The organism is Acidocella sp. (genome assembly GCF_050253495.1).
In the GTDB taxonomy this organism is placed as follows: domain Bacteria; phylum Pseudomonadota; class Alphaproteobacteria; order Acetobacterales; family Acetobacteraceae; genus Acidocella.
The window spans coordinates 1-111,805 of the sequence record NZ_JBFWIX010000002.1 but is presented as its reverse complement, the minus strand read 5'-3'; the positions used below and the strand labels follow the sequence as shown (position 1 = coordinate 111,805).

General features: G+C 63.7%; 108 protein-coding genes (1 of these 108 cut by a window edge). 44 read left to right on the top strand and 64 right to left on the bottom strand.

Translation table 11 applies throughout. The annotated features are described in order from the left end of the window. The 7 genes from AB7D48_RS02670 to AB7D48_RS02640 all read left to right on the top strand — a co-directional run. Window positions 1-225 carry the end of a sensor histidine kinase gene (locus tag AB7D48_RS02670; protein WP_427975770.1) on the top strand. 1,176 nt of this gene lie to the left of the window's left edge, so only the last 225 of its 1,401 coding nucleotides appear in the window; the start codon falls outside the window, past its left edge; its stop codon occupies window positions 223-225. Window positions 226-390: 165 nt separating this feature from the next. Continuing rightward, window positions 391-957 (top strand): precorrin-2 dehydrogenase/sirohydrochlorin ferrochelatase family protein, encoded by a 567-nt coding sequence (locus AB7D48_RS02665; protein WP_427975769.1) that lies wholly within the window; start codon window positions 391-393, stop codon window positions 955-957. 59 nt (window positions 958-1,016) lie between these two features. After that, the gene (locus tag AB7D48_RS02660) at window positions 1,017-1,730 is read left to right on the top strand and encodes a phosphoadenylyl-sulfate reductase (RefSeq protein WP_427975768.1); all 714 of its coding nucleotides are present in this window, start codon (window positions 1,017-1,019) and stop codon (window positions 1,728-1,730) included. Window positions 1,731-1,985: 255 nt separating this feature from the next. Further along, complete coding sequence (locus AB7D48_RS02655; protein ID WP_427975767.1) at window positions 1,986-3,299, top strand: citrate synthase; 1,314 nt, start codon at window positions 1,986-1,988, stop codon at window positions 3,297-3,299. 109 nt (window positions 3,300-3,408) lie between these two features. Continuing rightward, window positions 3,409-4,458 carry a potassium channel family protein gene (locus AB7D48_RS02650; protein ID WP_427975766.1) on the top strand — a complete coding sequence of 350 codons (1,050 nt, stop codon included), beginning with the start codon at window positions 3,409-3,411 and terminating at the stop codon, window positions 4,456-4,458. Between the two features lie 304 nt (window positions 4,459-4,762). Continuing rightward, complete coding sequence (locus tag AB7D48_RS02645) at window positions 4,763-6,406, top strand: ATP-binding cassette domain-containing protein (RefSeq protein ID WP_427975765.1); 1,644 nt, start codon at window positions 4,763-4,765, stop codon at window positions 6,404-6,406. Window positions 6,407-6,545: 139 nt separating this feature from the next. Then, a complete protein-coding gene (locus tag AB7D48_RS02640; RefSeq protein WP_427975764.1) occupies window positions 6,546-6,953 on the top strand; it encodes a hypothetical protein in 408 nt (135 codons plus the stop codon). 180 nt (window positions 6,954-7,133) lie between these two features. Here AB7D48_RS02640 and AB7D48_RS02635 read toward each other — a convergent pair whose 3' ends face one another. The 4 genes from AB7D48_RS02635 to AB7D48_RS02620 all read right to left on the bottom strand — a co-directional run bounded on the left by AB7D48_RS02635 (window position 7,134) and on the right by AB7D48_RS02620 (window position 10,293). Beyond that, the gene (locus AB7D48_RS02635; RefSeq protein WP_427975763.1) at window positions 7,134-7,883 is read right to left on the bottom strand and encodes a polysaccharide deacetylase family protein; all 750 of its coding nucleotides are present in this window, start codon (window positions 7,881-7,883) and stop codon (window positions 7,134-7,136) included. Window positions 7,884-7,919: 36 nt separating this feature from the next. Continuing rightward, window positions 7,920-8,129 carry a hypothetical protein gene (locus AB7D48_RS02630; RefSeq protein ID WP_427975762.1) on the bottom strand — a complete coding sequence of 70 codons (210 nt, stop codon included), beginning with the start codon at window positions 8,127-8,129 and terminating at the stop codon, window positions 7,920-7,922. Beyond that, window positions 8,119-9,006 carry an S-methyl-5'-thioadenosine phosphorylase gene (locus AB7D48_RS02625; protein WP_427975761.1) on the bottom strand — a complete coding sequence of 296 codons (888 nt, stop codon included), beginning with the start codon at window positions 9,004-9,006 and terminating at the stop codon, window positions 8,119-8,121. The genes AB7D48_RS02630 and AB7D48_RS02625 overlap by 11 nt, the downstream gene beginning before the upstream one ends. 120 nt (window positions 9,007-9,126) lie before the next feature. Then, the gene (locus AB7D48_RS02620) at window positions 9,127-10,293 is read right to left on the bottom strand and encodes a DEAD/DEAH box helicase (protein WP_427975760.1); all 1,167 of its coding nucleotides are present in this window, start codon (window positions 10,291-10,293) and stop codon (window positions 9,127-9,129) included. Between AB7D48_RS02620 and AB7D48_RS02615 the strand changes: the two genes are divergently transcribed. Beyond that, entirely contained in the window at window positions 10,292-10,453 is a 162-nt protein-coding gene (locus AB7D48_RS02615; RefSeq protein ID WP_427975759.1) for a hypothetical protein, read from the top strand. The genes AB7D48_RS02620 and AB7D48_RS02615 overlap by 2 nt on opposite strands. Before the next feature lie 248 nt (window positions 10,454-10,701). Here AB7D48_RS02615 and AB7D48_RS02610 read toward each other — a convergent pair whose 3' ends face one another. Next, window positions 10,702-13,401 carry a glycosyltransferase gene (locus AB7D48_RS02610; protein WP_427975758.1) on the bottom strand — a complete coding sequence of 900 codons (2,700 nt, stop codon included), beginning with the start codon at window positions 13,399-13,401 and terminating at the stop codon, window positions 10,702-10,704. A 256-nt stretch (window positions 13,402-13,657) separates the two neighbouring features. On the opposite strand from AB7D48_RS02610, the gene AB7D48_RS02605 reads away from it, so the two are divergent. Then, a complete protein-coding gene (locus tag AB7D48_RS02605) occupies window positions 13,658-14,950 on the top strand; it encodes a hemolysin family protein (RefSeq protein ID WP_427975757.1) in 1,293 nt (430 codons plus the stop codon). A 172-nt stretch (window positions 14,951-15,122) separates the two neighbouring features. On the opposite strand, the gene AB7D48_RS02600 is transcribed toward AB7D48_RS02605, so the two are convergent. The 3 genes from AB7D48_RS02600 to AB7D48_RS02590 form a co-directional block, all read right to left on the bottom strand. Continuing rightward, the gene (locus AB7D48_RS02600; RefSeq protein WP_427975756.1) at window positions 15,123-16,097 is read right to left on the bottom strand and encodes a ParB/RepB/Spo0J family partition protein; all 975 of its coding nucleotides are present in this window, start codon (window positions 16,095-16,097) and stop codon (window positions 15,123-15,125) included. A gap of 153 nt (window positions 16,098-16,250) precedes the next feature. Then, the gene (locus AB7D48_RS02595; RefSeq protein ID WP_427975755.1) at window positions 16,251-17,615 is read right to left on the bottom strand and encodes an amidase family protein; all 1,365 of its coding nucleotides are present in this window, start codon (window positions 17,613-17,615) and stop codon (window positions 16,251-16,253) included. Further along, window positions 17,606-18,589 carry a cysteine synthase A gene (locus AB7D48_RS02590; protein ID WP_427975754.1) on the bottom strand — a complete coding sequence of 328 codons (984 nt, stop codon included), beginning with the start codon at window positions 18,587-18,589 and terminating at the stop codon, window positions 17,606-17,608. The genes AB7D48_RS02595 and AB7D48_RS02590 overlap by 10 nt, the downstream gene beginning before the upstream one ends. A 52-nt stretch (window positions 18,590-18,641) precedes the next feature. Here AB7D48_RS02590 and AB7D48_RS02585 point away from each other — a divergent pair, with 52 nt between their 5' ends. Next, window positions 18,642-19,052: a rhodanese-like domain-containing protein gene (locus tag AB7D48_RS02585; protein ID WP_427975753.1), complete on the top strand. Its 411-nt coding sequence runs from the start codon at window positions 18,642-18,644 to the stop codon at window positions 19,050-19,052. 153 nt (window positions 19,053-19,205) lie between these two features. On the opposite strand, the gene AB7D48_RS02580 is transcribed toward AB7D48_RS02585, so the two are convergent. From AB7D48_RS02580 to AB7D48_RS02560, 5 genes are all read right to left on the bottom strand, one after another. Continuing rightward, on the bottom strand, window positions 19,206-20,060 hold the full coding sequence (locus tag AB7D48_RS02580; protein WP_427975752.1) for a mechanosensitive ion channel family protein: 855 nt from the start codon (window positions 20,058-20,060) through the stop codon (window positions 19,206-19,208). Window positions 20,061-20,197: 137 nt separating this feature from the next. Next, window positions 20,198-21,274: a class I SAM-dependent RNA methyltransferase gene (locus tag AB7D48_RS02575; RefSeq protein ID WP_427975751.1), complete on the bottom strand. Its 1,077-nt coding sequence runs from the start codon at window positions 21,272-21,274 to the stop codon at window positions 20,198-20,200. Window positions 21,275-21,378: 104 nt separating this feature from the next. After that, the gene (locus tag AB7D48_RS02570; RefSeq protein ID WP_427975750.1) at window positions 21,379-22,893 is read right to left on the bottom strand and encodes a DEAD/DEAH box helicase; all 1,515 of its coding nucleotides are present in this window, start codon (window positions 22,891-22,893) and stop codon (window positions 21,379-21,381) included. Between the two features lie 135 nt (window positions 22,894-23,028). Further along, complete coding sequence (cueR, locus tag AB7D48_RS02565) at window positions 23,029-23,454, bottom strand: Cu(I)-responsive transcriptional regulator (RefSeq protein WP_427975749.1); 426 nt, start codon at window positions 23,452-23,454, stop codon at window positions 23,029-23,031. After that, on the bottom strand, window positions 23,451-25,529 hold the full coding sequence (locus AB7D48_RS02560; protein WP_427975748.1) for a heavy metal translocating P-type ATPase: 2,079 nt from the start codon (window positions 25,527-25,529) through the stop codon (window positions 23,451-23,453). The genes cueR and AB7D48_RS02560 overlap by 4 nt, the downstream gene beginning before the upstream one ends. A gap of 98 nt (window positions 25,530-25,627) precedes the next feature. Between AB7D48_RS02560 and AB7D48_RS02555 the strand changes: the two genes are divergently transcribed. Then, window positions 25,628-25,843, top strand: coding sequence for a heavy-metal-associated domain-containing protein (locus AB7D48_RS02555; protein WP_427975747.1), 216 nt, complete (start codon window positions 25,628-25,630; stop codon window positions 25,841-25,843). A 7-nt stretch (window positions 25,844-25,850) separates the two neighbouring features. On the opposite strand, the gene AB7D48_RS02550 is transcribed toward AB7D48_RS02555, so the two are convergent. Both AB7D48_RS02550 and AB7D48_RS02545 read right to left on the bottom strand, forming a co-directional pair. After that, window positions 25,851-27,665, bottom strand: coding sequence for a sulfotransferase (locus AB7D48_RS02550; protein WP_427975746.1), 1,815 nt, complete (start codon window positions 27,663-27,665; stop codon window positions 25,851-25,853). 60 nt (window positions 27,666-27,725) lie between these two features. Further along, window positions 27,726-28,619 (bottom strand): DMT family transporter, encoded by an 894-nt coding sequence (locus AB7D48_RS02545; RefSeq protein ID WP_427975745.1) that lies wholly within the window; start codon window positions 28,617-28,619, stop codon window positions 27,726-27,728. 79 nt (window positions 28,620-28,698) lie between these two features. Between AB7D48_RS02545 and AB7D48_RS02540 the strand changes: the two genes are divergently transcribed. Continuing rightward, the gene (locus AB7D48_RS02540) at window positions 28,699-29,013 is read left to right on the top strand and encodes a zinc ribbon domain-containing protein YjdM (RefSeq protein ID WP_427975744.1); all 315 of its coding nucleotides are present in this window, start codon (window positions 28,699-28,701) and stop codon (window positions 29,011-29,013) included. A gap of 67 nt (window positions 29,014-29,080) precedes the next feature. Here AB7D48_RS02540 and clpA read toward each other — a convergent pair whose 3' ends face one another. The 3 genes from clpA to AB7D48_RS02525 form a co-directional block, all read right to left on the bottom strand. Continuing rightward, complete coding sequence (clpA, locus tag AB7D48_RS02535) at window positions 29,081-31,426, bottom strand: ATP-dependent Clp protease ATP-binding subunit ClpA (RefSeq protein WP_427975743.1); 2,346 nt, start codon at window positions 31,424-31,426, stop codon at window positions 29,081-29,083. A gap of 150 nt (window positions 31,427-31,576) precedes the next feature. Next, window positions 31,577-31,906, bottom strand: a complete 330-nt coding sequence (gene clpS, locus AB7D48_RS02530) for an ATP-dependent Clp protease adapter ClpS (RefSeq protein ID WP_427975742.1) — start codon at window positions 31,904-31,906, stop codon at window positions 31,577-31,579. Window positions 31,907-32,183: 277 nt separating this feature from the next. Next, window positions 32,184-32,699, bottom strand: a complete 516-nt coding sequence (locus tag AB7D48_RS02525; protein ID WP_427975741.1) for a phasin family protein — start codon at window positions 32,697-32,699, stop codon at window positions 32,184-32,186. 325 nt (window positions 32,700-33,024) lie between these two features. Between AB7D48_RS02525 and AB7D48_RS02520 the strand changes: the two genes are divergently transcribed. Genes AB7D48_RS02520 through AB7D48_RS02510 form a run of 3 tightly spaced genes read left to right on the top strand, consistent with a single transcriptional unit; the run spans window position 33,025 to window position 36,074 of the window. After that, window positions 33,025-34,335: a D-alanyl-D-alanine carboxypeptidase family protein gene (locus AB7D48_RS02520; protein ID WP_427975740.1), complete on the top strand. Its 1,311-nt coding sequence runs from the start codon at window positions 33,025-33,027 to the stop codon at window positions 34,333-34,335. Window positions 34,336-34,383: 48 nt separating this feature from the next. Beyond that, window positions 34,384-34,968 carry a DedA family protein gene (locus AB7D48_RS02515; protein WP_427975739.1) on the top strand — a complete coding sequence of 195 codons (585 nt, stop codon included), beginning with the start codon at window positions 34,384-34,386 and terminating at the stop codon, window positions 34,966-34,968. Further along, window positions 34,965-36,074, top strand: coding sequence for a D-alanine--D-alanine ligase (locus AB7D48_RS02510; RefSeq protein ID WP_427975738.1), 1,110 nt, complete (start codon window positions 34,965-34,967; stop codon window positions 36,072-36,074). Before AB7D48_RS02515 ends, AB7D48_RS02510 begins: the two co-directional genes overlap by 4 nt. On the opposite strand, the gene AB7D48_RS02505 is transcribed toward AB7D48_RS02510, so the two are convergent. Then, window positions 36,056-37,180, bottom strand: a complete 1,125-nt coding sequence (locus AB7D48_RS02505) for a mechanosensitive ion channel family protein (protein ID WP_427975737.1) — start codon at window positions 37,178-37,180, stop codon at window positions 36,056-36,058. The genes AB7D48_RS02510 and AB7D48_RS02505 overlap by 19 nt on opposite strands. Window positions 37,181-37,349: 169 nt before the next feature. Then, window positions 37,350-39,332 (bottom strand): replication restart helicase PriA, encoded by a 1,983-nt coding sequence (gene priA / locus AB7D48_RS02500; RefSeq protein ID WP_427975736.1) that lies wholly within the window; start codon window positions 39,330-39,332, stop codon window positions 37,350-37,352. A gap of 45 nt (window positions 39,333-39,377) precedes the next feature. Here priA and fsa point away from each other — a divergent pair, with 45 nt between their 5' ends. The 4 genes from fsa to AB7D48_RS02480 are packed head-to-tail and all read left to right on the top strand — an operon-like array spanning window position 39,378 to window position 42,470. Then, the gene (gene fsa / locus AB7D48_RS02495) at window positions 39,378-40,034 is read left to right on the top strand and encodes a fructose-6-phosphate aldolase (protein WP_427975735.1); all 657 of its coding nucleotides are present in this window, start codon (window positions 39,378-39,380) and stop codon (window positions 40,032-40,034) included. Then, entirely contained in the window at window positions 40,027-40,929 is a 903-nt protein-coding gene (locus AB7D48_RS02490; RefSeq protein WP_427975734.1) for a tyrosine recombinase XerC, read from the top strand. The genes fsa and AB7D48_RS02490 overlap by 8 nt, the downstream gene beginning before the upstream one ends. 53 nt (window positions 40,930-40,982) lie before the next feature. Next, window positions 40,983-41,663 carry a phosphoribosyltransferase gene (locus AB7D48_RS02485; protein ID WP_427975733.1) on the top strand — a complete coding sequence of 227 codons (681 nt, stop codon included), beginning with the start codon at window positions 40,983-40,985 and terminating at the stop codon, window positions 41,661-41,663. A gap of 9 nt (window positions 41,664-41,672) precedes the next feature. Then, the gene (locus tag AB7D48_RS02480; protein ID WP_427975732.1) at window positions 41,673-42,470 is read left to right on the top strand and encodes a sulfite exporter TauE/SafE family protein; all 798 of its coding nucleotides are present in this window, start codon (window positions 41,673-41,675) and stop codon (window positions 42,468-42,470) included. An 84-nt stretch (window positions 42,471-42,554) separates the two neighbouring features. On the opposite strand, the gene atpC is transcribed toward AB7D48_RS02480, so the two are convergent. From atpC to AB7D48_RS02450, 6 genes are all read right to left on the bottom strand, one after another. After that, window positions 42,555-42,974, bottom strand: a complete 420-nt coding sequence (gene atpC / locus AB7D48_RS02475; protein ID WP_427975731.1) for an ATP synthase F1 subunit epsilon — start codon at window positions 42,972-42,974, stop codon at window positions 42,555-42,557. Window positions 42,975-42,977: 3 nt separating this feature from the next. Then, on the bottom strand, window positions 42,978-44,408 hold the full coding sequence (gene atpD, locus AB7D48_RS02470) for a F0F1 ATP synthase subunit beta (RefSeq protein WP_427975730.1): 1,431 nt from the start codon (window positions 44,406-44,408) through the stop codon (window positions 42,978-42,980). Between the two features lie 10 nt (window positions 44,409-44,418). Beyond that, window positions 44,419-45,306: a F0F1 ATP synthase subunit gamma gene (locus AB7D48_RS02465; RefSeq protein WP_427975729.1), complete on the bottom strand. Its 888-nt coding sequence runs from the start codon at window positions 45,304-45,306 to the stop codon at window positions 44,419-44,421. 4 nt (window positions 45,307-45,310) lie between these two features. Then, window positions 45,311-46,843 (bottom strand): F0F1 ATP synthase subunit alpha, encoded by a 1,533-nt coding sequence (gene atpA, locus AB7D48_RS02460; RefSeq protein WP_427975728.1) that lies wholly within the window; start codon window positions 46,841-46,843, stop codon window positions 45,311-45,313. A 1-nt stretch (window position 46,844) separates the two neighbouring features. Further along, window positions 46,845-47,408, bottom strand: coding sequence for an ATP synthase F1 subunit delta (gene atpH / locus AB7D48_RS02455; RefSeq protein ID WP_427975727.1), 564 nt, complete (start codon window positions 47,406-47,408; stop codon window positions 46,845-46,847). Window positions 47,409-47,549: 141 nt separating this feature from the next. Beyond that, on the bottom strand, window positions 47,550-48,119 hold the full coding sequence (locus AB7D48_RS02450; protein WP_427975726.1) for a DUF2889 domain-containing protein: 570 nt from the start codon (window positions 48,117-48,119) through the stop codon (window positions 47,550-47,552). 143 nt (window positions 48,120-48,262) lie between these two features. Here AB7D48_RS02450 and AB7D48_RS02445 point away from each other — a divergent pair, with 143 nt between their 5' ends. Beyond that, complete coding sequence (locus tag AB7D48_RS02445; protein ID WP_427975725.1) at window positions 48,263-49,642, top strand: MFS transporter; 1,380 nt, start codon at window positions 48,263-48,265, stop codon at window positions 49,640-49,642. Here AB7D48_RS02445 and AB7D48_RS02440 read toward each other — a convergent pair. The 3 genes from AB7D48_RS02440 to AB7D48_RS02430 form a co-directional block, all read right to left on the bottom strand. After that, on the bottom strand, window positions 49,639-50,280 hold the full coding sequence (locus AB7D48_RS02440) for a phosphoribosyltransferase family protein (protein WP_427975724.1): 642 nt from the start codon (window positions 50,278-50,280) through the stop codon (window positions 49,639-49,641). The genes AB7D48_RS02445 and AB7D48_RS02440 overlap by 4 nt on opposite strands. A 37-nt stretch (window positions 50,281-50,317) precedes the next feature. Continuing rightward, window positions 50,318-50,587 (bottom strand): hypothetical protein, encoded by a 270-nt coding sequence (locus tag AB7D48_RS02435; protein ID WP_427975723.1) that lies wholly within the window; start codon window positions 50,585-50,587, stop codon window positions 50,318-50,320. Window positions 50,588-50,653: 66 nt separating this feature from the next. Continuing rightward, window positions 50,654-51,889, bottom strand: coding sequence for an MFS transporter (locus AB7D48_RS02430; RefSeq protein ID WP_427975722.1), 1,236 nt, complete (start codon window positions 51,887-51,889; stop codon window positions 50,654-50,656). Between the two features lie 116 nt (window positions 51,890-52,005). Here AB7D48_RS02430 and AB7D48_RS02425 point away from each other — a divergent pair, with 116 nt between their 5' ends. Then, window positions 52,006-53,034 (top strand): aspartate-semialdehyde dehydrogenase, encoded by a 1,029-nt coding sequence (locus AB7D48_RS02425; protein WP_427975721.1) that lies wholly within the window; start codon window positions 52,006-52,008, stop codon window positions 53,032-53,034. Window positions 53,035-53,127: 93 nt separating this feature from the next. On the opposite strand, the gene AB7D48_RS02420 is transcribed toward AB7D48_RS02425, so the two are convergent. Beyond that, window positions 53,128-53,358, bottom strand: coding sequence for a DUF1127 domain-containing protein (locus AB7D48_RS02420; protein WP_427975720.1), 231 nt, complete (start codon window positions 53,356-53,358; stop codon window positions 53,128-53,130). A gap of 112 nt (window positions 53,359-53,470) precedes the next feature. Between AB7D48_RS02420 and AB7D48_RS02415 the strand changes: the two genes are divergently transcribed. Then, window positions 53,471-54,379: a LysR substrate-binding domain-containing protein gene (locus tag AB7D48_RS02415; RefSeq protein WP_427975719.1), complete on the top strand. Its 909-nt coding sequence runs from the start codon at window positions 53,471-53,473 to the stop codon at window positions 54,377-54,379. 115 nt (window positions 54,380-54,494) lie between these two features. On the opposite strand, the gene AB7D48_RS02410 is transcribed toward AB7D48_RS02415, so the two are convergent. The 9 genes from AB7D48_RS02410 to AB7D48_RS02370 form a co-directional block, all read right to left on the bottom strand. After that, window positions 54,495-54,896, bottom strand: a complete 402-nt coding sequence (locus AB7D48_RS02410) for a flagellar biosynthesis repressor FlbT (RefSeq protein ID WP_427975718.1) — start codon at window positions 54,894-54,896, stop codon at window positions 54,495-54,497. 93 nt (window positions 54,897-54,989) lie between these two features. Then, on the bottom strand, window positions 54,990-55,805 hold the full coding sequence (locus AB7D48_RS02405) for a TIGR00282 family metallophosphoesterase (protein WP_427975717.1): 816 nt from the start codon (window positions 55,803-55,805) through the stop codon (window positions 54,990-54,992). A gap of 29 nt (window positions 55,806-55,834) precedes the next feature. Further along, window positions 55,835-56,923: a DNA replication/repair protein RecF gene (recF, locus tag AB7D48_RS02400; RefSeq protein WP_427975901.1), complete on the bottom strand. Its 1,089-nt coding sequence runs from the start codon at window positions 56,921-56,923 to the stop codon at window positions 55,835-55,837. A 62-nt stretch (window positions 56,924-56,985) separates the two neighbouring features. Then, window positions 56,986-58,110 carry a DNA polymerase III subunit beta gene (gene dnaN, locus AB7D48_RS02395; protein WP_427975716.1) on the bottom strand — a complete coding sequence of 375 codons (1,125 nt, stop codon included), beginning with the start codon at window positions 58,108-58,110 and terminating at the stop codon, window positions 56,986-56,988. A gap of 276 nt (window positions 58,111-58,386) precedes the next feature. Beyond that, window positions 58,387-59,763 (bottom strand): chromosomal replication initiator protein DnaA, encoded by a 1,377-nt coding sequence (gene dnaA, locus AB7D48_RS02390; RefSeq protein WP_427975900.1) that lies wholly within the window; start codon window positions 59,761-59,763, stop codon window positions 58,387-58,389. Window positions 59,764-60,203: 440 nt separating this feature from the next. After that, window positions 60,204-60,473, bottom strand: coding sequence for a 30S ribosomal protein S20 (gene rpsT / locus AB7D48_RS02385; protein WP_427975715.1), 270 nt, complete (start codon window positions 60,471-60,473; stop codon window positions 60,204-60,206). Window positions 60,474-60,558: 85 nt separating this feature from the next. After that, complete coding sequence (locus AB7D48_RS02380; protein ID WP_427975714.1) at window positions 60,559-60,903, bottom strand: cupin domain-containing protein; 345 nt, start codon at window positions 60,901-60,903, stop codon at window positions 60,559-60,561. Further along, a complete protein-coding gene (locus AB7D48_RS02375) occupies window positions 60,900-61,619 on the bottom strand; it encodes a hypothetical protein (RefSeq protein ID WP_427975713.1) in 720 nt (239 codons plus the stop codon). Before AB7D48_RS02375 ends, AB7D48_RS02380 begins: the two co-directional genes overlap by 4 nt. Next, the gene (locus tag AB7D48_RS02370; RefSeq protein WP_427975712.1) at window positions 61,616-62,578 is read right to left on the bottom strand and encodes an Hsp33 family molecular chaperone HslO; all 963 of its coding nucleotides are present in this window, start codon (window positions 62,576-62,578) and stop codon (window positions 61,616-61,618) included. The genes AB7D48_RS02375 and AB7D48_RS02370 overlap by 4 nt, the downstream gene beginning before the upstream one ends. Window positions 62,579-62,645: 67 nt before the next feature. Between AB7D48_RS02370 and rfaE1 the strand changes: the two genes are divergently transcribed. Continuing rightward, a complete protein-coding gene (gene rfaE1, locus AB7D48_RS02365; protein WP_427975711.1) occupies window positions 62,646-64,106 on the top strand; it encodes a D-glycero-beta-D-manno-heptose-7-phosphate kinase in 1,461 nt (486 codons plus the stop codon). Further along, window positions 64,106-64,783 (top strand): GNAT family N-acetyltransferase, encoded by a 678-nt coding sequence (locus tag AB7D48_RS02360; RefSeq protein ID WP_427975710.1) that lies wholly within the window; start codon window positions 64,106-64,108, stop codon window positions 64,781-64,783. The genes rfaE1 and AB7D48_RS02360 overlap by 1 nt, the downstream gene beginning before the upstream one ends. A 40-nt stretch (window positions 64,784-64,823) precedes the next feature. On the opposite strand, the gene AB7D48_RS02355 is transcribed toward AB7D48_RS02360, so the two are convergent. The 4 genes from AB7D48_RS02355 to petA are packed head-to-tail and all read right to left on the bottom strand — an operon-like array spanning window position 64,824 to window position 67,751. Then, window positions 64,824-65,387, bottom strand: coding sequence for a uracil-DNA glycosylase family protein (locus AB7D48_RS02355; protein ID WP_427975709.1), 564 nt, complete (start codon window positions 65,385-65,387; stop codon window positions 64,824-64,826). Further along, window positions 65,384-66,088, bottom strand: coding sequence for a cytochrome c1 (locus tag AB7D48_RS02350; RefSeq protein WP_427975708.1), 705 nt, complete (start codon window positions 66,086-66,088; stop codon window positions 65,384-65,386). The genes AB7D48_RS02355 and AB7D48_RS02350 overlap by 4 nt, the downstream gene beginning before the upstream one ends. Further along, complete coding sequence (locus tag AB7D48_RS02345) at window positions 66,085-67,182, bottom strand: cytochrome b N-terminal domain-containing protein (RefSeq protein ID WP_427975707.1); 1,098 nt, start codon at window positions 67,180-67,182, stop codon at window positions 66,085-66,087. The genes AB7D48_RS02350 and AB7D48_RS02345 overlap by 4 nt, the downstream gene beginning before the upstream one ends. Window positions 67,183-67,193: 11 nt before the next feature. After that, entirely contained in the window at window positions 67,194-67,751 is a 558-nt protein-coding gene (gene petA / locus AB7D48_RS02340) for a ubiquinol-cytochrome c reductase iron-sulfur subunit (RefSeq protein WP_427975706.1), read from the bottom strand. A gap of 104 nt (window positions 67,752-67,855) precedes the next feature. Here petA and hemF point away from each other — a divergent pair, with 104 nt between their 5' ends. Then, window positions 67,856-68,710 carry an oxygen-dependent coproporphyrinogen oxidase gene (hemF, locus tag AB7D48_RS02335; RefSeq protein ID WP_427975705.1) on the top strand — a complete coding sequence of 285 codons (855 nt, stop codon included), beginning with the start codon at window positions 67,856-67,858 and terminating at the stop codon, window positions 68,708-68,710. A 60-nt stretch (window positions 68,711-68,770) separates the two neighbouring features. Here hemF and AB7D48_RS02330 read toward each other — a convergent pair whose 3' ends face one another. Then, window positions 68,771-69,208 carry a hypothetical protein gene (locus AB7D48_RS02330; protein WP_427975704.1) on the bottom strand — a complete coding sequence of 146 codons (438 nt, stop codon included), beginning with the start codon at window positions 69,206-69,208 and terminating at the stop codon, window positions 68,771-68,773. A gap of 212 nt (window positions 69,209-69,420) precedes the next feature. Between AB7D48_RS02330 and AB7D48_RS02325 the strand changes: the two genes are divergently transcribed. The 7 genes from AB7D48_RS02325 to AB7D48_RS02295 all read left to right on the top strand — a co-directional run bounded on the left by AB7D48_RS02325 (window position 69,421) and on the right by AB7D48_RS02295 (window position 76,624). Then, entirely contained in the window at window positions 69,421-69,744 is a 324-nt protein-coding gene (locus AB7D48_RS02325) for an FtsB family cell division protein (RefSeq protein WP_427975703.1), read from the top strand. A 288-nt stretch (window positions 69,745-70,032) separates the two neighbouring features. Further along, window positions 70,033-70,992: a pyruvate dehydrogenase (acetyl-transferring) E1 component subunit alpha gene (gene pdhA / locus AB7D48_RS02320; protein WP_427975899.1), complete on the top strand. Its 960-nt coding sequence runs from the start codon at window positions 70,033-70,035 to the stop codon at window positions 70,990-70,992. Window positions 70,993-70,998: 6 nt separating this feature from the next. Then, window positions 70,999-72,330 carry a pyruvate dehydrogenase complex E1 component subunit beta gene (locus AB7D48_RS02315; RefSeq protein ID WP_427975702.1) on the top strand — a complete coding sequence of 444 codons (1,332 nt, stop codon included), beginning with the start codon at window positions 70,999-71,001 and terminating at the stop codon, window positions 72,328-72,330. An 18-nt stretch (window positions 72,331-72,348) separates the two neighbouring features. Beyond that, window positions 72,349-73,611, top strand: coding sequence for a pyruvate dehydrogenase complex dihydrolipoamide acetyltransferase (locus AB7D48_RS02310; RefSeq protein WP_427975701.1), 1,263 nt, complete (start codon window positions 72,349-72,351; stop codon window positions 73,609-73,611). A gap of 105 nt (window positions 73,612-73,716) precedes the next feature. Beyond that, complete coding sequence (lpdA, locus tag AB7D48_RS02305) at window positions 73,717-75,111, top strand: dihydrolipoyl dehydrogenase (RefSeq protein ID WP_427975700.1); 1,395 nt, start codon at window positions 73,717-73,719, stop codon at window positions 75,109-75,111. Between the two features lie 48 nt (window positions 75,112-75,159). After that, complete coding sequence (lipA, locus tag AB7D48_RS02300) at window positions 75,160-76,110, top strand: lipoyl synthase (protein WP_427975699.1); 951 nt, start codon at window positions 75,160-75,162, stop codon at window positions 76,108-76,110. A 13-nt stretch (window positions 76,111-76,123) separates the two neighbouring features. After that, window positions 76,124-76,624 carry a type II toxin-antitoxin system RatA family toxin gene (locus AB7D48_RS02295; RefSeq protein WP_427975698.1) on the top strand — a complete coding sequence of 167 codons (501 nt, stop codon included), beginning with the start codon at window positions 76,124-76,126 and terminating at the stop codon, window positions 76,622-76,624. On the opposite strand, the gene AB7D48_RS02290 is transcribed toward AB7D48_RS02295, so the two are convergent. After that, window positions 76,625-78,376, bottom strand: coding sequence for a hypothetical protein (locus AB7D48_RS02290; RefSeq protein ID WP_427975697.1), 1,752 nt, complete (start codon window positions 78,374-78,376; stop codon window positions 76,625-76,627). 46 nt (window positions 78,377-78,422) lie between these two features. Beyond that, window positions 78,423-81,296, bottom strand: a complete 2,874-nt coding sequence (gene uvrA, locus AB7D48_RS02285; RefSeq protein WP_427975696.1) for an excinuclease ABC subunit UvrA — start codon at window positions 81,294-81,296, stop codon at window positions 78,423-78,425. A 157-nt stretch (window positions 81,297-81,453) separates the two neighbouring features. Here uvrA and ssb point away from each other — a divergent pair, with 157 nt between their 5' ends. Beyond that, a complete protein-coding gene (gene ssb, locus AB7D48_RS02280; protein WP_427975695.1) occupies window positions 81,454-81,948 on the top strand; it encodes a single-stranded DNA-binding protein in 495 nt (164 codons plus the stop codon). Window positions 81,949-82,119: 171 nt separating this feature from the next. On the opposite strand, the gene AB7D48_RS02275 is transcribed toward ssb, so the two are convergent. Beyond that, window positions 82,120-83,061: a 3-hydroxyacyl-CoA dehydrogenase NAD-binding domain-containing protein gene (locus AB7D48_RS02275; protein WP_427975694.1), complete on the bottom strand. Its 942-nt coding sequence runs from the start codon at window positions 83,059-83,061 to the stop codon at window positions 82,120-82,122. Between the two features lie 90 nt (window positions 83,062-83,151). Next, window positions 83,152-84,033 (bottom strand): aldo/keto reductase, encoded by an 882-nt coding sequence (locus AB7D48_RS02270; RefSeq protein ID WP_427975693.1) that lies wholly within the window; start codon window positions 84,031-84,033, stop codon window positions 83,152-83,154. Between the two features lie 128 nt (window positions 84,034-84,161). Here AB7D48_RS02270 and AB7D48_RS02265 point away from each other — a divergent pair, with 128 nt between their 5' ends. Next, window positions 84,162-84,647, top strand: a complete 486-nt coding sequence (locus AB7D48_RS02265; protein WP_427975692.1) for a hypothetical protein — start codon at window positions 84,162-84,164, stop codon at window positions 84,645-84,647. 4 nt (window positions 84,648-84,651) lie between these two features. Here the strand turns inward: AB7D48_RS02265 and AB7D48_RS02260 are convergent, their stop codons facing one another. Genes AB7D48_RS02260 through AB7D48_RS02245 form a run of 4 tightly spaced genes read right to left on the bottom strand, consistent with a single transcriptional unit; the run spans window position 84,652 to window position 90,198 of the window. After that, the gene (locus tag AB7D48_RS02260; protein ID WP_427975691.1) at window positions 84,652-85,155 is read right to left on the bottom strand and encodes a flavin reductase family protein; all 504 of its coding nucleotides are present in this window, start codon (window positions 85,153-85,155) and stop codon (window positions 84,652-84,654) included. Beyond that, complete coding sequence (locus tag AB7D48_RS02255) at window positions 85,152-86,636, bottom strand: aldehyde dehydrogenase (RefSeq protein WP_427975690.1); 1,485 nt, start codon at window positions 86,634-86,636, stop codon at window positions 85,152-85,154. Before AB7D48_RS02255 ends, AB7D48_RS02260 begins: the two co-directional genes overlap by 4 nt. 57 nt (window positions 86,637-86,693) lie before the next feature. Further along, a complete protein-coding gene (locus tag AB7D48_RS02250) occupies window positions 86,694-88,079 on the bottom strand; it encodes a purine-cytosine permease family protein (RefSeq protein ID WP_427975689.1) in 1,386 nt (461 codons plus the stop codon). Between the two features lie 10 nt (window positions 88,080-88,089). Further along, on the bottom strand, window positions 88,090-90,198 hold the full coding sequence (locus tag AB7D48_RS02245) for an FAD-dependent oxidoreductase (RefSeq protein ID WP_427975688.1): 2,109 nt from the start codon (window positions 90,196-90,198) through the stop codon (window positions 88,090-88,092). Between the two features lie 197 nt (window positions 90,199-90,395). Here AB7D48_RS02245 and argE point away from each other — a divergent pair, with 197 nt between their 5' ends. Further along, window positions 90,396-91,532, top strand: a complete 1,137-nt coding sequence (gene argE, locus AB7D48_RS02240) for an acetylornithine deacetylase (protein ID WP_427975687.1) — start codon at window positions 90,396-90,398, stop codon at window positions 91,530-91,532. Between the two features lie 110 nt (window positions 91,533-91,642). On the opposite strand, the gene AB7D48_RS02235 is transcribed toward argE, so the two are convergent. Continuing rightward, window positions 91,643-92,560 (bottom strand): LysR family transcriptional regulator, encoded by a 918-nt coding sequence (locus AB7D48_RS02235; protein WP_427975686.1) that lies wholly within the window; start codon window positions 92,558-92,560, stop codon window positions 91,643-91,645. 104 nt (window positions 92,561-92,664) lie between these two features. On the opposite strand from AB7D48_RS02235, the gene AB7D48_RS02230 reads away from it, so the two are divergent. After that, entirely contained in the window at window positions 92,665-93,342 is a 678-nt protein-coding gene (locus AB7D48_RS02230) for a DUF1028 domain-containing protein (RefSeq protein WP_427975685.1), read from the top strand. Window positions 93,343-93,399: 57 nt separating this feature from the next. On the opposite strand, the gene AB7D48_RS02225 is transcribed toward AB7D48_RS02230, so the two are convergent. From AB7D48_RS02225 to hutI, 7 genes are all read right to left on the bottom strand, one after another. Beyond that, entirely contained in the window at window positions 93,400-94,131 is a 732-nt protein-coding gene (locus tag AB7D48_RS02225) for a class II aldolase/adducin family protein (protein WP_427975684.1), read from the bottom strand. Beyond that, window positions 94,128-94,535, bottom strand: a complete 408-nt coding sequence (locus AB7D48_RS02220) for a RidA family protein (RefSeq protein WP_427975683.1) — start codon at window positions 94,533-94,535, stop codon at window positions 94,128-94,130. The genes AB7D48_RS02225 and AB7D48_RS02220 overlap by 4 nt, the downstream gene beginning before the upstream one ends. Before the next feature lie 3 nt (window positions 94,536-94,538). Then, entirely contained in the window at window positions 94,539-96,017 is a 1,479-nt protein-coding gene (locus AB7D48_RS02215; RefSeq protein WP_427975682.1) for a 4-hydroxyphenylacetate 3-hydroxylase family protein, read from the bottom strand. Between the two features lie 168 nt (window positions 96,018-96,185). After that, entirely contained in the window at window positions 96,186-97,847 is a 1,662-nt protein-coding gene (gene hutU / locus AB7D48_RS02210; RefSeq protein WP_427975681.1) for a urocanate hydratase, read from the bottom strand. Then, window positions 97,844-98,632: an N-formylglutamate deformylase gene (gene hutG / locus AB7D48_RS02205; protein WP_427975680.1), complete on the bottom strand. Its 789-nt coding sequence runs from the start codon at window positions 98,630-98,632 to the stop codon at window positions 97,844-97,846. Before hutG ends, hutU begins: the two co-directional genes overlap by 4 nt. After that, complete coding sequence (gene hutH, locus AB7D48_RS02200; RefSeq protein ID WP_427975679.1) at window positions 98,629-100,137, bottom strand: histidine ammonia-lyase; 1,509 nt, start codon at window positions 100,135-100,137, stop codon at window positions 98,629-98,631. The genes hutG and hutH overlap by 4 nt, the downstream gene beginning before the upstream one ends. Continuing rightward, the gene (gene hutI, locus AB7D48_RS02195) at window positions 100,134-101,315 is read right to left on the bottom strand and encodes an imidazolonepropionase (RefSeq protein WP_427975678.1); all 1,182 of its coding nucleotides are present in this window, start codon (window positions 101,313-101,315) and stop codon (window positions 100,134-100,136) included. Before hutI ends, hutH begins: the two co-directional genes overlap by 4 nt. Window positions 101,316-101,380: 65 nt before the next feature. On the opposite strand from hutI, the gene AB7D48_RS02190 reads away from it, so the two are divergent. The 3 genes from AB7D48_RS02190 (at window position 101,381) to AB7D48_RS02180 (ending at window position 104,270) form a co-directional block, all read left to right on the top strand. Next, on the top strand, window positions 101,381-102,673 hold the full coding sequence (locus AB7D48_RS02190) for a formimidoylglutamate deiminase (RefSeq protein WP_427975677.1): 1,293 nt from the start codon (window positions 101,381-101,383) through the stop codon (window positions 102,671-102,673). Between the two features lie 2 nt (window positions 102,674-102,675). Then, window positions 102,676-103,413 carry a histidine utilization repressor gene (gene hutC / locus AB7D48_RS02185; RefSeq protein WP_427975676.1) on the top strand — a complete coding sequence of 246 codons (738 nt, stop codon included), beginning with the start codon at window positions 102,676-102,678 and terminating at the stop codon, window positions 103,411-103,413. A gap of 74 nt (window positions 103,414-103,487) precedes the next feature. Continuing rightward, window positions 103,488-104,270, top strand: coding sequence for a hypothetical protein (locus AB7D48_RS02180; RefSeq protein ID WP_427975675.1), 783 nt, complete (start codon window positions 103,488-103,490; stop codon window positions 104,268-104,270). Here the strand turns inward: AB7D48_RS02180 and AB7D48_RS02175 are convergent. After that, window positions 104,267-104,974, bottom strand: a complete 708-nt coding sequence (locus tag AB7D48_RS02175) for an NAD-dependent deacylase (RefSeq protein WP_427975674.1) — start codon at window positions 104,972-104,974, stop codon at window positions 104,267-104,269. The genes AB7D48_RS02180 and AB7D48_RS02175 overlap by 4 nt on opposite strands. A gap of 200 nt (window positions 104,975-105,174) precedes the next feature. Here AB7D48_RS02175 and AB7D48_RS02170 point away from each other — a divergent pair, with 200 nt between their 5' ends. Genes AB7D48_RS02170 through AB7D48_RS02160 form a run of 3 tightly spaced genes read left to right on the top strand, consistent with a single transcriptional unit; the run spans window position 105,175 to window position 108,280 of the window. Continuing rightward, window positions 105,175-107,187 (top strand): FUSC family protein, encoded by a 2,013-nt coding sequence (locus AB7D48_RS02170; protein ID WP_427975673.1) that lies wholly within the window; start codon window positions 105,175-105,177, stop codon window positions 107,185-107,187. Continuing rightward, the gene (locus AB7D48_RS02165) at window positions 107,184-107,390 is read left to right on the top strand and encodes a DUF1656 domain-containing protein (RefSeq protein ID WP_427975672.1); all 207 of its coding nucleotides are present in this window, start codon (window positions 107,184-107,186) and stop codon (window positions 107,388-107,390) included. Before AB7D48_RS02170 ends, AB7D48_RS02165 begins: the two co-directional genes overlap by 4 nt. Window positions 107,391-107,404: 14 nt before the next feature. Beyond that, the gene (locus AB7D48_RS02160; protein ID WP_427975671.1) at window positions 107,405-108,280 is read left to right on the top strand and encodes an efflux RND transporter periplasmic adaptor subunit; all 876 of its coding nucleotides are present in this window, start codon (window positions 107,405-107,407) and stop codon (window positions 108,278-108,280) included. Between the two features lie 105 nt (window positions 108,281-108,385). On the opposite strand, the gene AB7D48_RS02155 is transcribed toward AB7D48_RS02160, so the two are convergent. From AB7D48_RS02155 to AB7D48_RS02145, 3 genes are read right to left on the bottom strand one after another with little or no spacing between them, the layout of a single operon-like run. After that, window positions 108,386-109,153 (bottom strand): DUF2272 domain-containing protein, encoded by a 768-nt coding sequence (locus AB7D48_RS02155; protein ID WP_427975670.1) that lies wholly within the window; start codon window positions 109,151-109,153, stop codon window positions 108,386-108,388. A gap of 32 nt (window positions 109,154-109,185) precedes the next feature. Continuing rightward, on the bottom strand, window positions 109,186-110,274 hold the full coding sequence (mtnA, locus tag AB7D48_RS02150) for an S-methyl-5-thioribose-1-phosphate isomerase (RefSeq protein ID WP_427975669.1): 1,089 nt from the start codon (window positions 110,272-110,274) through the stop codon (window positions 109,186-109,188). 14 nt (window positions 110,275-110,288) lie between these two features. Next, on the bottom strand, window positions 110,289-110,765 hold the full coding sequence (locus AB7D48_RS02145; RefSeq protein WP_427975668.1) for a UPF0262 family protein: 477 nt from the start codon (window positions 110,763-110,765) through the stop codon (window positions 110,289-110,291). Between the two features lie 329 nt (window positions 110,766-111,094). Between AB7D48_RS02145 and AB7D48_RS02140 the strand changes: the two genes are divergently transcribed. Further along, the gene (locus AB7D48_RS02140) at window positions 111,095-111,298 is read left to right on the top strand and encodes a hypothetical protein (RefSeq protein ID WP_427975667.1); all 204 of its coding nucleotides are present in this window, start codon (window positions 111,095-111,097) and stop codon (window positions 111,296-111,298) included. A gap of 122 nt (window positions 111,299-111,420) precedes the next feature. Continuing rightward, on the top strand, window positions 111,421-111,783 hold the full coding sequence (locus tag AB7D48_RS02135) for a hypothetical protein (RefSeq protein ID WP_427975666.1): 363 nt from the start codon (window positions 111,421-111,423) through the stop codon (window positions 111,781-111,783). Window positions 111,784-111,805 lie beyond the last annotated feature (22 nt).

The window sequence follows — 111,805 nt, the reverse complement described above, 5'->3', positions numbered from 1 at the left end:
GGCCAGACCCGCCTGCGCATGGTCGATAACGGCCCTGGCCTTCCGGAGCGGGCGCGGGCGAATCTGTTCAGGCCCTTCACCGGCTCGGCCCGTAGCGGCGGCACGGGGCTGGGCCTGACCATCGCGCGCGATCTCATCCGCGCCCATGGCGGCGACCTCGTGCTGGAGCGCACCGGCCCCAATGGCACCGTGTTCTGCATGGACCTCGCCACCGGCGAAAGCTGAACATCGCCCTAAAATACCTATAACCATAGAGAATATACTGGTTTATGTTTGCTCCAGACGCCTGAAACCAAAAAAATCCTTTCCACCACTTCCCCAAAAAGGGCAAAAAATCGTTATTTTGCCAGAGAGATTGCAATGGACGAGAAAATCCTTTTCTAAAGGACCATGATCCCATTGGCTCTTAACCCTTCCCGCCTGAAACTCGGCTTGGCCGGGGCTGGCGCTCCCGCCCTCAGGCGGTTGCGCGCCCTGCATCGCGCGGGCGCCGGAGAGAGCCTGTGCGTTTTCACCACGGACGCGGAACTGACCCGCGAGGCTGGAGCCATGGCCGTACCACATCTGCCCGCGCCGGCCGAGATCGCCGGGCTGAACCTGCTCTGGATCGCCGGCCTCGCGGAACCCCAATACCGCCCCCTGGCAATGACCGCGCGCGCCAGCCGCGTGCTGGTGAATGTCGAGGACGTGCCGGAATTTTGCGACTTCAACGCGGTGGCGGAGATCCGCCGGGGCGATCTGCTGCTCGCCATCTCCACCGGCGGCCGGGCGCCGGGCCTGGCGGGGGCCATCCGCAAGCGGCTGGAAGCCCTCTTTCCGGAAAGCTGGGCCGCGCATGTGAAGGAAATCGAGACGCTGCGCCAGGGCTGGCAGGCTGAGCGAATGCCCATGGCGGAAGCAGCCCAGCGCATCGATCAGCTGGTCGAGAAACGGCGCTGGCTGCCCTTTCCGAAATAACCGCCCCATAGATCTCAAGATCTCAGCGCCGGCGCGCTTGACCCGGCCAGGAACCGACAATGCCTGACAGCCTTCCCCCATCCACAGATGCCGAAACCGTCCTGCGCGAGGCCATTCTTCGCCAATTTCCGGGCAAGATCGCGCTGGTTTCCTCCTTTGGCGCCGAATCCGCCATCCTGCTCCATCTCGCCGCGCGGATCGACAAGGCCCTGCCGGTGATTTTCCTGGAGACCGGGCGGCTATTTCCAGAAACCCTCACCTACCGTGACGAGCTGACCGCAAGGCTCGGGCTGACGGATGTGCGTTCCATCCGCCCCTCGGGGGCGCAACTGGCGGCCTACGACCCCGATGGGCGGCTTTGGGAGACAGACCCGGATCTCTGCTGCGCCATCCGCAAAACCAACCCGCTGGACGAAGCCTTGGTGGGCTTCACGGCCTGGATCACCGGACGCAAGCGCGGCCAGTCCGCCACCCGGGCCAAGCTGCAATTGCAGGAAACCGGCGCGGATGGGCGCATCACCGTCAACCCGCTGGCCTTCTGGGACGATGCGATGCTGGAGGCCTATTTCCCGGCACATGGCCTGCCGCGCCACCCCCTGCACGCGCAAGGCTATACTTCCATCGGCTGCGCCACCTGCACCCGCAAGCCGCTGCCAGGCCAGGATAAGCGCTCGGGCCGCTGGGCCGGACAAGCCAAAACCGAATGCGGCATCCATATGCCCCGCGCCATGACCAAGCCGGACTGGCCGGAACATCTCAGCTTCGAGGTCTGAGCGGAGTCCGGCCGCGCCCGCGCGGGGGTTCTCCCATGCGTGTGATGCACGCCGGGGCGGAATTCCTTCCGTCATGTGACTGAAACAGGGCCAAAACCACATCCCAACGCCCCGCGCGCCAGGCATGCGGGATGCTGCGGCGCGGCGCGGCGGCTTTACACAGAGCCTGGGATTGAATAACGCTTCAGCCGTTCCGTCCCGTCAGGATGGCCTTCCTGACGCCTTGAAGAAGTCACATAATAGAAGGTGAAGCATATGGCTCAAACCGCTACCAGCAAGCAGGTCGGCACGGCGACGCTTAGTTTTAACGACAAGACGGCGACGCTGCCGGTGCTGGGCGGGACGCTCGGCACGGATTGCGTGGATGTGCGCAAGCTCCAGGGAGAACTTGGCGTCTTCACCTTCGATCCGAGCTATGGGGCCACCGCCTCCTGCGAAAGCTCGATCACCTATATCGATGGCGACGAAGGCGTCCTGCTCCATCGCGGCTACCCGATCGACCAGCTCGCCGAGAACTCCTCCTTCCTCGAAGTCGCGTATCTGCTCCTTTACGGCGCGCTGCCGACCAAGACGGAGCTGGACAGCTTCACCACCGGCATCACCCGCCACACGATGCTGCATGAGCAGATCCGTAATTTCTGGAACGGCTTCCGCCGCGACGCGCACCCGATGGCGATGCTCTGCTCCGTGGTCGGCGCCATGTCGGCCTTCTATCCGGACAGCATCGACATTCACGACGAGCATCAGCGCGAAATTTCGGCCTACCGGCTGATCGCCAAGATGCCGACCATCACCGCCTGGGCGTATAAATACAATGTCGGCCAGCCCTTCATGTATCCGCGCAACGACCTCACCTACGCGGAAAACTTCCTATACATGTTCCATGGCGTTCCGGCCGAGACCTACAAGCCGAACCCGGTGCTGACCAAGGCGATGGACCGCATCCTGATCCTGCATGCGGACCATGAGCAGAACGCCTCCACCTCCACCGTGCGCCTGGCCGGCTCCACCGGCACCAACCCGTTCGCCTGCGTCGCCGCCGGCGTCGCCTCCCTCTGGGGCCCCGCTCATGGCGGCGCCAACGAGGCCGTGCTGAAGATGCTGGGCGAAATCGGCCACAAGGACAACATCCCCGACTTCATCAAGCAGGTGAAGGACAAGAACTCCAACGTGAAGCTGATGGGCTTCGGGCACCGCGTCTACAAGAACTTCGACCCGCGCGCGAAGATCATGCAGAAGACCTGCCACGAGGTTCTGGGCGAGCTTGGCATCAAGGACGAGCCGCTGCTCGACCTCGCCATCGAGCTGGAGAAGATCGCGCTGGACGACGATTATTTCGTCTCCCGCAAGCTCTATCCGAATGTCGATTTCTATTCCGGCATCATCCTGAAGGCGATGGGCTTCCCCACCACCATGTTCACGCCGATCTTCGCCCTGGCGCGCACCGTGGGCTGGATCAGCCAGTGGAAGGAAATGATCGAGGATCCGACGAACCGCATCGGCCGTCCGCGTCAGATCTATACCGGCGCGGCAAAGCGCGACTACGTGCCGGTCGACAAGCGGGGCTGATGCGGCGACGCACCCACCACCACAAAGGACAGGGGAAGCAACGCTTCCCCGCCAAGCTTGCCACCCCTTCCACGGCGCGCCCATGGAAGGGGTTGTTTTTGGACACCGCATGAAAAGCTTTGTCGACAGCCCGGCCCGCAACCTCATTGGCGGGCTGATTTTCATGGTGGTGATCATCACCTGCGCCACGCTCGCCTTCACCGCCGAAGGCTGGAGCTTCAGCGATTCTTTTTATTTCGTGATCATCACGGTCTTTACCGTGGGATACGATGAAGTCCATCCGCTGCTGACACCGGAGCTGCGTTCCATCACGCTGGCCACCATCATTCTCGGCTGCACGGGCATGATCTTCCTCACCGGCGCGCTGGTGCAGTTCATCACTTTCGGACAAATTCAACAATTGCTGGGAAACAGGCGGATGAAAACGCAGATCGGCAGGATGCGCGGGCACGTGATCGTCTGCGGATATGGGCGCATCGGGCAAATGCTCGCCGAGGAATTAAAGGCCGGGAACATTGAGTTCCTGATCCTGGACCGGGAGGAGGCAAAGCTCTCCGAGGCCGCCGCGCGCGGCCATGCCACCCTCCTGGGCGACGCGACGGACGAAACCGTGCTGCAAACCGCCAGGGTAGAGCACGCCCGTGCCCTGGCCTGCGTCGTGCCCAACGACGCGGTGAATGTGTTCATCACCCTTTCCGCCCGCAACCTCAACAAGGATATCGAAATCATCGCCCGTGGCGAGGCCGCCAGCACCAAGAGCAAGCTCCTGCGCGCGGGGGCCAGCGCCGTCGTCGAGCCCACCCATATCGGGGCCGAGCGCATCGCCCAGCTCATCCTGTTTCCACGCAGCGTCAAACTGACCGATTCCAGCCATATGCGCATGCTGGGCACGGGGCTGCGCACGCTGGGACTGGAGCTGGAAAGCCAGTCCGTGGCCATGGACAGCCCTTATGCCGGCCAGAGCGTGGAGGCGATCGAACATGGCGCGGGCGGGACATTGTTCGTCGTGGCGCTCAACCGCCGCGATGGCACGACCATCACCCGCCCCGGCCCGGAACTGGTGGTGGAGGCGGGCGATGGTGTCGTGATCATTACCCGTGCCGGGCGCGAGACGCCCCAGCACGGCCCCGCGCACGGCTGGCCGCCGAGACTGGCCTGAAGCAACGGGCGCGGGTGAACGGATCCGCTCCATGAAGGCCCCCCGCCAAAACATGGCGCGGCAAACCGCCATCATCGGCCATGGCTGAGATATTTCATAAAAAACGAACAGTATCAGCGGCTAGCCCGCCAGATTCAGGATTGCCAAATCATGTCGCGCGGGCCATTTTGCGCGCGGGGTGTTCTGGATAGACGGACGAGGCTGGAGTGCCTTGCGCCCTTGATGCGCGGCCCCTTTTTTCATGGTCTGACTCTTATCCCAGAGCGCTGGAGCGATGAGGATAAGCGGTTTGGATACGCAGATCATGACCCTTCTGGCCGCATTGGCCTTGTGCTGCGCGGGCATTGCCGGGCTGGCATGGCGGCAGGCGCGCCGGCGGCGCGAGCACAAGCAGAAAGCCGAGGCCTTGTTCAGAAGCCAAGTCGCGGACATGGATGCGCTGCGCCAGGAGCTACAGAAAGACAACAGGGCCGAGATCGATGAAAGCGGACCGCTGATCGAGGGCGATTCATTGCCATCCGAGCCCGCCCCCCCTCTGCCCATACCCGCCGCACCGCCAATGCCCGCCACACCGCCCATGCCCGCCCCCACGCCGACAACCGGGCCGATCCTGGTCTGCCGGTCGTTCGGCGCGGGATTCGGTGACAAGGTCATATTGGACGATGTGCATTTCACGGTTCCAGCCCACGGGGTTTCGGTGCTCATGGGGCCGCCCGGCACGGGTAAATCCACCTTGCTGCGGTCTTTGGCGGGGGCATATGCGCGCACGCCCATGCATAAAAGCTGGGGGGAAGTGGTTTACCAGGGCCAGCCCCTGGGTGAGGAAAACCGGCCGCCGCTGGTCGGGCAGCGCCTCAATCTGATTCAGCGCACGGTGCTGGAGAGCCTGCTGGTCCATCGAACGGACAGGCTCGAAACAATGGACGAAGCCGCGCAACGCGATTGGGTCAAAGGCTGGCTCGTCGAGCTGGGCCAGGAGGCGCTGAGCGAGCAGCTGGACACGACACTGATCGATCTGCCGGTCGCGCGCCAGCGCGCGGTCTCCATTCTGCGTGAGGCGATGGCGGGCGGAGCGCTCTTGATGATCGACGAACCCACCACCGGCATGAAAGACGAGGATGCCGCCTATATTCTCGCCCTGCTGGAAGGATTGGCCAGCCGGATGGCGCTGCTGGTGGTGCTGCATAATCAGAAACAGGCCAGGCAGATCGGCCAGGAGATTATTTTGCTGGCGGGGGGCTATGTGCAAGCGCAAGAGCCTGTCGGGACATTTTTTTCAGCACCGCCCAACCCTGTCGCGGCGCAGTTCGTCCAGACCGGCAGTTGCGCCGTGCCGGCACCCGGCCTGCCGGAGGATCAGGCGGCCGAAAACGCGCTCACCGCGCCTAGAGCGTTGTCATCCGGGGCCCTGGCCGCGGTGGCGCCACGCATGCCCGCGCCCCCCACGCCCGAGGAGCCACCGCCCGGCGACAAGGCATCCGGCCCCAGGGGGTTCATCTGGATCGAGAAGGGGCATCTGGCGGCGACACCGATGCCAGGCGCCACGCTGGATCTTGATTATGACCTCGATCTTCTGAAGCAGGTCGGCGTGACCTGTCTGGTCACATTGACGGAGAGGAGCCTGCCGGAAGATGCCCTGCTCAGGCACGGGCTCAAGGCGGTGCATCTGCCCATTGCCGATCGCCACGCGCCCACGCCCGAGGAGATGGACGCGCTGGCCGCCCATATGCGCAGCCTGCTGGTCCAGGGTGAGGTGCTGGCCGTGCATTGCCTGGCGGGGTTGGGGCGCACAGGCACCATATTGGCCGGTTTTCTGGTGAAGGAGGCTGGGCTTTCCGCGCGGGCGGCGCTGGAGAAGCTGCGTGCCATCAACCGGCAATTCGTGCAGACCGACAGCCAGGAGCAATTTCTCGCCGATTATGAGATGTCCCGCGGGGCCCCCTCATAATGGCCAACTGACCAAAAAAAGCCGGCGGCGACGGTCCGACCGGCCAGGTCGCTCGCATGGGGAAAATCCGACGGAGGGACCGGAAGGCATGTTTCCATGCGTTCCGCCTTTTGTCTTACGATGATGGAGTATTGTTCCAATGAGTTCTGCCCTCGACGAAGCCCTGGCGAAAACCATTTCGACCATCCCTGAATGTATCGCCGCTGGGTATGTAGATGTTAGCTCCGGCTTTCTGCTGGGTATCAAAACCGTCGATTCCCATCCGCGAGAGGTGATCGATCTCGTGGCGGCCGCCACGGCGGATATGTTCCAGGGCGGCAATGTCGGCGCCGTGGAAGCATTATGGAAGCGCGCCCGTGGCGTTGAGAGCAACCGGCATTATTTTCAGGAATTCATCGTCAATTCCGACAATACCATCCATGTCTTCCTGCGCGGCAAGAAATACGCCGATTATGTCGCCGTGTTCGTCTGCCGTATCAGTGCCAATATCGGCCTGGTGCTGACAAAATCCCGCATGGCGATGCCGACCATCGAAAACGCCATCTGAGAGACGGCGGCGAACATTCAGCCAGACGGCAAACAACATCGATTGAAATGTTCGCGGGGTTTGGGGCGCTTCTTATAAAAGTGCCCCAAACCCCAGCCTTTGCGGCGTCGCATTTCAAGGACCGCGCCCCGGAGCATCCTCCACTCGTTTTGTTCACGCGCACGGCTCTGGCAGATTGTTTCAGGCAATCTCGTCCAAGCGCGCGAATTGCGCGCCGCTCTCCTGCAAGGCGGCCAGCCCCGCGGCAATTCCCGCCCCGCTGGCGCGCCTTGGCTGATTGATATGGCCTTCGATCACATCGCCATCCCGCGCGGCCTTGATGCGGGCTTCCACCAGCGCGGCGGGAAATGAGGCCCCGGCATCGGAATTGAGGGAATAGCCCGCCACGCGCACGCCCAGCCCCTCGATTTTGGGTACGACCGAAGGGGTATAAAGCCCCGCCGCGCCCCGGTACCAGGTCGGATGGCGGCCCGTGACCTTGTAAACCGCATCCGCCCCACCGGCGATTTCCGCCTCGATGGCGGGCCAGCTTCCCGCCACCTCCAAACCATAGATACGTTGCGTGCCCAGCACCGGCGGCAAATGCCGCGCGCCATGATTCTCCAGCGTGAACACAGTGGGATACTTCAGGAAAAAAGCCAGCCCGTCCGGATTCATCCGCATCCATACCGCGGTGATGAAGATGGTGGCCGGGATGTTCCGCGCCACCAGCAGACCGGCGATGCGCGGATCGAAATGCCCGGGGCAGGCATCCAGCGTCACCGCGACCCGGCGCGGCCCATGCCCCGGAGGCAGACGTAAAACCGGTTCCACCAGCCCGTCCTTACGCACCGGCCCCATCGCCAGGGGCGCCGCCAGCATTCCCTGGCAAAGCCGGCGGCGGGTCAGCCTTTCGCCATGAATCGTTCCGCCATGACACGTCCAGCACATTTTCAATATCCGCGCCGTCTCCGGCAAACGCTCCCGTTACGCTCCGATGCGGCCAACCACACGATCGATGGCGAGGAAAAACAGATAAACACCCCCCAGCGCGCAGGCGCTGGTCAATTTCATCGTGAAATAATCCTGGTGTTCATGTTCGCCCCAAAACAGCGCGCCAAGAACCGCCGGGGGCCCAAGCAGCAATGTGCCCGCCAGCGTTATCGTTCCAGCTTTTCTGCCAGGCTTAGCCGCCATTCAGAACCCTTCCGGCCACGGCGTCCAGCTTCTTCAGCGTGGCGGGGTCACGCGCCTCGGGGGCGGTGATCAACGCATAGGTCAGCGCCGTATCGCAGCCATGGGGGCAGTCGGCGCGCGGGGCCGCCAAGCGCGGCAGAACATCCTTCACCAGGTTGCGCGCCTTGTCGGCATTGCCGAGCAGCACCTTCACCACCTGATCGACGGTGACGGCATCATGATCCTCGTGCCAGCAATCGTAATCCGTCACCATGGCCACGGTGGCGTAGTCGATCTCCGCCTCGCGGGCGAGCTTGGCCTCGGGCATGTTGGTCATGCCGATCACCGAACACCCCCAGGAGCGATAAAGATTGCTCTCCGCCAATGTGGAAAATTGCGGCCCTTCCATCACCAGATAGGTGCCGCCGCGCGTATGCGGCAGATCCAGCGCCTTCAGGCTTGCCTCCAGCGCGTCGCCAAGGCGCGCGCAGACGGGATGGGCCATGGAGACATGCGCGACACAGCCAGGGCCGAAAAAGCTTTTCTCACGAGCGAAGGAGCGGTCGATGAACTGATCCACGATCACGAAATGCCCCGGCGGCAATTCCTCCTTCAACGAACCGACAGCGGACATTGAAAGAATATCCGTCACGCCCAGCCGCTTCAGCGCGTCGATATTGGCGCGGTAATTCAGCGCGGTGGGAGAGGTTTTGTGCCCACGCCCGTGGCGCGGCAGAAACACCACCTTCTGGCCTTCATAGTCGCCGGTCAGGAACTCATCCGACGGGTCGCCCCAGGGGGTTTCGACCTTCACCCATTTGGTGTTCTTCAGCCCGTCGATATTATACAGGCCGGATCCGCCAATGATGCCGATGACCGGCTGCTTCGTCTCACCCATCTTCGTGCTCCAAAAAATCAAACGTTTTTGGGGCGCCCTTTTTTCAAAAAGGGCGCGAAAAATGCCGCCTTTTTTACAAAAAAGGCGGCACCCGAAAAACTCCTATTATTGATTCAGGCCTCACGCAACCTTGCGTTTCTCCTGATATTGCGGGCGCTTCGGCTTGATCTTGCGCACCTGCATGTCCGGATGGCGCGCCGGCTTCTTCACCGGCATCGCCTGCTTCGGCCGCTCACCGCCCGCCACCTTCATCTTGATGCCGGTCAGCTTCTCGATCTGGTTCAGATAAGGCAGCTCGGTCGCATCGCAAAACGCCACCGCCACGCCATCCGCGCCATTGCGCGCGGTACGGCCGATACGATGCACATAGCTCTCCGGCTCATTCGGCAGCTCGAAATTGACCACATGCGTCACACCGTTCACATCGATCCCGCGCGCGGCGATATCGGTTGCCACCAGCGCGCGCACCTCACCGGCCTTGAACGCCTCCAGCGCCCGCTGGCGCTGATTCTGGCTGAGATTGCCATGCAGCGCCGCCGAGGGGATCTTCGAATTATTCAGCATCATCGCCACCCTGTCCGCGCCGCGCTTGGTGCGGGTGAACACCACGGTCTTTTCGAATTCCTTCTGGTGCAACAGCTTCACCAGCAGGTTGCGCTTCTCCGGCCCTTCGGCGAAATGCACGCTCTGCTCGATCTTCGCCGGGGTGGAGGACACGGCTTCGATCTCCACGCGCACCGGCTCACGCAGCAGGCCATTGGCCAGCTTGGCGATTTCCGGCGGCATGGTGGCGGAGAACAGGGCGGACTGGCGCCGGCCCGGCAACGCGGCCACCACCTTGCGGATATCCGGCATGAAGCCCAGATCCAGCATGCGGTCCGCCTCGTCCAGCACGAAGAACTGGCACTGGTCGATGACCAGCTCGCGGGTGTTCATCAAATCCACCACGCGGCCAGGGCAGCCCACCACGATGTCCGCGCCGCGCATCATGCGCTGCACCTGCCCGAAACGGCTGACACCGCCCACCACCAGCACGGTGCGCAAACCCAGCCCCGCGCCGAATTTCTTGATCTCCTGCTCGATCTGCACGGCCAGCTCGCGCGTCGGCGCCAGCACCAAGGCCCGGGTGGAAAAGCGACGGCTATGCAGCTTCTCGGTCGCGAAGGCCTGAAGCATGGGCAGGGCAAACGCCGCCGTCTTACCCGTGCCGGTCTGGGCGATGCCCAGAACATCCCTGCCCTCCAGCCCGTGCGGAATGGCCCGCGCCTGGATGGGGGTGGGCTTCATGAAACCCGCCGCCTTCAACGTACCCAAAATCGAGGAAGCCAGACCAAAAGATTCAAACGTCAAATCACTCACAACAAACATCTCCGCCGCCAAGGGCATCCCCAAGGCGGTCAATGTCAGCATTCCCATGCGCGAAACTGGAAAAGGACGGTGCAAATAAGCCCGTAAAGGGCGTCCCCGCCCCGTAAAGCATGTTCCGGCCATGTCTGGTTCGCGCCATGGCCAAGACTGCCTGTTCCTTACGCCGCCTGCCCATGGCTGCGCAAGGCTTATGATGCAATGCAGAAACCCGCGCCCTGGGGCATTTCCATTTACCCCGGCATGCGGAGAACGCTTGCGTTCATTGCCCGGCCAACAAAAAACCCTCCCGCCTGAGGCGGAAGGGTCTTTTGTTCGTGGTCAGGCCCGTCAGTCGCCCGCGGCGGGGTGGAAAGCCACGGCCCTGGCTTTTTGCGGGGCCGGCGCCACAATTGTCCGCCGCACCTTGGCCGGCATCGCCGCCAGGATGGAAACCCCCACCGAGGCCAGATAAGGCATGGATTGGGTGAACAGCACCGCCACCCATAATTTGGTTTCCAGCGTCGCCCAATGATGGCCAAAGCCGACCCCCAGCGCCGCCCCCCAGGTGAGCAGCAGGATCACCAGCTCCTCGCGGGCCATCACCAGCCCCTGCACCAGGGCCGGGGCGTTCTCCATCTTCGGGGTCCGCAGGAAGGGCAGCCTGTTGGTAAACAGCCCCTTCCACACCGCCTTACCGATGGCATGGGACAAAGCCAGCCCCGCCACCGCGGCCCCCAGCCGATCCATGAACCCGCACGGCACGCGGTTTTTATAAAGGGCCAGGATCTGCGCGATCTTGAACAGGAACAACCCGATGGATGGCAGCATGAACAAGGCGATCGGGAATTCAAACCGCACCGGGTCCAGGATCAGCCCCAGCGACCAGGCCAGCCCCATGGCCAGGAACACCAGCCCCAGCGCATCGCCGAACCAGGGCAGCCAGCCGGTGATGAAATGCCAGCGCTGGCCAGCCGTCAGCTCCTTATTGAAGGGGTTGAACAACGCCCCGGCATTGGCGCGCACGATGCGCATGGCGCCATAGGCCCAGCGGTAACGCTGCTTGCGGAAGGCGTTATAATCGTCTGGCATCACGCCCTTGCCGAAGCTCTTCTTGGAATACACCGCCTCATACCCGGCACGGAACAGCCGCAGGCCCAGTTGGGAATCCTCGGTGATGCACCACTCGGCCCAGCCATTCTCGTTCAGCAGCGCCTCCTTGCGGATCAGCGTCATGGTGCCGTGCTGGATGATGGCGTTGCGCTCGTTGCGCGTCACCATCCCGGCATGAAAGAAGCCCGCATATTCCCAGAACATCATGCGCTTGAAGATGGAGCCGTCATTGTCCCGGTAATCCTGCGGGGACTGGGTGAAACCCACCGCCGGGTCGTCGAAGGCCGGAGCCATGCAGCGCAGCCAGTCGGGCTCGACCAGATAGTCGGAGTCGATCACGCCGATCACCTCGGCATCCGGCGCCGTCTCCCTCAGGGCGAAGTTCAAGGCCCCCGCCTTGTAGCCCTTGTATTTGCCAAGGGTGAAGAAGCGGAATTTGGGCCCAAGCCGCGCGCAATGCTCGGCCACCGGCTCCCACACACGCGGGTCCACCGTGTTGTTGTCGATCACCAGCACCTCGAAGCGCTCATAATCAAGCGCGGCCAGCGCATCCAGCGTCTGCTTCACCATATGCGGCGGTTCGTTGCAGATCGGCAGATGGAGGGAGACTTTCGGCAGCCTGGCCCCCGCCGGCGCCGGGATCGGCTCGTAATGGCGGCGGGAAACGCGGCCGAAAATGGTCTCGACCAGATCGAAGCTGTCCGCGATCAGCAGAAAGAGCAGCATGCCCTGCCCCGCCGCCAGCCCGGCCCACACCGCGGCCGCGCTGTAGGAGAGATAGGTCTGGCCCATATTCATCAGCAGCATGGCCAGCGTGCTGGTGAAGCCCTCCACCAGCACGGCAAAGAGCAGCTTGCCGGGCCAGCGGATGTCAGGCCGGCGCGAAAGCAGCGCCATGGTGGCCAGCAGGCTCGCCAGCGCCGCGCCCAGCGCGTACCAGATCCATTCCGGATGATTCCAGACCGGCCCGGTCAGCGACCATTTCGCATGACGGCCCAGCGTGAACATGCCCCAATAGCCAGCGGCCCGGCCCTCGAAGCTGGTCTTCCAAGGCTGGTCGAAGGCCTCCATCACGAAATAATTGAGATGCTCCTTCTGCGCGAGATTGAAGAAATCACGCAGGAAACGGGCCTGATTGATGGTGCTGGCGCGCGCCGCGCCAATATCGATGCCATCGGAAGGCCAGCCGATCTCACCGATCACGATCTTCTTGTTCGGGAAACGCTCATGCACTTCCTGAAAACGGTGCATGGCGTCCTGCACGGCGATGTTTTCCGGAACGCCTTCCCAATAAGGCAGCAAATGCACGGTGATGAAATCGACCGAATTGGCAAGCTCGGGATGCTTCAGCCAGACATGCCACGGCTCGGCCGTGGAAACCGGCACATGCACCTGCTTCTCCACCTGGCGAATATCGGCCACGAGTTGCGGCACCGTGAGGTCGCCACGCAAGATCACCTCGTTGCCGACCATCACCTGCTTCACGTCGGAGTTGGCGTTGGCCACCTTCACCACCTTCGCCAATTCCTTGGCGTTGGCCTCCTGATGCGTGTCCAGCCAGGCACCGAGCGTCACATTCAGCCCCATCCCCCGCGCCAGCGCCGGAATCTGTCCCAGATCGCCCTCGACCGTATAGGTCCGGATATTATGGGTATGTTCGGCCGCCAGCCTCAGATCGGATTTGATCTGCCCAATGCTCGGATACACCCCCGTCTGCGGGCTCTCACCCTTATGGAAGGGCGAGAAAGCGAAACCGCCGATCTCTCCGGTGTAAGGCGGAATATTTGTCGCCGGCCGGTTGGTCGCGGCCCAAAGCCCGAACGCCACGACCCCCACCCCCAGGGCTGCGCCCCAGGAGCTTGGGCTGGCCCACCCGCGGCGGGCCTTGCGTGTGGAAATCAGTGCCTCCTGGCGATGAATTTGCGACTGGTACGTCATGCGAGATGTCCAAGCTGCTGTTGGGGCGAACCCCGGTTCTTGGTGAACATGACAATTCAGTGCGGCCAGGGCTGGGCGCGATTGTGGCCCAACTAAGGCAAACAAAATTTAATCTTGTAACTGGATGTATTGCTAAAACACAAAAAACACGATGTTTTACAATGCATTGTATAAACAACTTGTCCAGCCGGCTTAACAAGCGCAAAGCCGCCCCCCGGCAATCGCATGCCACGCGAAACCACGCTACAAGCAGACCATGCCCCTGATTTTGCAACTTGCCATCCTGGCGCTCCTGGTTCTGTTGAATGGCGCCTTCGCGCTCGCGGAACTGGCCCTCGTCTCATCGCGCCGGGCCATGCTGACCTTGATGGAACGCCAAGGCGTGCGCGGCGCCACGCGGGCGCGCATGCTGGCGGACGACCCGGAAAGCTTCCTGCCCACCACCCAGTTCGGCATCACGCTCATCGGCATTCTCACCGGTGTGTTCGGTGGCGACCAGCTCGGTGTGCGCATGCAGGGGCCGCTGCGCGACATTCCCTATATCTCCGCTTATGCCGGGCCGCTGGGCGTGATCCTCACCGTGCTGATCATCACCTATCTCACCTTGGTGTTCGGCGAACTGGTGCCCAAGCAGCTCGCCCTGCGCCATCCTGAAAAACTGGCCGTTCTGGTCGCCGGACCGATCTCCGTGCTCGCCCGCCTTGCCGCCACGGCGATCTGGGCCTTGCGCAAAACGACAGACCTCGTGCTGCGCCTGTTCGGCCCGGCCCTTGAGGACCGGCGCGGCGTTTCGGAAGAAGAACTGAAGGCGATGCTGGTGGAAGGGGCGGAAACCGGCGTGCTGGAAAACGAGGAGCGCGACATCATCGAGCGCGTGCTGCGCCTAGCCGACAAGCCCGTGCGCGCGATCATGACACCACGCACCGAAATCGTCTGGATCGACCGCGCCGCCGGGCGCGAGGACATCATCGCCCGGCTACGGGCCGCCTCGCATTCGCGCTTCGTGGTCTGCGACGGCTCGGTGGATAATGTCGCGGGCATCATCCTGGCGAAGGATGTGCTGGACCGGGTTCTGGACAACCGGGAGGGAGCCATCATCTCCACCGTGCTTCGTCAGCCCATGGCCATCCCCGACTCGGTCTCCGCGCTCGACGCCCTGGAACGTCTGAAGACCGACGAGTTGGGCATGGCCCTGGTCTTCGATGAATATGGCAGTTTCGAGGGGGTGGTGACCGCCGCCGACGTGCTGGAGGCGATTGTCGGCGATGCCGAGGATACCGGCCCTTCCTCCTATATCGAGCCACCGCCGGACTCGGTCTACGAGCTGGACGGCCTGACCCCCATAGACGAAACCAAGGCCAGGCTGCACCTGCCCAACCTGCCCAACGAGGGCAGCTACCACACGCTGGGCGGGCTGATCCTGGCCCTGCTGCTGCGTCCCGCCGCGAAGGGCGATGCGATCCTGTTCGGCGGCTGGAAATTCGAGGTTCTGGCAATGGATGGGCGCCGGATCGACCGGGTGAAGGTAACCAAGGAGGCCACCGAGTAAACCGCGCCCCCTTTCAAGGGGCCCGAATCCAAAAAGCCCGAATCCAAAGGGCCAGCATCCAAAGGGCCAGCGTCCAAGGAACCCGAAGCGGTTTTCATGCCGCATCCGGCCCGAAAAACGGCGCTCCAGACGACAGGCGGGCCCCGCCCCCAATGCGAACCGGCAATCCCCCTTATGCCTCCGTTGGCATGGATGCTGGATCCGGGGATGCTGGATCCGGCGGTTGCGCCGCCTCCAGCTTTGCCAGCCGGCGCGCCCGCCTGGCCTGCATCCGCTCAATCTCCCGGCCGGCCTGCGCCAGGCTGACCAGCAATTGCGCGCTTACCTCCACCATGCGGGCACTCCGCTCCGCTTCCGGCAATTTTCGCAGCCGCGCGACCTGCCGCCGCAATTCCAGCGGCAGGGCCCCCATGGCGGCTTCCACCCCGGCGAACACTTTCTCCACGGTTTTGCGCGGTGGGCGGCTCTTGGTGGTTTTGACGGTCCTGGTCAGGCGCAGCCGCCCTTCCCGCCGGGCCTCGTCCAGCTTTTGGTTCAGAACCGGCGCCGCCGCGTCGCCATGCGTCAGCAAAGCCTCGATCGCGGCATCCGGCGACACATGATTCCCCCGCACCAACGCCTGCACCTGCGGGTCCGCCCGCGCCAGCAGCAAAAACTGCTCCACCCGCGCGACCGTCTTGCTCTGCGACGCCGCGATCGCCGACGGGCTGAACCCCAGATGCGAAAGCCGCAAATAACCACGGGCCACATCCAGCGCCTCCAGCTTCAATCCCTGGGCGGAGCGCAGCATCAACTCCACCCGCTCCGCGTCATTGCCACGAAACGGAATGACACTGACCCGTGGAATGGACGCCCCCCTGGCGATGGCCATGCGCAGCCCCCGGCGGCGGCAATGCCCCTCGATCACCACGATCCGCCCATCCTCCAACGCGCGGACCACCATCGGCGGCACATAGCGTCCCCGCAGGAAGGATTCACAAAAAGCCTCGATATGCTCGGCGACTTTCGGATTTTCATAATAACGGAGATTGAACCCGTCCTCCTCCTCGATCAGCAGCGGATCGATTTGGTAAAGATATAGCTTATCGTTGTTTTGTCCTTGCGCTTCCGCCGTGAAACTCTGCAACGGTTTGATCACGAATGCCATGAAGCCCCACCATCAAACATTTTGTCCGATCAGGCGGCCTGCGCCGCATGAAGCCCGGCACCGCCAGGGGCCGGGCTTCATGCCATTCATCCAGCATCTTGGTTGCCAGCCGCTTAACACCGCCGGAAAAGCGCGCCCCGCGGGGGCAAGGCGTTACCCCAGCCCCGCCTCCACCGCCCGCGCCACGCGCAGCACCACATCGTCCCGGTAAAGCGGCGCCGCGATCTGCACGGCGGTGGGCAGACCCGCCGCATCCACGCCCATCGGCAATGCGATGGCCGGCTGGCGCGTCAAGCTGAACAGCACCGTCCAGGGGGCCCAGTCACGCAACAGCGCCTCCACCGGGTCGCCATATTCCGCCCGCGCCAATGGCGCGCCATGCGCCACGGCGGGGCAGAGAATCGCATCGACCTCCAGCATCGCCATCGCATGCGCGGCCTCCACGCGCCCGGCTTGCGCCGCCAGCAGCTCCTGCGCGGAAAGATCGGCGAATCGCCCGGCCAGCGCCACCAGCCCGGCATCCATCGGCCCCCGGTCCGCCTCCGGCACGGCATTCACGGATTTCGCCAGCCCCGCCCCCCAGAGCGCCGCGAAAATCCGCCCGGCATCCGGCAAGGCGGGGGCGATCGTGACAAATTCCGCCCCCTGCCCGGCCAGGATGTCACGGGCCGTCTCCACGGCCCCCCAAGCCGCATCGTCGGCCGGCGCCTCGAATCCCGGCGCACGCAGAATGCCGATACGCAGCCCCCTGACTCCATCCTCCAGCCCAGCGGTGAAATCGCGCTTGGGCTCGGGCAGGGAGAACGGGTCCGCCTTGTCGAATCCCGCCAGCGCGGAGAGCATCAGCGCCACATCCTTCACCGAGCGCGCAATCGGCCCCGCCACCGCCACGGGACCGAACGCCCCCAGCGGCCATTGCGGCACCCGCCCGAAGCTGGGCTTCAGCCCCACCACACCGCTCCAGGCGGCGGGAATGCGGATCGAGCCGCCGCCATCCGTGCCCACATGCAGCGGGCCGAAAAACGCCGCCGCCGCCGCCGCCGCGCCGGAGGACGACCCGCCCGGCGTATGCGCCACATTCCACGGATTGCGGGTCACGCCGTTGAGAGGATTGTCGCCGGGGGTTTTCCAGCCAAACTCCGTGCTGGTGGTCTTGCCGATGATCACGGCCCCCGCCGCGCGCAGGGCCGCCACCAGCGGCGCATCCCGCGCCACCGGGGCCGGATCCGTGGTCTTGCTACCGCGCCTGGTCGGCAGGCCGCGCACATCGATCAGATCCTTCACCGTCACCGGCACACCTTCCAGCGCGCGCGCCCGTCCGGCTTTCCAGCGCGCCGCGCTCTCCCGCGCCGCATCCAGCGCGCCAGGGTCGAGCGTGGCGAAAGCGTTGATCTCCGGGTTGCGCCGGGCGATCCGCTCCGTCACCCCTTGCAGCGCCTGCAACGGCGTCAGTTCACCTGTGGCGTAGACCTCCAGCAATTCGGCCGCGTCCAGCGCGGCCGCGTCGTTCACATCCATGGCGGCACCGGCAGGTTCTTCGAGCGCAGGAAGTCGGGGTTGTACAGCTTGCTCTGATAACGCGCCCCGCCATCGCACAGCATCGTCACGACGGTATGGCCCGGCCCCATCGCCTTCGCCACCCGGATCGCCGCCGCCACATTCACCCCCGACGACCCGCCGACGGACAACCCCTCATGGATCATCAGATCGTAAATCTGCTCCAGCGCCTCCGGGTCTGGGATCTTCACCGCATCGTCGATTGGCGCGCCATTGAGGTTTTCCGGCACGCGGGACTGGCCAATCCCCTCGGTGATGGAAGAGCCCGTCACGGTCAGGTCGTCGCTCTTCACCCAGCCATAAAGCCCGCTGCCCTCCGGGTCGGCCAGCACGATCCGCACGTCCGCCTTGCGCTCCTTCAACGCCAGCGCCGTACCCGCCAGCGTGCCGCCCGTGCCGCACGCGCAGGTGAAGGCGTCCACCTTGCCCCCCGTCTGCGCCCAGATCTCCGGCCCGGTGGTGGCGCGGTGCCCCTCCCGGTTGGCCAGGTTGTCGAACTGGTTGGCCCAGACCGCGCCCAGCTCCTCCGCCAGACGGCGCGAAACATGCACGTAATTTCCCGGATCCCTGAACGGCTTGGCGGGCACCAGGCGTAAATCCGCGCCGATCATCCGCAGGAAGTCGATCTTCTCCCGGCTCTGCGTCTCCGGCATCACGATGATGCTCTTATAGCCCAACGCATTCGCCACCAATGTGATGCCGATGCCGGTATTGCCCGCCGTGCCTTCCACAATGGTGCCGCCCGGCCGCAACAGGCCGCGCGCCTCGGCGTCGCGGATGATCGCCAGCCCCGCCCTGTCCTTCACCGACCCGCCGGGCGAGCAGAACTCCGCCTTGCCCAGAATCTCGCAGCCCGTGGCGGCCGAAGCGCGTCTGAGCTTGATAAGAGGGGTGTTGCCGATCGCGCCGATCAAGCCTGCCGCCACTGTTTCCATCCGTAACCGTCCTCGCTATGCTGCGTGCCAAAAGCACATACCGGAGGGTATTATGATCGAAGATGTCTCACCGCGACAGGTCTGGGAAGCGCTGATGAGCAATCCGGATGCTGTTCTGTGCGACGTGCGCACCAACGCCGAGTGGAGCTTCGTGGGCCTTCCAGATCTCAGCGAGGCCGGCAAACAGCCTGTGCTGATACAATGGCAGGTCTTTCCCACCATGCAGGCCAACGCGCAATTCATGGACGAACTGGCCGCCGCGCGCGTCGGCCGGGAGGCGCATGTCTATTTCATCTGCCGCTCCGGCGGGCGGAGCATGGCCGCCGCCCTGACCGCTCTGGAGGCCGGGTTCAAGCATGTCTACAATGTCAAGGACGGCTTCGAGGGCCCGGCCGACGCGCGCGAGCGCCGTGGCAAGGTCGCGGGCTGGAAGGCCGAAGGCCTGCCCTGGAAACAAGGTTAAGCCCGCCTTGCGATATGGGGCGCGGGGCGTGCGAAAACACCGCCCCGATGTCTTTTGCGGGGGGATGTCTTGTCGAGAACGCCCCGCGATGACTGAAATGCCGACCCCGCGCCATCGTCGAAACAGCGCGGCTCCGGAAACGTTCAGACCCGTTCAGCCATTGGCCCGCGTGCCCGCGATATCCAGCGGATTGGAAAAACTCAGCGTGCGGGTCGGGAAGGGAATCTCCACCCCCGCCTCGTCCAGGGCGAGCTTGATCTTCTCGGTGATCTCGCATTTCGTCACCCACCAATCTCCGCTCGCGACCCAGACCCTGAATACAAAATTCACCGAGCTGTCGCCCAGCTCCTTCACCTTGATGAACGGTGCCGGGTCGCTCAGAACCCGCGCATCCCCGGTTGCGACGTCGTTCAATATGGCGGCGGCCTTCTTCAAGTCGCTGCCATAGGACACACCGATGGTCAGATCGATCAGGCGTTGCGTATTGACGGAATAGTTCTTGATCGACGACGCCCATATATCCTTGTTCGGAACGATCAGCTTCAGGCCGTCATAGGTTTTCATCTCCGTGTAGAACAACGAAATTTCCTCGACCGTGCCCGCCTGGGAAGCCGCCTCGACATAATTTCCGACACGGAACGGCCTGAACAAAATCAGCATGATGCCCGCCGCCAGATTGCTCAGCGTGCCCTGCAGCGCCAAACCGACCGCCAAACCGGCGGCGCCGATCAAGGCCACCAGCGAGGTGGTCTGGATGCCAAAACGGTTCAGGACAAAAATAACCGCGAAAGCCAGAACGAGATATCTGACGATATTGCCCAGGAAACGGAACAACGTGTCATCGAGCTTCGGATTGCGCTTCGACACGGCCAAAATCTGCCGGTGCGAGGCGCGGGCCATGAAATTGGCGATCAGCAGAATAAGGATCGCATATAGAATATTCAGAAAAAACGCGGCGACGCTATGAAACGTTCCCGACGCCATCAGTTCAGAAATATGTGATTTCATAACCTTTCAAATCTCCTTGGCGGTTATGAAAATGATCGCTCCAGCCCATGGGCATGCCCCCTCGAACTGGGATGAAACCAGCCTGCTTCAACCCTTTATTGGGTTTTCGCGCCTCCCGCGCAAAGCCAGCCGGGGCCTCACGCCCCTTTCCTGTCGAACACGACCACGCTCTCGATATTTTCAGAGAAGGGAAATTGATCGATCGGCGTGGCGCCAAGCAGCCTGTATCCCGCCTGGCGCAGCAGGCCGGCATCCTGCGCCAGGGCCGCTGGATTGCAGCTCACATAAACAATCCGCCCCACCCCGGCCCCGGCCAGAAATTTCATCTGGGCGGCGGCCCCGGCAAAAGGCGGGTCCAGCACCACGGCCTCGGCGCCGCTGAAATCGCGCGCCAGAAGCGGACGGCGATGCAGATCGCGCCGCGTCACGCTCAGCCGTCCGGCCAGCCCGGCGGCGCGGGCCGCCTGATCCGCGGCATAAACCGCCTGTTCGTCGCTCTCATAAGCTTCCACGCGGGCATGCTGGGCCAATGCGAAGCTCAGCGTGCCGCACCCTGAATACAGCTCGATGATCCGGCTCTTGTGGCGCAGCCTTGGCAGGCCGGCCAGCATGGCGGCGATGATTGCCGCCTCCCCGTCCGGGCTGGCCTGCAAAAACCCGCCGGCCGGCGGCGTCACATCCACCCCCGAAAACCGCAATACCGGGCTGGCCAGCAGGATCACCGGCTCCGGCATCTGTTTCGGCTCGGCCACGCAGAGACGCGGCACGCCCCGCGCCTTGGCGAAACCGATCAGCCGGGCACGGTCCGGCTGGGTCAGCGCGGCATCGGCGCGGATCAGAATATCCGGCCCGTTATCGACCCAGTTGATCACCACGGATGCCTCCCGCCGGAAGGCCTGCAAGCCGCGCAGAAGCTCCCGCAAGGGCGGCAGCAAAGGCAGAAAATCCGGCCGCGGCAACACGCATTCGCGCATATCCACCACTTCGGCGGAGCGCGCGCGATGCAATCCCAGCACGATCTGCGCCCCCTTGCGGCTGGCGGCCAGATCCACCCGGCGGCGCGTCCGCAAGGCCACCCTCGTCAAGGGCGCGACCACCGCATCGTCGTACCCGGCCCGCGCCAAGGCCCGCGCCAGCAGGCCAGCCTTGTCCGGCTGGCCGAGATCATCGCTCGAACAGCCGCCGCACAGGCCGAAATGAATACAATGGGGCATCGGTGAGACTCAGTTTGCAAAGCCGGCAAGCCCCACGCCGCCTGGCCCGAGAGCAAGGCTCGAAACCATCCTGTCGGCGGGAAGAACTGCCGGGCGCCTGTGGTTCAGGCGGCGATGTCGGAGCCGTTTTCCTCCGGCTCCACGCCCTCCTCCACCGCCACCTTGGCCGTGTCGCGGCGGCGGATCAGCATGAAGGCCGGGATCGTATCGCCAAAGCCACGCACCGGCGCGCCCACATCGCGGTCCCGGTCGCGCTCTCTGTCGCGCTCTCGCCTGCGGTCTTTCTCGCGCTCTGGCCGTTCGGCCCGCTCTGGCGGGCGCTCCTTGCCGCGTTCGGGCCGCTCCGCCTTTTCAGGCTTGCGCTCCTTATCCTTCCTGGTCCCGTCCTTCCTGCTCCCGCGGCCACGCCGGGCATGCCCTTCCTCGGACCATTCCACCTCGTCGAGGCCGGAAATCTCAATCCGTGGAATGGCCCCTCCGGTCAGCTTCTCCACCGCCTCCACCGCCAGGCGGTCATCCGGGGCGGCCAGCGTATAGGCATGGCCCTGGCGCCCGGCGCGGCCCGTGCGCCCGATACGGTGCACATAATCCTCGGCATGATGCGGCACGTCGAAATTGAACACATGGCTCAACCCGCCAATATCGATCCCGCGCGCCGCGACATCGGAGCAGACCAGGATCTTCAGATCACCCGCCTTGAATGTCTCCAGCGTGGCGAACCGCACGCTCTGCGGCAAGTCGCCATGCAGCGCCCCGGCGGCGAAACCATGCTTGGTGAGGGATTTATAGAGAATATCCACATCGCGCTTGCGGTTGCAGAACACGATGGCGTTCTGCACCTCGTCAGCGCGCAACAGGCGGCGCAGCGCCTCGCGCTTGTCCTGCTCGGCGACCAGCGCCAGCCCCGAGGTGATGGTGGTCGCCACCGAAGCCGGGCGGGAAACGCTGATCTGCTTCGGATCGGTCAGGAAGGCATCGGCCAGGCGGCGGATTTCCGGCGCCATGGTGGCCGAGAAGAACAAGGTCTGACGATTCCGCGGCAACAGCGAGACGATGCGCTCAATATCGGGAATAAATCCCATATCCAGCATGCGGTCGGCTTCATCGATCACCAGCACCCGCACATCGGTCAGCAGCAACCCGCCCCGCTCGAACAGGTCGATCAGCCGGCCCGGCGTGGCGATCAGCACGTCCACCCCCTTGGTCAGCACCGCCTTCTGGTCGGCCATGCTCTCGCCGCCGATCAAAAGCGCATGGTTCAGCTTCAGATATTTGCCGTACTGGACGAAATTTTCCGCCACCTGCAAGGCCAGCTCGCGAGTCGGCTCCAGAATGAGCGAGCGCGGCATGCGCGCGCGGGCGCGCGTGCCCTGCAAAATATCCAGCATCGGCAAGGTGAACCCCGCCGTCTTGCCGGTGCCGGTCTGCGCCACGCCCAGCACGTCGCGGCCCATCAGCACCACCGGAATCGCCTGCGCCTGAATGGGAGTGGGCTTGGCATAGCCCTTCTCCTCCAGCGCCTTCAGGATCGGTTCAGAGAGCCCAAGCCCGGCAAACCCCTCTTCCACGGCCTCATCGGCCTGGGGGGTAAGCTCGGCCACCGGTTCTTGCGGGGGCATAACCGGATTTTCAGCTTTATCGGCGTCGTTCTTGTCAGACAAAAATTTCGTCTCTCGCGGTCGGGGCGCGGCAATGCGCCGGGCGCGGATCGCGCCCATTTCGATGGCCCCGTATCGGCAATGAGCGGCACGAAGTCAAGGATCGCAGCAAGAATCCATGAGTTTTGGCGGATCCAGCGCATCGAGAATCGGACAATCGGGCCGTTCATCCCCAGGGCAACTGGCGGCAAGGCCCTTCAAGGTCGCGCTCATCGTCTTCAGGGCGGCGGCTTTCTGGTCCAGCTCCGCGATATGGCGCAGCGCGATCGCCTTCACCTCGGCTGAGCTTCGGTGGCTGTCGCGCCACAAGGAAAGCAGCTGGCGGATATCCTCGAAGGAAAACCCCAAATCCCGCGCCCGGCGGATAAAGCCAAGCTCGTGCAACTCCGCCTCGCTGTAATGGCGATAGCGGTTTTCGGTCCGCATCGGCGCCTTGATGAGGCCGATGCTCTCATAATGCCGAATCATCTTCGCGGAAACGCCGGTCATGGCCGAAGCCTGGGCGATGGTCACCAGATTCATTTCACTCTCCAATGGCGCAGCCGCATCGCATTGCCCAGCACGCAGAGCGAGGATGCCGCCATCGCACCTCCCGCCAGGGCTGGGCTGAGCAATCCGAGAGCGGCGGCGGGAATGCCCAGCGCATTATAGATAAGCGCCCAGAACAACCCTTGCTTCAAGATCCTCCAGGTGCGGCTGGCCAGATCCAAGGCCGCCGGGGCCAGAGCCAGATCCGCGCGCAGCAGGGAAATCGGCGCCGCCTCGATGGCGACATCGGCCCCATTGCCCATGGCCATGCCCGCATCGGCGGCGGCCAGGGCCGCGGCATCGTTGATGCCATCGCCCACCATCGCGACATGGCGCCCCTGGCGCCGCAAGCTCTCGATCACTTCGCGCTTATGCTCCGGCGTGGCCTGCGCCTCCACCCGGCTTATGCCCAGCGTCCGCGCCAGGGCCTGCCCGGCCTCGGCGCGGTCGCCGGTCAGCAGCAAGGTTTCGACCCCGGCAGCGCGCAAACGCTGGACAGCCTCCGCCGCGCCGGGGCGGATGGAGTCGGTGAACCCAAATGCCCCCAGCACCTCCCCCTCCTCGGTGGCGAGATAAGACCAGCTCTTCTCGTCATGCCGGGGCGGCGCGGCGGGCACCAGCCGGGCGGAGCCAAAGAGATAGCCCACCCCGTCCAGATCGCCCCGCACGCCCCGGCCTGGCAAAATCTTGAAATTCTCCGCCGGCCTCACCCCGTCGCGCCGCAGCGGCGCCGCCAGCGGGTGCGTGTCCCGCGCCGCCAGCGCCGCGCCAATGGCGCGCAGCCGCACCTCATCCAGCCCTCCCAGCCTCTCCACACAGGCCAGCACCGGCTTGCCCGTGGTCAAGGTGCCGGTCTTGTCGAACGCCAGAATATCGATCTTCGCCGCCGCCTCCAGCGCATCGGCATCACGAAACAGAATGCCCGCCTTCGCCGCCGCCCCCGTGCCGGCCATGATCGCCGCCGGCGTCGCCAGCCCCAGCGCGCAGGGGCAGGCGATCACCAGCACCGACACCGCATTGATAACCGCCTGCGGCATGCTGGCCCCATGCAGCAGCCACCCCGCGAAGGTGACGGCGGCAAGCACCAGCACCACCGGCACGAACCAGGCGGAAACCCTGTCCGCCAGCCTCTGCACACGCGGTTTCGCCGCTTGCGCCTGGTCGATCAGCCGGGCCATCCGGTCCAGAAAACTCTCCCCCACCGCGGCACTCACCCGCAGGCGCAGCACCGCGTCCAGGTTCAACGTCCCCGCCAGCAGCCTTGCCCCAGGCCCGCGCGGTTGCGGCAAGGCTTCGCCGGTCACGGGGCTCTCATCCACGCTGCCCTCACCGTCCAGCACCTCGCCATCCACCGGCACACGCTCACCGGGACGAATGAGAATTTCATCCGCCACCCGCAGCTTCGCCACCGGCACATCCAAGCCGGAGGCCAGATGCGCCTGGTCCGGCCGCAGCTTCCGCAAGCCGGAAACCGCCTTCGCCGCATCCCGCTTGGCCCGCCCTTCCAGATATTTGCCAAGCCGCACCAGCGCGATCACCGCCACCGCGCTTTCAAAATAAAGCGGGCCACCGTCGAAGAAATCCCAGACCGAAAGCCCGTAAGCCGCCGAGGTGCCCAACGCCACCAGCAAATCCATATTGCCCGAGCCCCCTATCGCCGCCAGGAACCCGGCGCGGTAAAACCGCGCGCCCAGCCAGAACTGCACCAGCGTGGCGCAGCCAAGCTGCACCCAGCCGGGCACGGGCATGGCCATGCCCGCCACCGCCACCGGTGCCGCCAACACAAAGGCGGCCAGCAGTTCAAACAGCTCACGCCCGGCCCGGTCGGGCGTCGGTGCCCGCGCGGGGCTGGCGCTATATCCCGCCTTCACCACCGCCGCTGTCAGCGCCGGTACCGCCACCTCCGGCCCGGCCAGGATATTGGCCCGCTCGGTGGCCAGATTCACGGACACATCCCGCACGCCCGGCACACGCTTGAGCACTTTCTCGACGCGCGCCACGCAGCTGGCGCAGGTCATGCCACCAATGGCGAGTTCAATCCGCTTCGTGGAAGCAACAATCTGGTCCATGATGCATGATATGAGATTCCCATCATGGGAAGGTCAAGCGCTTGACGTTACCATGATGGGAACCCCTATACGGGTGAACTCAAATCAGGAGCCCCGCCATGACCTCTTCTCCCCTCTTGCGCTTCACCGTGCCCGACATGGATTGCGGCGGCTGCGTCCGTTCGATCACCGAGGCCATCCATCATCTCGACCCCGCCGCGCGGGTGGAGGCGGATCTCGCCACCAAGCTGGTCAGTGTCAGCGGCGTGGCGGTCGCGCAAACCTATGAAGACGCCATCGCCGATGCCGGGTTCACCGTGGAAAAAGCCGCCTGAACGGGCGTCACGCTTCCACCCGATAGCCCATCCGCTCGATCTCCGGGCGCAGCATCTCCACCACGGGGGCGAGATGCCTCAGATAAGGCCGGTAACGGTCGCATGAACGGCCGTAAAGCGCCTCGGTCACCTGCGCATAGGATGCGGTGCGCGCATAACGCCTGTTCCGCTCGAAGGAGAGGCAGCGCGGATCGAATTCCACCCCGATGAAATCCATGATCTTCCGCAGCTGCGCCTCCTGGTCCGTCACCATCTCCTCATAGCGCACCGGCAGATAGCGCGCATCCAGCGCCTGCCGGTAATGGCGCACCAGATCGGCGATAAGATTATAATGCGCCGCGATGCTCTCCAGCCGCGCGGCGCAGAAATACCCATGCGTCAGGTGGTTTGAATAAACCGAAAGCACCACATCCAGCGGGTGGCGCAGCACATGGATGATCGGCGCCCGCGGGAAAAGCCGCGTGACCAGCCCGAGATGCATCTCGTTCAGCGGCATCTTATCCGTGAAATAAGCGCTTCCTTCCTCGATGAATCCCGCCTTGCCCGCCCGGTTGAGATAATAGTCGCGCAGCTCCTCCAGCCCGTCGCGCTGGTCGCCCATCCACAGCTCCGCCAGCGCCTCCGGATAGGTCAGCGGGCTCGCCAGCAGGCGCGGCATGATTTGGGTGATGTCATTGACGAAGGGCAGCTCGTCGCCGGCCGAGATACGCGGATGCACGCTCAGCATCTGCTCGATCAGCGTGGTGCCCGAGCGTGGAAATCCCATGATGAACACGGGCTGCGGCATATCCGCGCGCCGTGAGGCCACCGGCAGGGTCGCCAAGCGGCGCCGGCTGAAAAACCCTTTCAACCGCGCCGCCATATCTTGCGCCGCCTCGGCCATGTAAGCGCGCGCGCCCAGCTCCAGCGCCCGCGCCTTGCCCGCCTCGAAACAGGCGAAGGCCTCGTCGTAACGCCCCATCTGATCCAGGAGCCGGCCTTTCTCCGAAAGCTCGGCGGGGCCCAGCTTCACCCCGCCCGTCTCCGGCCGGTTCAGAATCGCCAGCGCCTCCTCATTGCGCTTCAACCGGGAGAGTACGGTCGCGCGGGTCAACCGCATGGAGGGATGGTCGGGGCAAACCCGCTCGCCCTCATCCAGCAACGCCAGGGCGCGGCTGAACTGGCGGTCCGCCTCCTCCATCTTCGCATAGCCCAAAATGGTCTGCGCCACGCCGGGCTTCAGCGCCATGGCGCGCCGGTACAGCGCCCTCGCCTCTTCGATCCGCCCCTGCGTCTTCAGATTCCAGGCCAAATTGGCCAGCGTGATCGGCTCCTCCCCCGCCGCCAGTTCCAGCACGCGGCGATAATGATACGCCCCGATCTGCGGCCGGTTCGCCTCCGTCAACACCAGCCCCATCAAATTATGCGCCTGAGCGTTTTGCGGCGCGATCCGGATGGCGTTGCGGGCGTGAATCTCCGCCTCGGCCAGCATTCCCCTGGCCAGCAGCAGCAATGTCAGCTCGTTCGTGGCCCAGAAATGATTTGGATTCAGCGCCACCACGCGGCGGATCAACACATCGGCCGCGGCCGCGCGGTTCTGCTCGCGGCACAGCCGGTAGAGCAGCAGCAGCGCCTCCTCGTGTCCCGGCGCCAGTTCCAGGCATTGGTGCAAATGCGCCTCCGCCTGGGAAGCCTCTCCCGCCGCCAGCAGCGCCTCCGCCTGGGAAACGAGCGGCGACAACATCGCCACCGCCTCCGGCGGGCTCAGCGCCGCGACATCGAGCGCGCAGCAACGCAGCCGGCGCAGGCCGGAACCACAGCCACAAGAAGAAGTATCGACCATGACCACAACCATAACGTGGCCACGCCAGGCCCCGCCCGTCAATCCACGCGGCGTTGCCGTCTATAGCGCGTCATGCTCCGGGGTCAGGCGGCGCGGCATCAGCATCGGCCCGATCTGCGCCAGCACCAGCGCCGAAAACAACAACGCGCACCCCAGCACGCCCCGTCCGCTCAACCGCTCATGCAACAACAGCGCGGCGAACAAGGCGGCGAACAGCGATTCCGCCATCAGAATCACCGCCGTATCCGTCGCCCCGGTATGGCGCTGGCAGATGGCCTGAAGCAAAAACGCCACCCCGCCGGAAAGGATTCCGCCATAAAGAAGCTGCGGCAGGCACCCCATGATGTCATGCCAACGCGGCAGCCCGCCAATCCCGCCCACGGCACAGCCCAGAACCACGCAGGCCATGGACTGGCCAAGCGCCGCCGCCACCGGCCGGCCCGTACCCCGCGCCACATGCTGCATCAGCAAAATCTGCACCGCAAACCCCAGGGCCGACAGAATCACCAGCAAATCCCCGCGTGAGAGGGAATCGAACCCGCCGCCCAGAAACCAGGTTCCAGCCAGAGCCAGCAGCGCCGCCAGCCAGATCAGCGGATGCGGCGCGCGCCGGAAGATCCCCACTTCGAGCAACGGCACGAAGATCACATAAAGCCCGGTGAGAAACCCCGCATGCGTGACACTGGTCAACGCCAGGGCCCATTGTTGCAGCAAGGTGGAAATGGCGAAAACCCCCGCCAGCGGCACGACGCCACCCAGCCCGGCGAAAGCGGACCCCGCCCGCCGCGCCTCGGCGATACCCAGCGGCAACACCGCCAGAAACGCCAGAATGAACCGCAGCCCGGTGAACCATCCCGCATCCAGATAGGCCGCCCCTTGCGCCTGGGCGACAAACGCCCCACCCCACAGCGCGGCGGCCAGAAGAAGCAGGAAATTGGCGGTCAGACGGGACATGAGCCCCCAGCTTCTCCCAGGAAAGCGACCAAACCACAAGCGACTGGACACACCCGGCCGCGATGGCTAGACGCCGCTCATGACGAAAATCCCCGCCTGTCCCCAATGCAGCCTGGAAGAAACATATCTTTCCGGCGAGACCTATATCTGCGCGGTCTGCGGCTATGAATGGGCCGCCGAATTGAGCGAAACCGAAGAAGTCATCAAGGATGCCAACGGCACCGTGCTGCACCCGGGCGATACAGTGATCCTGATCAAGGATTTGAAGGTGAAGGGCTCGTCGAGCGGCCTTAAGGTCGGCACCAAGCTGAAAAACATCCGGCTGCGCGGCGGCGACCATGCCATCGAGGCCGGGGATTATTTCATTAAGCAGGAATTCGTGAAAAAAGCCTGAGTCCCCGCCGCCATCTCAATAAAAACGGCGCCCGAAGGCGCCGTTTTCCGTTTTGCTCAACGAAGGGTCAGTGCACCTCTTCGGGTGCCTTGCCTCCATCGTCATTGTCGCCCTCGGCCTCCGGCTTGGGCAGCGCCAGGGCCGGCGCCTCGGAAATGTCGAAGGTCAGCTTGCCATCCTTCACGCTCACCTTCACGGCACCGCCCTTGGCCAGCTTGCCAAACAGCAATTCCTCGGCAAGCGGCTTCTTGATCAGCTCCTGGATCACCCGGCCCAGCGGCCGCGCGCCATAAAGCGGCTCGTAACCGCGCTCGGCCAGGAACTCCTTGGCGGCGGAGGAAAGCTCGATGGTCACGTTGCGGTCGGCGAGTTGCGCCTCCAGCTGCATCACGAACTTCTCCACCACGCGGCCGACGATTTCCGGCGTCAGCGCCGCGAAGGGAATGATCGCATCCAGCCGGTTGCGGAATTCCGGCGTGAACAGACGCTTCACCGCTTCCTCATCCTCGCCCGTGCGGGCCGTGCGGCCAAAGCCCATGGCGGGCTTCTGCATGTCGGATGCCCCGGCATTGGTGGTCATGATGAGGATCACGTTGCGGAAATCGACCTGCTTGCCGTTGTGATCCGTCAATTTCCCATGATCCATGATCTGGAGCAGGATATTGAACAGATCCGGATGCGCCTTCTCGATCTCGTCCAGCAGCAGCACGCAATGCGGATGCTGGTCGATGGCATCGGTCAGCATGCCGCCCTGGTCGAACCCGACATAGCCCGGCGGCGCGCCGATCAGGCGGGAGACCGAATGGCGCTCCATATACTCCGACATATCGAACCGCGTCAGCTCGATGCCCAAGGTGGACGCCAACTGCCGCGCCACCTCGGTCTTGCCCACGCCGGTCGGGCCGGAGAACAGATAATTGCCGATCGGCTTCTCCGGGTCGCGCAGGCCCGCGCGGGAGAGCTTCATCGCGGCGGAAAGCGCCTCGATGGCGGCATTCTGGCCGAACACCATGGCCTTCAGGTCGCGTTCCAGATGCCGCAGCACCTCCTTGTCGTCCGTCGAGACGGATTTGGGCGGGATCCGGGCGATCTTGGAGACCATGTCCTCGACATCCTTGAGGGTCACGGTCTTGCGGCGCTTATTCTCCGGCAGCAGCATCCGCGCCGCGCCCGCCTCGTCGATCACGTCGATCGCCTTGTCCGGCAGCTTGCGGTCGTTGATATATTTCGCGGAAAGCTCCACGGCGGCGCGGATCGCGTCATCCGTGTAGCGCACCTTGTGGTGCTTCTCGTAGGAGACCTTCAGCCCGCGCAGAATCTTCACCGCATCCTCGATGGAGGGCTCGTTCACGTCGATCTTCTGGAAGCGCCGGACCAGGGCCCGGTCCTTCTCGAAATAGTTGCGGAACTCCTTGTAGGTGGTGGAGCCGATGCAGCGCAGCGTGCCCTGGGCCAGGGCGGGCTTGAGCAGGTTGGAGGCGTCCATCGCCCCGCCGGAGGTCGCCCCCGCGCCGATCACGGTATGGATCTCGTCGATGAACAGGATCGCGCCAGGATTGGCCTCCATCTCCGTCACCACCGCCTTCAGCCGCTCCTCGAAATCGCCCCGGTAGCGGGTGCCCGCCAGCAACGCGCCCATATCCAGCGCGAAGATGGTGGCGTTCAGCAGCACCTCCGGCACATCGGCGTCGATGATGCGCTTGGCCAACCCTTCCGCGATGGCGGTCTTGCCCACACCGGGGTCACCCACATAAAGCGGGTTGTTCTTGGTGCGCCGGCACAGGATCTGGATCGTCCGCTCGATCTCGTGCTCGCGCCCGATCAGCGGATCGATCTTGCCTTCCTTGGCCTTCTTGTTGAGGTTGATGCAATAGGTGGAAAGCGCGTCCTGCCCGCGCTTGGCGCTGCCCTTCTCCTCGCGCTCAGCCGAATCATTGGGCTCCGCCGAGCCGGTGGGCGGGCGCGGCGCGGACTTGCCAGGGCTCTTGGCGATGCCGTGGGAGATGAAGTTCACCGCATCCAGCCGGGTCATGTCCTGCAATTGCAGGAAATAAACAGCATGGCTCTCCCGTTCGGAGAAGAGGGCGACCAGCACATTGGCCCCGCTCACCTCGTCACGCCCGGAGGATTGCACATGAATGGCCGCGCGCTGCACCACGCGCTGGAACCCCGCCGTGGGCTTGGGATCCCCGCCACGGTCCGTGGCCAGACCGGCCAGGTCCTTATCCAAGAACTCGGTCAGGTCCTTCTTGAGCTTCTCGATATCCACGCCGCAGGCACGCAGCACTGTCAGCGCGTCCGGGTCGTCCACGAGCCCGAGCAGCAAATGCTCCAAAGTCGCGTATTCATGTTTCCGGTCGGCGGCCAAGGACAGGGCCCGGTGGAGAGTCTGTTCTAGGTTGCGAGACAGCATGGATTTAAACCGTTCCTTCACGCCGAGACCCGGCGCTCTCAATTCCGGACATTCTATCTGCCTGCCCGGCTGGCATTTTCACGGCCCAGCCCATAAGAGCGGCACTACACCGTACTCTCTTAGATGGGGCTGGAATCGTAAAATAAAGTGTCATTCTTTCTCAATCGTGCATTGGAGCGGATGTTGATTCTGCCGCGCCAGATCCATCACTTGGGTGACCTTGGTCTCCGCGACCTCGTATGTATAGACACCGCACACCCCCACCCCCCGGCGATGGACATGCAGCATGATCTGCGTCGCCTGGTCGCGCGATTTCTGAAAAAACCGCTCCAGCACATGCACGACAAACTCCATCGGCGTGTAGTCGTCGTTCAGCATCAGAACCTTATACATTGTCGGCTTGCGCGTTTTCGGACGCGGCTTCACCACGACTCCTGTATTCGGCCCCTCCGCTCCCTTGCGTTTGTCGTTCTCACTCATTCCATCGAATACCTTTAGAAAACGTCAAGCAAATATCCTGCCAACCCCTCGTGTCGGGTTGCCTTCCCATCGCCATGACGTTTTGACTCAACCTTGGGGCAAAGCATATCGAAAGCAAGCCCGGCTATGAAAGAGCGTTTTTCCCCGTCGCGTGAAAAACATATCCTCCCGCCCGGCCCTTGCGCCATTCTCCACGCAAAAAAGGCCAGCCCCAAGGAGCTGGCCTTTTGCAACCCGTCACCCGCGCTCCTTGCGAAGCCGCGGGTACCCCAGGCTTTCAGTTCATCTTGCCGAAAGTTTCGACAGCCAGGGTAAAACGCGCCGTCAGCGGCGCCAGGGTCTGTTCGGTCAGCTTGACGGTGGCATCGGTCAGCTTGTTGCCCTCGGCCACGGCCTTCTCGATGGAGGATTTGGCGAAGCCGGTCTGCAGGTCCACGGCTTCCTTCACGGATTTCACACCCATGAGGGATTTGCTGAACGCCACCGCGTCCTCGATGGAGGTCTTGGAGGAGGCGGCCATATGCTTGGACAGGTCCTGGAAACCAGCGGCATAGATCTGCGAGGCCTTAACCATGGCTTCGAGATTACCCTGGCCGAACGCCAGCATTTCCTCGGAATTCTTCACGGCTTTCTCGACCCCTTCCTTCAATTTGGCCTGAGAGGTTTCCAACCCCTTGGTTGCCTTCTCGATCCCCTCGCGCACGGCGGAGATGGACTTCTCGAAGGACTTCACGGAGGCATCGGTGGCGGTTTCAATGGAGGCGGCGGCGGTCTTGGTCTTGGTAGCGCTCATCTGGGTTAAGCTCCCGTTAAGGTGACAATCCGCTGCACAGCCCCAACCCGGCGAGCAGCACGGCATTTTACCGCAGTGCAGCAAACCGCTTATATTGAACCGTCCCCTGCCGCGTCAAGGTTTTTTGTGCGTCGCACAAAGGGTTTAGCGTGTTTTTTGTTTCTTTTCCGACACACCGCCGCCGGGCTTCCGGCCCTTTCCTGAAACTCCTTGGGTAAGCCTTTCAATTTTTAGGTCTTTCACGACTATAAACCGTGTTTAACCCTGGACATGACCAAGCGAGGGCGGCTAAAATCCTGGGGAGTCATAAACAGGGTGGCGAAGCATGCAGGTGTGGAGCAAGGGGCGTCTGGCCGGGTTGGCCGCCGCCGGGTTATTTCTGGCGAGCTTGGCCGTGGCGCCGCGCGCCTGTGCGAGCGAACATCACCAGCATCACCATAGCTCCCGCGCCCATAGCCGCGCCCCGTCCTATGGCCCGACCTCTCCCGGCATCAGCGCGATTCTGATCAACGCGAAAACCGGCCAGATCATTTCCTCCAACGACGCCAACACCCCCCGCTATCCGGCCTCGCTGACCAAGCTGATGACGCTGGATCTTGCTTTTCAGGCGCTTGAGGCCGGGCGCATGACCCTGAACACCAGCATCCCGGTGTCCGCTCACGCCGCCGGCGTGGAGCCGGTCAAGCTCGGCCTGCGCCCCGGCGGCACACTGACCGTGCGCGACGCGATCCTGGCGATGACCACCATGTCCGCCAACGACGCCGCCACCGCCCTCGGTGAATATCTCGGCGGCGGCTCGGAGTCCCGCTTCGCGCAGATGATGACCCTGCGCGCCCACACGCTCGGCATGGCGCAGACGAGATTCTTCAACGCCTCCGGCCTGCCCAACGCCAATCAGGTCACCACCGCGCGGGACATGTCCCTGCTCGCCCGGGATCTGGTGGTGCATTACCCGCAATTCCAGCCTTTCTTCGAGGTTACCTCCTTCAAATTCCAGGGCCGCACCGTCTTCAGCAACAACCGCATGCTGAAGAGCTATTCCGGCGCCACCGGCATGAAAACCGGCTACACCAACCTGGCCCGGCATAATCTCGTCACCTCCGCCGACCGCAACGGCAAGGAACTGATCGGCGTCGTCCTGCACGAGCCGAGCTGGGGCACCGCCTATCATCGCATGACCGCGATGCTCGATACCGGCTTCGGCGGCCATGTGCCGATGACCCGCGCGATGGTGGCCGCCGCCAACAATCCCGCCAAGCCGAATATCGGCCCCAAACCGCGCGTGGAGGTCGTGGCCAGCCGGACCCCGGAGCATGCCACCGAACTGCCCAACTCCACCACGCAATCCCCCCGTGCGACACGGCGCTGGGTGGCCCAGCTTGGCCTGTATTATTATAAATCCAACGCCCGGCTGGCGGCCCTCAAGGCGCATAAGCTGCACGGGCAGGGAATCGCGCAAATCCAGCATGTGCGGCGCCACGGCAAGGAGCTGTGGATGGCCCAGCTCACCGGCCTCACCTATGACGGCGCGCACCAGACCTGCCATGCGATGAACGCCCATGGCCGCCAGTGCGACGTGCAGGCCCTGCCCGCCGATCATCTGGCGATGCTGAATAACGGGCCGGACGGGGTTTAAGCCCCGGCAGGTTGGCCTGCGCCATAATCGGGGTTATGGGGCGGCAACATGCTGCTTCCTAGCCTCACCACGCTTCTCGCCGCCGCGGCGGGAATCAAGTCGCTCCAGGCCGCCACCATCATCTCCGGCACCTTCATCCTGGAAGATGCCGCCACCCTGCTGGCCGCCATGCAGGTTGCGTCCGGCGCGATCTCCCTGCCCCTGGCCCTATGCTCGCTTTACGCCGGAATCGTGCTGGGCGATCTGGGGCTTTACGGGCTGGGCCGGCTCTCCGCCACCCATAAATGGGCCCAACGGCTGGTGCCCCAGCAGCGCCGGGACATCGGCCAGGACTGGGTCCGCAAAAAAGTGATCCCCCTGGTCCTCGTCAGCCGGTTCGTGCCAGGGCTGCGCCTGCCCACCTATACCACGTTGGGCTTCCTGCGCGCGCCCTTCAGCCATTTCGCCCTGGCCGCCATCGCCGCCACGCTGGTCTGGACCTCGGGGCTGTTCTTCATCAGCCTCCGCCTGGGGGATCTCATGGTCCATTATCTGGGAATTTGGCGCTGGGCCGGGCTTGCTGTATTTCTCTGCATCATCATTTTCGTCGGCCGCCTGGCGGCAAAACTCTACAATAAAAGGACTCAGCCATGAGCGGCGCATCACTGGCCGGCAATATCGCCACGCTGAGCCAGGCCAATCGGAAAAGCCCGGTTTCCTTCTTTGAATTCTGGCCGGACTGGCTGTTTTACACCCCGGTGGTGATGTTCTGGGTGTTGAACGCCATACGCTATCGCAGCATGACCCTGCCCTCTCTCGCCAATCCGCGCATCAATGCCGGGGGCATCTGCGGCGAATCCAAGAACGCGATTCTCGACCTCGCCGGTCCCGCCGCCCGCGCCTGGGTTGCCGATTATGCCAGCTTCACGGTTTGCGGCCATGCCGATGGCGACGACCTGCACCGCGCCCTGAAGGTCATGGAAGAGGCGGGGCTCGGCTTTCCGGTGGTGGCCAAGCCCGACATGAGCTGCAACGGCGTCGGCGTGCGGGTGATGCGCGACCAGGCCCAGCTCGATTCCTATCTGCGCGCCTTTCCGCGCGGCACCGAGATGCAATTGCAAAACCTCGTCCCTTACGAGGGCGAAGCCGGGCTGTTCTATATCCGCCATCCTGACGAGCCCACCGGGCGCATCACCTCCGTCACGCTGAAATTTCCGCCCATCGTGGTGGGGGATGGCCGCCATACCGTGAAGGAGCTGATCGGCGCCGATGAACGGCTGAACGCCATCTCCCATTTGCTGCTGCCCAAGCTGGGCGACCGGGCGGCGCTCATTCCCGCCCCGGCGGAGCGCGTGGCCCTGGTCTTTGTCGGCAATCATTGCCGTGGCTCGACCTTCAAGGACGGTTTATCCATCGTCACCCCGGCGCTGACGGCCCGTATCGACGAGATCATGCACGACATGCCGGAAGTCTATTTTTCCCGTATCGATCTGCGTTATGAAAGCCTGGAGGCGCTGCGCGAGGGGCGCGGCTTCAAGATCATCGAATTCAACGGCTCGGGCTCCGAGGCCACCCATATCTGGGATCCGGAAATGACCCTGCGCCGCGCTTATGCGGATCAGTTCTTCCATTACGGCGAATCCTTCCGCATCGGCGCCAAAATGCGCGAAACCGGCCTGAAGCCGGTCGGCGCGCTCAAGCTGCTGGCCCTTTGGCGCCACCAGAAGCGCCTGATGCGCGCCTACCCGGTGAATGAATGAGCCCCCTCCCCCGCCATGGCGGGGGGCACGCCCTGATCGGCGATCTGCAAGCGCCGCCTTGGCAGCGCATCCGGGTATTCGCTGGCCAGCCAGGTAATCATCGCCTCGCGCACATCGCAGCGCAAATCCCATAATTTCCCGGCATTGCTGGCGCTCACCAGCAGCCTCACCTCCATCATCGCATTCGCCAGATCGGTCACCTGCACGGCCTGGGCCTTGCCGTCCCATTTCGCGTTGGCGCGCACGCACGCCGCCAGCTTCTCCCGGATTCTCTCCACCGGCACGCTGTAATCCACATAGAGCATCACCGTGCCCAGCAAATCGGAGGAAAGATGCGTCCAGTTCTGGAACGGCTTCTCGATGAAATAGGATAGCGGCACGATCAAGCGCCGCAGATCCCAGACCCGCACCACGACATAGGTGCTGCCGATCTTCTCGATCCAGCCCCATTCCCCTTCCACGATCACGGTATCCTCCAGCCGGATCGGCTGGGTAATGGCGATCTGCAAGCCGGCCAGCAGATTGCTGAGCAGGGGGCGCGCCGCCAGGCCAACCACCAACCCCGCCGCCCCGGCCGAGGCGAACAGGCTGACGCCATATTGGCGCACCGCGCTGCTCGTCATCAGCGCCAGGCCGAGGGTGAGAATGACCAGCAGCGTTCTGACCGCGCCACGCAGAATACCGATTTGCGTGATATGCTTGCGCGCCAGCAGATTATTGCTGTCATCCTCCAACCTCACCCGGGCCATGTAGAGCTCGGCGAACAGATCCACCGCGTTCATCAGGCTCCAGCCAAGCACAATCACCACGGCGGCGGCCAGCATATGCCCTGTCAGCGAGGCCGGACCATCCGGCAAGGGCGCGAAGGGCAAAGCGGCGGACACGGCCATCAGCACCAGCGCCGCACAGACCGGCCCCCGGCACCGCGCCACCAGCATTTGCGCCATCGCGCCATATCGCGCCGCGAGCCGGCCCAGCCATTTCAGGACCAGCCGGCAAAGCGAAAGGGCAAGCAAGGCCGCCAAGACCAAAATCGCCGTGCCCGTCACCCAGTCGGGGATGGCCTCGTAAGCTCCGGCAAGAAGCGTCTTCGCGTGATCGATCATGGACAAATTCTCCCTGGTTGATCATGCCCGGATGCCGCCGCAAAAGCCCGCGGCGGCCATGAAAGCGAATGTCACAAGATGGTTTCACGCGGCCGAACCCACCTCATCCCTTCGGCTCTAGCCTCTGACGCCGAAGATTCAAAGTGCCGTGAGGCGCGCATGAACCGACTTACATGAATGAAACAGGATCCACGTCCACATCCAGTTTCGCGTTGCGCGGAATCGGCACCCGCGCCAGCCAGGCCCGCAGCAAAGGCTGCACGGCGATCTCTCTGGGGGTCTTCAGCAGCAAGCGGCGGCGGTGGCGCCCGCGCAACAGCGCGATCGGCGCCGGGGCCGGGCCCAGCACCTCAACACCGAGCTGGCGCGGTGCCGCGCGGGCCAGGGCGCGGGCAAGCTGGTCGGCCAGGCGCTCATCCTCGGCACTTACGATCAATGCGGCCAGCCGTCCGAAAGGCGGCCAATGGCCGGGGCGGCGCAAGGCTGCCTCCTGTTCCAGAAACGCCGGCAAATCGCCAGAAAGCAGCGCCTGGATCACCGGATGGGACGGGTCGTAGCTTTGCAGCAGCACCCGGCCCGGCGCCTCGGCCCGCCCGGCGCGCCCGGCCACCTGGTGGAGCATCTGCACCGTATGCTCCCCCGCGCGCAGATCCCCGCCAGCCAGTCCCAGATCCGCATCCACCACCCCCACCAGGGTCAGATGCGGAAAATGCCACCCCTTGGCGACCATCTGCGTGCCGATGATGATCCCCACCTCCCGGTCGGCGATTCGCCGTGCCGCCTCCGCCGCCTGGGCCGGGCCCACGATCATGTCGGAGGCCATCACCAGCGCCTCGGTTTCAGGAAACAGCTCCGCCACCTCCTCGGCGATGCGTTCCACCCCCGGACCGATGGGCACGAAGCTTCCCTCCGCCTCGCAGCTGGGGCAACGCGCGGGCCGTTGCATCGTGTATCCGCAATGATGGCAGGACAACCGCGAGGAGGCCCGGTGTTCCACCAGCCAGGCCGAACAATGCGGGCAAGAGAGCCGGTGCCCGCAGGCACGGCACAATGTCAGCGGCGCATAACCGCGCCGGTTCAGGAACAGCAGCGCCTGCTCGCCGCGCGCCAGCGTCTCGCGCATCGCCCCCACCAGCAAGGGGGACAGAAACCTGCCCCGCTCCGGCGGCGCCTCGCGCAGATCCAGCGCCTCCATGCGCGGCAGCGCCGCCCCGCCATGGCGCGCGGGCAGATCCAGCTTCTTGTAGCGCCCCTGAGCGACATTCTCCGCGCTTTCCAGGCTGGGGGTGGCGCTGACCAGCAGCACCGGCGCGCAACAGAACTTGCCGCGCACCACCGCCATGTCCCTGGCATTGTACATCACCCCTTCCTCCTGCTTGAAGGAAGTCTCGTGCTCCTCGTCGACCACGATTAGCCCCAGCGCGGCAAAAGGCAGAAACAACGCCGAGCGCGCGCCCACCACCACATCCGCCCGCCCCTGCGCCACGGCGCGATAAGTCTCGCGCCGCCGCGCCGGGGTGAGTTCCGAATGCCAGACGGCCGGGCGCGCGCCGAACCGCGCCTCGAAACGGGCCAGCATCTGCACCGAAAGGGCAATTTCCGGCAACAGCACCAGCACCTGTTTGCGATGCCGCAGCGCCTGCGCCACCGCCTCCAGATAGACTTCCGTCTTGCCGGAGCCGGTGACACCGTCCAGCAGCGTGACGGAAAATTTTTCCGCCTCCACCTCGGCACGCAAAGCCACGGAAGCTTTTTCCTGAATCGGCGACAGCACCGGCCCCGCCAAGTCCGGGTCCGCGCCGCCGAACGCATATGCCCGGGCGCGTTTGGGACTTGGCGCCAGCAGCTTCTCCTTCAGCGCCATCGCCAGCACATCGCCGCGCGGCGCGAGCGTGTATCCCCCCACCCAATCGACGAAACGGCGCAAATCATCCGGCATGGGCGCAAACGCCAGCACCTCCGTGACCGGGCGGGTCTTCACGTCAGGATCCGCCGGATCGTCCCATACAACCCCCACCACGCTGCGCCGGCCCAGCGGCACGCGCACCAGCGTACCCGGCGGCAACAAATCCGCCGCCTCATAGGTAAAGGCCATGTCGAATTTATAGGGGAGCAAAATGCTGAGGCGGGTTGTCCGTTGAGGTTGCTCCATGCTGTATGCTCTTAACCAGAGACCCTGTTCACCGGAAAGCCATCAATGAAATTCTTTGTCGATACCGCCGAAATCTCCGAGATCCGGGAGCTTGCCACCACCGGCCTGCTGGATGGCGTCACCACCAACCCCTCCCTCATCGCCAAATCCGGCCGCAAGATCCTGGATGTGATCGCGGAGATCTGTGAAATCGTCCCCGGCCCGGTGAGCGCCGAGGTCGCCGCCACCGAATATAAACAGATGCTGGCCGAGGCCGAAGTGCTGAAGAAGATCGCCCCGAACGTGGCGATCAAGGTGCCCCTGACCCCGGATGGGCTGAAGGCCTGCCATGCCCTCTCCCAGGAAGGCACGATGGTCAATGTCACCCTCTGCTTCTCCCCCGCCCAGGCGCTGCTGGCCGCCAAGGCCGGCGCCACCTTCATCTCCCCCTTTGTCGGCCGGCTGGACGATATTGGCCAGAACGGCATGGAACTGATCGCCGACATCGTGACGATCTATAATAATTACCCGAACCTGAAGACCGAGGTGCTCGTGGCTTCCATCCGCAACCCGATCCATCTGATCGAGGCGGCGAAGATGGGGGCGGATGTCGCCACCATTCCGCCCGGCGTGATCAAGCAGCTTTATGGCCATCCGCTGACCGACAAGGGCCTTGCCGCCTTCCTGAAGGACTGGGCCGCCACCGGCCAGAGCATTGTCTGACACGCTGCTTCTTGAATTTTGTTCCTGGCTCGGCGGCGAACGCCGGGCCGGCGCAAAGACCGTCGAGACCTATGCCCGCGATGTGCGGGGGTTTTTGTCCTTCATCGCCGGACATACCGGCGAGCAACCCGGCCCCCAGACACTCGGCGCGTTGCGCGCGGCGGATTTCCGGGCGTTTCTGGCCAATGCCGCCAGGGCCGGAGACATCAACGCCACCCGCGCGCGCAAGCTCTCCGCGCTGCGCACCTTTTTCCGCTATCTGCATCAGCGCCATGGGGTGGACGGCACGCAGCTTTCCCTCATCGCCCGGCCACGCCCGCAACGCACGCTGCCCAAGGCACTGACCCCAGCCGACGCGCTGAACGTGAGCGAGGATATAGGCGAAGCCACCAGCACCGCCATGGAGCAGGCGCGCGATGGCGCGCTGATGCTGCTGCTCTACGGCGCCGGGCTGCGGATTGCCGAGGCGCTGGCCCTGAATGTGGGAGATCTGCCCGCACAGGACGACGCCCTGCGCGTGACCGGCAAGGGCGACAAGCAGCGAATCGTGCCGCTGCTGCCCGCCGTGCGCGCCGGCATCACGGCCTGGCTGAAACTGCACCCCAATCCAGGCCGGGACGAGCCGCTCTTCGTGGGGGTGCGCGGCGGACGGCTGAATGCGGGGGTGGCGCAAAAAAACCTGCGCGATTTCCGCCGGCTGAACGGGCTGCCCGAACACGCCACCCCGCACGCGCTGCGCCACAGCTTTGCCACCCATCTGCTCGCGGGCGGGGCGGATTTGCGCTCTATTCAAGATCTTCTGGGCCATGCCAGCCTCTCCACCACCCAGCGTTATACGGATGTGGAGAGCAGCCAGCTCATGGAGATTTGGCGCAAGGCTCATCCACGGGCATGACCGGCACCGCCCGCGGCGATGGACAAGCCCACGCGCGCACGTAACCTGGGCGCATGAACACGCTTTCCGACACACCGATTCACGGCGAGGATTTCTGGCAAAATATTCTGCCGCCTGGCGCCCATGCCCCGCCAGGGGCCCATGCCGCGCCCCTGCCGGACGGGCGGGTGCTGCTGCTGCCCATCCGGCGCTTGCGGGACGGTGTGAGCGGGCTCGCCTCCCTTATCATCAACCAGGCCAGCTTTGCGGTTCTGGACGAGCTGGCGGACATATTGGCCCAGCGCCTGGCCCGCCACAGCCCCGAACTGATCGTGGGGCTGCCAACCCTGGGCCTCACCCTGGCGGCGGCCGTGGCCCAGAAGCTGGGCCATACGCGCTATGTCCCCTGCGGCACCAGCGTCAAATTCTGGTACCGGGAGGATCTGTCCGTGCCGATTTCATCCGTGACCACCCCCGATCAGGCCAAGCGCCTGTTCATCGACCCGCGCATGCTGCCATTGCTGGATGGGCGGCGCATCGCCCTTGTGGATGACGTGCTCTCCACCGGGCGCTCCATCGCCGCCGGGCTGAAACTGCTCGAAAAATGCCAGGCGCGCCCCGTGGCGATCGGCGCCGCGATGCTACAGACCGAGCGCTGGCGCGAGGCCGTGGCGGATTACCCGGTGGAAACCGTGCTGCGCACGCCGCTGCTGCGGCTTGAACTTGCCCATTGCCCTGGCCCGCCCCATGTGTAATGTTAACCTATGACTTTACTAGGATATTCAGGCTTCGAGCCCGGCTACGCCGCTTCCGGCCTTTTGGTGGGGCTTCTGGTCGGCGTCACCGGCGTGGGCGGCGGGTCGCTGATGACCCCTTTGCTTGTCCTGCTTTTTGGATTTCATCCGTCCACGGCCGTGGGCACCGACCTGCTCTTCGCCGCGGCGACCAAGACGGTCGGCACCACCATCCATAGCGCCGGCAAAACGGTGGATTGGCAGATCGTGCGCCGGCTCGCCATCGGCTCCGTGCCGGCCACAATGCTCTGTCTCGTCGCCATGGCCTATGTGGGGGCCTCCAGCAAGGCCGTCACGGATCTGATTTCCGTGGTGCTGGGCGTTTCCCTTATGATCAGCGCCCTCTCGCTGCTGTTCAAGGAACAGATCCTGCGGGCCATCAGCCGGCGCTATCCTGATTTCGGCACCCGTTCCTCCGCCCGGCTCACGATTCTGACCGGTGTGGTGCTGGGTGTCCTCGTCTGCCTGTCCTCTGTCGGGGCCGGAGCGCTCGGCACCATCGCCCTGATCATTCTCTATCCCCGCCAGCCGATGGTCAGGATCGTGGGATCCGACATCGCCCATGCGGTACCGCTGACCCTGCTGGCGGGAATCGGGCATTGGTTTCTGGGAACCATCGATTTTCATCTGCTGGCGATGCTGCTCGTCGGGTCCATCCCCGGCATCATCATTGGCAGCCTGACCGCCCGTTATGCGCCGGATGCGCTCCTGAAAACCTGCCTGGGCATCATCCTCGCCATTGTCGGCTTCAGGATGCTGGTGAAATAAAACAGGCGCCTCCCGCGTGAAAGGCGCCTGTTTGGGCTGAAATCGTTCAGGGTTTTTGAAAAACCCGGAGTTTGAAAAACCCGGCTAGGCGGCGGTGGCGCTGGGAGGAATGCTGTCCAGCATCGCCTGGGCGGAGATCAGCTTGTCGGATGCCTCACGATAGGCATCCTCATCGTTCGGATCCACCGCGTCATAAGCGGCCTTCGCCTCGTCCAGGGCCTGCTGAGCCAGGGCCGGGTCGATATCCGCCTGACGGATGATCTCATCCGCCAGCACCGAACAGCGTGATTCGGTGATTTCGGCGAAGCCGCCGGTCACGAAGAACCGGTCGGTGATCACCTTGTTCTCATAAATATCGACCAACCCGCCACGCAGCGAGGTGACGAGCTTGGAATGGCCCGGCAGGATGCCGAGATCGCCTTCCGTTCCCGGAATCACGACCATGTCGACATCACGAGCCAGGAGCAGCCGCTCCGGATTGACGATTTCCAGGGCCAGGGGCATGGATCAGACCTTCGCCGCCAGGGCCTCGGCCTTGGCGATCGCCTCGTCGATGGTGCCGACCATGTAGAAGGCCGCCTCCGGCAGATGATCGTAATCGCCCGCGACAATCCCCTTGAAGGCGCGGATCGTGTCCTCGACCTTCACGAACACGCCCGGCGTGCCGGTGAAGACTTCGGCCACATGGAAAGGCTGGGAGAGGAAGCGCTCGATCTTGCGGGCACGGGCCACCACCAGCTTGTCGTCCTCGGAGAGTTCGTCCATGCCCAGAATGGCGATGATGTCCTGCAAGGATTTGTAGGTTTGCAGGATGCGCTGCACGTCGCGCGCCACCTTGTAATGCTCCTCGCCGACGATGCGCGGGTCGAGCGAGCGGGAGGTGGAATCCAGCGGATCCACGGCCGGGTAGATGCCCTTCTCGGCGATGGCGCGGTTGAGCACCGTGGTCGCGTCCAGATGGGCGAAGGTGTTGGCCGGGGCCGGGTCGGTCAGATCGTCGGCGGGCACGTACACGGCCTGCACGGAGGTGATGGACCCCTTCTTGGTGGAGGTGATGCGCTCCTGCAAGGCGCCCATGTCGGTCGCCAGGGTCGGCTGATAGCCCACCGCCGAGGGGATGCGGCCCAGCAGGGCGGACATTTCAGCGCCCGCCTGGGTGAAGCGGAAGATATTATCCACGAAGAACAGCACGTCCTGGCCTTCCTGGTCGCGGAAATATTCGGCCATCGTGACGCCGGAAAGGGCAACGCGCGCGCGCGCGCCCGGCGGCTCGTTCATCTGGCCATAGACCAGCGCCACCTTGGAGCCGGCCGTGTCTTTCTCGTTCAGCTTGATGACGCCGGCATCGACCATTTCATGGTAAAGGTCATTGCCCTCGCGGGTACGCTCGCCCACGCCGGCGAACACGGACACGCCGCCATGGCCCTTGGCGATATTGTTGATCAACTCCTGGATGAGCACGGTCTTGCCCACGCCCGCGCCGCCGAACAAGCCGACCTTGCCACCCTTGAGATAGGGGGCCAGCAGATCCACCACCTTGATACCCGTCACCAGGATCTCGGCGGAGCCGGCCTGCTCCTCGAAGGAGGGAGCGGCATTATGGATCGGGCTATGAGCGGTGGCCTCGATCGGGCCGCGCTCGTCGATCGGCTCGCCGATCACGTTCAGGATGCGCCCCAGCACACCCGGGCCAACCGGCACGGAGATGGCGGCGCCGGTATCGGTCACGGACTGGCCACGGACCATGCCGTCGGTCGTGTCCATGGCGATGCAGCGCACGGTGCGCTCGCCAATTTCCTGCGCCACTTCCAGCACCAAGCGGCGCTCGCCAATCTTGGTTTCCAGCGCGTTCTGGATGAAGGGCAGCGCGCCGTCGAATTCCACATCGACGACCGCGCCATTGATCTGGGTCACTCGGCCGGTGTTGTTGCTTGTCATCTCTCTGTCCTCAAACGGCTTCCGCGCCGGAAATGATTTCGGTCAGCTCGGTGGTGATGTTGGCCTGCCGCGCGCGGTTATAGCTCAGCGTCAGTTTCTTGATCATCTGGCCGGCATTGCGGGTGGCGCCATCCATGGCGGTCATCTGCGCGGCATAGAACCCGGCGGCGTTCTCCAGCATGGCGGCATAGATCTGCACCGCCAGATTGCGTGGCAGCAGCCGGTCCAGCAGCGTGCCGTCATCGGGCTCCACCTCGTAATTATGCTCCATCTCCCCGGCCTGCGCATTATCGTTGGCGGTGGGGGCGGCCGTCGGGATCAGCGGCTGCTCGAAAGGTGTTTGCGTCATCACGCTGTGGAAGCGGTTGAAGACCAACGTCACCACATCGTACTCGCCAGCCTTGAAGCCGCGAATGATCTCCTGCGCCACCTCTTCGGCATCCGTGAAGGAGACTGTTTTCTTGCCGACAAAATTCTTGTTGCCGACGATCAGCCCCTCCATGTCGCGGCGCAGCGAATCGTTGCCCTTGCGGCCCAGCGTGAAAATCTTCACGGCCTTGCCCTCGGCCTTCAGGGCCGCCGCCTTCTGGCGCACCTGCTTGGCGATGTTGGCGTTGAAGGCGCCCGCCAGGCCACGGTCGGAGGTCACGGCCACCAGCAGATGGGTCTGGCTTCTGCCGTTGCCCACCAGCAATTTGTTGCCGTTCGGGTTGCCCGCCTCGGAAACCGCCAGCGCCGCCAGCATTTCCGCCATGCGCACGGCATAAGGGCGCGACGCCTCGGCCTGCGCCTGCGCGCGGCGGAGCTTGGCCGCCGCCACCATCTTCATGGCGCTCGTGATCTTCTGCGTCGATTTGACGCTGTTGATCCGGTTGCGCAGGGTTTTCAGCGAGGGCATGGGCTTATCCGAAGATGCGCAGCAGGTTCTCGATGAAGGCGATCAGCGCCTTCTCGGTCTCCGGCTTGATCTGCTGGTCGGTCTCGATGGCCTTCACGATCTCGGGCGCGTTGGCCTTGATGTCGGCGATCAGCTGGGTTTCGAACGCCCCCACCTTGTCCACCGCGATGCCGTCCAGATAGCCACGGGTACCGGCGAACACGGAGATCACCTGCTCGGCGACCGAAAGCGGCTTGAATTGCGGCTGCTTCAGCAGCTCGGTCAGGCGCGCGCCACGGGCCAGCAGCTTCTGGGTGGCGGGATCGAGATCGGAGGAGAACTGCGCGAAAGCCGCCATTTCACGGTACTGCGCCAGGTCCAGCTTGATCTTGCCGGCCACCTGCTTCATCGCCTTGATCTGCGCGGCGGAGCCGACGCGCGACACGGACAGGCCCACATTGATGGCCGGGCGGATGCCCTTGAAGAACAGCTCCGTCTCCAGGAAGATCTGACCGTCGGTGATGGAGATCACGTTGGTCGGAATATAGGCCGCCACGTCGCCGGCCTGGGTCTCGATCACCGGCAGGGCGGTCAGCGAGCCCGCGCCATATTCGTCGGACATCTTGGCCGCGCGCTCCAGCAGGCGCGAATGCAGGTAGAACACGTCGCCCGGATATGCCTCGCGGCCCGGCGGGCGGCGCAGCAGCAGGGACATCTGGCGGTAGGCGACGGCCTGCTTGGAAAGATCGTCATAGCCGATCAGCGCATGCATGCCGTTGTCACGGAAATATTCGCCCATGGCGCAGCCCGCATACGGGGCCAGATACTGCATCGGCGCCGGATCGGAGGCGGTGGCGGCGACGACGATGGAATATTCCATCACGCCATATTCCTCCAGCGTGCGCACCAGCTGCGCGACGGTGGAGCGCTTCTGCCCGACCGCGACATAGATGCAGTAGAGCTTCTTGCTCTCATCGTCCGTGGCGTTGACCGCCTTCTGGTTGATGATGGTGTCGATGATCAGGGCGGTCTTGCCGGTCTGGCGGTCGCCGATGATCAGCTCGCGCTGGCCGCGCCCGATGGGCACCAGCACGTCGATGGCCTTGATGCCGGTCTGCATCGGCTCATGCACGGATTTGCGGGGAATGATGCCCGGCGCCTTGGTCTCGACCAAGCGGCGCTCAGTGTACATCACCGGCCCCTTGCCATCGATCGGGTTGCCCAGCGCGTCCACCACGCGGCCCAGCAGCCCCTTGCCGGTCGGCACGTCGACAATCTCGCCCGTACGGGTGACGCTGTCGCCCTCGCGGATGGACTTGTCGTCGCCGAAGATCACGACGCCGACATTGTCGGCTTCGAGGTTCAACGCCATGCCCTTCAGCCCGGCATTGGGAAAATCCACCAGCTCTCCGGCCTGCACATTGGCCAGACCGAACACGCGCGCGATGCCGTCACCCACGGAGAGGACCTGGCCGGTTTCAGCCACATTGGCTTCGGTGTCGAAATCCGCGATCTGACGCTTCAGAATCTCGGAGATTTCGGCGGGACGGATCTCCATATCAGGCAGCTCCCTTGAGAGAATAATTCAGCCGGTTAAGGCGGGATTTGAGACTGGTGTCGTATAGCTTGTCGCCGATCTGCAGGCGCAGGCCGCCCAGCAGCGCCGCGTCCACCCGCTCGGTCAGACGGACGGTGCCAAAGCCGGACTCGGCCAGACGCGCCCGCAGCTGGTGGCGCTGCGTGTCGTTCAACGGGTGGGCGGAGGTCACGGCGGCCACCACCTCGCCACGGCGGGCGGCGGCATAGGCGGCGAATCCATCGACCAGCATCGCCAGGTCGCGCAGGCGGCGATTGGCCACCACGACCCCGACGAAATGCCGGACAAGCTCGGAAAACCCTTGAGCGGCCAGCGCCTCTTCCAGCACCGGCCCGGCCTTCGCCACATCCGTCAACGGGTTGGCGACCAGCGCGGCCAGCGCCTCGCTTTCCTTGATCAGGCGGGCCAGCGCCGCCATCTGATCGACCGTTTCATCCAGCGTGCCCCGCTCGGCGGCCAACGCATACAGCGCCGCAGCGTAGCGCGCGGAGAGGCCATTGACACCCGTGCCCGTGATCTCGACCAAAGTTCTTCCCGCCTTAATTGCCGTGCTCTGAAATATATTGCCTCCGGAGAGGCTCGGCGGGGCAGTAACATAGGGTTTCCGCCGCAGCAAGGCCATAAGTGACCTTCCGCGCCAAACGTGACATAGCCGTGACGGACTGTCTCAGTTTGACGCAGGCGGTTTCTCCTGCGCCAGCAGCCGCGCCACCACGGGGCTGGTCTCCTCATAGGCATGGCAACTATTGAGCAAACCCGGCGCGAGACCGGGGTTATCCTGTTGTCTGGAGCCGTCGAAAGCATGGTTCAGCAGGCTATACTGGGTCTGGTAGGCCGTGGTCGCCACGGGCTGAAGCAGCTCGCGCAGATGGGTGCACCCCTCCACCCCGCCAAGACGCAATGAAACCGCCTTGAGAAACCCCTTACCGATCTTTAATCCCACCAGCCGCTCCATCTTGGGCGCCGCCTGGGGGCAGATCCCGTAGGGGGTGAAATCCATCGCCGCCTCGCAGGCGGTGATCTCCAGCTCATCCGGGGTCAGCGTCATGCGAATCCACATATCGTGGACCGGCTCCCCGGCGGGGATCATGCTCCTGTCGACATTGCCCGCGCTATAGGTTTTCACGTCGGTCATCCGCGCATCGATCTCGATCTGCCCGTCCTCGCGCACATAACCGCGAAGCTGAATGTCGCGCAGATGCAGCAGGCGGCGCGATGAGGCGGAGGGAAGGGGCATGGTCGTCTCTGTCCTTTGTGTGGTCTTGAGGCTGTCTGGTCTTGAGTCTGAATCTTGCAGGGCGGTCGACCCCGCGGGATCTTGCCCATTGCAACTGCCATGGCCAAAAGCGTCAGCACAACTGCATAAAAGGATGACCAGCCATGGAGGGGGAGCTCCAGCCGCGCGCCTACAGCCACGCCGAGCGCCTGCGCGTGATCCATGGCGTCCTGCTGTGCGTGCTGCTCGCCGCCATAGACCAGACCGTGGTGCTGCCCGCCATTCCGCAAATGGCGCGGACCCTGCACGGCACCACCCATCTGTCCTGGGTGGTTTCGGCCTATCTGCTCACCGCCACCGCCACCACGCCCATTCATGGCAAGCTGTCGGATCAGTTCGGGCGGGCGAAAATTCTGATCCCCTGCCTGCTGATCTTCATCCTGGCCAGCATGGTCTGCGCCAGCGCCGGGTCGGTTCCCATGCTGCTGCTGGGCCGCGCGTTGCAGGGCATGGGCGGCGGCGCGCTGCTGGCGGTTTCGCAATCCGCCGTGGCGGATGTGGTCCCCCCGCGCGAGCGCGGACGCTACCAGGCCTGGTTCGCCTCCATCTGGGCCCTGGCCTCCGGCGCCGGACCCGTGGTGGGAGGATATATCGCGCAGCATTTGTCCTGGCGGTTCATCTTCTGGGCCAACCTGCCGCTGGGCGCGCTGGCGCTCGCATTATGCCTGCGCGGACTGCCGAATTTGCCGGTGGCGGGGCGGCGGGCGCGAATCGATATTGGCGGAGCGCTGCTGCTGATGGGCAGCACCACCCTGCTGCTCTGCGCCCTGAGCCTGGGCGGCGTGGATCTGCCCTGGCTCTCATGGCGCGAAGCGGCCCTGGTGCTGCTGGCACTGGCGGGCTTCGCGCTGTTTGGCGCGCAACAACGCCGGGCTGCCCACCCCTTGCTGCCGGGCAGCCTGCTTCTGCGGCTGCGGCTGGTCGTCGCCCTGGCCTGGCTCAACACCAGCGCCATGTTCGCCGCCATCTTCATGTTTCCCTTGCTGTTGCAGCAGTTTTTCCACGCCGCGCCGGCCCGCGCGGGCATCGCCCTGGTGCCGTTTCTGCTCAGCGGCGCCGCCGGCGCCTATGCGGCGGGGCAAACCACGCGCCGCACCGGCTGGATCCGCCCGATCTTCGTCATGGGGCTGACGCTGGCGAGCCTAGGCTTCGCCCTGATGGCGGCCGCGCCCCTCGCCCGGCCCGTGGCCGTGTCCGCCCTGCTGGGATTCGGACTTGGCATGCTGAACCCGACCACGCTGATCGCCGCGCAGAGCCTCGCCAAGGTGGAGGAGCTGGGCATCGCCACCGGCATGCTGCTGCTGCTGCGCGCCATGGGCGGCGCCTTCGGCGCGACGCTGGCCGGCGCGGCCCTGGATGGGGGGTTCCACGACCCGATCCTGGGCTACCGGCTGGGCTTCGCCTTCTGCCTCGCCCTGACGCTGTGCGGCTTACTGATCATGCTCCGCGCGCCGGAAATCAAATTGCGCGGCGGCCCGGATTAAGTGCCCGGAATGGGCCGCCACACGCCGCCCGCCGGCTGGAATTGCGGAATATGCGCCAGCCCATGCACCAAGGCGGCATCCGCGCCCAGCGCGGCCTCCCACTCATGCGCCTCGGTCAGCACGGCGCCGGCGCCGACGATCTCCGCCCCCGCCTTGCGCAGCAACGCCAGCGCGCCAGCCAGGCTGGAGCCCGAAGCCACCACGTCATCCACCAGCAGCACACGCTTGCCCGCCAGCAGCGGCACGGCCCGGCGGTCCAGCAGCAGCTTCTGGACACCGGCGGAGGTGATGGAGGTGATGTCCTGCGTCAATGCGTCGCGCAGATGCAGCTTCGGCGATTTTTGCAGCACGACGTAACGGTCCAGCCCCAGGGCGCGGGACACCTCGATGGCCAGCGGAATGCCCAGCGTGGCCGGACCGACCACCACCTCCGGGCGCGCGGACGCGAAATGCGCCGCCAATCTCGCCCCGGCATGGGCGACGAATCCCACCCCCATATCGATCAGCATCATCAGTGAAATGCCGAAATCCGGCTTGATGGCGACGATCGGCAATTCGACCGCCCAGCCCTCGACATCCAGATGGTGGGTTTGCCCCGTGAAAAGTTCCGCGTTCCGCGAAGTCGCTCCGTCGGCCAAAATGATCGCTCCCGATGACTCTGCCCAGCCGTCAGCCCTATTGGCCAAGCTCCGGCACGATATAATGCAGCAGCAGCACAATCGAGAACAATAGCGCCACCCAGCCAAACAGCCCGCCCAGCGTGCGCATGACCAGCATCACCACGAGCGAGATGAAAATAAGCAGGATGCAAAGCTGCCATTGCGGGGCAAAGATCCCCAACGCCAGCATGGCGCCCACGAGCAGATTATCGATCGCGGCGGCAAGGCCGAAAATTGTCGAGACGATCTGCGAGACCAGACCGCTGAAACCACCGTCGCCCTCCATCGGGCCCTCCTTCCGGCGTGCCGCATGCCGGGCAGGCCCAAATAAAACCGCCGTAAATTAATCGACTTATTCTAATGTTTCAACATTCTTCAGGGTTGGAAACAATTTAATCCAAAGCAGCGCCACCGCGACAGTGCCCAGCCCGCCCAGCACCACGGCCGGCATGGCGCCGAACAGGGCGGCGGTCAGCCCGCTCTCGAATTCACCCAACTGGTTGGAGGCGCTGATGAACAGGAAATTCACCGCCCCCACCCGGCCGCGCATGTCATCGGGCGTTTGCAACTGGACCAGGGAAACCCGAATCACCACGCTGATCGTATCGGCGGCCCCCATGACGGCCAGGGCCAGCACCGAAAGCGGAATGGATGTGGACAGGCCGAAAACAATGGTGGCGAGGCCAAACAGGATCACCGCCTGAAACATGCGCAGGCCAACCTTGCCGCCGATCGGAAACCGGGCCAGCCAAACCGTCATCAGCAGTGCGCCGACGGCCGGCGCGCCGCGCAGCAGACCCAGCCCCCACGGGCCGGTCTGCAAAATATCACGCGCATAAACTGGCAGCAGCGCCGTCGCCCCGCCCAACAGCACGGCGAACAGATCGAGCGAGATCGTGCCCAGAATCATCGGGTTGCGCCGCACGAAGCCCACCCCGGCGAACAGAGCGCGCAGGGAGGGCGGCTCCTTCGCCACCGCCGGCCGGTCCAGCACGATGCCTCCCACGGCCAGGGCCGAGCAGCTCCAGCCCACCGCCATCGCCGCATAGGGCCAGGCCGGGGAAATCGCATAGATGAAACCGCCCAGCGCCGGGCCGACGATGGTGGCGAGTTGAAAGACACCGGACGCCATGGCCGTGCCCTTCTGGACCCGCCCCTCCGGCACCACGGCGGGCAGCAGCGCGCCCATCGCCGGGTTTTCAAAGGCGCGCGCCGCGCTCATCGCCATCACGGCGGAGAAGATCACCGCGACACTCTCCCAATGGCCAAAGCTGGCCAGCGCCAGGACAGCGGCGGCCGAGGCTTCCAGCAATTGGCAGACCATCACCACATATTTGCGCGGATAGCGGTCCGCCACGTGGCCGGCGAAAAACACCAGCCCGGCCGAGGGCAGAAACTGCGCCAACCCCACCATGCCGAGCAGAAAGACACTGTGGGACAAGGCATAAATCTGCCAGCCCACCGCCACCGCCGCCATCTGATAGGCGAAGCTGGCCATGCCGCGGGCCAGGAAATAACGCAGGAAGGGGACATGCCGCAGCAATGTGGTGGTTGGAAGAGAAGCGGTGTCTGCTGAACCGGTTGTCATCCCAAGCCTATACCAGCCCGACGCCGCCGCACTTATGCTATTCGCGCATGGCGCTTGCACCCCGCCCCGTTTCGCCTTAACCCCGGCGGCCTATCTTATTTTTTGGAGTTTTCGCCATGTCCTACAGGGTTGCGGTTGTCGGTGCCACCGGTGCGGTGGGGCGCGAGATTCTCAAGACCCTGGCGCAGCGCAACTTCCCGGTTTCGGAGGTCGCGGCCCTGGCTTCCGGCCGTTCCGCCGGGCAGGAGGTCTCCTTCGGCGAGGATAAGGTGCTGAAGGTGCAGAACCTGGAAACCTTCGATTTCACCGGCTGGGATATCGGCCTGTTCTCGCCTGGCGCGTCCGTCTCCGCCGTGCATGCCCCGCGCGCGGGCGCGCAGGGCTGCATCGTCATCGACAACACCTCCCAGTTCCGCATGGACCCGGACGTGCCGCTGGTGGTGCCCGAGGTGAACCCGCAGGACGTGGCGAAGTTCCACAAGAAGAACATCATCGCCAATCCGAACTGCTCCACCATCCAGATGGTGGTGGCGCTCAAGCCCCTGCATGACCGTTTCAAGCTCAAGCGCGTGGTGGTGAGCACCTATCAATCCGTCTCCGGCGCGGGCAAGGAGGGGATGGACGAGTTGTATAACAACACCAAGGTCTCCTTCGTGAACCAGGAAGCCAAGGCCCAGGTTTTCCAGAAGGACATCGCCTTCAACTGCATCCCGCAGATCGACGTGTTCATGGATGACGGCGCCACCAAGGAAGAATGGAAGATGGCGGTCGAGACCAAGAAGATTCTGGACCCGAACGTGCCGGTGATCGCCACCTGCGTGCGCGTGCCGGTGTTCATCGGCCATTCCGAAACGGTGTATGCCGAGTTTGAAAAGCCGGTATCCGTGAAGGAAGCCCGCGAGGCGCTGGCCAAGGCGCCGGGCGTGGTGGTCGAGGACCGGCATGTGCCGGGCGGCTATATCACCCCGATCGAATGCCAGGGTGAGGATGCGACCTTCGTCTCGCGCATCCGCAAGGACTCGACCGTGGAGAACGGCCTGGCCTTCTGGTGCGTCTCCGACAATCTGCGCAAGGGCGCGGCGCTCAACGCCGTGCAGATCGCGGAAGTGCTGGTGGCGCAAAAATTATTGAAAAAAGCCGCCTGAACGAAAGGGGCGGAGAGCCCCCCGGCTGGGCCGAAAATCCGTCTGCATGAAACCAAGGCGGCTCAGGCCGCCTTGGTTTCATATGCAGCGGGATCAATCCTCGCGCGGGCCTTCATAAGGCCTTGGGGCCACGTCCCACGGCCTGCGCCGGATCTCCTCCTCTGCATCGGCGCGCGACATGCCAATATCCGCCAGCATCCGCGCATCCATCCGGGCGATGTCCCGCCGCCCCCTGATTGCTTGTCGCATCAGCATCAAATGCGAGACCATCATCTTCACGCCACCGGTCAGGGAAGGCAGCCTGACAAGCCGAATTCCAGTCATGCTCAACATTGTCTTTATCCCGTGCGTTATGGGTTCAGGCACAAATTAGAGTTGGATTTTAGATAAGAAAAACGAATTGTATTTATGTTGAAAATCAAATAATCTTATTCCGATGTCCCCTCCCCTCGGCCTCGACCCGGATTTGCTGCGTGCTTTCGTCTATGTGGCGGAGGAGCAGAATTTCACCCGCGCGGGCGCGCGCGTGGGGCGCACCCAGGCGGCCATCTCCATGCAAATGCGCAAGCTTGAAACGCTTCTGGGCAAGACGCTGATCAATCGCGGCCGGGGTGAGGGAATCGGGCTGACGCCGCACGGGCAATATCTGCTGGACCGCGCCCGTGAATTATTGGCGTTGAACGATTCCATCTGGTCGTCCTTTCAAGCGCCCGATGTCAGCGGCACGGTGCGGCTCGGCACGCCGGACGATTATGCCCTGCAATTCCTGCCGGACGCGCTGCGCCGTTTCGCGGAGACACATCCGGCGGTGGAGGTGGAGGTCGTCTGCCTACCCTCGACGGAGCTTATGGAACGGCTGAAGGCCGGGCAGCTCGATCTTTCATTGATTTCCGAAGGGCATGAGACGAAAGGCTGGCCGGCGCGGGAATTAATCCGCGGCCCGCTGGGCTGGATCACCGCCACCCGATTTTCCCCGCATAAATTGACCCCCCTGCCGCTGGCCCTGGCCGCGCATGATTGCATCTGGCGGCGCGAAGCCCTGCGCAAGCTGGATGAAACCCGGCACCCTTACCGTATCGCCTATATTTCCGGCAGCGCCACCGGCTCCATGGTGCCGGTGCTGGCGGGGCTGGCCATCACCTGCGGCATGCCCAACCGCTTGCCCGAAGGCACCAGATTGCTCGCCCCCGGAGAGGAAAATCTGCCGGAATTGCCCGATTTTGCCGTGCTGATGCTCAAGGGCAAAGGCGCTCCCCAGCCGGTGACGGACCGGCTGGCCGAGCATATCGAGACCGCCGCCAAATGCGAGGCGCGCAGTGCCGGCTGGCTAAGCCAGAGCGCTTGAAAAGCCGCAGCTTGGGAGGCTTTGAGAGCTTCCGAACCGCGCGAACAATTTCAATGATTCCAAAATGCCGTTCCGCTTGGTCGCTGAAACCATCGCCTTGGCGGGGCGGCTAGCGCTAACGGGGCTCGGCCGTTCCGGCGTGAGTCTCCTCCGCGCGGATCATCCGCCGGGCCAGCTTCAGCGCCTCCAACGCCGTGGCGGCGGTGCTCAGCTCCAGCAATGCGACCCAATTCTCCCGGCTCCCTTCCTCCTGCGCGGCAAGGGAGGTGCCGATCATCTCCCGCGCCTGGCATAAGGCCGCCCGCCCCTCTTCCTCACCGCCGATATAGGATTGCTGCAACGCGAAATAGACTTGCCGGGTGAGGCTGGTCGCATCTTCCGCGCGCATGACCTGCTTGCCGAACAAAAAACGCGCGTGATTATTCAGCTCCAGCCTGGCTCGGGTCTTGAACCGGATGACCGCACCGTTCAGAATCATGGATTCGCCTTGCTTGAGCTCCAAGACCAGTGAAGACATTTCATCCTGCCTGACGAAGGTTGCGAACTACCCCCGATCCTGACATGCCTCTTGTTAACAGGCCGTGAAAAGCCGCCAAACGCGGGCCGATGCTCAGAGCACGGGCATGGCCGGCGCGAGGCGCCCGCCAAGGCGCACCGGCTCGATTCGGCGGGCAAGGCCGGTGGCCTCCTCCGTTTCCACGAAGGCGCCACAAAGCGTGGCCTCGCCTTCCGCCGGGCTCAGCTTCTCGCCCGGCATCTTGCGGATGAAACGGTTGAGGGCCGGTGCCTTGGTCATGCCGATGACGGAGTCATAATCCCCGCACATGCCCAGATCCGTGGCATAGGCCGTGCCGCCAGGCAGGATCTGATGGTCGGCCGTGGGGATATGGGTATGGGTGCCGGTCACACAGCTCACCCGCCCGTCGAAGGCATGGCCGAACGCCATTTTCTCGGAGGTCGCCTCGGCATGAATATCGAGCAGGACCGCCTGCACGGTGACACCCAGCCGGTGACGGGTGAGCAAATCCTCCATGGCGCGAAAGGGGCAATCCATCGGGTCCATGAAGAGCCGGCCCATGGCCTGCGCCACCAGCACCTTGCGCCCATCCGGCAGGGTGGCCAGGCAAGCCCCCGCGCCGGGTGTGCCGGGCGGGAAGTTAAGCGGACGGATCAGGCGTTTCTCATTGGCGATATAGGGAATGATCTCCCGCCTGTCCCAGGCGTGATTGCCCAGCGTGATGACATCCGCCCCCGCGGTGAACAGCGCCTCCGCCATGTCCGGCCCCAGCCCGAACCCATGGGAGGCGTTTTCGGCGTTCACCGCCACGAAATCGAGTTTGAGGGCGGCGCGAAGAGCGGGAATATGTTTCAGGGCCGCTTCCCGGCCGGACCGGCCGAGAAGATCGCCAAGCAGGAGAATACGCATGGGGCTCCATACGATGGAACGCCGCGAAATCAAAAACCCGGCAACAGTTCCAACGCCCCGTCCCGCAGATGATAGGCGGCGGCATCCATGCCCGTGAACATCTCCCCGTCCGTGCCGGTGAGCCAGGCGGGGCAATCCGCCCGTTCCAGCGCCGTGAACAAGGCCTGACGGCGCAGCGCATCCAGATGCACCAGCGGTTCGTCCAGCAAAAGCAAGGGGGCGATGCCGCGCGCCGAGGCGATCATCGCCGCGTGGCCTAAAACGATGCCAATGAGCATGGCTTTCTGCTGGCCGGTGGAAGACAGCGAGGCGGGACGGCCCGCATCTTCGTCGGTGATCAGCAAATCGGCTTTTTGCGGGCCATGGCCTGAGGATTTTCCAAGCGCGTCGGCCGGGCGCGCGGCCGCCAGGGCAGCGCGCAGCCAATCCTCCACATCCAGCGCCGGGGCCAGAGCCAGCTTTTGCGCGATGGGGCAGGCAAGCCCCAGCCGCACACGCGGAAACGGGTCCGCGGCACCGGCCGACAGCGTGGCGTTCAGACGGGCGATGAGCGCCGCGCGCGCCGCCGTGGCGGCCACGGCATGACGCGCCATGGAATCCTCCAACGCCGATGCCCAGCCGGAATCGTAAGGCGGTTCGGCCAACAGCCTGTTGCGCTGGGCGGACGCGCTTTCAAACGAGGCGATCTCCCGCGCATGGAACGGCTCCAGCGCCACCACCAGCCGGTCCAGGAATTTGCGGCGGCCGGAGGCGGTGTCGGTAAACAGCCTGTCCATCTGCGGGGTCAGCCAGACGGCGGCGAGTTGCTCCGCCACGTCCGACTGGGCGCGGGGTTTCACGCCGTTCAGCCGGAACTCCCGCCGCTCGGGCGCGCCCTCCACGGCGGCGGTGCCAATCTCCAGCCCGTTATCGAAGCGCGCCGCAACACCCCAGCCCCCCGCTCCGCCCTGGCGCGCCAGCTCTGAAAACCGCGCGCCGCGCAACCCCCGCCCAGGCACGAGCAGGGAAACGGCTTCCAGCAGATTGGTCTTGCCCGCGCCATTCGGCCCCGCGAACACCAAACGCCGCGCTTGCGGTTCGAAACGCAAGGCGGCATGGGAACGGAAATTGGTCAGAATGAGCCGTGTCAGATTCGTTTCAGGAGTCCTCCGCCGCTTTTTTGAAAAAGCTGCGTTCCTTACTACACGCGCATCGGCATCAGCACATAGACGGCGGAATTATCGTCCTGGTCGCGCACCAATGTGGGGGCGGCGCCATCGGCGAAGACAAACTCCACCTTGCCCTTGATCTGGTCCGTCACGTCCGAAAGATAACGCGCCTGGAAACCGATCTCCAAGGGACCGGCCTGATAATCGACGAGATCCCCGCCCAGCTCCTCGGAAGCGGAGCCCTGCTCGGCGGATGCGGCGGAAATCACCAGCAGCTCCTTCGCCAGGGACAGTTTCACCGGCCTGTGCTTCTCGGCCGAAATGGCGGAGACGCGCCCCACCGCATCGTTGAAATCCTTCTTGTCCACCCGCAGGATCTTGTCGTTCCCGCGCGGGATCACCCGGTCGTAATCCGGGAAGGTGCCGTCGATCAGCTTGCTGGTGAGCTTCATCATGCCGATGCCGAACTGGATGCGCGTTTCGGAAAGCGCGACCTCGACCTCGCCGGTGGCTTCGTCAAGCAGCTTGCGCAACTCCATCACGGTCTTGCGCGGCACGATGATGCCCGGCATGCCCACCGCGCCCTGCGGCAGCGGCTCCTCCACACGGGCCAGGCGGTGCCCGTCCGTCGCCACGGCGCGCAGCACCGGGCCATCGGCGCCTTCGGCCGCGTGCAGATAGATGCCGTTCAGATAATAGCGCGTCTCCTCGGTGGAGATGGCAAAGCGGGTGCGGTCGATCAGGCCGCGCAGCTCCTGCGCGGAGAGCACGAAGCCATGCGACAGCTTGCCGGCATCGAGCTTGGGAAACTCCTCGACCGAAAGCGCCACCAGGCTGGTGGAATAACGCCCGGCGCGCAAGGCGAGCTGCGCGTCTCCGCCCGGATGGTCCAGCTCAATCACCGCGTTCTCCGGCTGGCGGCGGACGATTTCATAAAGCGTGGCGGCGGGAACGGTGATGGCGCCGTCGCGCAGCGTTTCGGCCACGACCTCCTCCACCAACGCGATCTCAAGATCCGTCGCGGCGATGGTCAGCTTAGCGTCTTTCACCGAAAGCAGCACATTGGCGAGGATGGGAATCGTGTTCCGCTTCTCAACCACGTTCTGCACATGGGCCAGAGACTTCATCAGCGTGGCGCGATCGGCCTTGAACTTCATGATACCCTTCCAGACAGCGACCGAATCCCCGGATTTTTTGGACCGATTCGTAAGTTACCCTAGCAAGCCCGGCCAAGGCCGCCAAGGCCGACTCGCGCCCGGCGCGCCACCACGCGGGCCACGCGCGGCAGCTCTTGCCCTATCGGTTTTCCGGCTTGCCCACGCCAGCTTCCCCACGCCCGTTCTTCCGGTTGCGATGAAGCAGCACCTGTCCAGCCCTTGCCTTGAGCTTATTGCTGCCCGGCCCGGCTTGGTTTCGCCTGAGCCGGGGGCCGGCTAATTCTCCAGCAGGCGTTTCAGCAATTCCACATCCTCGGCGAAGGCCGCGTCCTGGGCGATGAGGTCCGTGATGCGCGAAACCGCATGCATCACCGTGGTATGGTCGCGGTCGCCGAAATGCCGGCCAATATCCGGCAGGCTCTTGGAGGTCAGCTGCTTGGCCAGATACATCGCCACCTGGCGCGGCCGGGCGATGTTGCGCGCGCGCCGGGCGGAGGACATCTCCGCGATGCGGATGTTATAATGCTCGCAGACGCGTTTCTGAATCTCCTGGATGGAGATCTTGCGGTCATGCGCCTTCAACACGTCGTGCAAAACCTCATGCGCGGTGTCGATCGTGACCTGCCTGTTGAACAGGTTGGCATGGGCGACGAGACGGTTGAGGGCACCTTCCAGTTCACGGTTGTTGCTGGTGATCTTGCGGGCCAGAAACTCCAGCACCTTGGGCGGCACCTCCACCCCGGCGCGCTGCGCCTTGGCGTCCAGAATGGAATAGCGCAGCTCGAAGGTGGTGGCATGCAGATCCGCCACCATGCCGCACCCCAGGCGGGTGCGCAGCCGATCCTCCAGCCCCGACAAATCGGAGGGGGATTTATCGGCGGAGATGACGATCTGCTTGCCCGCATCCACCAACGCGTTGAAGGTGTGGAAGAATTCTTCCTGCGTGTTGTCCTTGCCGATCAGGAATTGCAGATCGTCGATCATCAGCACATCCACGCTGCGCAGCTCGCTCTTGAACTCCAGCGTGGATTGCGAGCGCAGCGCGTTGATGAAGCGGTACATGAAACGCTCGGCCGACATATAAGCGACCGAAACCGGGCGGCCACCGCGCGGTTTGGTGGAAAGCTCCCAGGCGATGGCATGCATCAGATGCGTCTTGCCCAGCCCCACCCCGCCATAAAGGAAAAGCGGATTGAACCCCGCCATGGCCGGGGATTCCGCCACGCGCCGCGCACAGGCATAGGCGAACTCATTCGGCTTGCCGACCACGAAGGTCTCGAAGGTGAAGCGCTGGTCCAGCGCCGCCATGGTCTCCGGGCGCTGCGGCGCCAAGGCGGGCTGCGCCGGAGCCGGCTCCGCCAGATCCGGCGCGGCCGGGCGCGCGGCGGCGGGAACGCCGGTGCGAAACTCAACCCGCTTCACGGCCGGGTTTTCCTGCTGCCAGAAAGCCGCGATCAGGTCGCCATATTCCTTGTTCACCCAGTCGCGCAGAAAACGGGTGGGCAGCATCACCACCACCTCATCTCCCGCCAGCCCCGCAAAGCTCACCTGCTTCAGCCAAGTCCGGTACTCGACTTCACCCACTTCCGTCTGCAAACGCGCCCGCACACGCCCCCACTGCTCCGCCAGGCGCGCCTCGCCATTCCAGGTCATGGAGGTCTGCAACGCGGCATCCCGACCAGAAGCGTTGATCTCTAAATTAATGCCCATTCTGACTTGCCTGCCCCCGCAAAAACCGCCGCAGAATCCCCTCCCGCAATACGGCCCGCTCCGGAGAGACACGCCGCTTTCGCAGAAATGAGACAAGTGTAAACGGTCAATTGAGGTCCTGACCTTATGTCCAAACACCCCGCCGAAGCAAGCGCTCAAATTCTCCAGCACGGCCAACAAGGCGCTGAACTTTTAAAAAAATATATAAAAAACAACAAACTAATTAATTCAAACTTTCTTGCCAGCCGATTCGTGGCGCCAAGAAACACAGATGCAAACACAGGACACGAAAAGGCCGCCGTCTCTTGCCATTACAAGAAGATGACGGCGGCCTGGTTTTGTATCGTTTTTTAGACGAAGCGTTACGGCTTCGCCGCGCTTGTTTAGGCGGCGGCGACGGCCTTCACGCTGGCGGAAAGACGGGAAATCTTGCGGGCGACCGCATTCGCCTTCAACACGCCCTTGCCCGCCGCGCGCTGCATCTCGGGCTGGGCGGCGCGCAGGGCGGCCTGGGCGGCGTCCTTGTCGCCAGCGGCCACGGCCTCCTCCACCTTGCGGATGAAGCTGTGCACGCGGGATTTACGCGCCTTGTTGCGCGCCGTGCGCTTCAGCGTCTGGCGGATGCGTTTCTGGGCAGATGCGATATTGGCCATGTTATCCGAACAAAAAATGATGTGTAATGGAGCGCGCCGTCTAGACCGCCCGGCGCGCCGCGTCAAGCGTTTCCCTGGGCATCACCTATTCGTGCACCACCCAGCTTTTGCGCAGCGGGGAGAGCACCTCCCATGTGCCGGTGAAGCCCGGCTCAATGACGAACTTATCGCCCGGCCCGGCCTCGATCCGGCGGCCATCATCGCCTTCCACCACGCAGGCACCGGAAATGATTTCCACATATTCCCATTCGGTATAGGCGATGCGCCATTTTCCCGGGCTCGCCTCCCACTCCCCGGCGGCCAAGCCACGGGCGCTGTTCTCATACAGCACGATGGTGCGTACTTTCGGCGTGCCGCTGATCAGCTTATCCGCCGCCACATCCTCCCAGGGCGTGGCGCCGGCGCGCGGCAGCAAGGCGAGCTTGGTCATTGCTGGGTTCCTCCAAGGGTGGCCGGGCCCGCGCCGGGCAAGTAATTCGGAACGCCATTGCCCCCACCGCTCTTCGCGGCGCTGGCGGGGGCCGTGGCCACACCCGGCGGAGCCGCCAGCGGCGCGGCCTGAACCGCCCCGCCCGCATCCCCCGCCGCCGCGGCGGCGGCGGTGCTGGCGCTGTTGGTCCAGGAAATCCAGTTCGGCATGTTCTTCTGGATCTGATATTGCAGCTGCACGTTCATCTGCGTCATCAGCCGCTTGGTGAGACCGTAGAGCGCGGCGCGCAGATCGTCCGCATTGCCGGAGTCGGGCGCGGTCTGGCTGGCGCTGACGCTGGCTTCGGTAAAGCCGGTCGAGCGGCCGTCGGCGCTGGCCAAATTCAGATCCACGGTCATCGCGCCAACCAGATTGCCGTTCACATTGTCCACATAGGCGTTCTGCACCGTCACCGTGGCGGTGCCAGGCTGGCCGGCGGGCTGCAGGCGCTGCTTGAGCATGGACATCAGGGTATCGGCTGGCGGCGCGGGATCCATGCTGGCCGCCTGCACCTGTGAGGGCGTGGGCACGTAGCTGTTCACCACATTCACTTGCGAGACCTTCAGCAAAATCGGCGGCAGATAGGAATAATCGAGCGGCTTGAAGCTCGGCGCGGGCGAGGTCGAGCCACAGGAGGCCAGCGCCAGCAAGGGCAGCGCGAAAACCAGACGTTTCATTCAGTTGCTCCAGCTTCTGTCGGATTGGGGCGCCCGGTAACATCCTCGCGGGCGAAGCGGAAATCGAAATTGCAAAATTCGCAGGTCATGGTGATCTGCCCCTCCACGGCCATATGGTCGAGATCGTCCTGATTGAACCCCTCCAGAATACCCCCCAGGCGCTGGCGCGAGCAACGGCAGCCGAAACTCAGCGCGCGCGGCCGGGAGACCGCCACCCCCTCGCCATGGAACAGGCGGTAAAGCAGACGCTCCGGCGGCAGGGCGTCGTCGAGCAGTTCCTCGGCGGTGATCGTCTCGGCCAGAATGCTCGCCGTGCGCCAGGCCTCGGTCTGGTCGGCCTCGGAGAGATCCGGCCCCACGCCGCCGGCCCCCGCCACACGCTCAAGCACCAGGGCGGACGCGCGCCAGCCGGCTTGGGTTTCCCCCGCCGCCAGGAAGATGCGGGCGGGCAGTTGCTCGGAAGTGGAAAAATAATGTTCCGCCATGCCGGCCAGATCGTCGCCCTCGATGGCGACGATCCCCTGGCTGGGATCCTTGTCCAACCCCTGATCCACCGTGAAGGCGATGTAGCCATTGCCCAGCAATTGCCGGGCGGAGGCGTCGCTGGGGATCTCCGCCTCCTCGCTCACGCGCACATAGCCGCGCAGGGCGCCGGCCTCGGTGCAATCCACCACCAGCATCGGCACCGGGCCGTCGCCGCGAATCTGGATGGAAAAGGAGCCCTTGAATTTCAACGCGGTGGAGAGCCCGGCCGCCAGAGCCAGAGCCTGCCCCAGCAATATCCGCACCGGCGCGGGATGCTCATGACGCGACAGCAGCGTGGCCCCCAGCGGGCCCAGCCGCACCAGCCGGCCACGCACTGGACGTTCGGGCAGGTAAAAGGGTGTCACACCGCGCGGCACGGAAAGATCCGGCACTTGCGGCCTGGTGGAATCGAGAAACGCGGGAAGCTCTGTCATGGTGGCTGTCAGATAAGCATGTTTTAGCGCCGTTGCCATAAGGGCGGGGGCGGGTTAGCGGTTTCCCATGGCCAATGACACCACCGCCGATCTCGGCGCCTATGTGAAGAAATTCTCCCGTGCCAGCGTGCTCGTGGTCGGGGACGCGATGCTGGACCGTTATGTCTATGGCGAGGTTTCGCGCATCAGCCCGGAGGCGCCGGTGCCCATCCTGACCGTTACCCGGGAGGTGGCGATGCCGGGCGGCGCGGGCAATGTGGTGCGCAACCTCACCGCGCTCGACGCCTCGGCCGCCTTTGTCTCCGTGGTGGGGGACGATCAGGCGGGCTCGGAACTCACCGGGCTGGTCGGCGGGCAGGAGCGCGTGGAGCCCTGGTTGCTGGTGCAAAGCGGGCGCACCACCACGCTGAAGACCCGTTATATCGCCCAGGGGCAGCATCTGATCCGCGCCGACCGCGAAGTGACGATGGAATTGTCGGAAAAATTCTCCGAGCGGCTGATCCGCATCGCGCTGGACGCCATGGCGGCCACCACGGTCACCGTTCTGTCCGATTACCGCAAGGGCGTGCTGAGCGAGAGCATTTGCGCCGCCCTCATCAAGGGCGCCCAGCAGCTCGGCCGCACCATCATCGTCGACCCCAAGGGACGCGATTACAGCCGCTATCAGGGCGCCGATCTGGTCACCCCCAATCGCGGGGAGCTGGCCGAGGCCACCGGCATGGCCGTGGACACCGAAGCTGGGATCGTGGCCGCCGCGCGGGCGCTGCTGGCGCGCCACCAGTTCGGGGCGGTGCTGGTCACGCGCTCCGAGGATGGCATGAGCCTGATCACCCCCGAAGAGACCCGGCATTATCCCGGCGAGGCGCCGGAGGTGTACGATGTCTCCGGCGCGGGCGACACGGTCGTGGCGACGCTGGCCGCGGCACTGGCCGCTGAGGTGCCGCTGGCGGAAGCCGCGCGGCTGGCCAATATCGCGGCGGGCATCGTGGTCGGCAAGGTCGGCACCGCCATCGCCCGGCCTTCCGATATTCTATCCGCCATCGCGCCGGCCACCGGCGCGCTGCAAAAGGTCGTCACCCCCGCCGCCGCCGCCGAAACGGCCGAGCGCTGGCGCCTGCGCGGCTACAAGGTGGGCTTCACCAATGGCTGTTTCGACCTGCTGCACCCCGGCCATGTGCATCTGCTGGAACAATGCCGGGCGATGTGCGACCGGCTGATCGTCGGTATCAACGCCGATGCCTCGGTCAAGCGGCTGAAGGGCCCCACCCGCCCGGCCCAGGGCGAGGCCGCGCGCGCCGCCGTGCTGGCCTCGCTGGCCTCGGTCGATCTGGTCTGCCTGTTCGAGGAGGATACCCCGATCGAGCTGATCAAGCGCATCAAGCCGGATGTGCTGATCAAGGGCGCCGATTACACGCGCGAGACCGTGGTGGGCGGGGATCTGGTGGAGAGCTGGGGCGGCGCGGTGGCGCTGGCGGAGCTGCTGCCCGGCCATTCCACCACCGCCACGCTGGCGCGGCTGCGCAACTGATGAGCCTGCCCGTCGGTCCCGAGGTTGAGAGCTGGCCCCGCCCCTTGCCGTCCCGCCAAAAATTCCAAGGCCGCCGCATGACGTTGGAACCGCTCACGCGCCGTCATGCCGGGGAGCTGTTCGAGGCCGCGCAATTCGCCGATGACAGCTTCACCTATATGTCCTTCGCCCCATGGAAGAGCGTGGCGGAGGCCGAGGCGCTGATCGCGGGGGTTTACGCGGACCCGGCCGCGGCCTTCTGGGCGGTGCGGCCCGTGACCACCGGGCGGGTGAGCGGGTTTCTCTCGCTGATGAATATCGAGCCCAAAAACGCCGCCATCGAGCTGGGCAATATCTGGTTCGGCCCGGAACTGCGCCGCACCCGCGCGGCGACGGAGGCGATGTTCCTGGCGCTGCGCCACGCGGCGGACGATCTCGGCTATCGCCGGCTGGTCTGGAAATGCAACGCGCTCAACGAGCCGTCCCGAACAGCCGCCTTGCGCCTGGGATTTGCCCATGAAGGCACGTTGCGCGCGCATATGGTGGTGAAGGGGCGCGCGCGCGACACGGCAATATATTCGATCCTCGGATCGGAATGGCCATCCCGCCGCGATGCGATCCTGGCCTGGCTGGATGAGGCGAATTTCGACGCGGAGGGAAACGCGCTGAGATCCCTGGCGTCGTTCAGGACATCTTGAACCCACGGCCCGCCACCGGACGCGCCCATGCCGGTGGCGCTCATCCGGTCAGCCGCGCCACCTCCGCCTTCAGCCTTGGCAAGATCTCCTCTCCGAACCAGGGATTTTTCCGCTCCCAGCCGCTTGTCCTCCAGGATGGATGCGGCAAGGCCAGGAACCGTCCGCCCGGCACCTGCGCGCGGACGGTTTCCGTCATGCCGCCCTTGCCCAAATAGCGCCGCTGCGCATAACCGCCGACGAGCAGGATCAGCTCGATCCGCGGCATCAGCGCCAGCAAGCTCTCATGCCATAAGGGCGCGCATTCGGGCCGGGGCGGGGCATCGCCACCATTGGGCAGACGGCCAGGGTAGCAAAACCCCATCGGCATGAAATTCAGCTTCGATTCGTCGTAGAAAATCTCACGGCCGATGCCCATCCAGGCGCGCAGCCTGTCGCCGGAGGCATCGTCGAACGGCAGGCCGCTGGCATGCACCTTCGTTCCCGGGGCCTGGGAAATCACCAGCAGCCGCGCGGTGTTGGAAACACGGAAAACCGGCCGCGCCCCTAATGGCAGAATGTCATGGCAAACACGGCAGGCCCGCGCCCGCGCCGCGGTTTCGCTCAACCCTCGCGCCGCCAGATCCGCCGTTTGGCGGCCAGCGCCACGATCGTGAGGAAGGCGAAGAAGATCACCGCCCGCAAGCCGACCTCGTGCCGTTCCGAAAGATTGGGGTCGGACGCCCATGTCAGAAACTCCGCCACATCCGCTGCCTCCCGCGCCGCCGTGGCCTTGGTGCCGTCGGCGTAGGTTACCGCGTTATCGCGCAGCACGGCGGGCATGGAAACCTGCCCGCCCGGAAAAGCGGCGTTATAGAAATGGCCGGGCAACAGACTCACGCCCTCCGGCGGGGGACGAAAGCCGGTGAGAAAGTCATAAATATAACGCGTGCCGCCTGGGCGTTGCGCCACGATGCTGGAAAGATCGGGCGGCAAGGCCCCGCCCATATTGATCGCGCCTGGCGCCTTGAAGGAAGAATCCGGCGTGGCGGCGGTGCCGTCGGCCAGTTTCACGCTGGCGGCGAGGCCCGCCACCTGCTCGGGGGTCAGCCCCAACCCCTCTAGGTCGCGGTAATGCAGGGCGCTCATGCCATGGCAGCTCGCGCAGACGCCCTGATACACCGCGAAGCCACGCTGGGCGGCTGCCTTGTCGATGGTGCCCAACGGCCCCTCGGACTGGAAACGAGTCGGGGGGGCCTCCCGTGCCCGCGCGCCGCCACCCGCCAACATCCCCACCGCCAGCAAGGGTGCAAGAACATGGCGCATCATGCGGCCTCCAGCATCGTGACCAGCGGGGTCAGCACCAGGAAATGAAAGAAGAACCAGATGGCCAGCGGGCCAGCCAGCAGCGCCCCCGCCGGGCAGGAAACGGCAAGGCCCAGCGCCAGCACATCCAGCCCCAGCAGCCAGGTCAGCGCCCTGTAGAGCCGGCCTGGCGGCGCGCCCCTGGAACGGTCCAGCCATGGCAGCGCGTAAAGCACCGCCGCCGCCGCGATCACCCCCCAGATATGCCCGGCGGCACCGGGAAACAGACCCGCCAGCCCGGCGATGGGGGTGAGATACCAGGGATGGGAAATGACGGCGGGCACCACCATGGGCGCTGCGGGAATGGCATTTTGGCCGCCCTGCCCCCAATGCGGCGCGAAGCCGAGCAGAAGCGCGAAGACCAGCGCCAGCATGGCAAGGGCGGCGAAATATTGCGCGGCATAAACCGGCCAGAACGCCAGCGCCCGCCCTTGCGGCGCCGGACGCGCCTGCCGCGCGGCCATGCGGGCCAGCCAGATCAGCGCCACCGCGCACAAGGCCAGCACCCCGTGAAACACCAGCAGCCGCGCCAGCCCCGCCCCGCCCAAAAACCACATCGCCACCGCGCCGGGGAAACCGGGCAGCAGCATCGCCGCGCTGACGGCATGAGACAGGGACCAGGATCCGCCCGCCCCGCCATGCAAGACGAACCCCAGCCAACCGGCAAGCAGCAGCACCGCCAGCAATGTCACCCAGAGCAGCCAGGCCCATTCGCCCGGGGCGCGGTAAGCGCGCGTCAGCAACGCGCGAAAAAGATGCAGATACAGCGCCATGAAGGCGAGGCTGGCGCCAGTGGCGTGATACCCCAGCATGATCCAACCGCCGCGCATCTCCCGCGCGACGCGCTGGAGAGAGCCATAAGCATCGCGCGGGTCATAGGCCGTCGCCAGCACCAGGCCGGACCCCAGCAGCACCAGCAGCAGCACGCCGAGCAAGGCGGGCAACGTGGCCGCCCAGGGCGCGCCGGGGGCGCGCTCCCGCCGCGTCATCCCGGCTTTTATGTCGCGCAAGCAAGGCATGCGGGTTACCAGCCAGCCTTGTTTTGCTTGCGTCTGCATCGCGCCCTCCCCTAACCCAGACGGATCTGCGCGCGATCGATAAAACCAAAGCGCGGGACCGGAAGATTGCGCCGCGCCGGGCCGGAGCGCACGCGCCCCAGCGGGTCATACTGGCTGCCATCGCACGGGCAAATCCAACCATCGTAATCGCCGCGCGGTTCGGTGGGGGTGTTGCCCTCAAGCCGGCAGGGCGTGCCGGTGTTCAACCCCATCACCACCACGAAATGCCCATTGCCGGGCGCGATGCGGGCCGAAGCCTCGGCGGGGTCCGGCAGGTCGGACATCGCCACCACCATGTTGTCGGCGATCTGCTTGTCCGTCAGCCGCCGGATGATCACCGGCAAGCCCCCCCACAGGACCGTCTTGGCGCTGTTTTCGGAAATGTCGGAGACGGTGACGATGGGTCTGGAAATGGCCTCCTCGGCGAGGCTGGGGTTCAACGCGTCGATCAGGGGCCAGAGGCTGGAAGCCGCCCCCACCGCGCCCGCCGACATGGCGAGGATGCTCAAGAAGTCGCGCCGGGATTCGCCGCCTTGCGCGTGTGCCGCGCCTGCTGTTGGTTCAGCCATGTTTCGCTCCCTGGAAGAGAGGCTCTTCCTGAAACGCAGCGTGACGGCTGAACAAGAAAATTTCAAGAGTGGATTGAGGCTGCCGCTTGCCCTAAGCAGGCGCCATGACAAATCCGCCCCCTCATGAGGCCTTGAAGCCAGAGGCCTCCGCCTGGTTCGCCACGCTGCGCGACCGCATTTGCGCCAGCCTTGAAGAGCTGGAGCAAATGGCCGGGCCGAACCCTGGCCGGTTCGTCCGCACCGCATGGGACAGGCCGGGCGGCGGCGGCGGCGAGATGAGCGTGCTGCGCGGCCAGTTGTTCGAGAAAGCCGGGGTGAATATCTCTGTCGTGAAAGGGACGTTCACCGCCGAGTTCGCCGCCAAAATTCCCGGCACGGAGGCGGGCGCGGCATTCTGGGCGGCGGGCATTTCGCTGGTCATTCATCCACGCAGCCCGAAAGTGCCGGCGGTGCATATGAATACCCGCATGATCGTGACCGCCAAGGGCTGGTTCGGCGGCGGCGGGGACCTGACACCGATGCAACCCGGCACGCCGCAGGCCACCCAGGATGCCGCCTTGTTCCATGCCGCCTACAAGGCCGCCTGTGATAAGCACGACCCTGGTTATTACGAAAAATTCAAAAAATGGTGCGACGAGTATTTCTTTCTGCCGCATCGCGGTGAGCCGCGCGGCGCGGGCGGGATCTTCTACGATTACCTGGATAGCGGCGACATCGCCGCGGATTTCGCCTTCACCCGCGATGTGGGGGAGGCGTTTCTGGCCGCCTATCCGGAGATCGTCCGTGCCCGGATGCATGAAGGCTTCACGCCGGAAGAGCGCGAGGCCCAGCTTGTCCGGCGCGGGCGGTATGTGGAGTTCAACCTGCTCTATGACCGGGGCACGACCTTCGGGTTGAAAACCGGGGGCAATACGGAGGCGATTTTAATGTCCATGCCCCCCGAGGTGAAATGGCCGTGACATGCCGCGCGACGCGGATTGAACCGTAAAAGGCCGGCAGATGGCGCCGGCCTTTCGCGTTTACGGGGTGATGCCCACCCCGCCAGGCGTGATGACGATGGAGGGGACCGGCGCCACCACCACGGGCGGCGGCGCGTAATAGACCGGCGGAGGAGGGGGAGCGTAATAGGCCGGTGGCGGCGCGGCATAGACCGGCACACCCGGCCCCCAGACCGGCACGGGACCGACATAACCATAAGCCGGGCCCCAGCCCGCATACCAATGCCAACGATGCCCGCCATCCCACCAGCCATGGCCCTGCCAATCATGGTAAGGATGCCCATCCCAATGACCGGGGCCGTGACCAGGACCATGGCCGGGCGGGCCATAGCCATGGCCAGGCCCGCCCCAGCCCGGAGGGCCGCCATCGTGATGATCCCAATCCGCCAAGGCAGGAGCCGCGCTCACGGCCGCCAGCCCCGTGGCCAACGCCGCACCCAACAGCATTTTTTTCAACATGACGGGTTACCCCCTTTCAAATCCTGCCCTCGATATGGAGAATTTGGCGTGGCGAGACCATGCCGCAAGCACGGCGGAATCATGGCACCGCATGAAATTGAATTAACTTTATTAAAATCATGAATATGAAGCAAAAAAACCTTGCGAAATGTGACCGTATAACTCAAGATTCGGCGTATTGACCTTGCCCCTGTCCGCCTGAAGGATGTTCCGTGCTCCGCGCGCTCAAAAATCGTCTCCGTGGGTTGGTGGCGCCATCGATTTTCCTGGCGCTGACCTATTACTTCGGCTGGAACGCCGTGCATGGCAAAAGCGGGCTGGAGGCCCAGGCCGCGCAACGCACCCAGCTGCAATCCGCCCAGACCAACGCCGAGGCGACGCATGGCCGTCTGGTGATGTGGCAGACCAAGGTGAAGGATCTTGCCGGCCAGTCCATCCAGCCGGATATGCTGGACGAACAGGCGCGCGAGGTGCTGAACCTGTCCGACCCGAACGATCTGGTGGTCGATTTGCCCGCCGCCAAAAAGGCTGAATGATCGTTTCCTTTTATAAGTGAGTCCTGGCGCCAACACGCCTTCGCCCACTTGGTTTTGTAATTTTATTTCAAGCCGCCATCCCGCCCTCACGGCGCGAAGCCGAAATTAACCACAATTCAGTTAATTTGATTTTTTGCAATTGCGAAAAGGGTTTTTTGAGACCCGCCTCTTGCGCTGTCCGGCAACATTGGCCTAGCTCCTCACAGTCTGAGCATAAACCGGGAGCCAAGAGACATGGCCACAAGCCCTGACAAAACCAGGAAAACCACGAAAAAGCCCGTCGAGGTGATGGGCAAGGACGAATTGCTGAACGCCTATGAGCGGATGCTGCTGATCCGCCGCTTCGAGGAGAAGGCCGGGCAGCTTTATGGCATGGGCCTCATCGCTGGGTTCTGCCATCTTTATATCGGGCAGGAAGCCGTCGTGGTCGGCATGCAGCATTGCCTGAAGGATGGCGACGAGGTCATCACCTCCTACCGCGACCATGGCCACATGCTGGCCTGCGGCATGGACCCCAAAGGTGTCATGGCGGAACTGACCGGGCGCATCGGCGGCTATTCCAAGGGCAAGGGCGGCTCCATGCACATGTTCTCGAAGGAGAAGGGCTTCTTCGGCGGGCACGGTATCGTGGGCGCGCAGGTGAGCTTGGGCACGGGCCTTGGCTTTTCCAACTGGTACCGCGAAAACGACCATGTCTGCCTGACCTATTATGGCGAGGGCGCCTCCAACCAGGGGCAGGTCTATGAAAGCTATAATCTGGCGGCACTGCTGAAGCTGCCCGTCGTTTATGTGATCGAGAATAACCGCTACGCGATGGGCACCTCGGTCGAACGCGCCTCCGCCTCACACGATCTGTCCCATAACGGCCAGCCCTGGGGCATGCCAAGCATGGCGGTGGATGGCATGGATGTACTGGCCGTGAAGGCGGCCGGCGAGCAGGCCGTGGCGCATTGCCGCGCCGGCAAGGGGCCGTTCCTGCTGGAAATGAAGACCTACCGCTATCGCGGGCATTCAATGTCCGATCCGGCGAAGTACCGCACCCGCGAGGAAGTGCAGAAGATGCGCGCCGAGCATGACTGCCTGGATGCCGCCAAGAAGAAGCTGGAGGAGCTGGGTCTCTCCGAGGCCGAGCTGAAGAAGCTGGACGAAGCCGTGAAGGCCAGGGTGCAGGAGGCGGCTGAATTCGCCCAAAGCTCGCCGGAGCCCGACCCCGCTGAACTTTATACCGACGTGCTGGTGGAGGGCTGAGACGCCATGACCGATATTCTGATGCCCGCCCTCTCCCCCACCATGACCGAGGGCAAGCTCGCCAAATGGCTGAAAAAGGTGGGCGACGAGGTGAAGTCCGGCGATGTGCTGGCCGAGATCGAGACCGATAAGGCGACCATGGAAGTGGAAGCCGTGGACGAGGGAACCCTGACCGCCATATTGGTGCCGGAAGGCACCGAGGGCGTGGCGGTGAATGCGGTGATCGCGCAGCTGAACGGCGGCGCGGAGCCCGCCAAGCCCGCCCCCGCGCCGAAAGCCGAGGCCCCTGCCCCGGCCGCTCCCGCGCCCAGGCACCACGCCCCCGCCACGCCGCAGGAGCCGGTGGAAAAGGAATGGGGCCCGACCAAGACCATGACCGTGCGCGAGGCCCTGCGCGAAGCCATGGCGCTGGAAATGCGCGCCGACAAGGATGTGTTCCTGATGGGCGAGGAAGTCGCCCAGTATCAAGGCGCCTATAAGATCTCCCAGGGTCTGCTGGATGAGTTCGGCCCCCGCCGCGTGATCGACACCCCCATTACCGAGCATGGCTTCACCGGCATGGCCGTGGGAGCGGCGATGAACGGGCTGAAGCCGATCCTGGAGTTCATGACCTTCAATTTCGCCATGCAGGCGATCGATCAGATCATCAACTCCGCCGCCAAGACGCTTTATATGTCCGGCGGACAGATGGGCGCGCCCATCGTCTTTCGCGGCCCGAACGGCGCGGCGGCGCGCGTCGCGGCCCAGCACAGCCAGTGCTATGCCTCCTGGTACGCGCATTGCCCGGGCCTGAAGGTCATCGCCCCCTGGTCCGCGGCCGATGCCAAGGGCCTGCTGCGCGCGGCCATCCGCGACCCGAACCCGGTGATCTTCCTCGAAAACGAGATCCTGTACGGCCATAGCTTCGAGGTGCCGGAAGACGAGGATTTCATCCTGCCGATCGGCAAGGCCAAGATTGAACGCCAGGGCACGGATGTGACCATCACCGCTTTCTCCATCATGGTGGACACGGCGCTGAAGGCGGCGGACAAGCTGGCCGAGCAGGGCATCTCCGCCGAAGTCATCAATTTGCGCACCATCCGCCCGCTGGATGTCGAGACCATCGCCGCCTCGGTGAGGAAGACCTCGCGCATCGTCTCGCTGGAAGAGGGCTGGCCGTTCGCGGGTATCGGCTCCGAGATCGTCGCCACCGTGGTCGAGAATTGTTTCGACTGGCTGGACGCCCCGCCGGCACGCGTGGCGGGCGTGGATGTGCCGATGCCTTATGCCGCGAATCTTGAAAAACTGGCGTTGCCCCAACCCGACTGGGTGGTGGACGCCGTGAAGAAACTGTTCTGATCCGGGAGGCGCTCCAACATGGCCATTAATATCCTGATGCCCGCCCTTTCGCCGACCATGACCGAGGGCAAGCTCGCCAAATGGGTGAAGAAGGAAGGCGAGGAAATCAAATCCGGCGATGTGATCGCCGAGATCGAGACCGACAAGGCGACCATGGAAGTGGAAGCCGTGGATGAGGGGTTCCTCGCCAAGATCCTGGTGCCGGAGGGCACTGAGGGGGTTGCGGTGAACAGCGTGATCGGCGTGATCACCGCCGAGAAGGGCGAGACGGTGGAGGGCCCCGCCCCCATGCCCGCGCCCGCCGCGAAGGCGGACGCGCCGAAGGAGGAACCCAAGGCCGCCTCACCGGCTCCGGCCACGACGGCTCCCACCGCGCCGGGCGAGCGGATCTTCGCCTCGCCGCTGGCCAAGCGCATCGCCAAGCAGAGCGGTATCGACCTGTCCACCATCAAGGGCTCCGGCCCGAACGGGCGGATCGTGAAGGCCGACGTGGAGGGCAAGCCCGCCACCGCGCCGAAGGCCGAGGCCGCTCCGGCACCCGCCGCCGCTCCAGCCGCGAAGGCACCGGCACCGGTCATCACCGCGCCGCACAAGAAGATTCCGAACTCCACCATGCGCAAGGTCATCGCCAAGCGCCTGGCGGAGTCCAAGCAGAATGTCCCGCATTTCTACCTCACGGTGGATATCGAGCTGGACAAGCTGCTGACCCTGCGCGGCGAGCTGAACGGCAAGTCCCCCAAGGACGGTCCGGGTGCGTTCAAGCTCTCGGTGAACGACCTCGTCATCAAGGCCTGCGGCGTTGCCCTGGCCCGGCACCCGGCGGTGAATGCCTCCTGGACCGACGAGGCGATCATTCAGTACGACGAGGTCGACATCTCAGTGGCGGTTGCCATTCCGGATGGTCTGATCACTCCGATCGTCAAGGGCGCGGACAAGCTGGGCCTGGCCGGGATTTCCAACGCGATGAAGGATCTGGCCAGCCGTGCAAAGGCCGGCAAGCTGAAGCCTGAGGAATTCCAGGGCGGCGGCTTCTCCATCTCCAATCTCGGCATGTACGGGATCAAGGATTTCTGCGCCATCATCAACCCGCCGCAGGCAGCCATTCTGGCCGTGGGGGCCGGTGAGAAGCGCGCGGTGGTGAAGGGCGATGAGATCAAGATCGCCACGGTGATGAGCGTCACCCTCTCCACCGACCACCGCGTGGTCGATGGCGCGCTGGGCGCTGAATTCCTGCAAACCCTGAAGGCCCTGATCGAAGAGCCGCTGAGCCTGATGCTCTGATCCCTTCGGGCCTGAGGCTTTGGCTCCGCCACGCCCCAGGCCCAAAGTCGCAAAAGTTTTTTGCGCCGCTTTTTTTAAAAAACGGCATAAAAAAGGAACTCCAAAATGGCTGATAAATTCGACGTGATCGTGGTGGGCGGCGGGCCGGGCGGCTATGTCGCCGCCATCCGCGCCGCGCAGCTCAAGCTGAAAGTGGCGCTGGTCGAGGCCAAACATCTGGGCGGCATCTGCCTGAACTGGGGCTGCATCCCCACCAAGGCGCTGCTGCGCTCGGCCGAGGTAAAGCATCTGATCGACCATGCCGATGCGTTCGGCCTCTCGGTTGGCGATGTGAAGGTGGATCTGGCGAAGGTGGTGGCGCGCTCACGCGCTGTTTCCAAGCAGCTTTCCTCGGGCATCGGCCACCTGATGAAGAAGAACAAGGTTACCGTGTATGACGGCTTTGGCAAGCTGGCCGGCAAGGGCAAGCTTTCCGTCACCAAGGACGGCAAACCCGTGGCGGAGCTGGAATCCCCGCATATCATCCTGGCAACCGGGGCGCGGCCGCGCCAGATTCCGGGGCTGGAAGTGGATGGCAAGCAGATCATCTCCTATTTCGAGGCGATGGTGCCGCAAACCTTGCCGAAATCCATGCTGATCATGGGCTCGGGCGCCATCGGCATCGAGTTCGCCAGCTTCTACAACACGCTGGGCGTGGATGTGACGGTGGTGGAGATGGTCGACCGGATCATGCCGGTCGAGGACGCCGAAATCTCCGCCCTGGCGCGCAAGGCCTTCGAGAAGCAAGGCATCAAGATTCTCACCTCCGCCGTGGTGAAGAAGGCCGAGAAGGGAGCGAATGCCGTGAAGGTGACGGTCGAGGCCGGCGGCAAGACGCAGGTTTTCGAGGTCGAGACGGTGATTTCGGCGGTCGGGATTGTCGGCAATGTCGAGAATATCGGGCTGGAAGGCACCAAGGTGGTGGTGGAGCGCACCCACGTTGTTGTGGATGGCCATGGCCAGACCGGCGAGACGGGCGTGTATGCCATCGGCGACCTCGCGGGGCCGCCCTGGCTGGCGCACAAGGCCAGCCATGAGGCGATTGTCTGCGTTGAAAACATCGCGGGCCTCAAACCGCACCCGTTCGAGACCTGGAACATCCCCGGCTGCACCTATGCCCACCCGCAGGTGGCCAGCGTGGGCCTGACCGAGGCCAAGGCCAAGGAACAGGGTCACGAGGTGAAGATCGGCCGTTTCCCCTTCATCGGCAACGGCAAGGCCATTGCCCTGGGCGAGCCTGAAGGTTTGGTGAAGACCGTGTTCGACGCCAAGACCGGCGCGCTGCTGGGCGCGCACATGATCGGCGCGGAGGTGACAGAGATGATCCAGGGCTATGTGATCGCCCGTCAGCTGGAAACCACGGAAGCCGAATTGATGGAAACGGTGTTCCCTCACCCCACCATCTCGGAAGCCATGCATGAATCCGTGCTTGACGCCTTCGGGCGGGTCATCCACTTCTAATCTACCCGGCGCCCCCGCAAGGGGGCGCTTTTTTAGGTAAAAACGGAAATGGCCACACGTATCGAGATCGACCATCGGGTCCGCCACCCGGAAAAGCAACACCGCCCGGACAACCCGATTGCCCGCAAGCCGTCATGGATCCGCGTGAAAGCGCCGACCCACCCCGTATATCACGAGACCAAGGCGTTGATGCGGGACAAAAAACTCACCACCGTGTGCGAGGAGGCGGCTTGCCCGAATATCGGGGAATGCTGGTCCCAGCGCCATGCGACCATGATGATCATGGGCGAGATCTGCACGCGCGCCTGTTCCTTCTGCAATGTCTCCACCGGCCTGCCAGCACCTTTGGACATTGATGAGCCAAAGCGCGTGGCGGAAGCCGTGGCGCAGATGGGGCTGAAGCATGTGGTCATTACCTCCGTCGACCGCGACGACGTGCCCGATGGCGGAGCGGCGCATTTCGCCGCGGTGATCGCGGCGGTGCGCGTGGCGGCACCGGAGACGACCATCGAGATCCTCACGCCGGACTTTTTGCGCAAGCCGGGCTCCGTGGAGACCGTCGCCCGCGCCAAGCCGGACGTATTCAACCATAATTTCGAAACGGTGCCGCGCCTCTACCCCACCATCCGCCCCGGTGCGCGCTATTACCAATCCATCCGTCTGCTGGACCAGGTGAAGCAGATCGACCCGTCGATCTTCACCAAATCAGGGCTGATGGTGGGGCTTGGCGAAAGCAAGCCGGAAATCTCCCAGGTGATGGACGATCTGCGCATCGCGGATGTGGATTTCATCACCATCGGTCAATATCTGCAGCCGACCGTGAAGCACGCGGCGGTGGAAAAATTCTGGACACCGGAAGAGTTCGAGGAACTCGCCGCCATGGCCCGCGCCAAGGGGTTCCTGCAGGTGGCGGCCACGCCCCTTACCCGCTCCTCCTACCATGCGGATGCGGATTTCGAGGGGCTGCGCGCCGCCCGGGCGAAACAATTGGCGGCCTGACGGTCATTCACGGATGACCAAATACGCGCAACAGAAACTCGTCCCCTACAGCGCGCAGCAACTCTACGCGCTGGTGGCCGATGTCGGGAAATATCCAAAATTCCTGCCCTGGTGCGTGGGCGCGCGCGTGCGCAGCCATGTGAATAATCTGATGATCGCGGATCTGACGATCGGCTTCGGCCCGTTCCGGGAAAGCTTCACCAGCCGGGTGACGCTGCTGCCCGGGGACGGGCAAGGCCCATGCGCCATCCGGGTGGAATATGAAAAGGGCCCGTTCAAATACCTGCATAATCGCTGGGATTTCGCGCCCCGGGGCCAAGGCAGCCAGGTCGATTTTTTCGTGGATTTCGAGTTCCGCAACGTCATTCTGCAAAAAGCCATCGGCGCGGTCTTCACCGAGGCGGTGCATCTGATGGTGAATGCGTTTCTCAAGCGCGCGGCCGCGGTTTATGGCGACCCCACGGCGACGCGTGCATCCGGCGCCAGTTCTCTTTCAGCCGCGCAGACGGAATAATCACGGTCCGGGCAGGTAACCCAACCCCTCTCCCTCCGCCAGGAAATGGGCGAACAGGCTGGGATAATGCGCCAATGCCACGGCGTCCGCGGCATCCGGATAGGTGTCGGCATAAAAAAGCGGGTCGAAAGGCCGTACCAGGCGGTGTTCATCCACGCCGACCGTGAGATAATGCCCCAGCGCGGTGGCCCGCAGGGCCCGCACCTCGTTCGCGACATCCGGATTCGCGGCCAGATAGGCCGCACCGTTAAAATCTTTCACCCGCGCCCGGCCCTTGCCGAATCTCGCGGCGCGGGCCGACAGGCCACGCAGCTCCTCCACGCCGATGAAACGCGCCCGCCGGGCCAGCAGATCCTGCATCAGCCAAAACCGCGCCGGCTCTTCCTCCAGATTGAAGGATGTCACTGGCGGCAGCAGCACGTAACGGTAAGCCGGTTCGTCAAGCGGCAGATAGAACTGGCCGGGATGCTGAGCCGGGCTGAACATGCCGCCAACAGGCAGATAAATACGCTCCGCCTCGCCCAGCCAGGCCGCGAGCCAGGCAAAGGTGGAGATACTGAGCGCCACGTTGCGCGAACGGCGCAAAACCTCGAAATCGTGATTTTGATTGACGCTGGACACGAAACGGGCCCTTGGAAAAGCCGCCCGCAATGAAAGGCTGTAAGGGTCGTCGCCAAGCTGACCGAAGAAGACGAGGTCGAGCCCGCTATCTTGCTGCAATCTGGCATAATAGGCGGGGGGAAGCGGAAAATAGTCAGGGTGCCGGGCCTGTAGAATCTCCGCGCCGCGTATGCTGCAAACCAGCTCATGCGGCCCGAAACCTCGCACCGTCTCCGCCCCCGACGAAGCTGGGAACAAGGCCCGGCACGCGCCGCGAGGCGGGTAATGGTCAAGATGAAACGTATAGCCGTCAATGCAGATCGCATTCGCCTCGCCACGGATGAGACAATCCGCCAGCCCCTCGATATCCAGATGATAACGCGAGCCGGTCGCGGCGCTCTCCCAGGCGCGCGGACGCGGAGCGGGCTCATGCCGGCCCCACATTTCCAGAAACAGATTGCGAATGTCAGCGCCGGGCACCCGCGCGGCGATGCCGGCGGCGGTGAGATATTGCAGCGCCCGGTTACCGATATTGCCCATCGGGTTAATCCAGATCTGCTTGCCGCTGGCGGAATCCGGGGCACGACACGCCAGCAAGGGGCCAAACTCGGTAACGAGCCGCAGCGCCTCCCCATCCATGGCGGCGGGAAACGGCAGATTGGCCGCGAGGTCAACGGAGCGATCCCCGAATTTAAGCTGAAATTCCGCCAGGCCGGCGGGAACCGGGGATTGTCCTTCCAACGACCAGCGGCGCGCCAGGATCTCTCGCAGCAAAAGCAGATCCCGCGCCTGGACGGGCAAAAACTGCTCCCATTCACGAGCCTCCAAGGTATTCAGCCGTAATTCGCCATCCGGCTGAGCCGTGACGAAACCCCGCCCGGCGGCCAGCGTGAGGCAACCCGGCCGCATGCCCGCCACGGCCTTGAAGGCGGGCCCGCCGGGCAATGCGTCTCGCGGCTGACAATGCGCATGCGAGAGGACGAAATCCTCACCCTCCGGCTCCAGCCCCAGGAGCGAATGCCGATCCCGCAAGCTCTCCAGCCCGCGATGCAGCAGCCTGCCATCTTGTGTGTCCTGGCACAGAAACGTGCCGAACCAGGACATAAGCGCGATCCGGGGCGGCGGCGATAAGCGGGAGAGGCTGGACGTCATGCCCCCCAGCCGTAGCGCGGGCGCAACAGAACGTCCATGCTTGGCCCTATGAGGCCTTTTTTCTGGTTTTTGCTGGTTTTGCCTGCAACAGAGGGGCCAGGAACCTGCCGGTATAGCTGCCTTCGCTGGCCGCGATCTGCTCGGGTGTGCCGGTGGCGATGATCCGCCCGCCCCCTGCCCCGCCTTCCGGACCGATGTCGATGATATGATCGGCGGTTTTGATGACTTCGAGATTATGCTCGATCACGATGATGCTGTTGCCCGCATCCACCAGCGCGTGCAGCACCTCCAGCAGCTTGCGGATATCCTCGAAATGCAGGCCGGTGGTCGGCTCGTCCAGAATATAGAGCGTGCGGCCGGTGGCGCGGCGCGCCAGCTCCTTGGCCAGCTTGATGCGCTGCGCCTCACCGCCGGAGAGCGTGGTGGCCTGCTGACCGAGCTTGATATAGCCCAGCCCGACGCGGGCCAGGATACTGAGCCGGTCATGGATCTTCGGCACGGCGGAGAAGAAGGCCAGCGCCTCGTCCACCGACATATCCAGCACATCGGCGATGGATTTGCCGCGAAATTTCACCTCCAGCGTCTCACGGTTGTAGCGCTTGCCCTTGCAGGTATCGCAGGTGACAAACACGTCCGGCAGGAAATGCATCTCGATCTTCAGCACGCCGTCGCCCTGGCAGGCCTCACAACGCCCGCCCTTGACGTTGAAGGAGAAGCGGCCCGGCTTGTAGCCGCGCGCGCGGCTCTCGGGCATTTCGGCGAACCAGTCGCGAATGGGGGCGAACAGATCCGTGTAGGTGGCGGGGTTGGAGCGCGGGGTCCGGCCGATGGGAGACTGGTCGATATCGATGATCTTATCGAGCTGGTCCATGCCCTCGATTTTCTCGAAGGGAGACGGCACCGCGCCCGACCCCATCAACCGGCGCGAGAGGGCCTTGTAGAGCGTGTCGATCACCAGCGTGGATTTACCGCCACCGGAAACACCGGTGACGCAGGTGAACAAGCCAAGAGGAAAGTCCGCCGTGACATTCTTGAGATTATTGCCCTTGGCGCCGACGAGCTTGATGCAGCGGTTCTTCCGCGCCGGGCGGCGGGCGGGCACGGGGATGGCGCGCCGGCCCGACAGATACGCCCCGGTGACGGAGTTGGGGTTGGCCGCGACCTGCCGGGGGCTGCCCTGGGCGATGACATGCCCGCCATTCACCCCAGCGCCGGGCCCCATATCCACCAGATGATCGGCGGCGCGGATCGCATCCTCGTCATGCTCGACCACCAGCACGGTGTTGCCGAGGCGCTTGAGCCGCTCCAGCGTGCCCAGAAGGCGCTCATTGTCGCGCTGGTGCAGTCCGATGGAAGGCTCGTCCAGCACATAGAGCACACCGGTGAGGCCGGAGCCGATTTGGCTGGCCAGACGAATGCGCTGGCTCTCTCCGCCCGACAGCGTGGCCGAGCCGCGCGCCAAGGTAAGATAATTCAACCCCACATCGAGCAGGAATTGCAGCCGCTCCTCGATTTCCTTCAGGATCCGCCGGGCGATTTCCAAACGCTGCTTGGTCAGCGTGGCCGCGACCTCGCCAAACCAGTCCCGCGCCTCGTCGATGGATAATTCCGCCACCTCGGCCAGGTTTTTCTCCGCCACCTTCACCGCCAGGGCTTCCGGCTTCAGGCGCGCGCCGTGGCAGGCGGCGCAAGGACGCTCGGCATGATAGCGGGACAGTTCCTCGCGCACCCAGGCGGAGTCCGTTTCCTTATAGCGGCGTTCAAGATTTTTAATGACACCCTCGAAGGGCTTGACGACATTGTAGGCGCGCGCGCTGTCCTTGTAGGTGAATTTGATGTCTTCCTTGCCCGAGCCATGGAGAAAAACATCCCGGACTTCCTCGGGCACATCCTCCCAGGCGGTGGCGAGCTTCACGCCATAATGTTTGGCGATGGCGGCGATGGTCTGGTCGTAATAAGGCGATTGCGCGTTGGCCCAGGGGGCGATGGCGCTGTCGTCCAGCGCGCGCCGCTCATCCGGAACGACGAGATGCGGGTCGAAATAGATCTCATGCCCCAGCCCGTCGCAGACCGGGCAGGCCCCGTGCGGGGAGTTGAAGGAAAAGAGACGCGGCTCGATCTCTTCGATGGTGAAACCGGAAACCGGGCAGGCGAAACGCGAGGAGAAGACCGTGCGTTCCTGCGTGTCGTGATTTTCGGCATAGACGATACCATCCGCCAGCCCCAGGGCGGTCTCGAAGCTGTCGGCCAGGCGCTGTTCCAGACCCGGCTTCACCACCAGACGGTCCACCACCACCTCGATGTCGTGCTTGAGCTTCTTGTTCAGAGCCGGGGCCTGGTCGATCTCGTAAATCTTTCCGTCGATCTTCGCGCGGGTGAACCCCTTGCGCTGGAACTCCGCCAGCTCCTTCTTGTATTCGCCCTTGCGGCCGCGAATCACCGGCGCGAGCAGCAGGAGGCGCATGCCTTCTTGCATCGCCATCACCCGGTCCACCATCTGGCTGACCGTTTGCGCCTCGATCGGCAAACCGGTGGCGGGCGAATAGGGCACCCCCGCGCGCGCCCAGAGCAGGCGCATATAGTCATGGATTTCCGTGACCGTGCCGACCGTGGAGCGGGGATTCTTGGAGGTGGTTTTCTGCTCGATGGAGATGGCGGGGGACAATCCCTCGATACTGTCCACATCCGGCTTGCCCATCAATTCCAGGAACTGGCGGGCATAGGCGGATAGACTTTCCACATAGCGGCGCTGGCCCTCGGCATAGATGGTGTCGAACGCCAGGGAGGATTTACCGGAGCCGGAGAGACCGGTGATGACGGTCAATTTCTCACGGGGGATCTGAATATCGATATTCTTGAGGTTATGCTCACGCGCGCCACGCACGGTGATGAACCCCGCGCCCTTCTGCTCAGCCGCCATATCTGCCCCAAATGTTCGTGTAATGTTCTTGAAGAATAGGAGGTGTTGGCCTACAAAGCAATTCCATGCTCCAGGATGACCTGGGTTGAAGCGCGCGCTGGCCAGAAACAGCCCGATGCGCTATTCTGGAAAACATTTTCGAGTTGTGGAGGTCCGTGTGGCTGGCAGTGTGAACAAGGTGATTATCGTGGGCAATCTGGGGCGCGACCCGGAGGTCCGCAACACCCAATCCGGCATGAAAATCGTGAATCTGGCGGTGGCGACCTCTGAAAGCTGGAACGACAAGATGAGCGGGGAGCGCAAGGAGCTGACCGAGTGGCACCGCGTCGTCATCATGAACGACCGGCTGGGCGACGTGGCGGAGAAATATCTGCGCAAGGGCTCCAAGGTTTATCTGGAAGGCAAGTTGCAGACCCGCAAATGGACCGACCAATCGGGCCAGGACCGCTATACGACCGAGATCATGATCGGCCGCTTCAATGGCGAACTGGTCCTGCTGGACCGTCCCGGCGGCGGTGCCGGCATGGGCGCTGGCATGGGAGAGGATTATGCGCCGCGCGCCGCCACCCCCGCGGCAAAGACCCCGGCCCGGGCCGTGGGTGGCTGGGACACACGCCCCAGCACCGATCTGGACGATGAGATCCCGTTCTGACCCACGCCGCGCTGAGTTCAAGCCAGACTTGAAATAATCAAAATCCTTGCCCGAACGGGAGTACTTTCATGAAAGTGCTCCCGTTATTTCCGGTCTTTTTCAAAAAAGGGCCAAATCCAAAAATTTTCGAGCGTTTTTCAAGGGGCTCTCTGGAGCCGTCCCTCACTCTTTTCAGGCATCCTCACGCTCCCGCCGGGCCTTGAGCAATGCCAGGAGAAGCGCATCGCGCTCCGCCGCCAATGACTGGACAGTCCGGCCCGCCACTTCCGCGCGCAGCCCCTCGATCATGCGTTGCTGGACATCCGGCGTGAACGCCAACGGTGCCAGCGGCGTCCACCATGTTTCCAACGGCTTGGCGAACTGAGCGTAGAAATGCTCAATCCCTCCCTCCCCGCCGCCAAGATGGTTGAGCATCACCGGCCCCATGACCCCCCAGCGCAGCCCAGGCCCCCAGGAGCAGGCGGCATCCGCGTCGGCCACGCTCACCACCCCTTCATTCACCAGCGAGATGATCTCGCGCACCAGCACGCCTTGCAGCCTGTTGGCCACATGGCCGGGCACCTCCTTGTTCAGCCTGATCGTCCGCTTGCCCAGGCCGGTATAGAATTCATCCGCGCGGCACACGCTCTGCGGCGCGGTTTTTTGCCCGGCGACAAGCTCCACCAGCGGAATCAAATGCGGCGGGTTGAAGGGATGGCCAACCAGACAGCGCTCTGGATGACGGGCGCAGCCTTTCTGGATGTCCGTCATGGTGAGACCGGATGAGCTGGTGGCGATGATCACCTCCGGCGGCAGTATTTCATCGAGCTGACGGTAGAGATCCTGCTTGAAGGGCAGACGCTCCGGCCCGTTCTCCTGGGCGAAATCGGCCCCCGAGATACCGGAAAGCGCCGCCGTGAAACTCAGACGCTCAGGCGTGCCGCCTGGCGCCACGGCGCCCAGCGCCACCAATGCGGGCCAAGCCGTGGCGATATAATCGCGCAACCGCGCCTCGGCGCCCGGCGCGGGATCCGTGGCGATGACATCGAGCCCCCTGGCCAGAAACAGAGCGCTCCAGCTCGCGCCGATGACGCCTGTGCCGATGACCGCGACTTTTTGGATTTCCCCGCTCATTTTCACCCTCCGTGACAATCACGCCGGATGTTACGTCCCGCCGGAGCGCCCCCCAATCCGGTCACCCCATGGCAGCCATGTGCCGGAGATTCAGCCGCCCCCGGCGGCACCTGCCGTGCCTGCCTTCGCCAGGGCGTCGAATTCCGCCTCCGTCAGATGAATGGAGGCCGCCGCGGTATTTTCCTCCAGATGCCTGACCTTGCCGGTACCCGGAATCGGCAGCATCACCGCGCTGCGGCGCAATAGCCACGCCAGCGCGATCTGCCCCGCGCTCGCCTTGTGCGCGCTGGCGATTCCATCCAGCAACGTGCCCGGACCGGCCAGCTTGCCAGCCGCCAGGGGGTACCAGGGGATGAAGCCGATACCGCATTGCTCGCAATAATTCAGCACATCCTCGCTGGCGCGATCGGACAGGTTATAACGGTTCTGCACGGTGGCCACGGGAAAAATTTTCCGCGCCGCCTCGATCTGCGCCACCGAAACCTCGCTCAAACCCGCGTGACGGATCACGCCTTCATCCAACAAGGCCCGCACGGCGGCGAATTGCTCACCGGAGGGAATGGCCGGGTCGATCCTGTGCAATTGCCAGAGATCGATGGCTTCGACCCCCAGCGTCTCCCGGCTGCGGCGGGCCTGGCCGATCAGATAAGCCGGATCGCCCTTTGGCGCCCATTGGTTGGGGCCGGAACGGGTCAGCCCGCCCTTGGTGGCGATACGCAGCGTGCCGTAGGGATGCAACGCTTCACGAATGAGCTGCTCGGAGACATCCGGCCCGTAGGAATCCGCCGTGTCGATGAGATCAATTCCCAGCTCGGGCACACGGCGCAATGTGCGCAGCGCCTCCGCCTGATCCGACGGCTGGCCCCAGATGCCTGGGCCCGTGATGCGCATGGCCCCGAAGCCAAGCCGCGCCACCTCCTGATCGCCGCCGATTTTGAATGTTCCCGCCCGCGCCGCATCGATCTGGCTCATCTCTCTCTCCTGGCCGTGCCCGCTTCACACTGCCCGCTTCACACCGTCCCCTCCACATGGGCATGACCGGGCTGGAAACAATGTCTTGCACTTTGGCGCGGGGTGCCGCCGTGCTAGGGGATGGCGCCATGACACGCTGGCTCATCGCCCTCGCCTGGCTTTGCGCCGCCCCCGCCGCTTGGGCGGACGAGGCGCGACAATGCACGGCCCAGGGTGGCACCTACCTCACCGGAACCATCGCGCATGGGCCTTTTTATGTGCGGGCCAGGCAATATAAGCATGGCGTGGCGCTCTCCCACACCAAGATCCTACTCCGGGGGGAGGATGGGCAGACATATGACATCCGCGCCGACAATGTCTTCGCCGCCGGTTACGACGCGGCTCCTGGAGATGTGCCGGCACCGCTCTCGAACCTGCGCCCTGGCGACAGGCTTTCGCTTTGCGGCAAGCTCTACCGGGCCAACTCCGGACGAATGGGCATGGATTGGGTCCATACGAATTGCGGTGCACCCCCCCGCCATGGCGCGCCCGACGGCTGGTTGAAGGAAATCGGCCCGGATGCGAAGCCGGGCCGAAATCTGGAGGGGTCGGAAGAATATTGCGGCCTCTGGTGAGGCCTCAGGGGACGGGCAACACGCCGGGCACGCCATAATTGCGCGCGGCATAGATGAGCGTCTGGCCCTGCCGGCCGAAATGCAGTTGCCTCACCGCGCCGTAAAACACATGATGCGTGCCGATACGCTGATCCAGCAGCATATCGCATTCAAACGCCGCCAGGGGGTCCGCCAGGCGCGGCGCGCCATTCGCGCAAACCGCCCAGTCCGCGCAGGAGAATTTATCCTCCGCCTTCACCCGCCCGGCGAAATGATCGGAGATATGCGCCTGGTCCGCCCGCAGCACATTCACGCAGAACACGCCATTCTCCGCGATGGCCCGCGCCGCCGTGGAAAGATGATGCACGCAAACCAGCAGCGTGGGGTGCGGCCCGTCCGCCGAGACGGAAGACATGGCCGAGACCGTGACCCCCAGGCGCCCGGCCGGGCCATCGGTGGTGATGACATTCACCGTGCAGGCGACATGGCCCATCCCGGCGAGAAACGCCGCGCGTAGATCGTTGCTCATGAATATTTGATCCAGGTGGTTTTCAACGCGGAGAATTTCTCCAACGCGTGCAGTGAGAGATCCCGCCCGAAGCCAGACTGGCGGACCCCGCCGAATGGCGTTTGCGGGCTCAACGCATCCACCGTGTTGACGGAGACCGTGCCCACGCGCAGCGCCGCCGCCACGCGCAAGGCCCGGCTGACATCCTGTGTCCAGACCGAAGCGGCCAGACCGTAGACGCTGTCATTGGCGAGACGGACGGCCTCCTCCTCCGTCTCGAAAGGCACCACGGCGAGCACGGGGCCGAAGACCTCGTCGCGCAGCAGCGCGGCATCGGCCTTCATGCCGGTGAAGATCGTAGGCTGCATGAAGGCACCCGGCAGATCCGCCGCCTGACCGCCACAGACAAGGGACGCGCTGGCTTTCGCGGTCTCCACATGACCCAGTACCTGGGTGAGATGAGCCGTATCGACCAGCGCGCCCATGCGGCTTACGGGATTCAGCGGATCGCCGGGCTGGTAACCCGCCGCCTGTTCCACCAGCCTGGCCGTGAAAGCCTCCGCCACGCTCTTTTCCACCAGCAAACGGGAGTTGGCCGAACAGATCTGCCCGGCATTGAAGAAGATGGCCATGGCCGCCAGCTCCGCCGCCTTGTCCAGATCCGCGTCAGCGAAGATCAGGTTGGGGCTCTTGCCGCCCAGCTCCAGCCAGACCTGCTTGAGATTGCTCTGCCCCGAATACCCCATCAACGCGCGGCCGGTGCGGGTGGAACCCGTGAAGGCCAGGCAGTCCACATCATCATGCAGCGCCAGCGCCTTGCCCGCCTGATGCCCGAAGCCGGTGACGATGTTCAGCACACCGTCCGGCAATCCCGCCTCGCGCGCCAGTTCCGCCAGGATCAACGCGGTGAAGGGAGAACGCTCGGATGGTTTCAGCACCACGCTGTTGCCAGCCGCCAGGGCTGGCGCGCATTTCCACGCCGCCATGTCGAACGGGAAGTTCCAGGGCACGATGGCGCCGACAACCCCCAGCGGCTCGCGCGTGACGATGGCGAGATTGCCCGTGTCGGTGGGTGCGACCTCGCCATTCACCTTGTCGATCGCCTCGGCGTAAAACCGCCAAACGGCGGCGGCGCCGGGAATGTCGATGGCGGCGGCCTCCTCCACCGGCTTGCCCATATCCAGGCTCTCAGCCAGGGCCAGCCGGTCGGTGTTCGCCTCGATCAGCGCCGTGAGGCGCAACAGAATGTCCCGCCGCTCGGCCAGGCTCTTGCCGCGCCAGCGTCGATCCTCATAGGCCGCCCGGGCAGCCCGCACAGCGGCATCGATATCCGACTGACCAGCTTGCGCCACCTCCCCCAGCACCGCGTTGGTGGCGGGATTGCGCTTGGTGAAGCGCGCGCCATCCGACGCGGCGCGCGATTTACCGTCAATGAACAGATCGACCGGCAATCTGGCCGTCTCGGCCAAGCTTTGCCATTCCTGATAGGTCTTGCGTGACATTGTTTCCATGCTTCTTTTGAGGATGGGGCAAGGTGCCGCCTTGCCCCATCCGATGGGTTATTCCGCCGCGGCCAGCCTGTTGGCGCCGTGACGCTTGGCGATGACATAATAGATCGGGCTGATCACGCAGAGGCCCACGATCCAGGAAAGATCCACCCCGTCCAGCGCCTTGGCGATGGGACCGGTGTAAAGCTCGGTGGAGACGAAGGGCAACTGGATGAGAATGCCCAGAATGTAGCAGAAGATGGCGGCTTTGTTGAAACGCCCATACACGCCGCCCTCGGCGGTGAAGAAGGCATTCACGTCGTAATCGCCATGCCGGACGAGGTAGAAATCAACCAGGTTGATCGCCGTCCAGGGCACCAGCACATAAAGCAGCAGCAGGATGAAGTTGGTGTAGTTGGCGAGGAAGTTGCCCGCCGCGAACAAGGCGATGGCCAAGCCCACCAGCGTGATGATGATGGCGGTGACGGCGCGCGCCCTGGCACCTGCTTTCCAGGAGGGAATGAAGGTATGGATCAACGTGATGGTGGAGAGCACGCCGCAATATAAATTCATCGCGTTGGTGCCGGCGATGCCGACGGAGAAGATGATGACGATGGGGATGGCGGCCATGCCGGTGAAGGCGGTGAGACCGGCGACCGGATCGCCATTGGCGGCGACGAGGCCGAGCATGGCGCCCAGGACCATCGGGAAGATGGAACCCAGCGAACAGCCCCAATAGGACGCCCAGAAGGCATGCTTGGCGCCGGTGTCATGTGGCATGTAACGGCTATAGTCGGACACGTAGGGCGCATAGGCGATCTGCCACAGCGCGCCGACGGAGACCATGCTGAAAAAGCCCGCGGTGCTGAAGCTGTTCATCGACATGAAATTGCCCGGCAAACCATGCACCAGCACGATCCAGCCGAAGGCGACGACAAGCGCGGCACCCGATGCCCAGGTGAGGAAACGCGCATAGGCGTGAATGAGGTCGTGGCCGAAAATGGTGGCGATGACACTGACGGCCGCGATGAAGACAATCAACTCGTGCTCGCTAATGCTCCCCGCGATGGTGTGCAGGGACTGCCCGCCCAGCACGATGTTGGAAGCCAGAAAGCCGACATACATGATGATGACGATGGCCACCACCAGCACCGCGCCGATTGTGCCAAACTGGCCGCGTGTCTGCACCATTTGCGGCACGCCAAGCTGCGGCCCCTGCGCCGAATGCAACGCCATGAAGATGGCGCCCACCATGTTGCCGACGATGATGGACAGGCAGGCACTCATGAAATCGAGCTTGAACACCGCCGTTGCGAGAGAGCCGGTGATGATGGTCAGCATCATGATGTTGGAGCCGAACCAGATGGTGAACAGGTCACGCCATGTGCCGTGACGCTGATCCAAGGGTATTTGGTAAATCGTATGCTGCTCGACTTTGCCTGGGGATTCCGTGGCCATTGCCGTATCCTTAACGCTGGGGGTTGCGCGCCATGATGGCGCCGAGATCGAAGGGGAGAAGCTCCGCCACTTCCCGGCGGAAGGGCAGCGCATCCGGGTCTGGGGGGGTGTCGAATTCTTCGGCATAACGCCTGCCGCTCCAGACGGCGGCGGCGATGGTGCCGGGCGCTAACGCATCGCCGATGACGCTAACACTCTTGATGCCGGCATCCGCCCATTCCGCCTCGCGGGCGCGAAGCGCGCGCGCCAGGCCAAGACGCGGCAGACGGGCCGTGACCAAAACCACCGCACCAACCTCGATCTTTTCCTCCCGGCCGGTAAAAGTGCAGCCCAGCGCAACCTGACCGGATTGAGCCCTGAGCAGGATCCTGTTGGCCTGAATGCCGATATTGGCCTCCAGCAGCCGTGCCTGGATCTTATGCTGCTCCATGGTGTTGAAGGTCCAGGACGACGCACCGGACGCCGGCGTGACCAGCGTGACCTCGTGGCCTTCCTTGGCCAGCAATTCGGCCAGCACACCGCCCATATAGTAATGATCGTCATCGTAGATCAGAACCTGTTTCGCTTGCGGCCTGTCTCCCGCCATCAGATCGTCCGGCGTGAAAACTTCCACCCCCTCCAGCGGCGCGGCATTCAACATGTTCCGCGCCACCGTGTCGCGCCGCCACGTGCTGCCGGTGGCCAGCACGATATGCTCGAACCCGAAGGCCAGCAGATCCTCGGCGGACAGATCGCTTTCAAAAAAGGTTTCGACATTGGTCATCGGCGTCAGCTGGCCGATGCGGTAATCCGCCACCCGCCCCCAGGCGGAGAGGCCCGGCAGGCGCCGCTCATGGAGCAAACGCCCACCCAGCTCACGCCCGCGCTCGGCAAGCGCCACCTCGTAACCGCGCCGGCCCAGCATCATCGCCGCTTCCAACCCGGCGGGCCCACCGCCAACCACCAGCACGCGGGCATCGCTCTCCTTGGAGCGAATATATTCGGGGTGCCAGCCACGGCGCCATTCCTCACCCATCGCGGGGTTTTGCGTGCAACGCACGATGGAAGAGGTGTGATCGCCCGAAACGCAGATGTTGCAGCCGATGCATTCGCGAATTTCATCGACACGGCCTGTGCGGATCTTTTCCGGAATGAACGGATCCGCGATGGAGGGCCGCGCCGCGCCGATGCAGTCCAGCACACCCTGCTTGACCATCCGCGCCATCGTGTCAGGCGAGGTGAAGCGCCCCACGCCCACGACAGGTTTGCTGGTGAGCTGCTTCACACCCAGCACGTAGGGCTCCTGGTAGCCTTCCTCGGCGAAACGCGAGGTCTGGCTGTCATTGTCCCAGGAAGAGAGCGTCAGATCCCAGAGATCTGGCACCTCGGCCAGATGAGCGATCACATCCCGCGCCTCGGCGGCATGAAACCCCTCCTCACCGATCATCTCATCCATCGAAATCCGGCAGGCGACACCAAGCGAATCACCCACCGCATCCTTTACCTCCTCGATCAGCTCCTTCAGCAGCCGGGCCCGGTTTTCCAGGCTGCCGCCATATTCATCGGTACGCTGATTGAAGCGACGGGACAGAAAAAACATCGGCCCGCCAAACAGCTTTCCCGCATAGACATAGACGATGTCATATCCCGCGCGCTTGGCGCGCAGCGCCGCGTCGCGATGCCATCTGCGCAGATCGCGGATGTCCTGCTTGTCCATCGCGCGGGCTTGCACGGGATCGTTGAACACGGAGAAAACCGGCAAATCCGATGGCCCCATCGGGATCTCTCGGGAATAGAGGTTGGGCGCGTTCATGCCGTTATGGCAAAGCTGCAACCCGGCCAGAGAATCATATCGATGGATTGACTCCGCGACGCGCGCCAGCATCGGCACGTCCTGCTCGCTCCACACCCGCAACTCGATAAAGGGGCAAATTTCCGCGCTGGGATGAATCTCGGCCTGCTCGGAACAGACAACCCCCCACCCGCCTTGCGCCTTGACCGCGCGCATGGTGGCCAGGGCGGAAGGGTCGCGGTAGCCCATGCCGTTGCAATGCGGAACCTGAAAGAACCTGTTTTTCGCTACAACAGGTCCGATTTTGACCTGGTCAAACAGAATATCGTAGCGCGGATCCCGTGCCAATTCGAAACACTCCAATATTATCCATTAACTACAGTTTACACTAATCTATCGATGATTTGCGTCGAATTTACCGAAGCAAGAACCACCCTTTCTCTGTGCACAAGGATATTTTTTAAGCAGACAGCGCCAGTTCGCGCCTGCAATAAGAGCAAATCAGGACTTTCCCGGGAGAGCGCGCCGCGCTAGGAACACGACAAATGCCAAATACAGCCGATCTGCTCTCGACACTTCTCGCTTTTCCCACCATCAGCGCCAATGCCAACGAGGCGCTGATACGCTGGTGCGCCGCGCGCATCGGCGATGCGGGGGGGCGGATTCACATCATGGCGGGCGCCGCGCCAGGAAAATTCAACCTCCTGGCGAGCTTTGGGCCGGACACAGGATCCGGGATCGTGCTCTCCGGCCATAGCGATGTCGTGCCCGTAGCGGGCCAGGCCTGGAGTACGGATCCCTTCATTCTAACCGACCGGAACGGCAAGCTTTATGGGCGTGGCAGCAGCGATATGAAAGGGTTCCTGGCCGCGTGCCTGAGCGCCGCCACACGGGCGGATAAAGGCAAGCTCCTGCGTCCACTGCATCTTGCCTTCTCCTATGACGAGGAGATTGGCTGTGTCGGCGTGCGCGATCTTCTGGACAGGCTCGCCGAGGAAAAATTCCAAGCCGAGGGCTGCGTGATCGGCGAGCCGACGGAGCAGAAGGTCGCGCGCGGCCATAAAGGCAAACTGGCTGGCTGCATCTGCTGCTTTGGCCTGCCGGCTCATTCCGCCAACCCTGCCCTGGGGTGCAACGCCATCTCCCTGGCGGCCGACATGGTACGCGAGGCCGAAACCATGCAAGCCCACCTGGCCATGAGCGGCCCACGCGACGATGCTTACCCATATCCATCCACCAGCGTGCATGTCGGCACCATCAAGGGCGGCAGCGCCTTGAATATCGTGCCTGAATATTGCGAAATGCAGTTTGAGATCCGCAACGTCGCCGGAGACGAGCCCCGCGAACTGGTGGAAACATTGCGTGAACAGGCGGCGCATATAACCGCGCGCCGCGGCAAGGGACGGGTAGAAATCGGCATTACAAACGAATATCCAGGCCTGGACACGAAGGAAGAGGATCTGTTCGCCCGCAAGATCCTCGCCGCCGCGGGCACGCAAAGCTGCAAAATCGGTTTTGGCACGGAGGGTGGACTGTTCAGCCAGCGGCTGCAAATGCCGGTTGTGATCTGCGGCCCCGGCAGCATCGACCGCGCGCACAAGCCGGATGAATATGTAACCCAGGACGAGCTGGATGCCTGCGATATGTTTCTCGACCGTGTGATCGCCGGATTGTCATCTTAGGGGTGATTTTAAAAACCCCTTGAACATTCCTAAAAGAAGAGTTTTTAAGACGATCCCCGTGAGTTTACCGTTTAGACGGGCGGCGTGGGGTCGAATGTTCCCAAATCGTTCTAACGTGTGCCAGGCATAGGCTTGTTCAACAGCAACTCTCGGCAAAGTTCGATAAAGGCTTCCGCCGTCGGGGTGCGACGCAGACCCTTCAATGTGGCGATCCCGTAAATCAACGGCCTATGCCGGCCTTCCAGCTCCAGATAAACCAGCTTGCGTCCGTCCAATGTCGAAAGATTTTTCGGCCGGGCATTGGCCAGCCCATATCCTTCGCCACGCGCCACCAGGCTGCGAATCACATCTATGTAAGGATAACGCCCGACAATATGCGGCGCCATGCCAACCTCCCGGAACAGGGACAGAAAATAATCCCGGCTCATCGGCAGGTCGAGCAGCAGGAAATCATCGCCTTCGAATTCCTTCAAGCCGACGGTGCGACGCCGGGCAAAACGGTGCGACGCGCCGACAAAGGCATAAGGCGACAACGGCGCCATCGGCGTGAATTCAAAATCCGGCGGGATATTCATGTCGTAGGTCAGCAGCAAGGCGATGCGGCCATGGCGCAAGGTCTCGAACAATTCCGCCTGATTACCAGCCAAGGCATTCACGCGCGCGGCCTCGTAGCGTTTGCGAAAAACGGATAAAAGCTCCGGAATGGCCAACGGAAACAAGGTCGACAGACAGCCTATTTCCAACGGTCCGCCGACCTTGGCGGAGATCATGGAGGCGGCACTTTGCACCTCTTCCGCTTGCAATAGCAGGGCCTTCGCCTCGCGCAAAAACCGCTGCCCCTCGGCGGTGAGCGAAAGCCCCTGCGCGTGATGCCGGATGAAAAGCTGGATGCCAAATTCCTCCTCCAATGCCGTGATGGCGGACGAGATGGAGGGTTGGGAAATATTCACCGTCTCGGAGGCCAGGGTGATGCTGCCCGCCTCCGCCGTGGCCACGAAATAGCTTATTTGTTTCAGCGTAAACCGCATCGCGCTCCGCCTGTTGGAAATTTCGAATTAAAGTATCAAAAGATTATGTTTTACAAAAGCAGGAAGGGCACGGAAACCAGAATGCCAACATCAAGGATCCTCGCATGACTTTTTCCCTCGTGGCGCGTTGCCCGCGCCGCTCGCAATTCGCCGTGGCTGTCGCCTCCTCCTCACCCGCCGTGGCCGCGCGCTGCGCCTTCGCGCGGGCGGGGGTTGGCGCCGTTACCACCCAGAACGTGACGGACCCACGCCTGGGGCCGAAACTTCTGGAAGCGCTGGCCTCGGGCCTTAAGGCCGAAACCGCGATGACAACCATATCGCAAGCCGCGAGCCACCCTGACTATCGCCAGCTCACGGCGATCGACGCGCATGGCCGCACCGCTTTTTTCTCCGGCGCCAGGACGCTCGGCATCAACGCCGCCGCGATGGGTGACAACGGTGTCTCGGCGGGAAACCTGCTCGCCAATCCCGGGGTGCCTCAGGCTGTCATCGATGCCTTCGTCAACTCCGACCCGGCCGCCGAGCTGGGGGCTCGCGTTATCGCCGCCATGCAGGCCGGGCTGGCGGCGGGTGGCGAGGCCGGGCCGATCAAATCCGCCGGCATGCTGGTGGTGGACAAGGAAGCCTGGCCCATCGCCGATCTACGGGTGGATTGGCATGACGAACCCTTGGCCGAACTCGCCCGGCTTTGGGATGTGTGGCATCCGCAAATGTACGATTACGTCACACGCGCCTTGAACCCCACCGAGGCACCATCCTACGGTGTGCCGGGGGACGAGTAAAAAAAGCCATGGGGGCTTTTTGTAAAAAGCCCCCATGGCCGAAAAACTTTTGAAACCTCAAGACAGGTAAGTCTGGTCCAGCGTGCCGCGCATCTGCGTGAAATGCGCCTCGGCAAAGTCCGGATCGTTCTCCCAGGCCTTCGCCGTTTTCTCCGCGACCTCGTCGTTCAACACACTTAAGGGCTGGCCCGTGCCGTAGGCCAGCATCAACGTGCGGGCCGCACGCTCGAAATGATAGAAGGCATCGAAAGCTTCCGCCGCGCTTTCGCCAATGCTGAGCAGCCCGTGATTGCCCATCATCAGGATCTTCCTGCCGCTCAGAATCCTGGCCAGCCTCTCGCCTTCCTGGCTCGTATCGGCCATGCCGGAATAAGCATCGTCGATGGCGACCCGGTTGAAGAAACGCGCCGTGGTCTGATCCACCGGGTAGAGCGTGGGATCTTTCAAGCAGGACAGCGCGGTGGCATAGGCGGGATGCAAATGCACCACGCAACGCGCCTGTGGCACCAGCCGGTGGATGGCCCCGTGAATCGCCCAGGCGGTGACGTCCACATCGTCTGGCAATTCATTGGCGCCACCATCCACGAACGCCAGTTCGGAGGCTTTCAGCGTGGCGAAATCCCGCCAGCGGCGATTGATGAGGAATTGCGCGCCATCCTCGGAAACCGCCAGGGAGATATGGTTGGCGGTGGCTTCCTGCCAATCGAACCGGGCGGCCAGGCGGCAGAGCGCCGCCAACTCGCCGCGCAGCCGCGCCTGGCCCCCATTCTGGAGGGGCGGAACGCTCATGGAAGCTCCGCGATCACGTCGATCTCAACCAGCCATTCCGGCCGGGCGAGGGCGACGATCACGAGACCGGTGAACACTGGATACACACCTTTCAGCCAGCGCCCAGCCGTGCGGTAAACCGCCTCGCGGTGACGGATATCTGTGATGTAGACCGTCACCTTGCAGATATGCTCCAGTGTTGCCCCGCATTCGCGCAGCAACAGGTCGATATTCTGCATCACCTTCTCGGTCTGCCCCTCCGGATCGCCCACGGCAACATTCTCGCGCGTGTCGAGATCCTGCGGCACCTGGCCGCGCAGATAGATCATCTTGCCCGTCACCACCGCCTGGCAGAGATCATTATCCAGATTCTGCTCGGGATAGGTGTCCTTGGTATTGAACGGGCGAATACGCTTGTGAATCATCTCTTACTCCGCGGCTTTTCTGGCGGGGATCGCGCCACCGGGCACATTGTCGGATAGTCCGGCGGCCTTGTGAACCACGCGTAGCGTCTCGCTCCAATCGAAATTACGATACACCGCCCCCAGATGCGCGAATGGCGGAGACTGCGCGAAGAGCTGGAAGGTCAGACGGTGCCCCGCATAATCCGAATTCAGCAGATCGCGCGCGAAGGCCAGCAGGCGGCGGCGGTCGTCGGCCACCCATTCCTCGTTGATGGTGTAGAATTTCTCGAGCCAAGCCGCGGTTTCCGGATCGGCGAAGGCGGCGGCGTCGGGGGTCACGCAAATCTGCCCGCCGCATAGCTCGCGGGCTATATGCATCATCTGATGCAGTTGCGAGCAGGCCAGCACACGGCCCGTATAGAGCAGGGACTGGTTGGGCATCAGCAATCCACCGGGGCTGCGCTCGGCGGTGGCGATGGCGGCGGTGAGATGGGCGTTGATGCCCTCTCGGTAGCAAGCCAGTTGAGCGAGTTTCTCCTGCACGGCCTGCTGCTTGTCCAACCCGGTCTGACGGACATTGAACAAGGCCGCGCCAATCATGAAATCCGCGAGCTTCAGATTGCGCTGCACGAAGGCGAAGGCGGAGTAACGATGCAGCGTGGCACGAATGAAGGTGGCCGCCTTGGTGTGCCGGTAGAACAGCACATTCTCCCACGGGATCAACACATTGTCGAAGATCAGCAGTGTGTCGACCTCGTCAAACTTGTTCGAGAGCGGATAATCCTCAACCGGTTTGGAACCCGCGAAGCCGGTGCGGCAGATGAATTTCAGATTGGGCGACCCAAGATCGCACACAAACCCCACCGCGTAATCGGACAATTCCGCATTGCCCCAATTGGCGATGGTGGGCTTGGTGAAGGCCTGGTTGGCATAAGCGGCCGCGGTTTCGTATTTCGCGCCGCGCACGATGATGCCGGCATCCGTCTCCTTCACCACATGCAGCAGCATGTCGGGGTCCTGATCCTGGGGGCGTTTGGAACGGTCGCCCTTCGGGTCGGTATTGGCCGAGACATGGAAGGGATCGTGGCGGATCACCTTATCTATATGAAAGCGGATATTCTCGGAGAATTGCGGGTTCACCTCGTTCAGAACGTCCTGGCCGTCGAAAAGGGACCACATCTCGCCCACTGTCTCGTCGCCCACGCGGGTGACGATGCCGCCAATATCGTCAAGCACCGCATCGGTGGAGGCACGCTTGGCCCGCCAGTCCTCTTGCGTATAAGGCAGCTTGAGACCGACGGCATGCATTTCCCCCGTTTCGTCCTTGTAACTCATCACCGGGGCGGTGGCCGCGTCGTGCTGCATATCGTAAATACGGGCGCGAATATCGACGAGCGGCTTGAACATCTTGTGGGTGGTGACATCGCGCACACGCTCACCATTCACCCAGACCATGCGGCCATCGCGGATCGAATCGCGATATTGCTGCCCATTACGGATCATCTACAGCTTCCCATTGCTTAGCGGATAGTCAACCGGTCTTTCCGGCCCTTCAGCTATAGGCGATCCCGGATGCTTTATTAAAGTCGATACTACAAAGCTATTGGTTAGGTTTATTCTAATCAACTGCCCGGTTTTCAGGCAAAAAACGGGCAGTTGCCTTGAAACGGCTTAGAGAGAGGGCAGAGTCAACCCAAACTCCCGCGCGCATGTCTTGGCGATGTCGTAACCCGCATCGGCATGGCGCATCACACCGGTGGCGGGGTCATTCCAGAGCACCCGCGCCAGCCGCGCCGCGGCTTCCGGGGTGCCGTCGGCACAGATCACCATGCCGGAATGCTGGGAGAAGCCCATGCCGACACCGCCGCCATGATGCAGCGAGACCCATGTGGCGCCGGAGGCGCAATTGAGCAGCGCGTTGAGCAAGGGCCAGTCCGACACCGCGTCCGAACCGTCCATCATGGCCTCCGTCTCGCGGTTGGGCGAGGCGACGGAGCCTGAATCTAGATGGTCACGGCCAATCACGATGGGCGCCTTCAACTCGCCCGAAGCGACCATCTCGTTGAAGGCGAGGCCCAGCCGGTGACGATCCCCCAGCCCCACCCAGCAGATGCGCGCGGGCAAGCCCTGGAAGGAAATACGCTCCCTGGCCATGTCCAGCCAGTTATGAAGGTGCTTGTCGTCGGGCAGCAGCTCCTTCACCTTTGCATCGGTCTTGTAGATATCCTCCGGGTCGCCCGAGAGGGCCGCCCAGCGGAACGGCCCGATGCCCCGGCAAAACAGCGGGCGGATATAAGCGGGCACGAAACCAGGAAAATCGAAAGCATGGGCAACGCCCTGCTCCTTGGCGCGCTGGCGGATATTATTGCCGTAATCGAACGTGGGCACGCCCATCTTCACGAATGCCAGCATCGCCAGCACATGCTGCGCCATGGAGGCGCGGGCGGCTTCCTCAACCGCCTTCGGGTTGGTCTCGCGCTTGGCTTCCCACTCCGCGACGCTCCAGCCGGCGGGCAGATAGCCATTCACCGGATCATGGGCGGAAGTCTGGTCGGTCAGCATATCCGGCTTGATGCCACGCCGCAGCATTTCAGGCAGGATTTCGGCGGCATTGCCCAGCAGCCCGACGGAAACCGGCTTTTTCTCGGCGATGGATGTTTCGATGATCGCCATTGCCTCGTCCAGGCTGTCGGCGCGGACATCGACATAACGGGTCTTCAGCCGCATCTCGATACGGCTCGCTTGGCATTCGATGGCCAGGCAGCTCATGCCCGCCATGGTGGCCGCCAGGGGCTGAGCGCCGCCCATGCCGCCCAGGCCGGCGGTGAGCACCCATTTGCCGGCGACATCGCCGTTATAATGGCGGCGCCCGGCCTCAACGAAGGTTTCATAGGTGCCCTGAACGATGCCCTGGGTGCCGATATAGATCCAGGAGCCGGCCGTCATCTGGCCGTACATCATCAGCCCCTTGCGATCCAGCTCGTTGAAATGCGCCCAATTGGCCCAGTTCGGCACGAGATTGGAATTGGCGATGAGCACGCGCGGCGCATCCTTGTGGGTACGAAACACCCCCACCGGCTTGCCGGACTGGATGAGCAAGCTGTGGTCATCCTCCAGATTCCTCAACGCCGCCACGATGCGGTCGAAACTCTCCCAATCGCGCGCCGCGCGGCCAATGCCGCCGTAAACAACCAGCTCCTCCGGCCGCTCGGCCACCATCGGATCGAGATTATTCATCAGCATCCGCAAGGGCGCTTCCGTCTGCCAGCTTTTCGCGGAAAGTTCCGTTCCATGGTTCGCGCGGATCACGCGCGCATTGTCGAGACGGGTCATGCGCAAAGGCCTTTCAGGATTTTTTCAAGAACAGGTTGGATGGGAATGGGGCTTTGCAGGGGAGTGGGCCAGTTTTCTGGCGTGAGCGGTTGGGGCTCATGCATATAGCCACGGCAGCCAAGCTCCATCTGGACGGCGTGGATGTTGCGCGCGGGCGCGCCGTAATGGCGGGTGATCCAGCCCCCCTTGAACCGGCCATTCACCACATAGGAAAAACCGCTTTCGGCGCAGATGCGCTCCACGCGTTCCCGCAAGGCGGGCGCGCAGCTTTTGCCGTCATTGGTGCCGACATTGAATTGCGGCAACTCACCCTCGAACAAACGCGGAATATGGCTGCGGATGGAATGGCAATCATACAGCACCGCGCGGCCATGCAGGGCGTGCACACGCTCGATCTCCGCGCGCAGGGCCGCATGATAGGGAGTGAAATAGGTTTCGCGGCGCCGGGCGATCTCTGCATCATCTGGCAACGCACCGTTATAAAGCGGCTCGCCATCGAATGTTTCGGTGGGGCAGAGCCCCGTGGTGGCCTGACCTGGATAGAGAGAGACGCCCGAGGGATCGCGGTTGAGATCGATCACCGAACGGGAAATATTGGCGGCGATGATCGTGGCATCCAGCGTTTCGGCAAAGCGATAAAGGTCAGGCAGCCACCAATCGGCATCCTTGCGGGCCAGCCAGTCCGAGGCGAAGACACCGGCGAACTCCTCGGGAAGTTCCGTGCCCGCATGCGGGATGGAAAGAACCAGCCTGGCATTGCCGCGGCGCAGGGTGAACAAGCTCATGCGACCCCCGGCAGATCCGCGCCCGCCAGCGCGCCTTGGCGCAGCAGGGCGATGGCGGCCTCCATATCCGGCGCGAAATGCCGGTCTTCCTCCAATGTCGGCACCGCGGCGCGTAACGTGGCGCGCGCCGCCTCCAATGAGGCAGAGGATTTCAGTGTATGAAAATCACAGCCCTGGGAGGCCGCCAGCCATTCAATGGCGATGATGGCACGAAGATTTTCATTCATCGCCAGCAGACGCCGCGCGCCGTGAGCGGCCATGGAGACATGATCCTCCTGATTGGCGGAGGTGGGAATGGAATCCACCGAAGCGGGAAAGGCACGGCCCTTGTTCTCGGACACCAAAGCCGCCGCCGTGACCTGCGGAATCATGAAACCGGAATTCAGGCCGGGCCTGGGGGTGAGGAAGGCGGGAAGGCCGGACAGGACGGGATCGACCAGCAGCGAAACGCGCCGCTCGGTGAGCGAGCCGATTTCGCAAATGGCCATGGCGATCATATCCGCCGCGAACGCCACGGGTTCAGCGTGAAAATTGCCTCCGGACAGAGCCACGGTGGGGTTGGTGAAAATCAGTGGATTATCCGTGACGCCGTTGGCCTCGGTTTCCAACGTGGCGGCGGCCTGGCGCAGGACATCCAACACCGCGCCCATCACCTGCGGCTGGCAGCGCAGGCAATAAGGATCCTGCACGCGCTCATCGCCCTTTAAATGCGAGGCGCGGATGGCGGACCCGGCCATGAGGGCACGCAGCGCATCCGCGACCTGTTTCTGGCCTTTATGCTTGCGCACTTCATGAATACGCGGGTCGAACGGCGCATCCGACCCCTTGGCGGCGTCGGTGGAGAGCGCGCCGGTGACAAGGGCGGCACGGAAATTATCCTCCGCCTCGAACAGGCCCGCAAGGGCGTTGGCGGTGGAGAATTGCGTGCCGTTGAGCAGCGCCAACCCTTCTTTCGGCCCCAATATGAGCGGGACGAGGCCGGCTTCCCGCAAGGCGAGCGCGGCATCCTTGCGGGCGCCACCGGCATGGATTTCCCCAACGCCCATCATCGCGGCGGTCATGTGCGCCAGCGGCGCCAGATCGCCCGACGCCCCGACGGAGCCTTGCGCCGGAACCACGGGAATCAAATCCTTCGCCAGCATGGCTTCCAGCATGCGGATGGTTTCCACACGCACACCAGAAGCCCCCTGGCCGAGCGAGCCCATCTTCAAGGCCAGCATCAACCGCGCGACGGGGATGGGCATCGGCTCGCCGACACCGGCGGCGTGGGAGAGGACGAGATTGCGCTGCAAGGTGGCGAGATCGTCATCCGCGATCCGCACACTGGCCAGTTTGCCAAAACCGGTGTTAATTCCATAAACCGGCTCGCCACGGCCCAGAATCTCCGCCACCGCGTCCGCGCCTTTCTGGATGGCGGGCAGCGCCGCCTCGTCGAGCCACACGGCCTCGCCTCGATAGATCGCGCGCCATTGCGCGAGGCTCATGGCTCCAGGGGTGAGTTTCATACGGCACTCCAGATACGTTGATGCAATGGATTGAACCCGATGCGGTAGACAAGCTCCGCCGGGCGTTCGATGTTCCAGATGGCGAGATGGCATTTCGCCCCCGCCCGCAACACGCCGACATCCGCACGCCCCAAGGCGGCGGCGGCGTGGCGGGTGACACCCAGCAGACATTCCTCGACCGTGAGGCGAAATTGCGTGGCGGCCATGTTCATTGCCAACAGCAGGGAAAAAAGCGGCGAGGTGCCGGGATTGAGATCGGTGGAAACCGCCATGCGCACGCCATGGCGGCGGAAAGCCTCCACCGGCGGCGACTGTGTCTCGCGCAACGTGAAGAAGGCGCCAGGCAGCAGCACCGCGACCGTGCCGGCCTTGGCCAGCGCCGCCGCCCCCGCCTCGCTGGTATATTCAAGATGATCCGCCGACAGGGCGCCGAATTTCGCCGCCAGGGCCGCGCCATGCAGATCGGAAAGCTGGTCGGCATGCAGCTTCACACGCAGGCCATGCCGGGTGGCGGCGGTGAAAACCTGCTCCATCTCCTCGGGAGAAAACGCAATCCCCTCGCAAAACCCATCGACCGCGTCGGCCAAACCCCGCACGGCGATGTGAGGGATCATGTCCTCACACAACAAGCGCAGATACTCAGCCCGGCTCAGCTCCGGCGGAAACCCATGGGCGCCGAGAAAAGTCGTAGAAATATCGGCCCGGTCGCCAAGCGATTTCGCAACCGCCAAGCTTTTATACTCGGAATCGGGCGACAATCCGTAGCCGGATTTCACCTCGATGGTCGTCACCCCTTCCGCCAACAGCGCCGCCATGCGCCCTTGCGCCGCCGCGCGCAGCGCCCCGGCGCTGGCCTCGCGCGTTGCCTTCATGGTCCCCAAAATCCCACCGCCCGCGCGGGCGATCTCCTCGTAACCGACGCCGTTCAGCCGGGCCTCGAACTCACCCGCGCGATCCCCGGCATAGATGAGATGCGTATGGCAATCGATCAGCCCGGGGGTGATCCAGCGGCCTTGGCAATCCACGACCTCATCGGCCTCGATCGCGCGGGGCGGGCCGGCATGAAGAATGCGCCCGTTTGCTTGCGCCACCACGCCATCTTCCACGACCCCCAGCCCGGGACGGGCCGGATCCATGGTCGCCAATCTCGCATTGATGAAAATCCGCTCTGCACGCATGCCTGCACCTTGGCGTTGAGTGAGATAAGTTGTATATACATATCCAGCATCAGGAGCCCTGTCCAGTGTCCGAGCGCATCATTTTCCGCCATGCCCTGCTGCCCGGCGGCTGGGCAGAAAATGCAGCCATTTCTTATGAAAACGGCGTGATCACGAATGTCGAAACCGGTGTCGCGGGCGGGTCGGGCCTTGCCCTGCCCGGCATGGCAAACCTGCACAGCCATTCCTTCCAGCGGGCCATGGCCGGGCGGGCGGAGTTGCGCGGGCCGACGGCGGATAGTTTCTGGACCTGGCGGGAGCTGATGTACCGGCTGGCGCTATCGCTGGACCCGGACGATGTGCAGGCGATCGCCGCCCTGGCCTTTACCGAAATGCTGGAAGGCGGTTTTACCTCCGTGGCGGAGTTTCATTATCTTCATCATGGGCCGGATGGCGCGCCCTATGCGGATATCGCCGAAATGGCCGCGCGGCTGGCGGCGGCGGCGGCGGAAACCGGCATTGAGCTGCTGCTGCTGCCTGTTTTCTACGCGCATTCAGGTTTCGGTGGGCAAGCTCCCACCGAAGGGCAGCGCCGTTTCGTCAACTCACTCGACAGCTACGCCAAGCTCCATGCCAGATGCCGCGCGCTCTCCGCCACGGGCTGCGCGCCCCATTCGCTGCGCGCCGCCACACTCGATGAAATCACGGCCTTGACGCAACTGAACGGCGCGGCGCCGTTTCATATCCATATTTCGGAACAGACCGCCGAAGTGGAAAGCTGCCTCGCTTTCTCCGGCGCGCGGCCGGTTGAATATCTTTTGGCCAATGCCCCCGTCTCTTCCAACTGGTGCCTGGTGCACGCCACCCATATCACCGCGGCCGAGGCGATGGACATGGCAAAGACCAATGCCGTGGCCGGCCTTTGCCCGATCACCGAGGCCAATCTGGGCGATGGTATTTTCCCCGCCCAGCATTTCACCGGCGCCTATGGCATCGGATCGGATTCGAACGTGCTGATCGATGCCGGGCGGGAACTGCAAATGCTTGAATATTCCCAGCGGCTCGGCCAGCGTCAAAGGAACGTCATGGCCACAGCAACGATTCGTCCCACCGCCACCGCCCTTTACCAGCATGCCGCTTCCGGCGGCGCGCAAGCCGTGGGGCTCGGCCATGGCCTTGTGGCGGGCGCGCCCGCCAGCTTCGTGGGCATCGCGGGTGAAACGCCGGAAGAGGCCTTGGCGGATGCCCTGTTCACCGCCCGCGCCACCGCCGTGCGCGATGTCTGGGTGCGGGGCCGGCATGTGGTGGAAAACGGACGGCACCGGCATGCCGCCCAGGCCCGCGCCAAATTCGAGACCGTGCTGCGCAAGCGGCTCTGACCATGGACGATTCGCGCCCCCAAAAACTCTACGAACAAGTCAAAACCTATCTGCGCGCGGGCATCGCCGCTGGCACCTGGAAGGCTGGAGAGAAAATCCCCTCAGAATTCGAATTGATGGAGCGCCTCGGCGCCTCACGCATGACGGTGCACCGCGCCTTGCGGGAACTCTCCGCCGAGGGCATGCTGCTGCGCGTGCAAGGGGCGGGCAGCTTTGTGCAACCCCCTGCCCCACGCTCGCCATTGCTGGAAATCCATGACATCGCCGAGGACATCACCCGCCGTGGCCATGCCCACCGGGCTGACGTGCTGACGCTGGAGGCCCGCCAGGCCGGTGCGGACATGGCCGCCGAATTCGCGCTGGGCCCGCGGGGGAAGCTGTTTTATTCAGAGATCTTGCATTTCGAAAACGATGTTCCGGTCCAGTTGGAAGAACGCTACGTCTCCCCCGCCTTCGCGCCGGATTATCTGGCGCAGGATTTCAGCGCCATCACCCCCAACCGCTACCTACAGAACATCGAACCGCCACATGAGGTGGAGCATATCATTCATGCCACGGCGGCGGAGGCGCGGGTGCAGAAGCTGCTCCGCCTCTCGCCGCATGAGCCTTGCCTCTGCCTGCTGCGCCGTACCTGGACGGAGGCCGGGCCCGCCACGCGTTCTCTGCTGACCCACCCCGGCAGCCGTTACAGCCTGGGCAGCCGTTATAAGCTGGCGGATTTTCATGCTCGCCCAGGTTGAAAATTGAATCGATTTGCAAACTTTCGCAGGAACGCTAAATTTCACCCCAGGCCGCATATTGGGGGGCGGCGGGTTTGGATCACGATATTTTGCTGCTTTCAGCAACGCTCGGCGTGCTTTCCATCGGTATTATCATCCTCGGCGCCGATCTTCTGACCGGCTCCAGGCGCAAGACCATGCTGGCGTCACCCGCCCCGGACGAATTGCGACGCTTTCTGCGTACCGCGCCACCGATGCGCGAACCCTCCGACCTCAAAGACATGACCGCTCCCACCGCCAGCGGCACGGCAACGGATCACAGCCCCCCTTCCGTTCCGCCGCCGGCACCGGCCGAAGACCCGCCCGCTCCGGATAATTTCGTGTTCCGCCGCCATGCCGCGCGGGAGTTCGCCGCTATGGAGCTGAGCCATAAGCGCTTCCGCCCAGCGCGGGAGGCACCGGCCCCCTCCCCGGAGCCGATGGATTTTTCTACCATTCAGAATGAAGTCCGCGCCGCTCTGGGCACGCCCGCGCGCCCCGCGATGCCACACGACCACGCCGCTACATTAACCTGGACGGAACCAGCCCGCCTGGCCGTGCTAACCCTGACGGGAGACGAGGTGGAAGCTGGGCTTGCCCTGCTGCGTGAACATAATATCGGCACGATGATCGTCTCCCCAGGGCACCCGTTCCGTCCGCCCCTGGCGGATGTGGAGTTGCTCTGCCTGCCCGAAGGCGCCGCCGCCGCCGCCCCCCTGGCCGTGAAACTGCGCGCCAAGCTGGCGCGGGGTGAAGCGGTCGCTTTTTATACGGCAACTGGGCTGAGCGGCCCCGCCGCCCTGCTGGCGGCCCGACTGTCCGGCCCACGGGCCGGTTAAGAATCTGCCCCGACCCCCAGCCGGCACAGCAATTCCGGCACGCCCTCACTTGCCGGAGCGGCGATGACATGATCGAAATAACGCCCGCCGGTGGGGGTGGGGTTGATCTCATAAAGCACACAATTCCGGCCATTGCGCCGTGCCTGGGCCGCGAAACCGGCCGCCGGATAGACCACGCCTGAGGTGCCGATGGCGCAAAACAGATCCGCCTGCCCCAGAGCCTCCATGATCTCGTCCATATGATGGGGAATTTCCCCAAACCAGACGATGTCCGGCCGCATCGCCTCCGCGCCGCAATCCGGGCAAGGCGTATCCACCCCGGCATCATCGTGCCAGGGGCCTGTTTCTCCACACGCGGTGCAGAGCAACCGGCGCAGCTCACCATGCATGTGGCGCAGAGCCCGGCTGCCCGCGCGCTCATGCAGGTCATCCACATTCTGGGTCACCAGCAAAAACGCCCCACGCCCGCGCCAAGCCCGTTCCAGCGCCGCCAGCGCCTGATGCGCCTTGTTGGGCACAACCTCATGCAATTGCGCACGGCGCAGATTATAGAAATGATGCACGAGCGCGGGGTCGCGCATGAATCCCTCCGGCGAGGCGACATCCTCGATCCGGTGATTCTCCCACAAGCCATCGGCGGCACGGAAGGTGGAAATACCGGATTCAGCGGAAATACCCGCCCCCGTCAGCACAACGAGATTCATGCCTGGGCCTCCTTTGCGCCCGCGCGAGGCTATCAACCCGCCTGGCCGATTGGAACCCGCTTCCCGGCCAGGGTCACATGATTTAGAACGACGATGAAGAATACAAGAGCCCACGGACCTGGGCACCCCCATTGCCGCCGCAGGGCGGCCTTGCAAACAATGTCTACCTTGCTGCCACTTTTTCATGTTTCCAGGGGACGATGCCCAAGCCGGACGAACTCCTCTTTGCCCTGAAGACCTTCACCGGCGCCATGCTGGCTTTTTATATTTCCTGCTGGCTGGGGCTGGACAACCCTTATTGGTCCATGGCCACGGCCTTCATCGTCGCCAACCCCTATGCCGGGGCCATGCGCTCCAAGGCGATTTATCGTTTTTTCGGCACGCTCATCGGTGGCACCATGGCCGTCATCCTGGTGCCCATGCTGGTCGATGCACCGGTGCTGCTCTGCATCGCCATGGCGCTATGGGTCGGGTTTTGCTTGTATATCGCGTTGCTCGACCGCTCCCCGCGCGCCTATGCCTTCATGCTCTCAGGCTATACGGCGGCGCTGATCGGCTTTCCTTCCGTTACCGATCCAGCCCATGTGTTCGAGACCGCTCTGACACGCTGCGAGGAAATCACCCTCGGCATTGTCTGCACCACGATGATCGGCACGTTGATCATGCCGCGTTCAATGGGGCCGGTGCTGGCGCGGCGGATCACCTCCTGGGTGAAACCAGGCGTGGATTGGGCCAGCGCCGTTCTCGCCGGCGACGGTGAATCACAACTGGCGAGGGATGCTCGCCGGCGCCTCGCCTTCGAGGCGACCGACACCGCCATGATGGTCTCCCAGCTGGCCTACGACATCTCACATATGCAATCGGCGGCACGGCAGGTCACGCGGCTGCGCATGTATGTGATCAGCCTGATGCCGGTCCTCAGTTCCATCGGCCAACGTGTCGCGGAACTGAAACAGCTCGGCGCCCTGACCCCGCCCGTGCAATCGGTGCTCGCCAAAACCGACCAATGGATCAAGTCCGGTGAAACCGAGGGCGCGGATGCCCTGCTGCATGAAATTCAGAAGCTGGACAACGAACCGCCGGACTGGCCCGGATTGCTGCGCGCCAGTCTGGCCCTGCGGCTGGAGGAGTTGGTGCGGATCAGCCATCAATCGCGCCAATTGCGCCGGCATGTGACCGATGGCGCGCCGCCGCCGAAAAACCCGGCCCTGGAAACCGAATATATCGCCATTACCCAACAGAACCGCGACCATAAATTCGCGCTTTATTCCGCTTTCTCGGCCATGCTCTCCATTTTGCTGGTCTGCGCCATCTGGATTGAAACCGCCTGGACCTATGGCGCGGGCGCGGCGATCATGGTCGGCATCGCCTGCTCCTTCTTCGCGGCACAGGACGACCCGGCCCCCGCCATCGCGCAGATGCTTCGCAATTCCTCCATCGTCATCATTGGCATCTTCATTTACAGCTTCGCCATTCTGACCAAGGTGGTCAGTTTCGAGGAGTTGTATCTCGTCTTGCTACCCTGCGGGCTCATCATCGGCGTCTTGATCTCCCGTCCGGCCACCTTTGGCTCCGGCATGGCGCTGGGGGCTATCGGCGCCACGCAATTCGCCCTCGGCAATGGGTACAACACCAACCTCATCAAATTCGCCAATAGTTCGTTCAGTCTTCTGATCGGCATCGGCAGCGCCCTGCTCATCACCCGGATCATCCGTTCCGTCGGCGCCGCTTGGAGCGCCGAGCGGTTGATGCGCGCCAATTGGCGCGAGGTCGCCGCCGCCGCCGAAGCCAGAACCGCCCCCGACCGCGCCATGCTCACCGGCATCATGATGGACCGCCTTGGGCTGATCATGCCGCGCCTGGCCGCTGTCGCCATGGGCGCGGACAGCGCCGCCGCCGGCGCTCTACGCGACCTGCGCGTGGGGTTGAACATCATCGGGCTGCACCGTGAGCAATGGCGCCTGCCCCCGCGCGCGCAAGCCGCCGCCACGCGCGTGTTCGACAACCTCGCCACCTATTACAGAGGCGATCCACGCCAGCCCCCCGCTCCCGAACTGGCCCTGGCCCTCGATGATTGCATGGTCGCGCTGATCGACGATGCGCTGGCCTATCGCGCGGCGCTGATGATCCTCTCTGGCCTGCGTTCGGCGATGTTCCCGGACATGGCGCCACCCGCCTTCACGCTGTCCTCCCCCGCACAGGCCATTTCATGATCGGCGAAGTCAATATTTATGGCGTGCTGTTTCCACCGCTGCTCATCTGGATCGGCATCGCCCTGGTGCTCTCCATGGGCATCAGGCGGCTCATATCCGCCTCTGGCCTGTACCGTTATGTGTGGCACCGCCCGCTCTTCGATGTCTGCCTGCTTGTCATGCTCACCGGGCTCGTCAGCCTGGCCGCCAACCGCTATTTCTGACCCTCTGGAGTCTCATGAAACCCGTATCCTTCGTCAGCCGTTTTCTTGTCACGCTCGCGGCTTCGGTCGTTGCCGGGCTCATCGGCTGGCAACTTTGGGTCTATTATATGGACATGCCCTGGACACGCGACGGCCGCGTGCGGGCGGATATCGTCTCGCTGGCGCCCGACGTAACCGGCCCGGTGGTGAAAGTGCTCGTGCATGACAATGAATTCGTGCATACGGGCCAGCCGCTTTTTGAAATCGACCCTTCCCGCTTCAACCTGGCCCTGGAGCTGGCACAGGCCTCCCTCTCGAAAGCTCAGGCGACGCTGAAAAACGCACAACAAAACGCCGCGCGCTATCATGCGCTGTCCGATAACGCCACCTCCGCCATCTCCCGCGACAATGTCTCCACCCAGGCGCAGGAGGCCGAAGCCGCCTACAAGGCCGCGCAGGCGGATCTGGGCGTTGCCGAACTCAATCTGAAACGCACCGTCGTTCGCGCCACGGTAAACGGCATGGTCACCAATTTCTCCATGCGTCCGGGCGATTATGTGAATGCCGGCACGCCGGTCATCGCCATTGTGGACACAGATTCACTTTATGTGGATGGCTATTTCGAGGAGACAAAGCTCCGTCATATCCAGCTTGGCGACAAGGCGAGCGTGCAGCTTCTCCAGGGTGGCCCGGCCATTGAAGGGCATGTCGCGGGCATCGCCGCGGGCATCGCCGACTCAGAACGGATCAGCGCGCCGACCTTGCTGGCGGATGTAAACCCGACCTTCACCTGGGTCAGGCTGGCGGCGCGCATCCCCGTGCGGATCGCGCTGGACAAGGTTCCCGGCAATGTCCATCTGGTCGCGGGCATGACCTGCACCGTCTCCATCAAACCTGAACAGAAGCACTGAACGAGGCTTGGTGGGCTTGAAAGCTTCAAGCCCCTTTTTGGCGACCGCGCCATGCCTGGCCGGGATGTTTAACGCCGTCAAAATGCTGGCGGGCTTCCCCCGCCGCTAATTGCGCGCATACAGAACCCGCAAGACCACGAACCAGTTCTCCTGGTTCCCGGCGAGCCGGCCTTGCGCGTCGGCATGCAGCTTTTCCATCATCACGGAATCCTCGACATTACCGCCGACAACATCGACCCGCCCGGGGCCGCCACCAGTCACGACGGCGCAATGCGCGGGAAAGAGAAAGGATGTCGGCAGGTCCTGGAACGTCAAATTCCGGGCGCGCCCGCGTGGAAAACAGACGAGATCACCCAGGCGCGGCGCGTAATCCTTGGGGTTCTCCGCGATCAGCAGCTTGCCGGGACGATATGGGCGCGCGGCATAATTGATATAGGTGGCGTGGTCCGGCGCATAAGGAAAATGCGCGCCCGCGCCCGCAATCCGCATGACATAGGAGATAAACGCCGCCGACCAGGCAAAATCCCCATTCTTCGCCACGGGGAAGATCTTTCCGGCGCCATCATGTTTGCCGGTCCAGCGTGCATCTGGCTCGCCCGCGGGCATTCCCTCCCACCAATATTCACCGACACGTTGCCACAAGCCCTGCTGACGCTCCGCCATCGTCGCGGCGTGCTGCACATAGCCGGCACCGCCATCGTGCTCGACCTGGCTGCCCCAGAGCCGCCACTCCCGCAACGCGACCGCCACGGCCGCGCTGCGGGAAAACGGCTCATACGGTACGCTGGCGAAGGGGGGCGCATGCGTGCCCGCCGCACAGGAGGATAGCAGGCAAAAAGAGAGGGCCGCCATTTTTTTGAAAACCCCCGGCATGCGCCGATGCCGCTCTCTTCGGTTCGGATCCGTCACGCGAGATCGCTGAACATTTCAGTGAGCGCGCTCTCCGTGGCATCGCAAAGCCCCCGCTCGGTGATCAGTCCGCTCACCAGTCTCGCGGGCGTGACATCGAAAGCCGGATTTGCGGCGGGGCTCGATGTTGGAACGATGCGAACCGTGGCGATCGATCCATCCAGCGCCCGGCCAGTCATCGTCGTCACCTCGGCCGGCGCGCGTTCCTCGATGGGGATATCGGCGAGCCCGTCACGGATCGTCCAATCGATGGTGGAGGATGGCAGTGCCACCCAGAACGGCACGCCATTGTCACGCGCCGCCAGTGCCTTCAGATACGTGCCGATCTTGTTGCAGACATCGCCCTGGCGTGTCACCCGGTCGGTGCCGACGATCACGAGATCCACCTCGCCATGCTGCATGAAATGCCCACCGGCATTATCCGCGATGACCGTGTGTGGCACGCCATGCTTGCCAAGCTCCCATGCCGTGAGGGAAGCCCCCTGATTGCGCGGGCGGGTTTCCTCCACCCATACATGCGTGTCGATGCCGGAATCATGCGCCATATAGATTGGTGCCAGCGCGGTGCCCCAATCCACCGTCGCGATCCAACCCGCGTTGCAATGCGTCAGGACATTGACCCGTTTTCCGGTTTTCGCCTTTTCCTGGATCAAAGAAAGACCGTTGCGGCCGATGGCCTCGTTCACCGCCACATCTTCATCGCAAATGCTGGCGGCCTCGACATACGCCGCGGCGGCACGGTGGTATGGCTCCACATTCCGCAGCAGCGTGCCCATGCGCTTGAGCGCCCAACGCAGATTGATGGCCGTCGGCCGGGTCGCGCCCAGTACCTCCAACGCCTGCGCCAAGGCCGCATCGGAGGCATCGGCGCGCATTGCCAAGGCAACGCCGTAGGCTGCCGACGCACCGATCAAGGGTGCGCCCCGCACTAGCATCGCCTTGATGGCGTGCGCCATTTCCTCAAGCGTTGTCAGGCGGACAAGATCGACGTTCCATGGCAGCTTGGTTTGATCAATGACGCGGACAGACCAGCCATCTGTCTCGTCCACCCAGATCGAGCGGTACGGGGTGCCGTCAATTTTCATGGCGTTAAAATTTCCTAAAGTTTTTGATGCAAGGCGCAGACAAGGGTGAATAAGCGCCGCGCGGTGGGAAAATCAATCACCACCTTTCCCGCCAACCGCTCCAGCATCAGTTCGGCGCCTTCATTATGCAAACCGCGCCGCCCCATATCGATGGCCTGGATGCGCGCCTCACGCCCTTCCGCCACGGCATTGGCGTAGGAATCAAGCAGCATCTGGTAATCACGCACCAGCATCTTGAACGGTCCCAGCGCCAGCACCACCGCTTGCACCGGCTGGTCTTCCTGGTCGCGCACATCGAACACCAGGCGCCCTTCCTGAATTGAAAGATGCAGGATGCTTTGCAGATCCGGCTGGTCGGGCAGATGGAATTCATTCTCCTGCGCCAGATCGCGCACAGCCTGTTCACGGTCCGCCTGCTGCAAGGCGGAGATGCGATGCAACGCCTCACCGTCCAGAACAACCCGCGTCAGCCTGCCTTTTGCATCCGCCATCACAGCCTCCCGCATCCATCCTTAAACCGGATGGCCGATCCATTCACACCCTGGCAAAACGGCAGACCCTGCCGGGCAAACGCGTATCCCTGGCGAAAACTTCCGTCATGCATCCAGGAAAGAGCATAGCCATTCTGGCAAGGCGCTACAAATGGCATATCGTATGTGCATGATCGTATCATCCGTTATTGCCGAGCGCCACGATCTGAAAACAGATTCAGACACGCCATGATTTCGTATAATCTTGCCGCGCCGTTCATCATTCATTTAACTTCGCCATCAATAGCCATGTCCCGATTTGCGATTTTTGGCTGGTGTAAGCGCCGGGTTTGAAAACCGGTAAAAACATGGCGGCGGCATGGCGTTTTCACGGCGCACCGCCACTCGACTATGGCTTTTGTGCATGTTTAAAAAAAAAACGCATGAATGCGGCTATTTATTTACGCTTTTTATTGACAGCCGAACATGAGAAGCCGAATAGCGATTCTTACGTGCATTGCGCGATTCGCGCCGCAACCATGTTTTGTTCTTAGCAGTCAAGGGCCTGCGCGCGAAATGAAGAAGGACGGCTCACCGCCGTGGGAAAAGACGTTTCTGTGCCGGACCGCGACCAAACCGAACCTCAATCCAACCTTGAAAGCAAGGAGCATTTCTCGTGACCACTGAAGACCAGAATAATGCCCAGCGGGCGCAGCCGTTGGCCGTACGGGCGACCGTGAAGAAAGCCACCGCGAAGAAACCGGTCGCCAAGAAGACCGCAGCCGCGAAGAAGCCCGTCGCCAAGAAGACCGCAGCCGCGAAGAAGCCGGTCGCCAAGAAGACCGCAGCCGCGAAGAAGCCCGTCGCCAAGAAGACCGCTGCCGCGAAGAATCCGGTCGGCAAGAAGACCGCAGCCGCTAAGAATCCGGTCGCCAAGAAGACCGCTGCCACAAAGAAACCGGTCGCCAAGAAGACCACGGCCGCGAAGAAGCCGGTCGCCATGAAGACCGCAGCCGCGAAGAAGCCGGTCGCCATGTAGACCGCTGCCGCGAAGAAGCCGG

What these genes read in the sequence shown, in the direction of transcription:
- AB7D48_RS02430 (WP_427975722.1), bottom strand. Translation starts at nt 51,889, where the DNA reads ATGACAACCGGTTCAGCAGACACCGCTTCTCTTCCAACCACCACATTG.
- AB7D48_RS02660 (WP_427975768.1), top strand. Translation starts at nt 1,017, where the DNA reads ATGCCTGACAGCCTTCCCCCATCCACAGATGCCGAAACCGTCCTGCGC.
- AB7D48_RS02165 (WP_427975672.1), top strand. Translation starts at nt 107,184, where the DNA reads ATGATCGGCGAAGTCAATATTTATGGCGTGCTGTTTCCACCGCTGCTC.
- AB7D48_RS02525 (WP_427975741.1), bottom strand. Translation starts at nt 32,699, where the DNA reads ATGAGCGCTACCAAGACCAAGACCGCCGCCGCCTCCATTGAAACCGCC.
- AB7D48_RS02315 (WP_427975702.1), top strand. Translation starts at nt 70,999, where the DNA reads ATGACCGATATTCTGATGCCCGCCCTCTCCCCCACCATGACCGAGGGC.
- AB7D48_RS02625 (WP_427975761.1), bottom strand. Translation starts at nt 9,006, where the DNA reads ATGGGTGAGACGAAGCAGCCGGTCATCGGCATCATTGGCGGATCCGGC.
- AB7D48_RS02505 (WP_427975737.1), bottom strand. Translation starts at nt 37,180, where the DNA reads ATGATCGATCACGCGAAGACGCTTCTTGCCGGAGCTTACGAGGCCATC.
- AB7D48_RS02550 (WP_427975746.1), bottom strand. Translation starts at nt 27,665, where the DNA reads ATGGTCGATACTTCTTCTTGTGGCTGTGGTTCCGGCCTGCGCCGGCTG.
- AB7D48_RS02450 (WP_427975726.1), bottom strand. Translation starts at nt 48,119, where the DNA reads ATGCCCCTTCCCTCCGCCTCATCGCGCCGCCTGCTGCATCTGCGCGAC.
- AB7D48_RS02520 (WP_427975740.1), top strand. Translation starts at nt 33,025, where the DNA reads ATGCAGGTGTGGAGCAAGGGGCGTCTGGCCGGGTTGGCCGCCGCCGGG.
- AB7D48_RS02485 (WP_427975733.1), top strand. Translation starts at nt 40,983, where the DNA reads ATGAACACGCTTTCCGACACACCGATTCACGGCGAGGATTTCTGGCAA.
- AB7D48_RS02655 (WP_427975767.1), top strand. Translation starts at nt 1,986, where the DNA reads ATGGCTCAAACCGCTACCAGCAAGCAGGTCGGCACGGCGACGCTTAGT.
- AB7D48_RS02255 (WP_427975690.1), bottom strand. Translation starts at nt 86,636, where the DNA reads ATGTCACGCAAGACCTATCAGGAATGGCAAAGCTTGGCCGAGACGGCC.
- AB7D48_RS02420 (WP_427975720.1), bottom strand. Translation starts at nt 53,358, where the DNA reads ATGACTGGAATTCGGCTTGTCAGGCTGCCTTCCCTGACCGGTGGCGTG.
- AB7D48_RS02360 (WP_427975710.1), top strand. Translation starts at nt 64,106, where the DNA reads ATGAGCCTGCCCGTCGGTCCCGAGGTTGAGAGCTGGCCCCGCCCCTTG.
- atpC (WP_427975731.1), bottom strand. Translation starts at nt 42,974, where the DNA reads ATGCCCCTGGCCCTGGAAATCGTCAATCCGGAGCGGCTGCTCCTGGCT.
- atpA (WP_427975728.1), bottom strand. Translation starts at nt 46,843, where the DNA reads ATGGAGATCCGTCCCGCCGAAATCTCCGAGATTCTGAAGCGTCAGATC.
- AB7D48_RS02515 (WP_427975739.1), top strand. Translation starts at nt 34,384, where the DNA reads ATGCTGCTTCCTAGCCTCACCACGCTTCTCGCCGCCGCGGCGGGAATC.
- AB7D48_RS02605 (WP_427975757.1), top strand. Translation starts at nt 13,658, where the DNA reads ATGCCCCTGATTTTGCAACTTGCCATCCTGGCGCTCCTGGTTCTGTTG.
- AB7D48_RS02370 (WP_427975712.1), bottom strand. Translation starts at nt 62,578, where the DNA reads ATGACAGAGCTTCCCGCGTTTCTCGATTCCACCAGGCCGCAAGTGCCG.
- atpD (WP_427975730.1), bottom strand. Translation starts at nt 44,408, where the DNA reads ATGACAAGCAACAACACCGGCCGAGTGACCCAGATCAATGGCGCGGTC.
- pdhA (WP_427975899.1), top strand. Translation starts at nt 70,033, where the DNA reads ATGGGCAAGGACGAATTGCTGAACGCCTATGAGCGGATGCTGCTGATC.
- clpA (WP_427975743.1), bottom strand. Translation starts at nt 31,426, where the DNA reads ATGCTGTCTCGCAACCTAGAACAGACTCTCCACCGGGCCCTGTCCTTG.
- AB7D48_RS02665 (WP_427975769.1), top strand. Translation starts at nt 391, where the DNA reads ATGATCCCATTGGCTCTTAACCCTTCCCGCCTGAAACTCGGCTTGGCC.
- argE (WP_427975687.1), top strand. Translation starts at nt 90,396, where the DNA reads ATGCCAAATACAGCCGATCTGCTCTCGACACTTCTCGCTTTTCCCACC.
- AB7D48_RS02410 (WP_427975718.1), bottom strand. Translation starts at nt 54,896, where the DNA reads ATGTCTTCACTGGTCTTGGAGCTCAAGCAAGGCGAATCCATGATTCTG.
- AB7D48_RS02635 (WP_427975763.1), bottom strand. Translation starts at nt 7,883, where the DNA reads ATGTGCTGGACGTGTCATGGCGGAACGATTCATGGCGAAAGGCTGACC.
- AB7D48_RS02610 (WP_427975758.1), bottom strand. Translation starts at nt 13,401, where the DNA reads ATGACGTACCAGTCGCAAATTCATCGCCAGGAGGCACTGATTTCCACA.
- AB7D48_RS02160 (WP_427975671.1), top strand. Translation starts at nt 107,405, where the DNA reads ATGAAACCCGTATCCTTCGTCAGCCGTTTTCTTGTCACGCTCGCGGCT.
- fsa (WP_427975735.1), top strand. Translation starts at nt 39,378, where the DNA reads ATGAAATTCTTTGTCGATACCGCCGAAATCTCCGAGATCCGGGAGCTT.
- AB7D48_RS02290 (WP_427975697.1), bottom strand. Translation starts at nt 78,376, where the DNA reads ATGACGTCCAGCCTCTCCCGCTTATCGCCGCCGCCCCGGATCGCGCTT.
- cueR (WP_427975749.1), bottom strand. Translation starts at nt 23,454, where the DNA reads ATGAATCTGGTGACCATCGCCCAGGCTTCGGCCATGACCGGCGTTTCC.
- AB7D48_RS02595 (WP_427975755.1), bottom strand. Translation starts at nt 17,615, where the DNA reads ATGGATGTGAACGACGCGGCCGCGCTGGACGCGGCCGAATTGCTGGAG.
- AB7D48_RS02215 (WP_427975682.1), bottom strand. Translation starts at nt 96,017, where the DNA reads ATGATCCGTAATGGGCAGCAATATCGCGATTCGATCCGCGATGGCCGC.
- AB7D48_RS02230 (WP_427975685.1), top strand. Translation starts at nt 92,665, where the DNA reads ATGACTTTTTCCCTCGTGGCGCGTTGCCCGCGCCGCTCGCAATTCGCC.
- hutU (WP_427975681.1), bottom strand. Translation starts at nt 97,847, where the DNA reads ATGACCCGTCTCGACAATGCGCGCGTGATCCGCGCGAACCATGGAACG.
- AB7D48_RS02175 (WP_427975674.1), bottom strand. Translation starts at nt 104,974, where the DNA reads ATGAATCTCGTTGTGCTGACGGGGGCGGGTATTTCCGCTGAATCCGGT.
- AB7D48_RS02380 (WP_427975714.1), bottom strand. Translation starts at nt 60,903, where the DNA reads ATGACCAAGCTCGCCTTGCTGCCGCGCGCCGGCGCCACGCCCTGGGAG.
- AB7D48_RS02250 (WP_427975689.1), bottom strand. Translation starts at nt 88,079, where the DNA reads ATGGCCACGGAATCCCCAGGCAAAGTCGAGCAGCATACGATTTACCAA.
- AB7D48_RS02265 (WP_427975692.1), top strand. Translation starts at nt 84,162, where the DNA reads ATGACACGCTGGCTCATCGCCCTCGCCTGGCTTTGCGCCGCCCCCGCC.
- AB7D48_RS02510 (WP_427975738.1), top strand. Translation starts at nt 34,965, where the DNA reads ATGAGCGGCGCATCACTGGCCGGCAATATCGCCACGCTGAGCCAGGCC.
- AB7D48_RS02435 (WP_427975723.1), bottom strand. Translation starts at nt 50,587, where the DNA reads ATGGAGGGCGACGGTGGTTTCAGCGGTCTGGTCTCGCAGATCGTCTCG.
- AB7D48_RS02275 (WP_427975694.1), bottom strand. Translation starts at nt 83,061, where the DNA reads ATGAGCGGGGAAATCCAAAAAGTCGCGGTCATCGGCACAGGCGTCATC.
- AB7D48_RS02350 (WP_427975708.1), bottom strand. Translation starts at nt 66,088, where the DNA reads ATGATGCGCCATGTTCTTGCACCCTTGCTGGCGGTGGGGATGTTGGCG.
- AB7D48_RS02650 (WP_427975766.1), top strand. Translation starts at nt 3,409, where the DNA reads ATGAAAAGCTTTGTCGACAGCCCGGCCCGCAACCTCATTGGCGGGCTG.
- AB7D48_RS02645 (WP_427975765.1), top strand. Translation starts at nt 4,763, where the DNA reads ATGACCCTTCTGGCCGCATTGGCCTTGTGCTGCGCGGGCATTGCCGGG.
- AB7D48_RS02220 (WP_427975683.1), bottom strand. Translation starts at nt 94,535, where the DNA reads ATGATTCACAAGCGTATTCGCCCGTTCAATACCAAGGACACCTATCCC.
- AB7D48_RS02580 (WP_427975752.1), bottom strand. Translation starts at nt 20,060, where the DNA reads ATGAAATCACATATTTCTGAACTGATGGCGTCGGGAACGTTTCATAGC.
- dnaA (WP_427975900.1), bottom strand. Translation starts at nt 59,763, where the DNA reads ATGACCTGGAATGGCGAGGCGCGCCTGGCGGAGCAGTGGGGGCGTGTG.
- AB7D48_RS02600 (WP_427975756.1), bottom strand. Translation starts at nt 16,097, where the DNA reads ATGGCATTCGTGATCAAACCGTTGCAGAGTTTCACGGCGGAAGCGCAA.
- rpsT (WP_427975715.1), bottom strand. Translation starts at nt 60,473, where the DNA reads ATGGCCAATATCGCATCTGCCCAGAAACGCATCCGCCAGACGCTGAAG.
- uvrA (WP_427975696.1), bottom strand. Translation starts at nt 81,296, where the DNA reads ATGGCGGCTGAGCAGAAGGGCGCGGGGTTCATCACCGTGCGTGGCGCG.
- AB7D48_RS02540 (WP_427975744.1), top strand. Translation starts at nt 28,699, where the DNA reads ATGACGAAAATCCCCGCCTGTCCCCAATGCAGCCTGGAAGAAACATAT.
- hutG (WP_427975680.1), bottom strand. Translation starts at nt 98,632, where the DNA reads ATGAGCTTGTTCACCCTGCGCCGCGGCAATGCCAGGCTGGTTCTTTCC.
- AB7D48_RS02570 (WP_427975750.1), bottom strand. Translation starts at nt 22,893, where the DNA reads ATGCCCCCGCAAGAACCGGTGGCCGAGCTTACCCCCCAGGCCGATGAG.
- AB7D48_RS02270 (WP_427975693.1), bottom strand. Translation starts at nt 84,033, where the DNA reads ATGAGCCAGATCGATGCGGCGCGGGCGGGAACATTCAAAATCGGCGGC.
- AB7D48_RS02295 (WP_427975698.1), top strand. Translation starts at nt 76,124, where the DNA reads ATGACCAAATACGCGCAACAGAAACTCGTCCCCTACAGCGCGCAGCAA.
- AB7D48_RS02225 (WP_427975684.1), bottom strand. Translation starts at nt 94,131, where the DNA reads ATGAGCGTTCCGCCCCTCCAGAATGGGGGCCAGGCGCGGCTGCGCGGC.
- AB7D48_RS02235 (WP_427975686.1), bottom strand. Translation starts at nt 92,560, where the DNA reads ATGCGGTTTACGCTGAAACAAATAAGCTATTTCGTGGCCACGGCGGAG.
- AB7D48_RS02425 (WP_427975721.1), top strand. Translation starts at nt 52,006, where the DNA reads ATGTCCTACAGGGTTGCGGTTGTCGGTGCCACCGGTGCGGTGGGGCGC.
- lpdA (WP_427975700.1), top strand. Translation starts at nt 73,717, where the DNA reads ATGGCTGATAAATTCGACGTGATCGTGGTGGGCGGCGGGCCGGGCGGC.
- AB7D48_RS02480 (WP_427975732.1), top strand. Translation starts at nt 41,673, where the DNA reads ATGACTTTACTAGGATATTCAGGCTTCGAGCCCGGCTACGCCGCTTCC.
- hutH (WP_427975679.1), bottom strand. Translation starts at nt 100,137, where the DNA reads ATGAAACTCACCCCTGGAGCCATGAGCCTCGCGCAATGGCGCGCGATC.
- AB7D48_RS02405 (WP_427975717.1), bottom strand. Translation starts at nt 55,805, where the DNA reads ATGCGTATTCTCCTGCTTGGCGATCTTCTCGGCCGGTCCGGCCGGGAA.
- AB7D48_RS02545 (WP_427975745.1), bottom strand. Translation starts at nt 28,619, where the DNA reads ATGTCCCGTCTGACCGCCAATTTCCTGCTTCTTCTGGCCGCCGCGCTG.
- AB7D48_RS02630 (WP_427975762.1), bottom strand. Translation starts at nt 8,129, where the DNA reads ATGGCGGCTAAGCCTGGCAGAAAAGCTGGAACGATAACGCTGGCGGGC.
- hemF (WP_427975705.1), top strand. Translation starts at nt 67,856, where the DNA reads ATGACAAATCCGCCCCCTCATGAGGCCTTGAAGCCAGAGGCCTCCGCC.
- AB7D48_RS02585 (WP_427975753.1), top strand. Translation starts at nt 18,642, where the DNA reads ATGATCGAAGATGTCTCACCGCGACAGGTCTGGGAAGCGCTGATGAGC.
- AB7D48_RS02145 (WP_427975668.1), bottom strand. Translation starts at nt 110,765, where the DNA reads ATGGCGGATGCAAAAGGCAGGCTGACGCGGGTTGTTCTGGACGGTGAG.
- AB7D48_RS02640 (WP_427975764.1), top strand. Translation starts at nt 6,546, where the DNA reads ATGAGTTCTGCCCTCGACGAAGCCCTGGCGAAAACCATTTCGACCATC.
- lipA (WP_427975699.1), top strand. Translation starts at nt 75,160, where the DNA reads ATGGCCACACGTATCGAGATCGACCATCGGGTCCGCCACCCGGAAAAG.
- AB7D48_RS02615 (WP_427975759.1), top strand. Translation starts at nt 10,292, where the DNA reads ATGAAACCCGCCGCCTTCAACGTACCCAAAATCGAGGAAGCCAGACCA.
- AB7D48_RS02555 (WP_427975747.1), top strand. Translation starts at nt 25,628, where the DNA reads ATGACCTCTTCTCCCCTCTTGCGCTTCACCGTGCCCGACATGGATTGC.
- AB7D48_RS02155 (WP_427975670.1), bottom strand. Translation starts at nt 109,153, where the DNA reads ATGCCGGGGGTTTTCAAAAAAATGGCGGCCCTCTCTTTTTGCCTGCTA.
- petA (WP_427975706.1), bottom strand. Translation starts at nt 67,751, where the DNA reads ATGGCTGAACCAACAGCAGGCGCGGCACACGCGCAAGGCGGCGAATCC.
- AB7D48_RS02330 (WP_427975704.1), bottom strand. Translation starts at nt 69,208, where the DNA reads ATGTTGAAAAAAATGCTGTTGGGTGCGGCGTTGGCCACGGGGCTGGCG.
- AB7D48_RS02590 (WP_427975754.1), bottom strand. Translation starts at nt 18,589, where the DNA reads ATGGAAACAGTGGCGGCAGGCTTGATCGGCGCGATCGGCAACACCCCT.
- AB7D48_RS02445 (WP_427975725.1), top strand. Translation starts at nt 48,263, where the DNA reads ATGGAGGGGGAGCTCCAGCCGCGCGCCTACAGCCACGCCGAGCGCCTG.
- rfaE1 (WP_427975711.1), top strand. Translation starts at nt 62,646, where the DNA reads ATGGCCAATGACACCACCGCCGATCTCGGCGCCTATGTGAAGAAATTC.
- AB7D48_RS02560 (WP_427975748.1), bottom strand. Translation starts at nt 25,529, where the DNA reads ATGGACCAGATTGTTGCTTCCACGAAGCGGATTGAACTCGCCATTGGT.
- hutC (WP_427975676.1), top strand. Translation starts at nt 102,676, where the DNA reads ATGGACGATTCGCGCCCCCAAAAACTCTACGAACAAGTCAAAACCTAT.
- hutI (WP_427975678.1), bottom strand. Translation starts at nt 101,315, where the DNA reads ATGCGTGCAGAGCGGATTTTCATCAATGCGAGATTGGCGACCATGGAT.
- AB7D48_RS02575 (WP_427975751.1), bottom strand. Translation starts at nt 21,274, where the DNA reads ATGCCCCATTGTATTCATTTCGGCCTGTGCGGCGGCTGTTCGAGCGAT.
- AB7D48_RS02170 (WP_427975673.1), top strand. Translation starts at nt 105,175, where the DNA reads ATGCCCAAGCCGGACGAACTCCTCTTTGCCCTGAAGACCTTCACCGGC.
- AB7D48_RS02310 (WP_427975701.1), top strand. Translation starts at nt 72,349, where the DNA reads ATGGCCATTAATATCCTGATGCCCGCCCTTTCGCCGACCATGACCGAG.
- AB7D48_RS02260 (WP_427975691.1), bottom strand. Translation starts at nt 85,155, where the DNA reads ATGAGCAACGATCTACGCGCGGCGTTTCTCGCCGGGATGGGCCATGTC.
- AB7D48_RS02345 (WP_427975707.1), bottom strand. Translation starts at nt 67,182, where the DNA reads ATGCAGACGCAAGCAAAACAAGGCTGGCTGGTAACCCGCATGCCTTGC.
- AB7D48_RS02375 (WP_427975713.1), bottom strand. Translation starts at nt 61,619, where the DNA reads ATGAAACGTCTGGTTTTCGCGCTGCCCTTGCTGGCGCTGGCCTCCTGT.
- priA (WP_427975736.1), bottom strand. Translation starts at nt 39,332, where the DNA reads ATGGAGCAACCTCAACGGACAACCCGCCTCAGCATTTTGCTCCCCTAT.
- AB7D48_RS02620 (WP_427975760.1), bottom strand. Translation starts at nt 10,293, where the DNA reads ATGAAGCCCACCCCCATCCAGGCGCGGGCCATTCCGCACGGGCTGGAG.
- dnaN (WP_427975716.1), bottom strand. Translation starts at nt 58,110, where the DNA reads ATGAAGTTCAAGGCCGATCGCGCCACGCTGATGAAGTCTCTGGCCCAT.
- AB7D48_RS02415 (WP_427975719.1), top strand. Translation starts at nt 53,471, where the DNA reads ATGTCCCCTCCCCTCGGCCTCGACCCGGATTTGCTGCGTGCTTTCGTC.
- mtnA (WP_427975669.1), bottom strand. Translation starts at nt 110,274, where the DNA reads ATGAAAATTGACGGCACCCCGTACCGCTCGATCTGGGTGGACGAGACA.
- AB7D48_RS02465 (WP_427975729.1), bottom strand. Translation starts at nt 45,306, where the DNA reads ATGCCCTCGCTGAAAACCCTGCGCAACCGGATCAACAGCGTCAAATCG.
- clpS (WP_427975742.1), bottom strand. Translation starts at nt 31,906, where the DNA reads ATGAGTGAGAACGACAAACGCAAGGGAGCGGAGGGGCCGAATACAGGA.